Source organism: Pseudomonas orientalis, assembly GCF_001439815.1.
Classification (GTDB): domain Bacteria; phylum Pseudomonadota; class Gammaproteobacteria; order Pseudomonadales; family Pseudomonadaceae; genus Aquipseudomonas; species Aquipseudomonas orientalis.
Map to the genome: position 1 here is coordinate 744,459 of NZ_JYLM01000002.1, position 102,868 is coordinate 847,326.

Here is a 102,868-nt window from a genome sequence, read left to right on the forward strand (position 1 = left end):
ATCTTCGGCCCGGTGTTGCCGATCCAGATTGTCGACGACCTCGACGAAGCCATCGCCCTGGCCAACGACTGCGACTACGGCCTGACCTCGTCGATCTATACCCGCGACTTGGGTAAGGCCATGCACGCGATACGTGAGATCGACTTTGGCGAAACCTACGTCAACCGCGAGAACTTCGAGGCCATGCAAGGCTTTCATGCCGGCGTACGAAAATCCGGGATCGGCGGTGCCGACGGCAAGCACGGCCTGTACGAATATACCCATACCCATGTGGTTTATCTGCAGAGCTGAGCAGTTTAAACCGGGCCATGCACGCTAGCGTGCGGGCCCTTCCGATTTCGCTTCTGATAAGGACTGCGCCATGCCCCTGACGCTCTATAGCGGCCCGATCATCGACAGCCACCTGCACCTGTTTGATCCGCGCCGCCCCCAGGGCATTCCCTGGCCCGAGCCGGGCAACCGGTTGTACGCCGCGCACCTGCCGGCGGACTACTGGGCCCTGGCCGGCCCACACAATGTGATCGGCGCGATTGCCGTGGAAGCCAGCCCGTGGCGCGACGATAACCGCTGGCTGCTCGACACACTGCGCAGTGAGCCGCGCATGCTGGGTTTTGTCGGCAACCTGGACCCGCTGCACCCCGACTTCGCCGCCGACCTCGAAGCGTTGACGGATGAGCCGCTGTTTCTCGGCCTGCGCTACGGCAACCTGTGGGACCGCGACCTGCTGCACGACCAGACTCGCCCCGGCTTTATCGATGGCCTGCGCCAATTGGCCGCCTGCGGCCGGGGCCTGGACAGCGCCAATCCGACCCCGCGCTTGATCAAGGCGTTGTTGCACCTGAGCGATGCTTTGCCACAGCTGCGCATCATCGTTGATCACCTGCCCAACGCCCAAGTGCCGGCGGGTGAAGAAGCCGCCTGCCACGCCGACCTGCTGCGCCTCGCCGAGCGCCCGAATGTGTTCGCCAAACTGGCGGAAATCCCCCAGCTCGGGCCGCACGGTTTGATCACCGACACCGCGTTCTACCATGACCGCCTGGCCGTGCTGTGGGAGGCCTTTGGCGAAGAGCGTTGCTTCTTCGGCGGCGACTGGCCCAACAGCGATCACCTGGCGAATTTCGCCACCACCCTGGGGCTCGTCAAACAGTGCATGGCCGACAAACCCGAGGCGGTGCAAGCGAAGTTCTTCCTGCATAACGCGGTGCGCATCTACACACCGACGCCGCCCCATGGAGACCAGTGATGCAGACCCGTGCCTTGCGCATGAACCTCAACCCCGGCCAGGCCGCCGAGTATCGCCGGCGCCATGACCAGATCTGGCCGGAACTGGCCCAGGCCCTGCTGGACGCGGGCGTGGTGGATTACCGGATTTTCCTCGATGAGCCGGCCAACGCGTTGTTCGCCGTGCTGACCCACGAGGACGTGCATGGCCTGGATGAACTGCCCGGTACCGCGTTGATGCAGCGCTGGTGGAACTATATGCAGGACATCATGCCCAGCCACCCGGATGCCTCGCCGATCAGTGTCGACCTGCTTCCCATGTTCCAACTGACGCGCCCCTGATCCAACCGACCCACAACAACAATAAAAAGGATTCGACTACGTGGAAATCATTCTCCTTGGTGTGATTCTGCACTTTATCGGCGGCTTCGCTTCCGGCAGTTTCTACATCCCCTACAAGAAGGTCCGCGGCTGGGCCTGGGAAAGCTACTGGATCACCGGCGGCCTGGTGTCCTGGCTGATCGTGCCACTGATCGCCGCCCAACTGACAGTGCCCGGCTGGGTGGAAATCCTGCGCACGGCCGACACCGGCACCCTGCTCTGGACCTATATGTTCGGCGTGCTGTGGGGCATCGGCGGGCTGACCTTCGGCCTGACTATGCGTTACCTGGGCTTGTCCCTGGGCATGTCGTTGATCATGGGCCTCACCTCGGCCCTCGGCGCTCTGATGCCGGCCCTGTACCGCGACCTGTTCACCACTGAAACCGAAGGTACGTTGACCTCGATGCTGGCGTCCCAGGGCGGGCATTGGGTGCTGTGGGGCGTGGCGGTGTCGCTGGTCGGTATCGCGGTGTGCGGCAAAGCCGGGCTGATCAAGGAACGGGAAGTGTCCCAGGCGGTGAAGTTCGCCAGTGTCAGCGAGTTCTCCCTGGGCAAGGGCATGCTGGTGGCGGTGATTTCCGGCGTGCTCAGTGCGTGCTTCAGCTACGGCATTTCCGCCGGCCGCCCACTGGCCGCCGCAGCAGTGGAACATGGTGCCAACAGTCTGTTCCAGAATAACGTGACCTTCATGGTGATCATGTGGGGCGGCCTCACCACCAATGGTATCTGGTGCCTGTGGCTGAACTGGCGCAACCGTACCTTCCATAACTACACCGACCGCAGCACCCCGTTACTGGGCAATTACCTGTTGGTCGCCATTGCCGGCACGCTGTGGTTCCTGCAGTTTTTCTTCTACGGCATGGGCGAAAGCCGCCTGCAGAACGACGCCAGTTCCTGGGTGCTGCACATGTCGTTCATCATCATCGTGTCCAACTGCTGGGGCCTGTATTTCCGCGAATGGCACGGCACCAGCGCCGCCAACAAGGGCGTTTTGGTAGCGGGTATCGCGGTGATCCTCGGCGCAATCGCCATGGTCGGCTACGGCAATTATCTCGGCTGATGCCACTTACTTCTTGAAGGAGAGTTTTTATGTTGCTTGCAGACAAAACCGTAATCATCACCGGCGCCTCCCGTGGCATTGGCCGCGCCGCCGCCCGTGAATGCGCACGCCAGGGCGCCCGCGTGGTGATCGGCCACAGCGGCAGCGGCCAGGGCACTGAGGCGGCGCTTTCGTTGATCGAGGAGATCAAGGCCTTTGGCGGCCAAGCCATCGAAGTAGGTGGTGATGCGGCCGACCCGGACACCGGTGACAAGCTGGTGGCCGGCGCAGTCCGGGCCTTCGGCAGCGTCGACGTGTTCGTCAACAACGCAGGCATCTGCCCGTTCCACTCGTTTCTGGATATGCCCCGCGAGGTCTACCTGAAAACCATCAACACCAACCTCAACGGCGCCTACTTCGCCGTACAGGCGGCGGCCAACCAGATGAAGAACCAAGGCCGTGGTGGCGCGATCATCGCCGTCAGTTCCATCAGTGCGTTGGTGGGCGGCGGCATGCAAACCCACTACACGCCGACCAAGGCCGGGCTGCATTCGTTGATGCAATCCTGCGCGATTGCTCTGGGCCCCTACGGCATTCGCTGCAACTCGGTGTTGCCGGGCACCATCGCCACCGACATCAACAAGGACGACCTGGCCGACGAAGAAAAACTCGCCTACATGACCTCACGCACGCCGTTGGGTCGCCTGGGTGAACCGGATGATGTGGCCGGGCCGATCGTTTTCCTCGCCTCGGACATGGCGCGTTATGTGACCGGTGCTTCGTTGCTGGTGGATGGCGGGTTGTTCGTAAACCTGCAGTAGCCACCGCTGCCCCAGACATCACACTTCCAATGTGGGAGCGGGCTTGCCCCAATGCCAGTCAGTTAAAGCTTTTTGTAGGAGTGAGGGGGACGCCTAGTTCTTGCTCGCGAAAAATTCACAGGCACCGCGTTCATTCAGAAAGCACGCGTTATCGTTGACGTTTTTCGCGAGCAAGAGCTAGGCGCCCCCCTCGCTCCTACAGGCGGCGGGGTGCAGTTTATTGCTGATTTTTAGTTAGCACTCCAAGTGCGAGCACGTCGTTTATCGGCATTGGCAAAACCATCGGCTTCAACCACCTCAACGAACAATTGCACACCATCGAAATCGGCAATAGTTCGGCACCGGCGAACCAGGTAGAAAACTGATCGAATGGTGACAAAAACTGACCGCCTTGCTGTGTAGATTCCAATCGGTGACGACCCCAGTCGTATGCCGGATTTTGGAGACGCATCATGAAACGCATTCAGTACAGCAGGTATGGCGGGCCAGAGGTCATGCAGGTCAAGGACTTTGAACTCCCTCACCCAGGCGAAGGTGAGGTCGGTGTCAGCGTCAAGTTTTCAGCGATCAATCCCATTGACTGGAAGCTGCGGACTGGGCAAATGAAGATCGTTACCGGTAGGAAATTCCCTCGCGCGATGGGAATGGATTTCTCTGGCAGGGTTATATCGGTCGGTACCGGCGTCACGCGATTCAACGTCGGGGACCCGGTGTTTGGACTCGCCCGTTTTAAAGAAAGCGGAGCATTCGGCCAAGCCCTTATCACAAAAGAGGCGTTTTTAGCCCATAAGCCGGATGATGTGTCATTCGAGCACGCCGCCTGTTTGGGTACCCCTGGTGTGACTGCCTGGAACGGGCTTATAGACAAGGCCAAGCTGCACGCCGGCCAGCATGTCTTCGTCAATGGATGTGCCGGTGCCGTCGGCGAAGCCGCTGTACAAATAGCGCTGATGCAGGGGGCCGTCGTCTCGGGCAGTTGCAGCGACAGGGACATGCAGCGAGCAAAGTCGCTGGGTATGCAGACTGTTTATGATTATCGGAACCTGCAGCTATCGAGTATTGCCACTCGATTCGACGTGGTTTACGACACCGCGGCAACGCTGTCGATATCTGAAGGCGTTGCGACGCTAAAATCGGGCGGCGTATTTCTGGATCTAAACCCCGGCCCAGGCAAGTTTGTCCGCGCTTTGTTCGATCGCAGACTCAAAATAATCATAGGCTCACCGCGCGCCGAGATATTGGATCAGCTTGCCAAGGCTGCCATTGATAAGCGCTACAACGTCCGAGTTGCGGAAACCGTTTCGATGGCCGAGGCGATTCGACTTATCACTGAGCTTGAGAAAGGCCGTAAGCTCGGCGGTAAAGGTGTCATCGCGATGGAGTAGACATGGCCAGGAGTCACCGTTTGTTTGAGCTAATCCAAGTGCTGCGCCGACATCGCAGAACGGTGTCGGGGCAGACACTTGCGCTGGAACTGGGCGTTTCATTACGCACCATACGTCGCGATGTGGTGACCTTGCAGGGGATGGGCGCCGACATCGAGGGTGAGCCGGGCTTAGGTTATATTTTGAAACCTGGTTTTCTGTTACCCCCGCTTGCATTTACAGAAGAAGAAATACAGGCGCTTGTAGTCGGGGCCCAGTGGGTCAGTCGTCAGACAGACGATAAATTTGCCCTCGCGGTAAAGAACGCGTTGGCCAAAATCAATGCCGTGTTGCCTCTGGATATGCGTCACACCTTTGACGACGAAACGTTCTACGTGGGCGCCCGCTCCAACCTTTGCACTTCAATCGACCTGAGTGAAGTCCGATTCGCATTGCGCGACCAGCGCAAACTGCTGATCACCTTGTCGATATTCCACGCACCTGCAGATAAACAAATTATCTGGCCGATCATGCTGGGCTTCATAGACGCAAAGCGCTTCCTGTCGGCGTGGTGTGAAGCGGACAACCGGTTCCGCGTGATAGCGATGGATGACATCGCAAAACTGGAAGTGCTTGCCGAGCGCTATAGCCGCAACCGACGTCAGCTTATCAAGGAATGGCGAGCTCATGAGGTGTTGCCTTGTAACGGCTCTGGCAAGGAGTGCTGATCGGAGGAATAAACGACGTCGCACACCCGATGTGGATGGGGGCAAAAACTGGGGGCACAATTCGTTTATTTCAGGCTAAAAAACAACCGTCCTAGAGCCCAGTCAACATGTTCTTTGGCGATCCTGAGAGCCTTTGAGCGTCGTCAGCAAGCCTGTTCATCCTGATCACTTCAGCAGGCTGACCCCATCGAGCAGTACCGCCCACTAAGCCGTTTGTTAAAGCGAGGGCTTGCGCCTAATATGCAAGTCGCACCTTGCATAACGACTGTCAAGGCTTGCTCATCACCCAGCCCGCATATTCGAAGGAGTGGCATGCAGATGAAAGAATCCAAAGAAGTGTACGAACGCATCAGTGAACAGTTCGAGGATTTCACCACCAGGGCCTCTCAACGCAAGGTCGAGGTCGACACCTTCCGTAGCATGGTCGGCAATGTCGAGGGCCTGCGTATCCTGGACCTGGCCTGTGGGCATGGTTTCTTCAGTCGCCAGTTGAAGGACTGGGGGGCGGCCAAGGTGCATGGCGTGGATATTTCCGAAAACATGATCTACCAGGCACGGCAGGCCAACGACGGTATCGCCTACGAAGTACGGGACGTGGCGAAGATGGGCCGTATCGGCGCCTACGACATGGTGACGGCGGCCTGGCTGTTCAACTATGCCAGCAGTGTCGACGAACTGAGCAAGATGTTTCAGTCGGCGGCCGACAACCTGAAGCCCGGTGGTCAATTGGTGGCCTACACCGCCAACCCGTCGTTCGAACTGCAAAAAGGCAATTTCACCCGCTATGGGATTGAGGTGTTCGATGAAACCCCGGTCGCCGGCGGGTTTCGCTGCAACGCGCAGTTCATGTCATCGCCCCCCGCACCGTTTACCTACTATCGCTGGGAGCAAGGCGTGTACGAAGAAGCCGCACGGGTAGCCGGTTTCAACCAGCTCACCTGGGTCGCCCCGCTGATCAGTGAACACAGCCGCACCACCATGGGTGCGGGGTACTGGCAACTGTTCGAGCGCAACAGCCTGCAGATCGGTTTGACCTGCCGCAAATAATCGCGCAGTGATCGTTTCCACGCGCGTGGGAACGATCACGCCAGGGCGCTGACCGGCCGCAATCGCACCCGGATGTCCGCCCCTACCAGGCATTGCTCGATGATCGACAACGGTTGCGCCTGCCCAAGATCGGTCAAGCCATCCAGCGCCAGCAACGGCCGTGCATCACTGCCCAGGAACATCGGGGCGATGTATACCAGCCACTCATCCACCAGGCCTGCCGCCGCAAAGGCGCCACACAATACCGGGCCGGCTTCGACCTGGACCTCGTTGCACCCCTCCTCAGCCAGGACCGTCATGATCTGCCGCAGGTCAAGCCCTTCGCCGTCCAGCCCGACCTGCCGGAAACGCACACCCGCAGGAGGCGGGTGCAACGGCTGTGCGCCGGGCCCATGAAACACCAGGGTCGGTGCCGCGCCATCCAGCACATGGGCATTGGCATCGCCCTTGAGGTGCTGGTCGAGCACCACCCGCAGCGGCGCGGAAAATGCCGTGTGCGGGTCGGGCAGGCGCACCGTCAGGCGCGGGTTGTCTGCCAGCAGCGTGCCGCTGCCGGTGAGCACGGCGCAAGCCCGGGCGCGCCACACTTGCACATCGTCCCGGGCCTCGGGCGAGGTGATCCATTTGGATTGTCCGTTACCCAGGGCCGTGCGACCGTCCAGGCTCATGGCCAGTTTGATCCGCAACCACGGCCGCTTGCGCTCGGTACGCGAGAAAAACCCCTGGTTCAACTCGCGCGCCTCCGGGCACGGCAGGTGTTCGACCTGCACCCCCGCCGCCTCAAGCCGCTCAACACCATAATGCTCATGCTGAGAGCGGTCGACACTGGCGATCACCACCCGCGCCACGCCGGCCTTGATCAATGCGTCGGCACAGGGCGGCGTGCGCCCATGACCGCCGCACGGCTCCAGGGTGACATAGGCGGTGGCGCCCCGAGCATCGACGCCCGCCTCGCGCAACGCATTGACTTCGGCGTGAGCCTGCCCCGCCCACTCGTGCCAGCCCTGGCCAAGCAGCAGGTCGCCCTTGGCGATCACGCAACCGACCCGGGGATTCGGCGCCGTGGTAAAGGCGCCCCGGTCAGCCAGTTTCAGGGCGAGCCGCATGAAGTGCATGTCGCGCGCCAGCGCCAGGCTCATGTGCGAACCAGCGCCAGCAGGTACACCGCCTCACCGTGCTGACGCTCGATCACCACCAGGTCCTGCCAAGTGAAACCAAACGCTTCCAGGGTGTCGCGCACACCCTGTTCGGTGAAGAAATAACCTTGACGCTGGTTATCCATCTCGCGCCAGCCCGGCTCCGGGTTGCTCGCGTCGACACCGAAGACGTTGAGCCCAATCAGCGCGCCAGGGCGCGCGTACTGGCGGATATTGGCCAGGTAACGGCTCCACTCATCCGGATGCTGGTGATGGAAGCAGCCATTGTCGAGTACGCCGTCAAACACCTCCCCTGCCGGTGGCTGCCAATCCTGCAGGGCGCTGCACACCAGGCTCAGACGCTCGCCCCAGCGTTTGCGCAGCAGCGGCCAGCTGGAATTCTCGACGATATCCAGGCCGGTCACCCGGTGCCCTGCCAGGATAAACTCCGAGGCATCTCGTGCACGGCCAACGCCCACGTCGAGGATGTGCTGGTCCGGCGTCGGCCCCAGTGCCTCGAGGAAAACCCGGGCGGCCTTGGCCATGCCGATGTCCCAGGACCACTCATCTTCACCATGGCTGTAGCGGTGGACAAATGAGGTGTCGAGCGCCCGGCGGTACGTCGATACATCCATGAATTGCGCTTGCTTGCTCATATCAGGCAGTCCTTGGGTCAAGAGGCGCGACGGGTGGCGATCCCGTAGATCTGGCCATCGTAGGAACTGGCCAGGAAATCATCGCTGGCCGTGCTGTGGGTGATGCAGGAGATGCCACTGGCCGTGGGACGCTGTACTTGCTGCCAGGAACGGCTGGGCAAGTCGAACAGCGCGATGGTGCCGCTGTAGTTCGCAGTGGCGATCACTTCCCCGTCGGCCGAGGCACAAATGCACTTGATGGAATTGCGGTGCGGCGTGTCATAGACCTCGTCACCGGACTCCAGCCACAGGCGCAGCTTCAGGTCGCGACCAATGCTGGCGAAACCGCCGTCGACCCGGCAGCAACCGTTGGAGATACGCGTGTGGGCATTTTCGATATGCCGTGCGCAACTGAAGTCGCTGATGGTGTGCAGGGCGGCGGCGGCCGAGGCGCATACGCTGAACAGGTGATGCTCGTTGGCCGCCACGCCTTTGATCGCGTTGTCGTGCATCGGGATCGACGCCACCAGCTCCAGGCTGTTATCGCCAGCGATGATAAACACCAAGCCTTCGCCGGTGTAGGTTCCGATCAGTGCATGAAGCTGGCCATTGCGCTGGAACGTCGTGCCGCAATTGAGCGGCGAGCGATGTTGATACAACAGGCGCCCGCTGAGGGCATCGAACACCTGGCCCATCTGCCCGCCGGTCAGCAGCAGCGGGCCGAACGGCAGCAGGAAATTGCACAGGCTGCCGACACCGCTTACGGGCTGGTTATCGCGAAACAGCAAGCCCGCGTCACCGATGCTGTATTGCCCGCCGTCGGTGGTCACCACGGCGTTGATGCTCACCGCCGGCTGGATGCCGTCCACCACCCACTGATCGTTTTCATAATCCCAGGTGGCGTAGCGCGAGCCGAAGGTGGCGAACACCAAGGCATCGCTGCCGACGAACGCACAGCTGCGTGGCCAGACGATGCTCGGCAAATTGGTGCTGCGCAGGCGCTCCAGCTGGGTGCCATCGAAGCGCCAGAGGATCGCCAGGCGGTCATAACTCAAGGTGACCAGCAGCTGTTTTTCATCATTCCAGACGATGCGCTTGATCCCGGCATCGTGGGCCGGAATGGAGCGGATATCGCCCCCGTGGATGATCGAGATGCGCCCCTCGTCGTCACCGGCAAACACCACGCCGGCACGGGTAATGGCGACGGTATCGGTCTCGACGCCGCCGATGTCGACTTCATCGCATTGCTCGAAGGTGGTGGTGTCCCACTGGCGCACCGTGCCGTCGTCGCTGCTGGAAATCAGGCGCTTGCCATCCGGCGACCAGACCACGGAAATCACGTCGGCCTGATGCCCGCGGCAGGTGCCCTTGAGGTTGCCGTCGAGGTCGAAGAGGCGTAGTTGATGATCGCGCGAGCAGGTCGCGATTGACGCACCGTCCGGCGAGAACACCGCCATTTCCACGTCGTCGTCATGCCCCGACAGCACGGCTTTGAGGCGCATGCTCGGCACTTCCCAAACGCGGGCGGTGTAGTCACTGCTGGCACTCACCAGGTACTTGCCATCGGCGCTGAACGCGCACTGGTTGGCTAAGTGGTCATGGCTGACACGGTGGATCGAATGCCCGGTATGGGCATTCCACAAAATGACTTGGTTGTCGTAACCGGCGGTGGCGATGAACTCACCAGCATGGGCGGCAACGCCGCTGATAGGGCCTATGTGTCTCATCGAAAAGTCCTTTTCCTGGGGAATGAATCAAAGCTTGATGGTGTGGCTCGACTTACTGACTTTTGATCGCAGGTAGTTGTGGTTCTGCTTGGTCAGGAACACCCCGGTAGGCACTGAGCTGACCACGTCGATCCCGCCGTCGCGCAGTTGCTTGACCTTGTCCGGGTTGTTGGTCAGGAGCCTGCAGCGATGTACATCCAGGGCGCGCAGCATGGCGACCGCCGGGGCGAAACTGCGCGAGTCTTCCGGGTGGTTGAGCTTCAGGTTGGCCTCGTAGGTGTCCATACCGGCGTCTTGCAGCAGGTAGGTTTCAAACTTCGAATACAGGCCGATACCGCGACCCTCCTGGCGCAGGTAGATCAGGTAGCCGCCTTCGGCATCAAGCGCTTTCAAGGCTTCCTGTAACTGCGGGCCGCAATCGCAGCGCTGGGAACCGAATACATCACCGGTAATGCATTCGGAATGCACGCGCACCAGGGGCACATCGGCATCGGGCTCACCGGCCTTGACGGCAAAGTGTTCATTGTTCTTGTCAAAGCCCTTGAACCCGAAAAAGTGGGCGTTGACGGAGCCGCCAAGAATGGAGATGGGAACTTGCGTATGGAGCGTTACTGGAGTGTCCATGACTAAGCCTCTATGCGTGTGGGACGTTCTGGTCAACGTTGTTTTCTACCAAACGGAATCCCATGACATAGATGGGTCTTGGATAACGTCCATGTCGGCGCTGGTTGCGCGCAAGATCCCTGAAGCGGGTGAAACTGCCTCCACGGGCTACCCGGTGCCGACCGACATCCAGCACCAGGTCATCGTTGATCTCAGGCCCGCCCGGATAGGCCCGATAATCGTCGGCAACGTACTCTTCCACGTTGCCGGCCATGTCCAGCGCGCCAAACATCGAGGCGCCTTCGAGGAACACCCCGACGGGTGTCGACGCGAGCAACCCCAACTCAATGGTGTTGGCGTACTCGACATTGAAGGTTTCGCCCCAGGGAAACTGGGAGCGCTGCGGCCCTGCGGCGGCGTATTCCCACTGCGCCTCGCTGGGCAGTGCGAAGGCGCGCCCGGTACGCCGGCTCAGCCATTGGGCATAGGCGTCGGCATCGACGTCACTGACGCTGTACACCGGATGGTTGGCCTGGTGCTGGGGAAAGCGCCCAAAGGCCCAGCCGGTAGGCAAGAACGGATAACCGGTATCCAGCAGGAAGGCGCGGTATTCGCTATTGGTCACCGGGTAGCGACCGATGCGAAAGCTCGCCAGGCTGACCCGATGGTTGGGGGTTTCCTTCTCGATCCAACTCCGGTCCAGGCCCAGCCCGGCGTAGGCGGTCATGACCGCGTCGACGCGCTGCGGCTCCAGGCCGATCTCGACCTGGGCAGCGGGAACGTCGCACATGGCTGGGCTGAACACGTCGATACGCGGGTCACCCTTGCAACCCAGCACTTCACCGGCGGCGATACGCCGCACCAGGGGTTCGGCGAGCGACTCGACCACCCGCAGCAGTTGCTCGATAGGCGCGCTCATCAACTGTCCGGTGGCGTCGGCGATTTGCCGGGTCAGTTCATATTCGACGTAAGCCTGCGGGTAGCCCATCAATACCCGATCAGACACGTTCTTTGGCAAAGGGCTCGGTAGCGTCGGCCAATGCCAACCGTATTGATTCGTCATAGGTACACCTTTTTTACGCGCGAACACGTCCACGACCGAGCGCGAAACCGCTCGGCGTGTGTGGGTCAGTCAGGTCTCAGAGTCGGTCGAGCAGCAACCTTCGGTTGGTTTCGATCATCTCGACTTCGGTGGAATACACCTCAACCACCAAGCCATCGGGGTCTTCGAAATACACCGCCGTGCGAACGTTGTCCGGGCCGTGGTGATAACCCGGCGCAGGGCCATTGCCCTTGACCAGGGTGATGTTGTCGTCGGCAGCCACCTTGTCGGCGATGCGCTTGACGTCGTCCGGCAGCGCACGAATGCCGATGTGGTAGCCCGGCGGGTAGACAAAGTCCGGATTGTGTTCGATGAAGAAGTCGAACCCGTTCAACTCCATCACCACTTTGCGCGGCCCCAGGTTGTAGCAATAGTGGGCGCCGAAGATGTCGCGATAGAACGCCTGGGAGGCGTCAAGGTTACGGGTGAGGATGTTGATATGAGTGAGTTGCGGGCGCTGGGATTCCAGCGCGGCAGCCTCGATGGAGACACCTTCCAGGGAGCGCCACATTTTGATCGCGGCGGCGAATTTGGAAAAACCGGCCAGCCAGTTTTTCACCGTGTCCGGGGACACGCCTGCTTCAGTGATCGCCAGGCCATGGGGGTAAATGAAACAGGCCGCGTGTTGCAGCAATGTCGCGCTCAGCAAGTCGCCGGCAGCTTGCCCGGCGCGGCCTTCGGTAAGGCGCACGATGCAGACGGCCTTGTTGTGATAACCATCCGCCAATTGCGCGAGCCGGGTATTCAGGGTGTCGAGGCTGTCTGCCGCTGACACCAGCAGGATAAACCCGTCGGCCTGCGGTAACTGCGCGCCCTCCACGGCCGCGCACACTTCAAAACCGGCCGCTTTCGCGCAGGTGTTCAACGCTTCGAGAAACCCGTTCAGACGTGTCGCCGTGCTGGGGCTGTACAAGGTAATAAAGCGCAGCATCAGGCGACCCTCCCCTCGTTACGTCGACCTACCAACAGGCTGTAGCGCCCGATAGGCTCCTGGACCACCTCAAAGCCCTGGGAGACCATCTGCTCGGCAATCCATCGGGTGGGATGCAGTTCGCCGTGCACCGTGTTGACCATCATGTGCAGGGAGAAATCCGCCGACAGCGCCGGATGAATTTCGTCGTCTTCCAAGGTCATGCTCAGCACCAGCAGCGAACCGCCGTCGTTGACCAACTGTGCCGCCGAGCGGATCAGCGTGCTGGTTTCTTCGCGGGTAAAATAATGCAGGCAGTCATTGACCATGATTACGTCGGCGCTTTCACCTTCGTAACGGGCCAGGTCCAGCAGGTTACGTTCCTTGAATGTCAGTCGCCCCGCCAACTGGTATTTCTCGACGGTACTTTCGGCGGACTGGCGCGTAGCGGCCAGGTCCCAGATTTCGCCCTGGACCTGAGGGTGCCTCCGAGCGATTTCGGCGATGTAGGTGCCGTGTCCACCGGCCAGGTCGATGACCTTGCTGGCGGTATCGAACACGGGCAATTCCTTGAGCACATCGACCATGGGCTGACTGAAGCGCACCATCGCATCGTTGAAGGCATCACGCGCAGCGATGTCGTGCTTGAAGCGGTTCTCTTGCTGGAAATCCATGGACTCGGCGCTGCTCAGGATTTCCCCGAGGCGCGGCCAGTTCTGCCACTGCAAGCGCTGGTGGGCAATGATCGGGCCGATGAACTCGGCGCTGCGGCTGACCAGGTAGCGCTCGGCCAAGGGCTGGTTGGTATAGGTGTCGGCGGACTTTCTCAACAGGCCCAGGGCAACCAGCCCATTGAGAAAGATCTTGGCCTTGTTGGGCACCCAGCCCAATTGCTGGCTGATAGTGTCGGCGCTGGTCGGGTGGGTGGTTTGATCGAAGAGGTGCTGCGCTACAGCGAAATGAAGGATGGCGGATTGTCGATACTGGTCGGAGAGTTTCACCAGGTCGACCACGCTGGACAGAGCGGTTACTTCATCAGCGTGCTCATAGATGGTCGTCGGCTTTTGCGCATTCATACAGATTCTCTTCCTTGGATGTTTTTATCTTCACTGGCGTCGGTAAGCGGTGCTTGAGACGTAGCGTGCTGTTTAAGGGTCCGGAGTCGTGTGCAAATGAATGGTTATCAGCAGCTTCCTAAAAAGCTAGACACGAGCCTAGTCTTTTGTCCTACAAAAGCAAGGCAAAGCTTTTATAATTATTCGCTATTTAAAATTACTTATTAGTTCCTTTTAATTATTATTTTCCTCTGCAGCAAAAATGACTATGCTCATGCCCAATACCCCTTACGCAATGGATGGCGCCAAAGGTCGACGAACTCCAGTGATGCCCTCACTCTCCATGGTTACACGCGATTTATGACTTCCAGACCCGCCGACGATACCCAGTCATCCACTGCTGACCGCATCCTGTTTTTGCTCAAGACACGTGGCCCGTTGAAAACCACCGAACTGGCTTCCCTGCTGGAACTCACGTTTGAGGCAGCCCGGCAACAAATCCAGAAGTTGCAGGCATCGGAGTTGATCGTCGGCGTTTCTGCGCCCACATCCGGGGCCGGCCGCCCTTCGTTGAAGTGGGCACTGACAGACACCGCGCACAACAAATTCCCCGATTCCCACAGCGTGCTGACCCTGCACCTGATCGAATCCATCGAGGGGGTTTTCGGCAGCGACGGCGTCGAAAAAATCATCACCAGCATGGAAGCAACCAATCGTCAGGAGTACGTTCAGGCGTGTTCCCAAGCCTCGTCCCTGGAAGAGAAAGTCGCCATCCTGGTGCGCATCCGCGAACTCGCCGGCTATATGGCGCATATGGAACCTGCGGGTGAAGGCTGGCTGCTGATCGAAAACCATTGCCCGATCTGTGCCGCCGCGCGCAAATGCCAGGGTTTCTGCCGCTCGGAGTTGCAGATATTTCGTGCAGCCATGGGCGACGACACGCTTGTCGAACGTTGCGAACACCTGATCTCCGGCGACCGGCGTTGCGTCTATAACATACAACCGCGCGCCTGACCGCCCGCCACTCCAGCCGCCCTAAAGGAATAAGGCCATGACCCCGACCATCGACTTGCTCGCCAGCCACCGCAGCGACCGCAGCTTCCAATCCACGCCCGTCAGCGACGAACACCTGGATGCCATCTTGCGGGCCGGCCACCTGGCACCGACGTCATTCAATGCCCAGCATATTTCCGTGGTGGTCGTGCGCGATGCAAACACCCGCCAGCGCATTGCGGCGGTCGCGGGCGGCCAACCCTGGATCGTGTCGGCGCCGGTGTTTATCACGCTGGTGGTGGACTTCCACAAGACCGCCGTCGGTGCCGCGCTCAATGGCCAGCAACAGCAGATCCAGCGGCACTTGGAAGGGCTGATCGCCGCCAGCACCGATGGCGGCATTATCCTCAGCACCCTGATGATCGCCGCGCGCTCATTGGGGTTGGGCGTGGTGCCGGTGGGCGGCATTCGTGCCAACGCCGAGGCGATGATCGAACTGCTCGGGCTGCCCGAGCAGACCTTCGCCCTGTGCGGCCTGGCCCTGGGTCATGTGCACGAGCCGGCGGCGCAGAAACCGCGCATGGGCATCGAGGCCTTCCGTCACGACGAGCGCTACAACCGGGCCGCGCTGGCACCGGCGATCAGTGCCTATGACCAGCACCTGATGCGCCATTGGCAGATCATTGGCCGTGCGGACGGCCAGTCCTGGTCAAGCACCGTGGGCCGCACGTACGCACGCAACTACCGGCCCGACCTCAAGGCTCAATTGCTGGCCAATGGTTTGTCCGCTGATTGAGCCTGAGCCGCACCGCCACTGCCCCAACCCAGCGCCTTGTATAGCGCGATGGCGTTGAGGTAGGACGCTGTCTCGGCATCGGCCACATCCTTCTTGATCAGGAAAAACGCGCGCTGGTTTTCCAGCACCGCCATGTAGGTGCCCGATCCGCTGCGGTAGCGTTTGCTGGCGATGTCGATCGCCTGCTCGGCATGTGTGGCGGACGCCAGCAACGCGCCCAGGCGGGTCTGGTCCTGCGCCAGGCGCATCAGTGCATTTTCCACATCTTCCTGGGCCTTGAGCAGCGACTGTTGATAGCGCGCCAGGGCACCTTCGGCCTGGGCCTGGGAGGCGCGCAGGCGTGCGCGCACGTTGCCCAGGCGAAACGCCGGCCAGTCCACCGACGGCGCCAGCTCATAAGCCCGCGATGCGCTGCCCAGGTCACCGCCGCGCAGGGCGAAGAAGCCAATGAAACCGCCCAGGTTCAGGCGTGGGTACAAGTCGGCCGTGGCGACGCCGACGTCTTCGGTGCTGGCAGCCAGCATGCGTTCGGCGCTGACCACATCCGGACGATTGCGGATCAATTGGTCGACATCGCCCAAGGGCAGTTGCCGGGCCAGGGGCGCAAGGAAATGCGCCTTGGCCAAGGCCTGCTGTTGACGCGGTGGTTGGCCGGTCAAAACGTCCAGGCGATAACCGGTTTCCTGGATCCGTGTCAGCAACGGTGGAATCGCCGCCTCACTGAGCAGCAGGTTGGCATGGGCGTTTTGCTGATCCTCGAATTGGCCGCTGCCGGCGCGCACCTGAGCGCTGGTCAGCGTGAGCGTTTCGCGCCAGGCACTGACTTGGGCCTGGGCCACCTCCAGGCTGCGGCTCAAGCCTTGCTGCTCATAGTAATAACGCGCCACGTCGGCAGCGATGCTCAACTGCATCAGCGCCAGGTCCGCCTGGGCCGCCTGCGAGCGCGCCATGGCCGAGGCCGTCAGGCGCTGCAACCGCCCGAACACATCAATCTCCCATTGCACATCAAAGCCGGCGCGATAGGTCTGTGACAGCATCCGCTCGGGTGGCCCACCGTCGAACGGCAACTGCTGCTCCAGGCTGCGGCCGTAGGCGGTACGGGCAGTGACGCCGGGATACTGGTCGAGCCGGCGATCATCAAACACCGCGCGGGAAGCCAGCAAGTTGGCCTGTGCCTGGCGGATGTCATGGTTATGCGCCAGCGCCGTGTCGATCAGGTGATCGAGTTCGGCGTCGTCAAAAAACGACCACCACTGGGCCTGCGCCGGCGCCTGTTGGGCGAACAAAGCCTTTTGTGCAGTGACCAGGCTGATCGGTGGGGTCGTGGGCTTTTCGTAATGCGGCCCGACCATGCAGCCGTTGAGCAGCGTCAGCGCCAGCACGGTGGTGACAGTTTTGCCGGGCTTCATGGTTCGCTCCTCAGGGTTTGCGCCAGGGACTGGGCCCGTGGGGTCGAGGCCGCCACTGAATGCTTGCGGGCCAGCAGGGTGTAGACCGTCGGCAGCACGAACAGCGTGAAGCAGGTACCGATCAGCATGCCCGATACAATCACCACCCCCAGACCGTAGCGGCTGTTGGCCCCGGCCCCCGAGGCGAACAGCAACGGTACCAGGCCGACCACCATGGCCGCCGTCGTCATCAGGATCGGCCGTAAACGAATCTGCGCGGCCTTGCGTATCGCCTCGCAACGGTCGAGGTGTTCCTGGGCCTGCAGGGCGTTGGCGAACTCGACCATCAGGATGCCGTGCTTGCTGATCAGCCCGATCAGGGTCACCAGGCCAATCTGGGTGTAGATATTGATCGTGGCGTAGCCCAGCGCCAGGGGAATCAGCGCGCCGCTGATGGACAGCGGCACGGTGATCAGGATGATCAGCGGGTCCATCAGGCTTTCGTACTGCGCCGCGAGTACCAGGTAGATCACGATCACCGCCGCCAGGAACGCCAGCAGCAGCGCATTGCCTTCCTGGGTGTATTGCCGCGCATCGGATTGCCAGTCGTAGCTGAACCCCACGGGCAACTCGGCGGTGACGCCTTCCAGGAACGCCACGGCGTCGCCCAGAGTGATCCCGGCCGCCGGCACCCCCTGGAAGGTCGCGGCGTTCTGCTGGTTGAACTGGGTCAGCTTGTTGGGTTCGACGTGCTCGGACACCTGGATCACCGTCGACAGCGGAATCAGTGTGCCGTCTTCCGTGCGCACATACTGGCGGGTCAGAGCTTCGGGCGTCAGTCGCTCACTGCCCGGGCTCTGGGCAATCACATCATAGGAACGGCCCTCCAGGCCAAAGCGGTTGAGGTAGTTTTCCCCCACCAGCACCGCCAACGATTCTCCGATGTCCTGCATGCGGATCCCCAGGCTGTTGGCCTTCGCCCGGTCCACCCGCACCTGTACCACCGGGTTGTTGTAGTCCAGGTCACTGTCGACCACGGCGAACAATCCACTGTCGCGGGCCTTCTGCTTGATCTGCTCCATGGTTTCGTACAGCACGCGGTAATCCTGGGAGCTGCGCAGCACCAGTTGCACCGGCAGGCCACCGGTGGAGCCCGGCAAGGCCGGCAGCTGGAAGGCAAAGATGCTGGTGCCTTCCACGTCGTTGGTGGCCGCTTGCAGGTCGACCTGGATCTGCGCGGCGGTGCGCTCGCGCTCGCCCCACAGCGTCAAGTTGATGCCGCCAATGCTCGAGGCGATGCCGTCGCTGCCATTGATGATCCAGGTGCTGACGGTTTCCGGCAGCCGCCCGTAGACCTCATTCAGCTTGGCGGAAAAGCGCTCGACGTATTCCAGGTTGGCATGTTGCGGCGCCTTGATCGCAGTGAGCAGCCCCGCCTGGTCCTCGGTGGGCGCCAGCTCCCGCTGCGGCAACTGGTACAACCACGGCAGGCTGATCATCACCAGCAAGGCAAACAGCCCGCTGAGCCAGCGATGCCGCAGCGACAGGTCCAGCACTTTGGCATAACGCAGTGCCAGACCGTCAAAGACGCGGTTGGCCAGGTGTGCCATGCGCCCTTCCGATTGCTTGGACTGCAGCAGGAACGAACTCATGACCGGCGACAACGTCAGCGCCACCACGCCGGACACAATCACCGCGCCGGCCAGGGTCAGGGCGAACTCACGAAACAACGCCCCCGTGAGGCCGCCCATCATGCCGATAGGCGCATACACCGCCGCCAGGGTAATGGTCATGGCGATCACCGGGCCCGCCACTTCCCGCGCACCGACCAGAGCGGCCGCCACCGGGGTCTTGCCCTCCTCGATATGCCGGTGGACGTTCTCCACCACCACAATCGCATCGTCCACCACCAGCCCCACGGCCAGCACCATCGCCAACAGCGTCAACAGGTTGAGACTGAAACCGAACGCCAGCATCAGCGCCGCGGCGCCCAGCATCGACAAGGGGATGGTCACCACCGGAATCAGTACCGTGCGCAACGACCCCAGGCACAGGTAGATGACAATCACCACGATCAGCAAGGCCTCGAGCAGGGTCTTCATCACCTCGTCGATGGAGGTCTGGATAAAGCGCGCCGTTTCAAACGCCAGCTCGGCCTTGACGTCCGGCGGCAGGGTCTTGCGCACGTCCGGCAGGAGTTTCCTGATACCGTCGACGATCACCAGCGGGTTGCCGCCGGGTGTCGGGAACAACCCCAGGTGCACGGCCGAAACGCCGTCCATGGTGGCGCTGGTTTCGCTGGACGCCGCGCCCAGCTCCACGGTGCCGACATCCTTCAGGCGCACCAGGCCGTTGCCATCGTTGCGCAGCACCAGATCGCGAAATTCATTGACGTTGGTCAGGTCGGTATTGACCCGCAGGTTGGCGACCACAAACAGGCCTTTGACCTTGCCCGGCGCCGCCTGGTAGTTGTTGCGGCGCACCGCGTCGGCTACATCGGCGGCGGTCAGGCCGCGAGCGGCCAGCCGTGCGGGGTCGATCCACAGGCGCATCGCCAGGGTTTGTCCGCCGAACACCTGGACCTTGGCCACGCCCTCGATGGTGCTCATCACCGGTTCCACCACCCGTGCCAGGTAATCGGTCAAGGCCGGGGTCGACAGGGTCGGGCTGGAGAACCCGATATAGGCCACCGCCGTCGACTCGCCGGACGAGCGCTCGATCACCGGATCATAGGCCTGCTCCGGCAGCCGGAAACGCACCTGGTTGACCTTGGCCATGACCTCCGTGAGGGCCTGGGTCGAGTCACGGTTGAGCTCCATGCGCACCGTGACCACGCTGCGCCCCTGCACCGACGAACTCGACAGGTAATCCACGCCTTCCACCGACGACACCGCCTGGGCAATCGGTTGCGTGACGAAGCCCTGCATCAGGTCTGACGAAGCGCCGGGGTATTCAGTGGTCACGGTGATGGTGGAGCTTTCCAGCATCGGGTACTGGCGAATCGGCAACTGCAGCAAGGACATGACCCCCAGCAGCAGAATCAGAATACTGACGACGAGCGCAAGCACCGGCCGCCGAACGAAAATATCGGTGAAAGTCATGAGCGTTCTCTGGACGAAGAATCAGATGCCCGTCACAGGCGGTTTGGACGCAGGCAGGACCAGGGTGTCATCGGTCGGCTGCACCGCCATGCCGTCACTGAGCTTGAGTTGCCCGGAGGTCACCACCTGGTCACCCTCTTGCAGGCCTTCCTGGATCTGGACCCAACCGTCCTGGCGCTGGCCGATTTTCACCGCGACCCGCTTGACCACCAGCGCGGCGCCCTTATCCGGGCGGGCGAGAAAAACGGTATCGCCATAGGCGGTGTAGGCCACCGCCGTTTCCGGCACGGTCAGGACATCGGCCACTTCGGTATCGGCCACTTTGACACTGGCGTACATGCCAGGCTTGAGGGTGGCCTCCGATCTGTCCAGGGTGGCCTGCACCTGCACCGTACGCGAGCGGCCGATCATCGGGTCAACGGCACTGATCCGTGCCTTGAACACCCGGTCAGGGTAGGCGTCGATCAGCACGCCCACGGTTTGCCCGACGGCCAGGCGGCGGCTGAGCTGCTCATCCAGGGAAAAATTGACATAGAGGACCTGGGTGTTGACCAGACTGACGATGCGGTCGCCGACATTGAGATACTGCCCTTCGTTGACCTGGCGAATGCCGAGCACTCCGGCGAAGGGTGCGCGGATAGTCTTCTGGGCAATCAGTGCCTGGACTTTTTTCAACTCGCCCTGAGCCATGTCATGAGCGGCCCGGGCGTTGTCGAGCTGTTCCTGGGTCGCAGCGTTTTCCCTGACCAGCCCGGTCACCCGCTTGCGAATGATCTCGGCATTGCGCACCTGGGCCTGCAGCCGCAGCTGCTCGGCCTGCTCCGGGGCATCGTTGAGTTTGACCAGCACCTCGCCCGCCTTGACCTGGCGGCCCGACTCGAAGTTGATCAAGGTGACCCGCCCGCCGACCTCTGCGGAAACCTGCACCTGGGAGGCTGCCTCCAGCTCACCGACGCCGGCGAAATACATATTGGCCGGGCGCAATTGCACCGCCCCCAGCGCGACCTTGGTCAACGCGCCGGCCGGGGCATCGGCCGGCTGGGCCTGGGATGGCGCGCGCGACATCATCACCACCGCAATGACCGCCACCGGAATCAACACCAGGCTGGTTATCTTCTTCTTGTTCATGGACGTCCTTATCACGATGAGTGTGTTACGCGCGGTTCACAGCCAGCTGTGGTTGAACAGGAAGAAGGCCAACACCGCCCAGATCGACAGCACTAGGTGAGTCAATTGCAAACCCTCCTGGCGAATCCAGTAGCCGAACCACAAGCCCCCCAGCAGCATGGCGAAGACAAACGCCGAAAACGCGCTGAGGGCGAGGTTGAGCCAGGGCCGCGCCGACAACAGGCCGTCGCCGAGGATCAACTGATAGCTGCCGGTCCAGGCCGCCAGCGCAGCGACCAATTGCAGGGCCAGCACCACCAGCAGGGCCAGTTGGTGCAAACGGGGTGAACGCACGGCCCGCACCAGCAAGGGAATGTCGATGGCAGGACTCTGGCGCAACGGCTCCATGGCCATGGTTGCGCCTACCGCGCCTACCGAGCTGCGAAACGCTTGCCAGTTGTTAAGCACCGCAATGCTCAGCCACAGACTCAAGCCAACGGCCTGTACGCCCAGGAACACTGACATCGAGTGAACTGGTAACCATGCCTCCACAGTCATTCAAACCTCCGTATTTGCCGAAAGGGAAATCCAGCCTCAGGTATATACACAAGACATTGCTTGGATAATACGTCGCAGGCGTTTAAATACAAGATTTATCTTTGTGCGGGAGGGGCTTCGGAGAGGTTGGAAACGCTGTCTGGCAAATGCTCACCGGGGTGCTCGGCGCAGTCACGCCGAAGCTCGGAAGCCGGCGCGAGGGGGCTGGAGGGGGTTACCCGCGGTTGCTCGGTCTTGCTTCGAATGACCGGCCTGACCGTGACAAAGATCAGCACCGACAGCGCGGCGTATACACCAAAGAGCCAGGCCGCAGCACTGGACGCGCCGGCAACCCCACCTGGCGAAGTGAACCCGCTCAGGTTTACGATCATGCCAGCCAATGCCGCGCCGATGGCCGTGGCGATCAATTGGACAGTGGTGATCGACGCACCCGCCAATTCCTTTTCATCCTCGGACACGCTCTCCAGTACGCGAGTCAGCAAATGCGGCCACGCCAGGCCAATCCCGAGGCCAATCACCAGCATCCCGACACACACACCTGCCACGTTGATGATCGAAGGCTGCGAGCGCGGCACGAAGATAAACGCCACGATTAGCCCTGCGACGATGCAGAACGGTGCGATGCCAATCGCACGGGTCGCTGAATCGGGCTTCAACCCGGAACTGTACAGCGCGCCCAACGTCCAGCCTGCCGCCATTAGCGCGCTGATGTAACCGGCCAGCAGCGGTGTCTGAAGATGCAGTATTTGCAGAAAATACGGCACGAAGACTTCGCTGGTCATGCCTATCACCATCAAGCTCATGGAGAAATACAGCGGCAGCAAGGCGTTGCGGGCCGTCATCGCGCCCTTGGGCAACAACCGCAAGGTCGCACGCACTTCCACGTGGTAGACGAAATATAGAAGCAAAAGACCGACCGCCAGGCCAAGGACGCTATACAGCGCATCCGGTTTGATACTGCCTACCGAAATCGCCAGCACCACGCCACTCAACAGCACCAGCTGGGCCATCGGAACTCCGACATATCGAGGTGCCTCGACGCTTTTCTTCGGCAGCAGCGACCAAGCCAACAACATGAACAATGCAGTGACCGGAATGAGTGCCAAAAAGGCTGCGCGCCAAGCGTCGTACTCCGCGAAAATGCCGCCCACCGCCGGCCCGATCAGCGTTGCCGCCCCCCACATGCCAGAAATCAATGCCATCGCCCGCGGCCACAATGGCTCGGCAAATACCAGGCGGATCATGGCGTAGGGCAGCGCGAACAATAGCCCCCCGCCCAGCCCTTGAATCGTCCGGCCGAGAATCATGACCGCCATGTTCGGCGACAAGCTGCACACCGCGCAGCCGATGGCGAAGATCACTCCTGCCCAGATATAGGCAGCCCTGGGGCCCAATCCTGCCAGGCACTTGGTCGACAGCACTGAGCCGATGATCGAGGCCACCACGAACAACGTGGTGTTCCAGGCGTAATAGTCGAGGCCGCCGATGTCGGCGACCACTGAAGGCAGAATCGTCGTCACCAGGTAGACATTGACCGCGTGAAGCGCAACGCCTCCTGCCAATGCCGCGGAGCGCAATCCATTTTTCCCGAGGAGCAATGCTGACCAACCTGTCGAAGATGTCATCCTGATACACCCAGTCTGATTAACGTCATGTCAGTCTATTTCAAAAGATAATACTTGCGTAATTGTTTGCCCACTATCCGACCCTTGCAGTTCTGTCGGTTTGCGGCTATTGGAGCAGCGCATCGCCGAAGACACCGCCAAAATTGAGGCCCTGCGTCAGGCCTCCTCGATCGGCATCATGGATCTTGAGCACGGGCGCTTGATGCGGTGGGAAGACGTCGACCTGGTCGGCATCGATTGGCGTTACGTTACCGTTGAGTTTCTTTTGCTAGCAGGCTCGGCCTACGGAGGGCGATGCGTGTTGCGCAAAACGTTAATGTGATTCCACCCGCGCAGCGCCTACACTCGGTGGTCACTACGCGACACAGCAACCCTTCTGGACAATTGCTGCTGATCAATATGGATATTTGATAAGGACATTCAAATGATACGTGCCGTCACGATTCTGACCGAGAACTTCTCCGACTGGGAACCCGCCCTCATCAACTCAACGGGGCGAGCCTACTATGGCTTCGACACCCGTTTTGCAACCCCAGGTGGCAAGCAAGTCACTTCATCCGGAGGAATGATGATCGTCCCGAACCTGGCCGTCGAAGCCATCCAACTGGAAGACGTAGACTTGTTGATCGTGACCGGAAGTCCTATTTGGAAAACCGACAAAGCACCCGCAATCGAGGCGCTGGTTCGCGAAGCGCACGCAATGAACATCGTCGTTGCAGGCATCTGCGACGGCACCCGGGTATTGGCTCAGGCGGGAATACTGGACCACTTGCAGCACACCTCCAACTCTGCCGAAAACCTGAAACAAAGCCATTACTGCGGAGCCGATTATTACCAGGACGTGCCCTATGCCGTTGCCGACCAGGGTGTGGTGACAGCGCCTGGCAGCGCCCCTGTCAGCTTCATGGCGCAAATTCTCAACACGCTGGGTTTGGAAGACGAGAAGCTCGATGCCTACGTAGCCATGCATGCAGCTGAGCACATTCACTGCTGAGCAACCGCCGACAGCGGTATGACATTTCTTTTTACAGTTCTGCGATGAATCGAAATCGCCGCCGGATGATGCCTGCGCGCAGGAAATCGGACATGTCAAAAGCAACAAATAAAGCTCAAGCCCAAGCAGAATTCGAACGCATGGGCATGATGCAAGCGCTTGCAGGCACCCCGCTCAGTGTCGAGGCCAAGGCCATGGTCGCCCAGGGTTTCTACACAGGCGTCGTCCAGGAGGTGTCCACGGTCATACCGCTCAAGCATGCGACCGATGCGGATCTCGGGCTGTTGCGTCAGCTAGTTATCGCCGGATGGGGCGAGGCGTTGGGCCGTTATCTTGCAGTCCTCGATATGCGCGGCAGCAGTGCGCCCGAGGCCTTGCGCCAGGCTCAGCTGGCTGTCAGATCCGGTACTTCCCTCTTTGCCGCTGGCTGCCTGGAAACCGACACCGGACTGCACTGCGTCCTTTCGATTCACCATGGATTGGCCGACGAACATAGCCTCACTGTTCTGGCGCGCCTGTGGAGACAGGCATCTACAGCTCACACATCCACTGCCCCATGAGGTTGCCCGCCAGCCAATGAAGCCTGTGTTGCTCAGGCTTCGGCTGGGGGCGTACCGGGGCTTTCGTCATACCCGGTCAGAAACGCATTCAACAAAAGCGCCACCTACCAGCCAACGCCCCGGACCCTCGACGCCCGATACAATCAGGTCCCGCTCTTGACCTTACTCCAGACCCGCGTACGCACGCGCTCCAGCTTCAAGGGCAACGGCTCCAGCGCAAACAACGTATCGAGCACTGCCCTGGAAGGATAAACCCCCGGATTATCGCGCACCTTGGCATCGACCAAGCCCTTGGCATCCTTGTTGGCATTGGCATAACTGAGGTAGTTGGATGACGCGGCGATCACCGACGGGCGCAGCATATAGTCAATGAACGCCAGGCCCTGCCGGGCGTTCGGTGCATCGTTGAGCAGCACGAGGTTTTCCACCCAGATCGGTGCGCCCTCCCTGGGAATGCTGTACTGGATCCGGCGCCCGTTGCCGGCTGCGTCGGCCGCTTTACGCGCATCCATCACGCCACCGGCCCAGCCGACCACGGCGCAGATATCGCCGTTGGCCAAATCAGTGATAAAGCGCGACGAATCGAAGTAGCGAATATGCGGACGTAATTTCAACAGCAGTGCCTGGGCCTTTACATAGTCGTCCGGGTTCTGGCTGTTGTAGGGCAGCCCCAGATAGTGCAAGGCGATCGGGATGATCTCGGCGGGCGCATCCAGCATGGCCACGCCGCACTCGCCCAGCCTGGCGAGGTTCTCCTCCTTGAAGATCAGGTCCCAGGAATCGACCGGTGCGTCATTGCCCAGCAGCGCCTGGACTTTGGCCACATCGTAGCCGATGCCGGTGGTGCCCCACAAATAGGGCACCGCAAAGCGATTGCCGGGGTCGTTACTGCTGACCTTGGCGAGGATGTCCGGGTCCAGATGAGACAGGTTCGGCAGTTGTGAGCGATCCAGCTCCTTGAGCACGCCGGCCTTGATCAGGTTCGGCAACAGGTCGCCGGTGGCGACTACCACGTCATAGCCACTGCGCCCGGCCATGAGCTTGCTTTGCATGACCTCGCTGTTATCGAACACATCATAGGCCGACTGAATGCCGGTCTGCGCCTGGAAATCCTTCAGCGTATCGGGCGCAATGAAGTCATACCAGTTATAGATATTGACCTTCGGCTCCGCCGCCTGGGCGTACGCCATTGCGCCACTGATAACGGCAGCCAGCCCCCATTGCATGCATCGAATAGCGATCATCACGAACTCCTTTTGCCGGCACCCACGCGCCGGCTGGATATTGTTATGGAGGTTACAAGCGCATTCAGCGGATCAGCAGTTCACGGCGGCCATCGCTGTGTTCGACGGTATCGCCCTGCAGCAGCAGCCGACAATCATTGAGGTAGTGATAACTCAAGCGAGCCGCCTTGACTTGAGCAAGGTTCAGGCTGACCCCATCGCGCGTTTCTGCGCGCCCGGCTTCATACAACACGCGTCCAAACGGGTCGACCACCGCACTGCCCCCGGCGAACACCAGGCCGTCATCGCCCTGCCCTGCGCGATTGGCCATGACGCAGAACAGCTGATTCTCCTGGGCCCTGGCGGTAATCGCAGTGCGATGCACCGGGCCGTAGGGGTCCATGTTGCCGTTGGTGACGATGATCAACTCGGCGCCCAGTTGCCCCAGCGCCCGCGCCGTCTCCGGCAGCTCGATGTCGTAGCAGATCAGCAGGCCGACACGCACGCCCTTCCACAGCGTGGTGACAAAGCGGTCGCCTGGTGTGATGTCTGCGCGTTCGGACGGCCACAGATGAGTCTTGCGATACCGCAGGGCGATACCCTCGGGTGTGACCAGCACGCTGGTGTTGTAGTAAACGCCGGCGTCGCATTCGACCAGGCCAACCACCACCGAAACATTGCGCTGGCGCACGGCCTGCTGCACCGCTTGCAGTGTCGGACCTTCCAGGGTTTCGGCGACCCTGGCCAGTTGCTCGCCGCCAACGAAGCCCATCAAATGGGTTTCCGGGAATACCAGCAGGTCGGTATCGGCGCTGCAGTCAGCGATGGCCTCCAAGGTGCGTCCCAGGTTATAAGCGGTTCCACCGTCGCGGCCAGCTAATTGCAGCAGTTCGATGTTCATGGCAGGTCCTTGGGCAAAATTGAGACCCGAATCCACCTGGGCCGTCAAATGAGTATGGGGTGCGGCGCAATGCGAAAAAATCACTTCAATGGGGTAACCCGCAATGGGTAGTAACACCAATCTGACCTTGCAGGATGTGGCCTGGCATGACGCGGTCGGGCGCTTGATCGAAAACCTCGACCGGCCGCACTTCTGGGCCTCCATGACGCGCTTGCTCGGGCGCTATGTGCCGGTGAACAGCTGGGTGGTGTTGATCTTCAACCCCGGCCGGCCGCTGGTGCTGGCCGAGTCGCCTACGGATGAGGGCGGCACCGACTCGCTGTTCCAGGACTACCTCAAGGGGCTTTATCTGCTCGATCCCTTTTACCTGGCCAATCGCGAATCGCCGAAAAGCGGGCTGTTTCAATTGGACGATGTCGCCCCCGAGTGCTTTGAGCAGACCGATTACTACCAGCGCTACTTTCGCCTGAACGTGGTCGCCGATGAGGTCCATCTCAATGTGCACCTCGACCCTGAGCGCACCTTGAGCCTGTCCTTGGGCAGCCGCTGCCGTTTCAGCCAGGAACAGCTCGCGTTGCTGCGGTTGATCCAGCCCTGGGTGGCCGGCCTGATGCGTCAGCGTTATGTGTTTGAACAGGTAACGAACAGCGCGCCGCCAGTAGAGCCAGCGCCGGACTGGCAAGAGCGCCTTCAGGCGCCGACGCTGCTGATCGACTCGGCGTTGTCGACCCGCGAAGCCGAAGTGGCGCAGTTGATGCTCAGCGGCTGCTCGAACAAAGAAATCGCGCGCAAGCTGGCGATCTCTGCCGAAACGGTGAAGGTGCATCGTCGGCACCTGTACAACAAGCTGGGGATCAAGTCACAGTCCGAGCTGTTCCTGTTGTTCCTTCAGGCTCAGGCGTGAACGGCAGTCGTCCAGCCCACTTTCGCCATTGCCGCCAGCAACTGCTCCGGTTTGAGCGCCAGCGCTTGCCGACCACGGCCCTGCAGATCATTGGCGGCCAATAGTGCATTGAGGATGGCCTCCTCGACCGCATCCGCTGCCGCCACGAACAACGCAGAGATGTAGTCGTTATTGACCATCTGCAGGGTCGTCGTCGGTGGCCCCGGCTGACCGAGATTGGCCACCGGCAAGCCGGTATTGCCCACCGAGAACGCGATGAAGATGTCGCCGCTGTCGTCCTCGGTGCCACCACCGACCCGCGCCAAACCAACGCTCGCGCGCTGCGCCAGGCGTGTGCATTGATGGGGCAGCAAGGGCGCATCGGTGGCGATGGTCATCACGATGGACCCCATGCCAGGCACGCCGACATTCACCGGGCCGTCATAAGGCGATGGCGTATCCTGCAATACGCTGCCCACCGGATAACCCGCCACGCGCAAGGCGCTGCGCACGCCGTAGTTGGCCTGCACCAATGCACCTACGGTCCAGCCGCCCTCTTCGGCGCTCAGCACACGAGACGACGTACCAATCCCACCCTTGAATTCATGGCAGATCATGCCGTTGCCGCCGCCCACGCAGCCCTCCTGCACCGGGCCGCTGCGTGCGTCCGCCAGCGCTGCGTGCACGTGTTCGGCAGTGACGTGCTGATCCCAGATATCACTCAAAATGCCGTCGTAGGTTTCCAGCACAACGGGCATGCACCAGTAGGTGTGCTGCCTGCCCATTTCGCGCTCGGCAGCTACCAGCGCATCACGCACCACGCCGACGCAGTGGGTGTTGGTGTAGGCGATTGGGGTGGTCAGCAAACCTGCTTCGCGAATCCACTCAAGGCCAGTGGCATCGCCATTGCCGTTCAGCACGTGAACGCCGGCAAAACACGGGGCCAGATGCGCAGCCACCGGGCGCGGCTCGATGATGGTCACACCGGTATGCATCGAGCCCTCCGGGCTTTCGGCATTGAGGGTGTGATGGCCGACGCGCACGCCGGGCACGTCGGTGATGGCGTTGAAAGCCCCCGGTTTGCCACTGCCGATCACAATGCCAAGATCTCGTAAGCGCATGCTTTGACTCCCGATAAGCGAGTGAAGAATGGCTGGGAGTCTAGAGAGTCGGCAGGCACCTGACGATAACCCCGTGTTGTTACCCCCGATGAGTTAGGCAGTCGCTGCTCTGGCGCTCATAAACTCGCAATAGCGCGTTCGATGCGCTGGATAAACACTGCAACGTCCGCATGGATGTGGGCCAGCCCATCCCGCGCAACGGCCACCTCCAACTCGCGACTTGACTGGATCAGGCCATCGGCTTGGACAACCAACTGTTCATGCCCACGCGGATGCAATTATGTACTTGTGCACGGATTCCAGAGGCAGTCCGTTAATACTGCCTAGGAAATGGTCATCGCCCTCTGTAGGAGCGAGCTTGCTCGCGAAAAACGTCAACGATAACGCGTGTTTCCTGAGTGAGCGCGGCGGCTGTGAGTTCTTCGCGAGCAAGCTCGCTCCTACAGAAGACCTAGACTGACAACCCGCAGGCATTCACCGGCGGTACACGCCCGCGCCAGGGCTGGGCGCGCTCCAGTTGCGCGGCGAGTGCAAACAATGTGCTTTCTTCGCCAAAGCGACCGGCAAAGTGTGCTCCCATCGGCAAGCCGGCAGCGCTCCAAGACAACGGCACCGACATCGCCGGTTGCCCGCTGGCATTGAACAGCGCCGTAAACGGTGAGTAGCTGTGGAACCGTTCAATCAGCGCTTCCAGGCTGACGCTATCGTCTTGCAGGTCCAGCTCACCGATGGGCACCGGCTCGCGTGCCAGGGTCGGCGTGAGGATAAGGTCGTAATCCTGCATGAACACCGCCAACTGCCGACCCAAGGCATGAATCCACTCCACCGCACCGGCGTACTGAGCACCCGTTACATCGCCCTTGCTACGCAAGATAATCCGGGTCCGGGCTTCCAGTTCCTCAGGCTGCACCGCGACACCGCGCATCTGGCCCAGCACGTCGACATAGTGGCGGGTACTTGCACCGATGATCGTGAAAACCTGGTCGAGAAACTCCGGCAGCGCAACGGGCAAGCTGACCGGCTCAACGTGGTGGCCCAGGGATTGGCACAACATGGCGGCCTGGCGGACGGCGTCAACGCTCGCGCTGGAGGTCGGCCAAGGCCCGAGTTGTTCGACCAACGCGATACGCAGCGGACGAGGGTCACGCTGCAGCGCCGCGACATAGGGCTGCATCTGCGTGGGCGCGGCATAGGGTGCGCCCAGGTCGATCCCTGCGGTGGCATCCAGCAGCGCGGCGCTGTCACGCACCGACAAGGTGATGGCATGGGGAGTACCCATCCCGGCCCAGCCCTCGCCGACCATCGGTCCGGAAGGCAGCAGCCCACGGCTGGGTTTCAAACCGAACACGCCACAGCAGGATGCCGGCACGCGTAAGGAACCGCCGCCATCGTTGCCATGGGCGAAAGGCACGACACGCGCCGCCACCAGGGCCGCCGCGCCGCCGCTGGAACCGCCGGCGCTGTGGTGGGTGTTCCACGGGTTGCGCGTGGCACCAAAGCGGCTTGATTCGGTGGAGTATGAAGTGCCAAATTCCGGCGAGGTACTGGTGCCGACAATCACACAACCGGCACGGCGCAGACGCGTCACCAGTTCCGCGTCGAAGTCGGCGCGAAAGCTTCCCTGCGCCAGGGAACCATTGGTCATAGCCGCGCCGTTGACCGGCGAGAACAGGTCCTTGATCAAGGTCGGCACCCCGGCGAACACCCCTTCACCGGGTCGTGCCGTGCGTGCGGTTTCACGTGCCGAATCGTACAGGCGCTCGGCCACGGCGTTGAGCTGCGGTTCGACCCGCTCAATGCGATCGATCACCGCCTCCAGCAGTTCGCCGGGCTGTACATCGCCGCGCCGGAGCCACTCGGCCAATCCCGTGGCGTCCTCGGTGTCCAGCAGGTTATGGATGTCCATGTGCATGTCCTCTTGATTACGAATGAGTTGAGCCCAACGTGCGGGTAGCCGCCTTGCGCCGTGCTTGCAGGCCGGCCAGCACCCAGGCCAGGGCCGAGACCACACTGGCGAACGCCAGCCACTGGATGGAAAGGCGCAGGTCGCCCGAGCCGGCACTGAGCAGCGCTACCACCAGCGGGCTGGCGAACTGGCCGAAATACAGGCAAGCGGTGAACCCGCCCAGGCCGCGCCCGTGGGTCCTGGCGCTCAGGGCGTTCATCACCGGGGCCATCGCATTGGGCACCAGCAGCCCCGCGCCCAGGCCGTGAATCAGTACGGCCAGCAATACCGCGTTGTAGCTTTGCCCGCGCGTCAGCAGCCACAGGCCCAGCCCCAGCAATGTCAGCAGCAACGCGTTGCAACCGGCGATACCGATGCGCCGGCGCAGCAGCGGCCAGGCCAGCGAACCGCCCAGGGTCGCCAGCAGGCTCAGGCCCGCCGATAGCCCGATCATCGTGCTCGACGTCACACCCAGGCCGACCAGCAGAATCGGCGCCTGGATCGGTACGACAAAACTCAAGACCATACCGCCGAGAATCAGCAGGTAACCGACCACCACGGGCAGGATCGCCACCCGGCCCTCTTCAGGCACGTCGATTGGCTGCCGGACGGTTTCGGGCTCCCATAACACCTTCATCATCACCGGCACCAACAGCAACGGCAGCAGGTACAGCAGGAACGGCAGGCGCCAGGAGTGTTCGCCCAACGCCCCGCCCACCACAAATAACAGCGAGCCCACGAGGCCGATGGTCACCACTTGCCGATTGATATAGCGCATGCGTTCCTCGCCGTGCCAATAGTCGGCGATCAGCGTGGCGCAACAGGTCATGACCGCGGCTTCGGCGCAACCGAACAACAGGCGCACGCCAACGATGCTCTGCAAGTTATCGAGTACCGCCGGCAATGCGCCGAGCACGGCATACAACAAGGTGGCGATCACCAGTAATGCCTTGCGCCCTACCCGGTCGGCCAACCACCCGGCCAGGGGCGCGCACAGTGCAATCGCCAGCGCCGGCCCGGTCACCGCCAAGGGCACCAGCAGCTCGGCACGCGGCTCCAGGGGGCCAAACGTTGCCCCCAGTTTGGGCAGGATTGGCGCGACCATCGCCGCGCCCATGATCGTCAGGCTGCTGCCCAGCATCAGCACCAGCCCTTCACGGCGCCCGGTGGCTTGGCGAGGGTGTACGGAATCAGCACGTAATGGGTTCATGGCCAGCCCCTTAGAAACTTTGAGAAATACGCAGCGCCACGGTGTAACCCTCGGCACGGTTGCGGGCGTCGGTTTCCTTGTAGGCATGCAGCCAGATGGGTGGCAGGCCGGGCTTGAAGTAACTCACCGCCGGCCCGACGGCCAAAACCCGTGCGCGATTGCCGGACTGCAACCCCGGCGCGTCGTCGTCGCTGAACTGGCGGTAGTAATAACCGCCCAGGCCCAGGGTCCATGGCCCCACATGCTGGCCCACGGCAAATTCATGGCGGTACTCGACGCCGCTTTTGTAGTCGGTCGCGGGGTTGCGGGTATTGACGTCGACTTCAAAGCTTGAGGACACCTCCAAGCCACTGTCGGTGATGTAAGTGGTGTTGACGATCGGCGAGAACGTCCAGTGATTGAGCCCCGGCGAAATCAGGCGATTCTTGTCGTAATCACCGGTGGGTGCCTGGATCTGCAACTGCGTATTGATGAACAGATTCGGCGACAGGTTCCACTGCAGGATCACCGGCAGCAACTGCACGTCGGCCATTCGGAACGGATCGGCCTCCAGGCTCAGCGGCCCGACCGGCGTCGGCACCTTCACGGAAGCGTCCATCTTGAAAAACGGCACCACCGCGCCGAAACCATACTGGGCGCCCAGCACGGTGTGATCCGTCATGCGCATATAGGCAACGCCGATCGACAACACATCCAATGAGAAGTGGTTGTCGACGGAGCGCCCGTGGCGGTCCTTCTGCACGTTGGCCGAATAAAACGCCGTTCGCAGCCCCAGCGTGCCGAACGGTGTGGCCGGCGGCATCATCCCCGCGCCGAAATCGTAGACCCCGACGGCGGTTGTCGGCGCACCGTTCTCGGTGGCCTGGGCGCCGGCGCAGCAGCCGAGCAGCCCCAGGGTGAACAGCGTCATGCGTGCGGCGTTTGCATTATTGTTATGAATCATCGAATGCCCCTCCCATCAAGTGGTGTGGGTCATCCTATGAAGCAGCCTCGTGAGCGGGTTATCCGTTTTCAGCAGAGTTGAGTACGCCGCAGGGTCTGCGAAGGGCTTTCGCCAAACATGGTGCGGTAATCGCCCGAGAACCGGCTCAAATGCCAGAACCCCCAGCGGGCCGCCACTTCCTGTACGCCCTGGGACTGCGTGCTCGTACGCAGTTCACGACGCACCGCATTGAGGCGCAATGCACGCAGGTAGGCCACCGGATTGATCCCCAGGGTTTCCTGGAAACAGTACTGGAGTTTGCGCCGACTGGCGCCGATGTGGTTGCACAGATCGAGGATCGACAAAGGCTCGTCAAGGTGGCCCAGCGCATATTCGCGGGCGCGGTCGACCATCCTTTTACGCGCGGTGGGGTTGAGCGGTGGCGCTTGATCCGGCGCGATCAATTCCAGGATGTGCAGCATCACCGTATCGCGTATGCCGCGGCGGATCGAGTCGTGCCCGAGCAACGCATCCCGTCCCTGGTCGCAGCGCGCCAGTTCATCGAACAATGCCCCGAGTTCATGTTGCACGGACGAGTCGCCCAAGCGGTAACACTTGGGAAGATCGGTAATTCGAAAAGCGCTGCCCTGACGTTCCAGCACATGTTCCAGCACGCGCTCGTCAATCGCCACGCTGAGCAGGTCAAGGTGCTGGGGCGTGTGCAGCTCAGGCAGATTGTGCCCGTGGGCGACCAACAGGCTGGGCTCGTGAATCGGATGCCCCGCGCAGTACACCGGGCCTTGCGCACTCAACGGCAAGCTGAAGGTGATTGCGCCGTCCCAGGCCGCTCCGCTCTTGATCATGGCTTGATTAGAGCGGTCGCGGGCCAGTTGCATCCAGTCCGAACGGAACTCGATCAACTCGCCTTCAAAGACGCCCGGCGATAACTGATCGTAGCGGACCTGCCAGCCGCGCATGTTGCGCGCGTGCTCATCGATATCACTCGTCAGTAGACGCTGGAGGGGCGACGTCGACTGCACGCGCTTGGAGACCGCAGGTATCAGCTGATTATTGTTGTTCATGACCCGACCTTTTTCAGTTGCAAGGCTTACAGGTCAGCTACAACGCAAGTTTCATTCCGAACTCAGGGTGGGTCGTGAATGTGTGCCGAAAATGGATAGTGGAGCGGGCAATAGCACACCGTCGCCAGACGAACACGTTCATCTGTTAACTGATTTTTTGCGCATCAAGGCTTTATATTTTTCAGCTCGTTGAGCAGGCCCAGCAGTTGCTCCATTTTTTGTGCACCAAACTGTTCCTCGATCTTGCGGTAGTTGCTTTCCATGCCTTCACTCATCGACACGAAGCACTGCTGGCCGCGCTCGGTGAGGCCGACGAACACCCGTCGCTGATCCTGGCTGGACTTCTGCCGACGTACCAGGCCATCGCGCTCCAGGCGGTTCAACACGCCAGTCATGCTCGGCTTCAGAATGCACGCCTGCTGGGCAAGTTGATGGCTTTCCAGCTCGCCCTGCTGGCGCAGTATGCGAATCACCCGCCACTGCTGTTCGGTCAGTTCATGTTGATTCAGTGCAGGACGGAAAAACGCCATGGCCGCTTCACGGGCTTGCAGCAAGGTCAGGGTCAAGGAAGGTCGGGGGTTGGCCATATCGGCACCACGTGGATGAGCGAGTCGGCAGCTTAGTGTCGCCGGCCAGCGCGCGCAAGCCTGTGAAAAGTGCAATCGGTTCCGCGTAAAAGCCATTCTGCCGGCCTGCCGGGCCGGTCATGCTGCCCCCCACAAGATCAAGGCGAAATCCCCCATGCCTGGCTCAACGCAAACCCAATTGCCGCTGGCGATACTCCCCTGGAGTGAGCTGTGCGTAACGCTGGAAAAAACGGCTGAAATAGGCCGGGTCCTTGAACCCGAGCTGGTAGCAGATTTCGTTGGCGGAGCCACCCGTGAACAGCAACAGGCGCTTGGCCTCCTGCATCAGGCGCTCCAGAATCAGGCGTTTGGACGGCAGGTCGGCGATGCGTCGGCACACATCGTTGAGTCGCGCCTGCGTCACGCCGATACCCTGCGCGTAACGCGACAACGGCCAGTGCTGCAGGTAGTGCGCTTCGATCAGCTCGTTGAAACGGTGGAAAATCTTCAAGTCTTCGTGCCGCGCCGGCGTGGCTTTCAACGAGTGGGAGCACAGCCGCAACAGGCTCACCATGATCAAGCGCGTCAAGCTGTCCAGGGCGGCGCCATGCCCTGGGCGCTTGGCATCCACCTCTTCGCTCAATTCGTCGAACAGAAAGTCCAGCCGGCGTATTTCACCCGCGTTGTGCGGCCCCAAATGCGCCAGCGCGACACACGCCGCCGACAGCTGCGCGCCGGCCGGTGCCAGGCTGGGGTCGGTCTCGATCAATTGCCAGACCAGTTGCTGACGCACCGTCAACACGTGTCCGTCACTGTCGGCCTCGGTCACGAAGGCATGCGGCACGGTGGGCGGCGTAAGGAAGAACATCGGCCCCGACTCGACGTACTGCTGGTCGTCCAGGTACACCCGCACCGCGCCGCTTTTGACGTAATGCACCTGGAAGAACCGGTCATGCCGGTGCACCGGCATGTTGCGCCCGAAGAAACCCGCCAGGTTGGCCAGCCGGTCGTAATGCACCTGCGCGTCGCTGTAGCGCTGGTCATAGACCTGGCCGATGTTGATGTTGGGGATGGGGTGACGGTCGGTCATCGCACGCTGCTCGTTGTTTTTGTGATGGCGGTGGCGCTCATCCTGCACCGAGTCGCGCAGTGGAACCACCGCGAAATGAGTGTGCCACGCTTGACGATAGTTAACATCTTAATTATAACTGTTAACACATTAACAATATCCGGAGCCGCCCCATGGCTCTGCCAGGAGAAAGCATGAGCCGTGCCTTGCATGACGTCGCGACCGGCACTCTGTTCGGTGTCGCACTGAACTACCAGGGGCTGCTCAAGCAGCGCCTCGCCGAATTCGAACAGCCGCCGTATCAAAAGCCGCCGGTCAAACCGGTGCTGTTTATCAAGACGCCCAATACCCGCAATCAGCACGGTGCCGAGGTTGTGCACCCAGGCCCGGGCGAACGCTTGCAACCCGGCCCGGCCCTGGGCGTGGTGATGGGCAAGAGCGCCAGCCGTGTTAGCGCGGCCGAAGCCCTCGATTACGTAGCCGGCTACACCATCGTCAATGAATTCAGCCTGCCGGAAGACAGCTACTACCGCCCTGCCGTCAAAGCCAAATGCCGGGATGGTTTCTGTGCCGTCGGGCCTGAGCTGATCCCCACTGCACAGATCAACGACCCGCATAGCCTGGCGATCACGCTGTACGTCAACGGCGAGGTTCGCCAGCAAAACAGCACCGCTAACTTCGTGCGCAACATTGCGTTGCTGATCGCCGAAATCAGCGAGTTCATGACCCTGCACGCAGGCGATGTGCTGATCACCGGCACCCCTGAAGGTCGCGTCGATGTGCTGCCGGGTGACAGCGTCGCCGTTGAAATCAGCGGGCTGGGGCGTCTCGTCAATCACATCGTGGCCCAGCCGCAGGAGCACGCATGAAACACGCCCGTATCCGCTTTGAAGGCGAAATTCACCGCGTTCAAGTCGAAGACAACAACGCCGTGCGCCTGGCTGACGGCCGCCTGCTGACCGAAGACCAGGTGCAATGGCTGCCACCGGCCACCGGCAGCATGTTCGCCCTGGGCCTGAACTACGCCGACCACGCCGCCGAACTGGCGTTCAAACCGCCCACCGAGCCGCTGGCGTTCATCAAATCCCCAGGCACCTACACCGGCCACAACCAGGTGAGCTGGCGCCCGGATAACGTCGCCTACATGCACTACGAGTGCGAACTGGTGGCCGTCATCGGCAAAGCGGCGCGCAACGTCAAGCGCGAAGACGCCCTGGACTATGTGGCGGGTTACACGGTGTGCAACGACTACGCGATTCGTGATTACCTGGAAAACTACTACCGCCCCAATCTGCGCGTAAAAAACCGCGACGCCACCACGCCCGTCGGCCCCTGGATCGTTGATGTGGCCGATGTGCCGGACCCGAGCAACCTGAAGCTGCGCACCTGGATCAACGGTGAACTGCGCCAGGAAGGCAGCACCCGCGACATGATTTTCGACATTCCCTACCTCATCGAATACCTGTCCGGCTTCATGACCTTGCAGCCCGGCGACATGATCGCCACCGGCACGCCCGAGGGCCTGGCCGATGTGGTGCCCGGCGATGAAGTGGTGGTGGAAGTCGAAGGCGTCGGTCGCCTGGTCAATCGGATTGTCAGCGAAACGGCGTTCTTCAACGCCCGTAAAGAGGCTTGAGCAGCATGATCAAACATTGGATCAACGGCCGTGAGGTCGAAAGCAAAGACGTGTTCGTCAACTACAACCCGGCCACCGGCGAAGCCATCGGCGAAGTCGCCAGCGGCGGTGCCGAAGAAGTGGCGCAGGCCGTGGCGGCGGCCAGGGAAGCCTTTCCGAAGTGGGCCGGAACACCCGCCAAGGAACGTGCGCGCCTGATGCGCAAGCTCGGTGAACTGATCGAACAGAACGTGCCGCGCCTGGCCGAACTGGAAACCCTCGACACCGGCCTGCCGATTCACCAGACCAAAAACGTATTGATCCCACGCGCCTCGCACAACTTCGATTTCTTCGCCGAAGTCTGCACACGCATGGACGGGCACAGCTACCCGGTCGACGACCAGATGCTCAACTACACCTTGTACCAGCCGGTGGGTGTGTGCGCGCTGGTCTCGCCATGGAACGTGCCGTTCATGACGGCCACCTGGAAGACCGCGCCGTGCCTGGCGCTGGGCAACACCGCCGTGCTGAAGATGTCCGAGCTGTCACCGCTGACCGCCAACGAACTGGGGCGCCTGGCCGTCGAAGCCGGCATCCCCAACGGCGTGCTGAACGTGATCCAGGGTTACGGCGCCACGGCGGGCGATGCGTTGGTGCGCCACCCCGACGTGCGAGCAATTTCCTTCACCGGCGGCACGGCCACCGGCAAGAAGATCATGCAGACCGCCGGCCTGAAAAAGTACTCCATGGAACTGGGCGGCAAGTCGCCGGTGCTGATCTTCGAAGACGCCGACCTGGAACGTGCGCTGGACGCGGCATTGTTCACGATTTTCTCGCTCAACGGCGAACGTTGCACCGCCGGCAGCCGGATCTTTATCCAGGAAAGCGTTTACGCGCAATTCGTGGCTGAGTTTGCCGCGCGCGCCAAACGCCTGATCGTCGGCGACCCGCAAGACCCGAAGACCCAGGTCGGCTCGATGATCACCCAGGCCCACTACGACAAGGTCACCGGCTACATCAGGATCGGCCTCGAAGAAGGCGCCACCCTCCTCGCCGGCGGCCTGGAGCGCCCGGCCAACCTGGCGGCGCACTTGAGCCGCGGCCAGTTCATTCAACCGACGGTTTTCGCCGATGTGAACAACAACATGCGCATTGCCCAGGAAGAAATCTTTGGCCCGGTGGTGTGCCTGATTCCGTTCAAGGACGAAGCCGAAGCGCTGCAGCTGGCCAACGACACCGAGTACGGCCTGGCGTCCTACATCTGGACCCAGGACATCGGCAAGGCGCATCGTCTGGCCTATGGCATCGAAGCCGGCATGGTGTTCATCAACAGTCAGAACGTGCGCGACCTGCGCCAGCCGTTCGGCGGGGTGAAAGGTTCCGGCACCGGCCGTGAAGGCGGCCAATACAGCTTCGAGGTGTTTGCCGAGATCAAGAACGTGTGCATCTCGATGGGCAGTCATCACATTCCACGCTGGGGCGTCTGAGCAACACCAACATCCCCTAAGACAACAACAACAATTTCAGGAGAATCATCATGGGCGAAGTCGTCCTGGCCGCGAAAATCTGCCACGTTCCCTCGATGTATTTGTCGGAGCTGCCCGGCAAACACCATGGCTGCCGTGAGGCGGCGATTGCCGGCCACAAGGAAATCGGCCGGCGCGCGCGCGAACTGGGCGCCGACACCGCCGTGGTGTTCGACGTGCACTGGCTGGTCAACAGCGCCTATCACGTCAACAGCGGCGAACATTTCAAGGGCATTTACACCAGTAACGAACTGCCGCACTTCATCAAGAATATGGAGTACGAGTACCCCGGCTGCCCTGAGCTGGGCGAGCTGATCGCCGCCGAAGCCAACGCCGCCGATGTACGCACCCTCGCCCACAACATCCCCAGCCTGGAGCTGGAATACGGCACCCTGGTGCCGATGCGCTACATGCACATGGGCGTACCGGAGGATCAGAAACTCAACGTGGTGTCGATTGCCGCCTGGTGCGCCTGGCATCGCCTGCAAGACAGCTTCACCTTCGGCGCCGCCGTGCGCCGCGCCATCGAAAAAAGCGACCGCAAAGTCGTGGTGCTGGCCTCGGGATCGTTGTCGCACCGCTTCTCGGACGATCGCAATGCCGAAGCCAATATCCATAACTGGACGCGCGAGTTCGACAAACAGGTCGACCTGCACGTGGTGGAACTGTGGCGCCAGGGCCGCTGGAAAGAGTTCTGCGCCATGCTCCCCGACTACGCCGAGCACTGCTTTGGCGAAGGCAAGATGCACGACACCGCCATGCTCCTGGGTTTGCTCGGCGGGCCGGATTACAGCAAGCCGGCCGAGATCATCACCGAACCCTTCGGCAGCTCGGGTACCGGGCAAATCAACGCTATTTTCCCTGTTTGACCGCATGGCCGCCCGGTATCCCCGAGCGGCCTGAAGGAGCCGTTCATGCCTCATTTCATCGCTGAGTACACCGACAACATCGAACAGCAGGCCGACCTGCCCGGCCTGTTTGAAAAAGTCCACGCCACCCTGGGCGACAGCGGCGTGTTCCCGCTGGGCGGTATCCGCAGCCGCGGTGTGCGCCTGGACACCTGGCGCATGGCCGACGGCAAGCATGACTACGCCTTCGTGCACATGACCCTCAAGGTCGGCCATGGCCGCGACCTGGCGACACGGCAGGCAGTCGCCGAAAAACTCTTCGCGGTGATCACCGCGCACTTTGCCGAGCTGCAAGCCCAACGTCTGCTGGCCTTGTCGTTTGAAATGACCGAACTGCACGAACACCTCAATTTCAAGCAGAACAATGTGCATGCCTTCCTCAAGGCACAGGTGAACTAACCCGCCCTGCCCGTTCGTTCCATCGGCCTCTCAGACAAAAAGTATAAAACCATGAGCACAGCCAATACCGCCGACACTTGCACTGCCGTCGCCCGCGACCGCACCCACAGCGCCATCACCTGGCGGCTGATGCCGCTGTTGCTGATCTGTTACCTGTTCGCCCATCTCGATCGCATCAACATCGGCTTCGCCAAGATGCAGATGAGCGCCGACCTCAACTTCAGCGACACCGTCTATGGCTTCGGTGCCGGCCTGTTCTTCGTCGCCTACGCATTGTTCGGCGTGCCCAGCAACATGGCCCTCGACCGCGTCGGCCCCAGGCGCTGGATCGCCACGCTGATGGTGGTGTGGGGCGCGCTGTCGACCTGCATGTTCCTGGTCGACAGCGCGACGGGCTTCTATGTGCTGCGCTTTTTGCTCGGGGTCGCCGAAGCGGGTTTTTTCCCGGGCATCCTGGTGTTCCTGAACCGTTGGTACCCGGCCGGTCGGCGTGCGCAAATCACCGCCTTGTTTGCGATTGCAGTGCCCATGGCCGGGGTGGTCGGCGGGCCGCTCTCCGGCGGCATCCTGGAGCACTTTCATGACCTGGGCGGCCTGCGCGGCTGGCAATGGATGTTCGTGATCGAGGGCGCGCCGGTCATTCTGCTCGGGCTGGTGGTACTCAAGTGCCTGCCGGACAGCTTTGAGACCGTGACCTGGCTGACGGCTGCGCAAAAACAACACTTGCGCGAGCAACTGCACAGCGAAGAACAGCGCAAATCCATCACCTCGTTCGCCGCCATTCTTCACAACCGGCAGGTGTGGCTGCTGGTGGCGGTGTATTTCGCGGTGATGCTGGCGGTCAACACCCTGGCGTTCTGGATGCCGACGCTGATCCATGGGGCCGGGGTCGGCAGCGACGGCAAGGTCGGCCTGCTCAGTGCGGTGCCCTACCTGGCCGGGTGCTTTTTCATGATCGGCTGCGGGCGCTCGTCCGACCGACACCGCGAACGCCGCTGGCACCTGTGCGTGCCATTGCTGATGTCCGCCGGCGGCATCGCCATCGCCGGGCTCGCCCCTGCCAACCCGGCCCTGGTGCTGGGCGGCCTGATCATCGCCGGCATGGGCGCCAGCGCCGCGTTGCCGATGTTCTGGCAGTTGCCCCCGGCGTTCCTGTCCAACCACACCCAGGCCGCCGGCATTGCCTTGATCAGTTCCTTCGGCAGCATTGCGTCGTTCTTCGCGCCCTACCTCATAGGCTGGATGCGCGACACCACCCACAGCGCCAGCCTGGCCCTCTACGCCCTGGCAGTGCTGATTGCACTCGGCGGCTTGCTGGTGCTGCGCACCCAGGCGGCCGTCGTCAACCCTCACTAAGAGACCCTTGCCATGCTTGATCAACAGCTTATCCAACAAGCCGCCGCCCGCCTCGACCAGGCGGAACGCTCACGGGAGCAGGTACGCCAGTTTTCCCTGGAGCATCCGGCAATCACCCTCGATGACGCCTACGCCATCCAGCGCGCGTGGGTAGCCCGCAAAATCAAGGATGGGCGCAAGCTGGTCGGCCACAAGATCGGCCTGACCTCCCGCGCCATGCAGGTGTCCTCCAATATCACCGAGCCGGATTACGGCGCGCTGCTCGACGATATGTTTTTCGAGGAAGGCACCGACATCCCCTTTGAGCGCTTTATCGTGCCGCGCGTCGAGGTCGAATTGGCGTTCATCCTGGGCAAACCCTTGAAAGGCCCGAACGTGACCGTGTTCGATGTGCTGGACGCCACCGAATGGGTGATCCCGGCGCTGGAGATCATCGACGCGCGCATCCAGCAGGTCGACCCGCACACCAAGGCGACCCGCAAGGTGTTCGATACCATCTCCGACAACGCGGCCAACGCCGGCGTGGTGATGGGCGGGCGCGCCGTGCGCCCGACTGAGATCGACCTGCGCAAGGTGCCGGCGGTGCTGTACCGCAACGGTGTGATCGAAGAGTCCGGCGTGTCGGCCGCCGTGCTCAACCACCCGGCCAAGGGCGTGGCCTGGCTCGCCAATAAGCTGGCCGCCTATGACGTCACCCTGCAACCGGGGCAGATCATCCTGGGCGGCTCCTTTACCCGCCCGGTGGCGGCCAACCCTGGCGATACCTTCCATGTCGACTACGACATGCTCGGGTCGATTGCCTGTCGTTTTGTGTAAGCGGAGGACTGCCCGATGGATATGCCTGTGAACACCTTCAAACAGCGCCTGCGCAGCGGTGAAGCCCAGATCGGCCTGTGGCTGGGGCTGGCCGATGCCTACTGCGCGGAACTGGCCGCCAATGCCGGCTTCGATTGGTTGCTGATCGACGGCGAACATGCGCCCAACGATCTGCGCGGCATGCTCGGCCAACTCCAGGCCGTGGCGCCCTACCCCAGCCACCCGGTGATTCGCCCGGTCATCGGCGACACCGCGCTGATCAAGCAAGTGCTCGATATCGGCGTGCAGACGCTGTTGGTGCCCATGGTCCAAAGCGCAGCGCAAGCGCAGGAACTGGTGAAAGCCATCCACTACCCACCCAACGGCGTGCGCGGCGTCGGCAGTGCGTTGGCGCGCGCTTCACGCTGGAACAGCATCCCCGGCTACCTCGACCACGCCGATGAGCAAATGTGCTTGCTGGTGCAGATCGAAAACCGCGAGGGCCTGGCCAACCTGGACGCCATTGCGGCCGTGGACGGCATCGACGGTGTGTTCATCGGGCCGGCGGACCTGAGCGCCTCGATGGGCTTTCGCGGCAACCCGGGGCACTCTGAGGTGCAGGCGGCGATCGAAGATGCCATCGCCCGCATCCGCAACGCGGGCAAGGCCGCCGGCATTCTCAGTGCCGACCAGGCCCTGGCCAGGCGTTACATCGAACTAGGCGCCGCGTTTGTCGCGGTGGGCGTAGACACCACAGTGCTGATGCGCGGGCTGCAAAGCCTGGCGGCGGCGTTCAAGGGTTCACTGGTGCCTGCAAGCACGGCCGGCGCTATCTATTAGGTAGTGCGAACGAAAAGTGACCTGTAGAGAGGGGGCCCCCTGTAAGGTTTTTTGTAGGAGCGAGCTTGCTCGCGAAGAACTCACAGCTGCCGCGTTCACTCAGGAAAAACGCGTTATCGTTGACGTTTTTCGCGAGCAAGCTCGCTCCTACAGAGAGCGATGTACGCTTAACTGACTGGCATTGGGGCTTGCCCCCAGCCGGTCCACTCGCTTCAGCGCTTGAGGGTTTTAAGCTCGTTGAGCAAGGTCAGCAACGTCTGCAACTTCTCCTCGCCAAACCCCGCCTGCAAACGCTGGTAATTGGCTTCCATGCTCTGACTCATCGAGTCGAAGCAGGCTTGCCCCTTCCCGGCCAGCCGCACCAGTACGCGCCGTTGATCCTGTTGCGCCTTACGCCGCTCAACCATGCCCGCCGCCTCCATACGCGCCAGCACGCCGGTCATGCTCGGCTTGAGGATGCACGCCAGCTCCGCCAGGCGGTTGATCTCCAATTCTTCGTGCTGGCTCAGGATCCGAATGACTCGCCATTGCTGCTCGGTCAGCCCGTGTTGATTGAGCGAAGGACGAAAAAAAGCCATGGCGGCTTCACGTGCCTGGAGCAACGTGAGGGTCAAGGATTGGCGCGGTTTGGACATGGGCAGTGGCGTCGCATTTAGTTAACAGATTAACAACATTCTAGCATTGGCCACTGATCGCCGTGTGCCGCTTTACATCCGGGCAGGCTTGATGGCTGATAGTGGCAGCCACGGTCAAAAGCGGCGGCACACAGGATCAAGACACCTACCGCTCGGAAGGCACTTAATAGCACCCAACAGGCACAGAGCCTCAACCCGGCTCTGCAGTGAGTTCTCCTTCACTTTTCCAGGCTGCGCCATGATCACTATCGAAACGCCTACCTACTATTCGGCAACCAAGAAATACAACCTCAATTTCCCGACGCTCGAACACGACGTGGAAGCCGACGTGGTGGTGATTGGCGGCGGTTTCTCCGGTATCAATACCGCGCTGGAACTCGCTGAAAAAGGCATCACCAACATCGTGGTACTCGAAGCGCGTTACCTGGGCTTTGGCGGTACCGGCCGCAACGGCGGGCAGATCATGGCGGGTATCGGCCATGACCTGGAAAAGATCAAAAAACAAGTCGGCGACGAAGGCCTGCGCCAGATCTTTGAAATCAGCGAGCTGGGCGCCGGTATCATCAAGGACCGCATCGCCAAATACTCGATCGACGCCGACTTCTGCCACGGCTACGGCTATATGGGCTTCAACGCCCGCCAGGAAAAAACCCTGCGCGCCTGGGAGAAAGACTTCAAGTCGATCAATACCAAGGACGAGATCCGCTTCATGGCAGGCTCCGAGGTCAAGCAGATCATTGGCTCCGACGCCTACACCAGCGCGCTGCTGCACATGGGCGGCGGGCACGTGCACTCGTTGAACCTGCTGCTGGGCGAAGCCAAGGCACTGGCCGGCCACGGTGTGCGTATCTATGAACACAGCCCGGCGCTGGAGGTGAGCTATGGCGAGCGCATCACTGTGCGCACCGGTCGAGGCTCGGTCAAGGCAACCAAATTGCTATGGGCCTGCGACAGCTTCCTCAACAAGCTTGAACCCGAGTTGCACAAGACCACCGTCAACACCTACGCCTTCCAGCTGATGACCGAACCGCTGTCGGACGAAACGATCAACCGCATCAGCCCCATACGCGGCGCCTACAGCGATATCCGCCCGGTAATCGACTACTACCGCGTCACCAACGAAAACCGCTTGCTGTTCGGGGCCGCCACGCCGTTTGTCGAGCACATCCCGCTGGACCTCAAGGCCTGGAACCGCCACTTGATGCTGAAGATTTTCCCCTATCTCAAGGACGTCAAGATCGACCTGGCCTGGGGCGGGCCGATGGCGACCGGCGCCAACCTGTTTCCGCAGATCGGCACGCTGAGCGGGCGCCCCAACGCCTTCTATGTGCAGGGCTACGCCGGTTTTGGGGTGACGCCCAGCCACATCATCTGCAAGGTCCTGGCCGAGGGTATGAGCGAAGGTTCTTCGCGCTACGACCTGATCAGCGCGGTCAAGCACGCGCAGATCCTTGGCAAGGACCGTATCCGCCCGCTGCTGCTCACCGCCGGCAAAAGCCTCCACCAACTGTCAGGCTACTTCAACGGTCGCCGTTGATTCCCATTCTATTCATCACAGGAGCACCGCCATGCCCGTCACAACGCTCAACAAAGATATCCAACTGTCGGACCTCGACGCCTGGGGCACCGTTGCCGACCTCGGCTCCGAGATCCTCGAAGGCGAGGTCAAGGCCTTCGGCAAGATGACCTATGGCGCCCCCACCGACGCGGTCAGCAGCGCCTATTTCGGCACCACCCAGGGCAAATTCCGCATGGTCTACCCGTTCGCCGAACAGGCTACCGTGGTCACCGGCGAAGTGATCCTGACCGACGAAAGCAACGGCCAGAGCACCCGCTACAAGACCGGCGACAGCTGGTTCGTGACCAAAGGCACACCGGTGCTGTGGGAGGTGGTCAGCGACAGCTTCGTGAAGCACTATTTTGCGGTAGTCTGATCGCTCCTGGCTGCCGGTTTGGGCCGGCAGCGTTTTTTCCCGGCGCAGGTAACCGACCATGCACGCCATCCCCGCTCAGGAAGTCGCCGGCCATTGCCTGCAGGCTTTCACCCGTCTCGTACCCGCCAGCCTGGCGGCGTTCTATTGTGTTGACCGCCAGCTGCAAGCCCGTGATTTCAGGCTGCAGGGCATGAGCGGTGAGATGCACCGCGACTACCTGGACAACTACCGCCAATTCGACCCCTTGCAGCCGCGCAATTGCCTGTCCACCGGGCTGGCCGTGGTGCCGTTGGGGCTGGCCATGGCCAGGCAGCCACTGCGTGACAGCCGCCGCTATCGCGACTTCCTGGCGCGCTACGGGGTGGTCGATGTGGTGGAGATCGTCGCCCATCGCGCCGCCCAGCCCCAGGCCGCCATCTCGTTACTGCGCACCGCTGAACAAGGGGTGTTCACCCCCGACCAATTGGCGCAACTGAATGCCTTGCAGGCGTTGCTGCAAATGGCCGTGGCCAATATGCAGCCCGCTGACGACGCGTTGGCCGGGTTTACGCCCAGGGAGCGCCAGATTGCCTGGTTACTGCGCCAAGGCGCGAGCAATAAACAACTGGCCCTGGAGCTTGACGTCGGCTTGCCTACGGTCAAAACCCACCTGATTCATCTGTTCCGCAAGGCAGGCGTCAGCAGCCGTACCGAGCTGGTGGCCGCGCTGTTTCTTTAAGCGGGGTCAACCATTCGGTTGATAGGCGCGCGCCCTTCCCCGCCGCATGCTCCGGGTTGTCAACTCAACCCTTGGAGCCCTGCAATGACCACCCCATCCGACTGGATCACCGTTGGCGCCCTCGCCGACGGTTTCGCGCCTGAAGCGTTCATCCTGCCCAACCTGGCCGACCTCAACGGCAAGACCTTCACGCTGTACTTCGCCAACGGCTGGCAGATCGAGCACCGTTTCGACGCCGCCACGCTGCACTGGAACGCGGCCGACGGCCACTCGAGTGGTTCAGCTGCATACCGCGCCACGTCGGTGCGTCCGGGCCTGTACCTGGTCGACTTCATCAAGCACGAAGCCGGGCAAGCCTGGTCGATCAGCCTGGTGCTGGATACCGCCACGTCGTCGTTCACCGCCGTGATCGGCAGCATGCCGAGCCGCGAACATACCGAACAAGGCCTTTATAGCCGCGCCCTGGCCGGCAAGGCGCTGACCTCGGTTGAAGTGCAGTTCCTGCAGGGCAGCCTGAATCAACCCTGGCAGGCCGGCCATTGCCCCCACGCGCCGACCCAGGAGCTGACCGGGTTGCGCAACCTGTATCGCTACAGCCCCAGCGAAGTCTACGAGCACATCTACCTGAACGATCAGTTCTATTCCTGGCAGTGCCTCAAGGGTGTCGAACAAGGCCTGTGCGACACCGATCGCTGCCACTACTACAAGATTGCCGACCAGTTGTACCTGTTCGTCTGGCGCGAAAAAATCATCCCGACCCTCGGCCTGGTGCTGATCGACCTGCAACAGCACCGCAGCGACGGCAAGATCTTCGGTTATGCCGGTGCGTCCTTCGATGCGCTGTCGAACTTTCCGGTCAGCTCCTACTGCCAGGTCCTCAACCGCACGGAGTATCCCGATGCCTGATCCACGTACCGTGGTCATCACCGGTGCCGGCACCGGCATCGGTGCCGCCTGCGCGCGGCTGTACGCCGCCGAGGGCGCCAACCTGGTGCTGATCGGCCGGCGTCGCGAGCCGCTGGAACAGGAAGGCGCAGAGACCGGTGGCCTGGTGCTGGTCGGCGACGCAGCCAACCCGGACACCTGGGAGGGCTTCATTGCGCAGATTCGTGCGCGCTACGGCCGACTCGATGTGCTGTTGGCCTGTGCCGGCGGGCATGGCGTGGGCAGCGCCAGCCAAACCAGCCCGGCCACCTGGGCGGCGGCGTTGCGCAGCAACCTGGACAGCGCGTTCTACAGCGCCCGCGCCTGCCTGCCGCTGCTGATCGAGAGCGCCGGCTGCATCGTGCTGCTGGGCTCCATCGCATCGCTCGCCGCCGGGCCCGAAGTGTGCGGCTACACCACCGCCAAGCATGCGCTGCTCGGGCTCAATCGTTCACTGGCGCGCGACTATGGGCCACGCGGCGTGCGAGTGAACACGGTGTGCCCGGGCTGGGTCACTACGCCGATGGCCGACGAGGAAATGCAGCCGTTGATGAGTTTCCACGGCGATACGCTGCGCCAAGCCTATGCCCGCGTGTGCGCCGACGTACCGTTGCGACGCCCCGCCAGCGCCGAAGAAATCGCCAAGGTATGCCGTTTCCTCGCCAGCCCCGACGCCTCGATCATCACCGGCGCCAGCCTGGTCGCCGACGGCGGTTCGAGCATCGTCGATGTGCCGACCCTGGCCTATGCCCATATGGAGCAGCCCCATGTCTGAAGACCTCGATTTCAGCGGCAAAAGCGTGCTGGTCACCGGCGGCGCGCAAGGCATCGGCCGAGCCATCGTCGAAGCGTTTGCGCTGCGTGGCGCGCGCGTGATGATCGTTGACCTGCGCCGGCCGCAGGCCCAGGCGTTGGCCGACGAATTGGCGGGACGTGGGTGCCAGGTCGAAGCCATCGAGCTCGATCTGGCCGATGCGGCGGCGGTATTCGACGGGATCAAGGGCATCGAACGAGACTGGGGGCGCCTGGATATCCTGGTGCACAACGCCGGTTATTTCCCGCTGACTGCATTCGAGCAGATCACCCCCGCCGTGCTGGAGCGCACGCTGGCAGTCAACCTCTGCGCGCTGTTCTGGCTGACCCAGGCCGCGTTGCCGATGTTTCAGCGTCAAGGTGGCGGCTGTGTGCTGGTCACCTCCTCGGTCACCGGGCCACGGGTCGCTTATCCGGGACTCAGCCATTACGCGGCGTCAAAGGCAGGAGTCAACGGGTTCATCCGCAGTGCCGCGCTGGAACTGGCCGGCGACCGGGTAAGGGTCAACGGTGTAGAACCGGGAATGATTGCCACGCCGGCCATGGGCAACCTGGGCGATGCCCAGGTCAACGCCGACATTGCCAACCGCGTGCCACTGGGCCGGCTCGGCGCGCCGGAGGATATTGCCGGGGCCATGCTGTTTCTGGCGTCGGACCTGGCGGCTTACATCACCGGGCAGACCATCATTGTGGATGGCGGCTCGACGTTGCCAGAGGTGAAGTGAGGTCTGGGGGGCATAACCCGAATCAACTGCGGGGGGCGGCGGTGTGACGATTCGACTTGCTCCTTATGAGCATAGGTATCGACACAACCGGCTTACTGTTGCTCTGGCTCTGGCTCTGGCTTTTGATCTTGATCTCAGGCGCCCCGTCAAACACGCTGGCCGGAATTCGACATTGATTTGGGGGGTAACAACGGATATGTACCCGATCCGATCCAACATTCTGGTCAGCTGTCAGGCCGCCATCGGGGGCAAGCCCCCTCCCACATTTGGATCGCGGACCATCAGCCAGATATGCGTCGGCTATCAGTCCGTCATGGGAGCAAGCCCCCTCCCACAGTTTGATCTCCATCGGTCGGGAGCAGCGCCAGCGAATCCCCCAACACCCGCGTCAACGCCGCAAGCCGTTTTACGTACCCTTGCCGCGTCGAATAGATCAGCTCCACATGCAGGCTGTCGACAATGCCCAGGTACGCGTCGTAATACACCTCCAGCGCCTCAGGGTGTACAGCCGTATACCGAGCTTGCGCGGCCCTCTGGAAGTCATGGCGAATGCGCGCCAGGTAACCCTCGAAGCCCGTGGTAATGACGCTGCGGATATCCGCCGGCGGAAAGTACGCCGTGCGCAGCAGAAAGCGCAGGTGCGCCGACGCTTCATAGCGTGCGCTCAACCGCTCAAGGTGCAACTGCCCCGGTATGCCAGCGTGCCCCGCCTCGTCCTTGAAGCAGCGTTCAATGCAGCGATGCTCATTCGCCAGGGCAATCTCGAACACCGTCAGAAACAACGCCTTCTTGCTGACAAAATGCGCATACAACGACGCCTTGCGCATGCCCGCCCCGACCGCGATCTCGTTGAGCGATGAGGCGTCGTAGCCGTGATCGGCGAAATGTTCGACCGCGACGGCGCAAATGTTACTGGCCGACAGGCTGAGCGGTTTCAGGGAGCGCTGGGTCACCTACGCCGCACCCGCCGCCTGTTGCAGGTGGGTAGAACGAAATTCCTTGGGCGACAGCTCGAATTGCTTCTTGAACGAGCGGCTGAAATGGGCCGAGTCGGTGAAGCCCCACTTGTAGGCAATCGAGGTGATCGACTCGCTCTTGAGAAACGGGTTGGTCAAATCATCCGCGCTGCGCTTGAGCCGCGCACGCTGGATGTAGCGGCAAACGCTGTCGTCCTGCTCCTCGAACAAACGGTACAGGTGCCGCACCGAAATGTTCAAACGGCTGGCCAGGCCCACGGGGCTCAGGCCGGGCTGGGTCAGGGACTGGTCGATGACTTTCTGCACATAGCTGCGCAGGCTGCTGCCCTGCAGGGAGGCGATGCCCTCACCGGGCGCGTCATGCACTTCAAAGGCAGAACCGAGCAAGGATACAAATGCCGCTTGCAGGGCATGCGCCTGCTCATTCGAATCCTGGTCGCCCAGCCCCTCCCTGCACAGTTGGTCCATCAGCACATGGAGCATGCGGCCACAGGCCTTGCTCGAAGAAATCTTGCCGAAGGTTTTCGAAGCGCCGCCCAGCTGCTTGCACACTTCGTTGCGTGAGAGCGACAGGGATGCATGCTCGATCAGGCCAAACGGGCTGATCTCGATCGAACCGGTGGAGTCCATCAGCAACATGTCGCCGGGCGCCAGTTGCACAACCTGGCCGTTCTGGGTGATCTGGCAATAACCGCTGCGTTGGCTGACGAGGAAACAATGCTGGTCCATATCGTGATCGGCGTTCGGGCGTTCGCGCTTGATCAGCCCGGCGTTGGTGCGCAGGCTGGCCAATGACAGGCCGCCCCGCTCGAGCTTGGACACCTCACCGATGAACAGTGAGCGGTTGAACGCCAGTTCCGTGTCGAAATGGCCGCAGGCGGCGCGCAAATCCCGAGTCCAGGTTTCCAATCCAGGGTGCGCAGATTGATAGGTGCTCATGGCAACTCCACAGTGGCTTCTTGTTTTTGTCGGCCAATAGTTAACATGTTATCTATATAGGCGCAACAAGCACGTCATACCCACTGTAGAAGCAGTAATGATGCCAACCGATCACAACCCGCCCAACACCCGCTGCAAGCCCGCCAGTACCATGAACAAGGCTGCTCGCTGGGCGGGGCTCAGGGCGATGTAGCGACGAAACGCCGGCATGCGGTTGACCACTTCACTGCCGCCCATGTGCTCGAGCCGCACCTGCCAGTGCTGCCCGTCCAGGTCGATGCGCAAGCGCTTGAAGTCCAGCACCATCAGCGCCTGGTGCAAGGCCTGATCACCCTCCACAGCGGCCATGAGCCTGGCGCGCAGGCCCGCTTCGCCAGTGCGCTGGCGACACCCCAGGCCCGTGCGCCGGATCGACCCGCTGTGGTGCAGGTCCAGGCGCGCACCGCCCTGCTCCAGGGCAGGCACCTGGAGCATGAATTCGGTCATGACCAGGTGCATCAGCAACTGCGATTCGGTGCGCTCGACAACGATCACGTGCACGTCGGCATCGTCCAGGTAAAACCCGGCGCTGGCCGCGCCCGTGGCGCTGAAACTCGCCAGGCCGAGGTTGCGCCGCAGGTACTCGAGCGTCACTCCGGGCCGATAGCCGGCCGGGGCACGGCTGGCACTGAACAACTCAGACAACGTTTGCAGCGTGCTCGAAAGGCGTGCTGTGAGGGTGGTTGCCAAGCTCATGGGAGAACTCCTTGGCCAGCACGTCTTCTACCCGCGCCGGCTTGAATGGATTGACCTTCTGTACCACCAGCGTCCAGAACAGCGCGTAGGTCGCCGTGAGCGCGAGCATGATCCCGAACGGCACGTAAATGTCGGCAGGGTTCATCCCGGGTGGAGTAATGAACCACATGCCCAGCAAGATGCCGATGCTGGAGAGTATTTGTGGCAACGGGAAGAACGGCGAGCGATAGGCTCGTGGCAGATCCGGGCGGCGAATGCGCAGGATCACCACGGACAGCGTCACCAGCAGATAGGAAAAACTCCACGCACAGACAGCCGCGAGCACCAGGTGCAGGATGTTATCGGCGTTGCCGCCCAACCACAGGGCATGCAGGCACGGAATCAACATCGCCACCAGGATGCACAGCAGCGGCGTCTTGAAACGCGGGTGCAGGTAGGTGAAGACCTTGGGCAGCGCACCATCCACGGCCATGCCGTAGAGAATCCTCGGAACACCTGCCATCAGTGTGTTGATGGTGGCCGCCCCGGCGAACAGAAAACCGATACCCAGCCACATCGGGCCGACATCCCCCATGACCTGCGCGGCAAACTTGGGGATCGCCATGGGCGTGTCGAGCAAATGCACACCGCTGGCGGCATCCAGCAGCACGTTTTCCACTTGACGCTTCATCGCGGCGCCGTAGATGAACATGCACGTGGCCACGCCCAGCAAGCCCAGGATCATGGCCTTGGGCATGGTCTTGGCCGAGTTGCGCAAATCCGGCGCCAGCGGTGTGACGAACTCGCAGCCGACAAACATGAACATTGCCATGCCGACCAGCGACAAAATCGTGATCAGGTCGGTGCCCACCAGCGACACCCCGAACCAGCCATCCAACTGCACCGCCGGTGCCGCGATCAGGCCCATCACGCCAAAGACCATCAGCGTGGTCCACATGCCGAAGGTCAGCACGATCTCCGCCCGGCCAAAGGCGCTGACGCCAAAGGCGTTGAGAATACCGAACACCACGATGAACCCGACTCCCAGCAACCAGGAGCCTCCGGCGGATTCGGCCAGCGTATTGAGGTGCTCGAAATTCACCAACGCCATCACCCCGGCCAGGATGGTTTCGGCGGTACCGGCAAACACGTGCACGATCAGGTACGCCGACAACGTCCCGGTGATCGCAAAAAACCGGCCCATGCCGCAATTGATGTAGTCGTAGACCGAGCCGGTAGTCGGCAGGATCGAGGCGGCCTCGGCGAAGGTGGTCGCTTGCGCCAGCATCATCACCACCGCAATCAGCATGGCCACCGCGAAAGCGCTGCCGCCGATGCCGAAGCCCATGGTCGCGGTGAGAATCACCGGGCTGGCCATGATCAGGCCGATGGTGCTGGCCAGCGCGGTCGGAAAGCCGACGCTGCCTCGTTTCAGATGCTGCGTGAGCCGGTCATTGATCGACATGGTGCGGATCCTCGAAAGCGGATTTCTTAATGGATGCATCGAGCCGTACAAGGTGCTGGCGTTGAAGCCCTCCCCGGCCAGTCCCTGATCGAAACGGCCTCGAGCGAAAATCACTGTGCGCCTCCAACACACCGAGCGTCTTGCCCATGTCTGCCGTCACCTTTGTTGCTGTCTGCCAAGGCAAAGGGCTTGGCGGGCAGGATCAATTACCTGGCACGCTGGTAAAAGACTTCCCCTGCGCCCAGCCATCCTAATGCGCGCTCGACCTAACCATGCTGGGGACTATAACAATGGAGCACACACCGAACACCCGCACGCTGTCCAAGGCTGTCGGCCTGGGCATCGCGCTCTTGATCACCCACCCGTCGGCCCAGGCCTATGCGCTGTACGCCGACGAAGACACCCACCTCAACGCCGATTTCCTGGCGGTCTACGGGATGTTCAACAGCCGCCACAACTACGATGGCACGCCGGGCGGTTCATCCTGGCGCGAAGGTTTCATTAAATATGGGGTCAGCGGCGATCAGGGCCTGGCCGGTTACGGCACCGGTTATGGCGCGCTCAATTGGGTCAGCTCCGGCACCTGGGGCGATGGCGACGCCGCCGGCAACACCGACGGTTCGGAACGCACCACGAAAATCGAAGACGCCTACCTGGGCTGGCGCTCGGCCGAGCTGTTCCCGGCACTGGGCAAGGACGGGGTGGATTTCTCCGTCGGCCGCCAAGTGGTCAAGCTGGGCCGCGGTTTCTTGATCAACGACGACGGCCCCAACCTGGGCAAGGGCCCGGCTGACGGCGCATTGAATCGCGGGGGTGCCTACTACCTCGCCGCGCGTCACGCCTTCGACCGTACCGCCGTGCTGCGCCTGGGCGGCCAGGACGGCCTGCATGGTTCGGTGCTGTGGCTCAAGTCGGATAACCGCGCCCAGGCCGAAACCGAGCTGGCGGCGGGCACCCTCGACTACACGGCCGCCGCCGGAACCCTGGGGTTGACCTGGGTGCACGGCATCGGGGTCACCGACCAATGGGCCAGCGACTTTCAGAAACAGCGCGACGGCATGAACACCTACAGCCTGCGCGGCGAAGGCAGCGCGGGCATCGAGAACGCCAGCTTCGCCTTCGAATACGCCTGGCAGGACAAGGATGCCGGCCCCGAAAAAGCCTGGTACGGCGAAGCCGGCTACACCTTCGCCGATGTCAGCTGGGCGCCAAAACTGACCTATCGCTACACCCGCTACTCGCAAAAATGGGACCCGTTGTTCACCGGGCTCAGCACCGGCTACGGCACCTGGTTCCAGGGTGAAGTGGCGTCCAACTACGCCGGCCCGTTCAACAGCAACACCGGCATCCAGCATGTAGGACTCAAGGCCACTCCCCTGGAAAACCTGACAATTGGCGCGCTGTACTTCGACTTCAACACCTTGCGCAAACACGATGCGCTGAACCTGGACGCCCGCGAACTGGACCTGTATGCCGAATGGGCGGTCAACAGCCACCTGATCATCAGCCCATTGGTGGGCATCTACCAACCGAAAAAGGACGCCGACACCGGTGGCAACCAAGTGGGTGGCAACGGCACCAACCTCTACAGTCAGTTGACCGTGGCCGTACCTTTCTGACCCCTTTCAGGCGCTGCCCGGCGCAGCGCCTGCAGCGTTTTATTGCCTGTGCTGATGCAACATCGTCTGGATCTGATATACCCCAGCAGCAGGCGGAACTGATTGAAAATGCGCATCTGGCTGCGGGGGTCCTGCACGTCACCATTCACCACGGTAATGTCCCAGCACCCTTCGGTTATGGTGCACAGCAACAGTTCCCAGATCTGCGTTTCCTGCCGATGCAAGTCGCAGAGCCGCCTGCCCTGCTGCAGCTCGACGTCCAGCTCGCCCTCACGCTGCCGGGCTTGTTGCAGCTGTTGGCGCAGTGCTTCCAGGGCCTGCTCATCGGCTGCTCGCTGGACGGCCTGATCCGCGGCCGATCGCAAACCACCCGTGATTGCTTGTACGAGCCTGCAGTCCCCTTTGTGCCTGGCTGCCATGCGCAGACAACCCGGCGCCAGGCGCCCTCATGCATCTGTAGGATGGTGATCCGCCTTGAACGCGCCGATACTCACTCCAGGCCCTGCCCACGTCCAAACACGTTCCGGCCCTTAATGACTGCGTGACGAAAACAATAAGAATGTCGCACAGAGGTACTTACGAATGAGCCGTCATGATCATGGTCAAGCCCGCCTTCTCGAGGCATTCAGCGCAATGACACTGGAGCTTCAGCGCTTGGCGCAGGACAAGAATATCGAGCATTTCCACGAAGCAGCGTTGCGCTGCATCGGCGAGCTGCTGCCCTTCGACAGCGCATGGTGGGGACGCGCGGCGTTGATTGACGGGTTGCCGGAAGAGCACAGTTCATACCTCTATAAACTGCCCAGCAGCTACCTGCGCGACTGGCAGTCAATCCGCCATGTCGATGTGACCATCGACCGGGTCCATGGTGCGCCCGGTCAAGCGATCATCGTCGACATGCGCAGCCCCGCCAGCGGCTCCGGCCTCAACTGGCTTGGCGAATCCTATGGCATCGGCGAGTTGCTGTGCGTGGTGTATATCGACCCACAAACCCATCTGAGCGATCACCTCACGTTGTATCGCGCACCCGATGCCCCGCGCTTCATCGAACAGGATTGCCTGCTGTTGACCCAGCTCATGCGTCATCTGGTAGCGGCAGTATCAGCCAATCAGATCCGCACTCTGGTGGCCATGCGCGAGGCCCTGACTCACCCACGCAATCTTGCCCTCGCCGTGTGCGATCAGCACGGCACCCTGCACTGCGCCGAACGTGGCTTCGTGGACTTGCTGTTGAGCGAGTGGCCGGACTGGGCCGGCCCGTGCCTGCCGATAGCGATCGAGGCCGATGGGTACGAAGGCAGGCATTTGCAGATCGAAGCCTCGACGGTCGGCGATCTGTTCCTGCTGGCCGCCCGCAGCCGCACGGTGCTGATGCAACTGAGCCCACGGGAAAACGCCGTGGCCCAAGGGTTCGGCGAAGGCAAGACTTACAAGGAAGTCGCCCGGGAATTGGGCATGTCACCCAATACCGTGCGTCATCACATCCGCGCCATCTACAGCAAGCTCGGGGTCAAGGACAAGGCCCGAATTGCCCATCTGCTGCACGCCCCACCTGACTGATCCGTTCCGCTGATTCGCGCAACTGTTTTGGCTGTCCTTTTGACCGCCAAGGGGCGCCTTTGCCTTTTTCCTCTGCCAATAACGGGCGATCCCTTCGCCACACAACCACTCAAATAAGAGATGCAATGTTCATGACCAGACCCCTCACCCGCAATGCTACGTTGGCCTTCATCGGTGGTCTGTCGAGCCTGCAGGCCAGCGCCGCGGACCTCAACGCCCGGGATTTTCTTGCCGCGCCGCCTGGCACCAACCTGGGCCTGGTCTATCTGCCGGCAAGCCGCTCCAGCGATTTTCACGGCACGGCTGACAGCACCGGCAAGGCCGATCTCAAGGTTAACGCTGTCGCCTATCGCCAGGTATTTTTCACCGACATCTGCGGCACCCTCTGTACGCCACAGTTCATCATTCCCTTCGCCGACATCAACGCGCGTCTACCCGGTGCGAGCAAACAGACAGGCGAAATCGGTTTTGGCGATCCTCAGGTCGGCGGCACGGTGTTCCTGATCAACGACCCCGCCGCGCGCACCTACAGCGGGTTGCTGACCCTGATCACCCTGCCGGTAGGCGAGTACCACAGCCAGAATCCTGATGTGTCGCCCGGTGCCAATCGCTGGGGGGCGACGTTCATTTACAACTACACCCAGGGCATCGGCGAAAAATGGGTGCTGGAAGCCAACCTCGAAGCCCAGCTCTACGGCAAGAACGACGACTACTTTGGCGGCGAATTGAAACAGGATCCGCTGTATCGCCTGCAAGCCTTCGCCTCCTACGACTTCACACCCGCCACCTATGGCGCACTGCGGCTGATCCACGCCGACGGCGGCGAGCTACGGATCAATGACCAGCGTATCGACGACACCCACAAGCGCTACACCCAGGTTGGCTTCGAAGTCGGTCATTGGCTCGATAAAAAGAACCAGGTGATGTTCAGCCTTTCGCAGAACGTCGCCACCGATAACGGCTACCACGGCACTGACGCACTGTTGCGTCTGGTCCATGTGTTCTGACATCCCTTGATTGGAGTTTAACCATGAACACCCAGACCAAACCGCTGAGCAATCACCGCTCGCTGGCTACATCGCAATTGGCATTGCTGGCAGCCATTGTGCTGTTCGCCGCCATCACCCCAACCATCCTCATGACCGCACCGGCCGTGGCGGCACAACTGGCGACACAATGGCAGTTGAGCCCGTCACAAATCGGCGACCTGTTCTCGACCGAACTCGGCGCCATGAGCCTGGCCACGCTGCCAGCGCTCTGGTGGCTCAAACGCGTCGACTGGCGCCGCGCCGCATTGGCGGCGGGCGTCGTGTTTATTGCAGCCAATCTGCTATCGATGCTTGCCCACGACTATGGGGTGCTTCTGGCCTTGCGCTTCTGCAGCGCGCTGGCCGGAGGCTCATTGATGATTATCTGTCTGTCCAGCGCTGCGTCAACGCCCAACCCGGGCCGCGTCTATGGCTTGTGGGTCATGGGCCAACTGGTGGTCGGAGCGATCGGCTTGAGCATCCTGCCCCGCCTGTTCGAACACTACGGGCTGTCAGCCTGCTACTTGATCCTTGCCGTATTGATGTGCGCTTTCCTGCCGCTGGCGCGTTACTTCCCACAGGGCAGCCCACCGTCTGAAACGACGGCCGAACACGTTGCCCTCGCATCGAAATGGAAGGCTGCACTGGGCATCCTTGGCATCCTGAGCTTCTACATCAGCCTGAGCGGTGTGTGGACCTTTATCGGCTCCATCGGCACCGCAGCCGGTATCTGCGCGCAATCGAGCGGCGAGGTGCTGGCGCTCGCCACGGTGATCGGCATTGTCGGAGCCGGCTGCGCCTCGCTGATAGGCGATCGCCTGCCGCGCTTGCTGTTGTTGCTGCTGGGTTACGCCTTGATGGCGGGCTCGGTGCTGTTGCTACGCAACCAGCCGGACCTGCAACGCTTTGCGGTGGCGGCGCTGCTGTTCAAGTTCACCTGGACCTTCATCCTGCCGCTGATCCTGGCCTGCCTGGCCGACCTGGACCGCTCCGGAAAGTTGATGAACACCTCCAACCTGGTGATTGGCGGTGGCCTGGCCATCGGCCCGACCGTTGCTGGCCGGCTGATCGAAGCCAGCGGCGGTTTTCAATCACTGCTGGTGGGCGGCGCGTGCATCACTCTGCTGTCCCTGACGTTGATGCTGAGCAGCCGCCCAACCGCCTGAATGGCCTTTTTACCCTGGAAAAAATGGAAAGACGATGAGCCGAATCAGTGCATTCTTCTACGACGAACTCAGCCTCTGGCACAGTGCCGGGCTGCATGCCTTGACCCTGCCCGTGGGGGGGTGGGTGCAGCCGCCCGCCGCCGCAGGTCACGCCGAATCGCCAGAAACCAAACGCCGGTTCAAGAGTCTGCTGGATGTGTCCGGGCTGACCCGTCATTTGCAGGTGCGCAGCGCCCCCTCAGCAACGCAGGAGGATCTGCTGCGTGTGCACACACCTGGCTATCTGCAACGTTTCAAGGCCATGAGCGATGCGGGCGGCGGTGAATTGGGACCGAATGCGCCCATCGGCCCCGGCAGTTATGAGATTGCCAGGCTCTCCGCCGGCCTGGCCATGGCCGCGGTGGACGCCGTGCTGTCCGGCGAGGTTGACAATGCCTATTCCCTGTCGCGTCCGCCGGGCCACCATTGCCTTGCCGACAGCGCCATGGGCTTCTGCTTCCTGGCCAATATCGCCATCGCCATCGAAGCCGCAAAAGCGCGCAGTGGCCTGGGCAAAGTCGCGGTGATCGACTGGGACGTGCACCATGGCAACGGCACGCAATCGATCTTCGAGGAGCGGGATGACGTGCTGACCATTTCACTTCATCAAGACGGCTGTTTCCCCCCAGGTTACAGCGGCGAAACGGACCGTGGCCGCAACGCGGGATCAGGCGCAAACATCAATATTCCGTTGCCGCCCGGCAGCGGTCATGAGGCTTACCTCTATGCAATGGAGCGCATCGTGATCCCGGCATTGGAACGTTTCGAGCCGGAGTTGATCATTGTCGCCTGCGGTTACGACGCCAACGCCGTTGACCCCTTGGCACGGATGCTGTTGCACAGTGATTCGTTCCGGCAAATGACCCGCAGCGTGCGCAAGGCTGCCGAACAGCTGTGTCAGGGCCGTCTCGTGCTGGTGCATGAAGGTGGGTATTCCGAGGCGTATGTGCCTTTTTGCGGGCTGGCCACCGTTGAGGAACTGGCGGGCGTCAGAACCGAGGTCATCGACCCGATGCTCGATTTTGTGCAACTGCAACAACCGAACGAAGCGCTGGTGACCTTTCAACGAGGCTGGATCGACCGGTTGGCCGAAGCGCACTGAACGTGATGAAAAAAACGAGGCCGTTAAGGCCTAATGCCTGTCAGTTAAGCGTACGTGGCCCTCTGTAGGAGCGAGCTTGCTCGCGAAAAACGTCAACGATAACGCGTGCTTCCTGGATGAACGCGGTGCCTGTAAGTTTTTCGCGAGCAAGCTCGCTCCTACAAAAAGCCTTAACTGACTGGCATTAGCCGTTAAGGCCTCGTTTTTTTTAAGCTCAGCAGCGGCTGATCAAGTGCTTGAGTACCGTCTTGAACGTTTCGATCTGGGCTTGACTGAATGGCGCGAACACCTTTTCTTGCTGTTCACCGGCGATCGCCCAAAGGGCTTCGGTCTGTTCGATACCGGCAGTGGTCAACCGCACGCCATCGGCATCGTCGCTCACCAACCCCTTGCGCTTGAGGTTGGCCACGGCTTCGTCGATTTCCCGCACCGGCATGGCTACTTCGCGCAACAGGTCATGGGTGCTCAGCCGGGCGTCGTTCTCCAGCACCATCAACATGCGTGCCTCGTTGGTGCGCAGGCCGGTGGACAATTGCCGGGGTTGGTAGCTGGATTGGTAGGCACGCACCGCCTGGGTCATCAGGTAGTACAGGTTATGGCTCAAGCGCCCCTGGAAATGGCTGCTCGGCGGCTGGCTGTCGTCACGCTTGGTCATGCGCGTGTGGGGCAGCACCATCGAGTAGGCGCCCTGATGATAGAGCAGCGGCGCGCGGCCGAAGTCATCGAAAGCCACCACCTTGCCGATCATGATCCAGTGATCGCCACCGTCAACCTGCTGGAAGTTCTCGCAGTGAAACCGCGCCGAACAATCGGCGAACACCGGCGCTCCGCCCTCGCCTGGCTGGTATTCGATCTCGGCGAAGCGATCATCCCTGGGCCGGGCAAAATTGTTCGACAGGTCGATCTGGTCAGCCGCCAGCACGTTGACCGCAAAATGGCTGGCCTGCTTGAACACCTCATGACTGTTGGAACGTTTGTCGAGGCTCCACAGCACCAAAGGCGGATCGAGGGACACCGAGTTGAAGCTGTTGGCGGTGACACCCACCTTGCGCCCGGAAGCGTCGGCGGCGGTGACCACGGTCACGCCGGTGGCAAAATTGCCCAGGGCGCGGCGAAAGGCGCGTGGGTCGAAGGTCGATTCAGACATGCAAGACTCCCGGGCTGCGTCAGGCGCAACCCTGATTGTTGTTATCAAATACGGGTTCAGATCATGCTCGGGTCGGGTTCCAGGCCCATCAGTTCGCGGCCGAGGATCTGCGCGCACACGTCGTAGTCGGTGTAGGCATGGGCGCCGGTCATGTGCGAGTCGCGGAACAGGCGCTGCATCTCGTTGTGTTCGAACCAGGCATTGCCGCCCGCGGCTTCGAACAGGCGATCCACCGCCTGGATGCACATCTTGGTCGCGTACGCCTGGTTGGTGCGCCAGAACGCCAGGGTTTCGCGGCTGGGGTAGCGCTGCCGCTCACTGTGCTCGGCATGCTCGGCCCAGGTCTTTTCAAGAAACGCGCGAGCGGCGCCGACCTGATGCGTCGACTCGGCCAAGCGCATCAACGCCGGCGTGGCCGCACCGACCGCTGCGCCGGTGTAGGCCCGCACGCGGGTCCTGGTCTTTTCACGGAACACCTCAAGCATGCGTTCGGCGACACCCAGGCTCACGGTAGAAAAACCGCTGGCAAAATACGGACGGTACGGCGAATAGAACACCTTGCTGTCGGGGTACAAGCCGAAGCCTGCGGATTTGCCCTCCATCATGTCCTTGGCCTTTTGGATGCGATGCTCCGGCACCCAGGCCTTGTCGATGATCAGGGTCTTGGTGCCGCTGCCTTTCATGCCGGCGGCAAACCAGTCGTCGTGGATCTGATAGTCACTGCGCGGCAGCACCGCGAAGCAATAATCCTGAGTGCCCTCGGCATTCGGCCGGCGGAAACCGACAATGGCCCATTCGGCATGGTCACAGCCGCTGCTCCAGCCCATCTCACCGCTGAACAGCACGCCGCCCTCGGCCTCTTCGGTACGCCCGAAGGGGGCGATGCTGCTGCTGGCCGTGGCGTCCGGGTCTGTGCCCCAGACTTCCTGCTGCAGGGTGGCCGAGAACAGCGCCAGTTGATGACTGTGGGTGCACAACAGGCTCATGGCCCAGGCCGTGCTGGCGCAGGCCCCGGCGAGCGCGGCGATGCAGTCGGCAAACTGTGGCAGCGACAACTCCATGCCACCGAACGCCTTGGGCTGGAACGCACGGTGCAGGCCGATGCCTTTGAGCAGCGCTATATTCTCGGCGGGCACCTGGCGATCCTGCTCGGCCTGGAAGGCATTGGCCGCGATGGCCGGCAGGAGGGACTTGAGATCTTCGAGGAGCGGGTTTGGCTTTTTCATGGATGGCCCTGCTTATTATTGGATGTCCGGGCAACCGCAGGAATTGAGGCGGGGCGCCGGATGCAGGGCCAGTATGGGGTGCGCCCGGCGGGTATAAAATGCACGTTCCAGAGTCCGGATTGCACTTTTCACAGGCCTGGCAGCCACAGACATAGCGCACGGCAGGCACAGTCAAGCCGGGCATGCACCGGTGGTTTAACCTCGGGGTTTTCGTTGTTCACGACCAGGAAAACCCCATGAGCGATATTCCACTGCTGCCTCACGTCGAAGCCTTTCTGCGTCGACAACATGCGTTGTTTATCGACGGTGGCTACGTCCAGAGTCACTCCGGCCAGACGCTGGAGGTGACCAACCCGGCCACCGGCCAGGTCATCGCCGAGGTCGCCGACGCCGACCCGGCCGATATCGACGCAGCCGTGGCCTCCGCGCGCCGTGGTTTCAAACACTGGTCCCAGGTCGCCCCCGCGACACGCGGCACTGTGCTGTTCAAACTGGCCGACCTGCTGGAGCAGCACCGCGAAGAACTGGCGCAGATCGAGACCTGCCAGTCGGGCAAGATCATCCAGATTTCCCGGGCCTTCGAAGTCGACCAGGCCGCGCATTTCTTGCGTTACTACGCCGGCTGGGCCAGCAAGATCACCGGGCAGACCATCACGCCGTCACTGCCCTCCTTCGCCGGTGAACGCTACACCGCCTTCACCCTGCGCGAGCCGGTCGGGGTGGTGGTGGGGATCGTGCCGTGGAATTTCTCGACCATGATCGCTATCTGGAAACTCGCCTCGGCACTGGTGACCGGCTGCAGCATCATCATCAAGCCCAGTGAGTTCACGCCGCTGACCATCCTGCGCATCGCCGAACTGGCGATGGAAGCCGGCCTGCCGCCAGGTGCGCTCAACGTACTGACCGGCACCGGCCTGGTGGGCAAAGGGCTGGTCGAACACCCCGGCACCAACAAAGTGTCGTTTACCGGCTCGGTGCCGACCGGCGTCGCCGTGGGCCAGAGCGCCATGGGCGCCGGGTTGACTCGCGCGACCCTTGAACTGGGCGGGAAGAACTCGGCGGGTTTCCTGCCCGACGTGGACCTGGACAAGGCGGTCAGCGGCATCATCGAAGCGGGCTTTTTGCACTCGGGGCAGATCTGCGCGGCTGCCGAGCGCTTCTTTGTGCATCGCTCGCAGATCGAGGCGGTCATGGACACGCTGGCGCAACGCTTGAGCGCGCTGAACATCGGCTCGCCGCTGGATGAGCGTACCGAGTTCGGCCCGGTCGCCAACCGCCAGCACCAACTCAAACTGGGCGCGTTCTTTGACAGGGCACGCGCGCAAAACAACCGCATTGTGCACGGCGGCAGGCTGATTGACCGGCCGGGTTGCTACGTTGAACCGACGATCATCCTGGCCAACGGGGTCGACGATACGTTGCTCAACGAAGAGACCTTCGGCCCGATTGCTACGTTCTTGCCGTATGACACTGAAGAGGAGCTGCTGGCGTTGATGAACAACACGCCTTATGGCTTGAGCGCCAGCCTCTGGACCAACGATCTGGGCAAGGCGCTACGCATGGTGCCGGCCATTGAAGCGGGCACGGTGTGGGTGAATATGCATACCTTGCTGGACCCGGCGGTGCCGTTTGGGGGAAGCAAGTCCTCGGGCGTGGGTCGGGAGTTTGGCGGTGCGTTTATTGAGGATTACACCGAGTTGAAATCGGTGATGATTCGTTACTGACAAGTATCTGGCTGATGCAGGAGATCAAAATGTGGGAGGGGGCTTGCTCCCGATAGCGGTGTGTCAGTCACTGTATGTATTGATTGAACCACTGCTATCGGGGGCAAGCCCCCTCCCACCTGGATACCTTCAATGGATCCACTATTAAGTAGATCGTTCGATAATCGCCCATTAAAACCCCTTTCAAAGCTTGACTACCCCCTACCCCTCCAATCTAATGGATCCAACAAATAAAAATAATCCATTGCCTGGAGAGTCGCCATGTATCCCAAAAACACTTGGTATGTCGCCTGCACCCCCGACGAAATCGCGCACAAGCCGCTGGGTCGGCAGATCTGTGGTGAAAAAATGGTGTTCTACCGCGGCCTCGAAGGCGCGGTGGTCGCTGTCGAGGATTTCTGCCCTCATCGCGGCGCGCCGTTGTCGCTGGGCTATGTCGAGAACGGCAACCTGGTGTGCGGCTACCACGGCCTGGTCATGGGCTGCGATGGCAAGACGGTCGAGATGCCTGGCCAGCGGGTACGCGGTTTTCCCTGCAACAAGACCTTCGCAGCGGTTGAGCGTTACGGCTTCATCTGGGTGTGGCCGGGTGATCAGGCCCAGGCCGACCCAGCGCTGATCCATCACCTGGAATGGGCGGTGAGTGATGAGTGGGCCTATGGCGGTGGGTTGTTTGACATCCGGTGCGATTACCGCCTGATGATCGATAACCTGATGGACCTGACCCACGAAACCTACGTGCATGCGTCCAGCATCGGCCAGAAGGAGATTGACGAGGCGCCGCCCGTCACTACGGTGGAAGGCGACGAAGTGGTCACCGCGCGGCACATGGAAAACATCATGGCGCCGCCGTTCTGGCGCATGGCGCTGCGCGGCAATAACCTGGCCGACGATGTGCCGGTGGACCGCTGGCAGATCTGTCGCTTTACCCCGCCCAGCCACGTGCTGATCGAGGTCGGCGTGGCCCATGCCGGCAAGGGCGGTTACCACGCCGCGCCCGAGCACAAGGCGGCCAGTATCGTGGTCGACTTCATCACCCCGCAGACCGACACCTCGATCTGGTACTTCTGGGGCATGGCGCGCAACTTCAACCCGCACGATGAGGCGTTGACCGCCAGCATTCGCGAAGGCCAGGGCAAGATTTTCAGCGAAGATCTGGAGATGCTCGAACGCCAGCAGCAGAACCTGCTCGCCCACCCGACACGCAACCTGCTCAAGCTGAATATCGATGCCGGCGGCGTACAGTCGCGCAAGGTCCTGGAGCGATTGATCGCCCGGGAACGCGCCGGAGAGCCGACATGATTGAGGTGGTGGTGGCATCGCGGCGCGTCGAGGCGCTGGACATTTGCAGCTATGAGCTGGCCCGTGTCGATGGCGCGCCGCTGCCGCCGTTCAGTGCCGGGGCGCACATTGATGTGCACCTGCCGGACGGGCTGATCCGGCAGTATTCGCTGTGCAATCACCCCGAGGAACGTCATCGCTACCTGATCGGCGTGCTCAACGACCCGGCCTCGCGAGGCGGTTCACGCAGTCTGCACGAACAGGTGCACGAAGGTGCCCGCCTGACCATCAGCGAACCACGCAACCTGTTCCCCCTGGCCCACGAAGCCCGGCGCAGCCTGTTGTTTGCCGGTGGCATCGGCATCACCCCGATCCTGTGCATGGCCGAGCGCCTGGCCCATCTGGGTGCCGACTTCGAATTGCATTACTGCGCCCGTGCCCATGAACGCGCTGCGTTTGTGCAGCGCCTGAAGACGTCGCCGTTTGCCGAGCGGGTATTCCTGCATTTCGACGAGCAGCCCGACACGGCGCTGAATGCCGCGCAGGTGCTGGCGGCACCGGCGGACGACGCGCACCTGTACGTCTGCGGCCCCGGCGGCTTCATGCAGCATGTGCTCGACAGCGCACGGGCCCAGGGCTGGCGGGAAGACTGCCTGCACCGCGAGTACTTCTCAGCGGCGCCGGTGGACAGCAGCCTGGACGGGCGGTTTTCGGTGAAGGTGGCCAGCAGTGGTCAGGTCTTCGAGATACCGGCCGACCAGACGGTGGTGCAGGTCCTGGAAAGCCACGGCATCGAGATTGCCGTGTCGTGCGAACAAGGGATTTGTGGCACCTGCCTGACACGGGTGCTGGAAGGCACGCCGGAGCACCGCGACCTGTTCCTCACCGAGCAGGAGCAAGCCTTGAACGACCAGTTCACGCCCTGCTGCTCGCGCGCGAAAACCCCGCTGCTGGTGCTCGATATCTGAACCCTGTCACGACGCGGGCAAGATCACCTTCATGCGCGCGTCGGCGGTGGCCGAGCTGAAGATCTCGGCATAGCGCAAGGTCGCGTTGGCGTGTTCGCGCATGATGGCTTCGGCCCGCGCGCCCTGGCGATTGACCAGGGCGTCGAACACCGAATGGTGCTGCATGTGGGCATAGTTGAAGCGGCGGTATTCGCGGGCCATGTCCTCGCGGTCCACCGCCAGCGCCGTCACCGAGGCGAACGGCAGGTGGTCGTTGCGCGCCAGCGCGTCGGCAATCGCCGGGTTGTGGCTGCCTTCGACAATCACCTGATGAAAACGCATGTTCAGGTCGTGATAGACCTCGAGGTCGTCCTCGGTCACGTAACCCTTGTCGAACAGTTGATCGCCTTCGACCAGACAGCGCTCCAGTGCTCTGCGCGCCTCGTCGGACAAGCCGCGCTCGGCGGTCTGGCGCGCCGCCAGGCCTTCGAGCACACCCCGCACTTCGACCGCGCCGGCGATGTCGCTGGGGCTGACCGAACGCACCTGATACCCGCGCCCGCCGAACGGCACCAGCAGCCCTTCCTGCTCCAGGGTACGAAACGCCATGCGTACGGGCATGCGCGACACGCCGAACAACTGCGCCGTGGGAATTTCCATCAGGCGTTCGCCCGCCGCCAACTCGCCGCTGGCGATCATCTTGCGCAGTGCAACCAGCACCAATTGACCGGGTTTACTCATCCAGGCAACTTCCAGAAAACATGGGCTGCCATAGTACCGCAAGCCTGCGGTCCCGTCAGACGAACGCCAGAGCCAGCGCCGGAACAGACTGAGGTCTACCTGATGTATGGAGATCAACATGTGGGAGGGGGCTTGCCCCCGATGGCGGTGTGTCAGTCACAGCTGTTTCAACCGACACTCCCTCATCGGGGGCAAGCCCCCTCCCACATTTGGAGCAAGTTTGACGTCGCATACCGGTCGGCTCTAAGGCCGCCGCGCTTTTTATCTTGATCTTGAATCGCCCCGTCAAACACGCTGGCCGGAATTCGACATTGATTTGGGGGGTAAACCGGCAGGGATGCCGGTTTAGCCGCCCCGCGCCATGGATGGCGCGTGGCGGCGGCCCCCCAAATCAACGTCGGATTACGGGCACACCGAGCCTAAGCGAGGTGCCGAGTGTTGGGGCGAGGACCTTTTGGTTACTTTTGGGTCCTTCCAAAAGTGACACGCCGTAAGGGCGTAACCCTAAGTGGCCGTTACCGCAGCAATGGATATGTACTCGGTCCAAACCAGCATTCTGGTCGGCTGTCAGGCCGCCATCGGGGGCAAGCCCCCTCCCACATTTATATCGCGCGGTGTCAGTTAGATAGTCGCCGACTCCAGGCAGGATTCTCGATCAATAACGCCATCCCCTGCCCTCCACCCACACACGCAGCGGCGATGCCGTAGCGCAAATTGTGCCGACGCAGTTGTCGAGCCAAACTCATGACCAGCCGCAACCCGGTGGCAGCCAACGGATGCCCCAGCGCCAGGGAGCCCCCCTCGACGTTCAGACAGGTGCTGTCCAGCGCCAGCTCCTGGGCCACCGCCAGCACTTGGGCGGCCTGGGCTTCGTTAATCTCCAAGCGGCCGATGTCGCCCAGGTTCAGCCCGCTGCGCTGCAACAGCAGGCGGATCGCCGGTGCCGGGCCGATGCCCATGTACTCCGGGGCCACCCCCACCACCGCGCTGGCCACCAGCCGCGCCAGCGCCGGGCGCGAGCAGTCAGCGATGCGCCCGACCAGTGCGGCTGCCGCGCCGTCGACCACGGCACAACTGTTGCCGGCGGTTTGCACGCCGTCGGCATGAATGGCACGCAAGCGCGCCAGGGCTTGCAGATCGGTGGGCCGTGGATGGCTGTCCGCGCTGACGGCTGCGGCCCGGTGCGCCAGGGTAATCCCCCTCGGTTGATACCCTTCGAGCGCGAAGACTTGGCTATCCACCGCCACGATCTCCTCCACCCAGGCGCCCTCGCGTTGCGCCTGCAGGGCACGCTGATGGCTGTCGCAGGCATACCGGTCCACCGCCTCGCGGCTCAGGCCATAACGGCGCGCCAGGTTATCGGCGGTGGCGATCATGTCCACGCCGGGAGCCGGGTCGTACAGCGCCTCCCAGAGAAAATCCTTGAATTGCACCTCGCCCCCCAGACGGAACCCGTTCCGGTGGGTATAGGCGGCAATCGGGTTGCGTGACATCGACTCGGCGGCCACGCACAACGCCAGTTGCACCTCGTCGCGCAGTTGTCCGGCGGCCTGGCGCAACAGCTCGAAACCGGTGGCGCAGATGCGCTGCACCCCCAGCGCCGGGACCGATTGCGCCACCCCGCTGTACAAGCCGATATGCCGTGGCAGCAAGTAGGCATCGAAACTGGCCTGGGCCATGGAGCCGGCCAGTACGCTGTCCACCGCCTGCGCTTCGACACCGGCCCTGGCCAGTACTTCACGGCCGACCTTGATCCCCAGGTCGATGGGCGATACCTGGGACAGCGCCCCGCCGAGATCGACCCAGGGCGTGCGCACCGCGTCGAAAATCGCCGCATCGGCAAACGCCGTGTACTGCCCGGCGCCTTTCACAGCTTGGGCCCGGCGCGCAGGATGGTCGGGTCTTCACCGCGATACAGCGCCTCGACCTTGGCCGCGCGCCATTGCAACACCGCACGCTGGTTGATCGAGCCTTTGTCGGTGATTTCGCCACGGTCGATGGACGCCGGTTCGTCGAGCACGGCGATCCACTCCAGCCGACTGGCATTGCCGGTGGCCTCGCGATTGAGCCGCTGCAACCAGTCGCCGAACCACTGGCGCACCGGCGCGCTGGCGAGTACCTCGGCGTCACTGGCCTCGGCACCCAAGCCCGCCAAACGCCGGCATTCATAGGGTCTGGGGAAGACCAACGCGCCCAGGCATTCGCGGTCCGGCGCGGCGATCACCAGATCCTGCACATACGGCGAGCCTTCGAGCACCGCGCGATTACGCATCGGGCCGACGCTGACAAACACCCCGGAAGACAGCTTGAAGTCCTCGGCAATGCGCCCGTCGAACATCAGCCCCAGTTGCGGCTGCTGAGGATCGGCGAGCTTGATCGCATCACCGGAACAGTAGAAACCCTGCTCATCGAACACTTCGGCGGTTTGCTCGGGCGCCCGCCAGTAGCCCGGCATGATGTGCGGCCCGCGAAAACGCCCTTCGAACTTGCCGTCCAGCGGCACCAGGCGCACCTCGCAGCCCGGTGCGGGCAAGCCGATGTAGCCGGCCATCGACAACGGCCCGGTGGTGAAGGTGCAGGACGGCGCGGCCTCGGTCATGCCCAGCCCGGCCATCATGCGGATGCGCTCGCCGCAGTGCAGCTCGGCCACGCGGTCGAGGCGATCCCAGACACTTTGCGAGAGGCCGGCGGCGGCGAAGAAAAACAGCTTCATCCGCGCGAAAAAGCATTCGCGCAGCTCGGCGTCCTGTTCCAGGGCGTTGACCAATTCTTCCCAGCCCTTGGGCACGGTCAGGTAGGCGGTGGGCGAAATCTCCTTGAGATTGCGCAGGGTTTCGGCGATGCCCTGGACGGTGGGCTTGCCATCGTCGAGGTAAAAGGTGCCGCCGTTGTAGAGCACGATGCCGACGTTGTGGCTGCCGCCGAAGGTATGGTTCCACGGTAGCCAGTCCACCAGCACCGGCGGCTCTTCGCCGAACACCGGAAACGTCTGCAACAGCATTTGCTGGTTGGCGCAGAGCATGCGCTGGGTGGTGATCACCGCCTTGGGCAACTTGGTCGAGCCCGAGGTGAAGAGAAACTTGGCGATGCTGTCGGGGCCGGTGGCGTTGAACGCCGCGTCGGCCTCGGCGCCAGCCGGCGTTTGCAGCAGGCTCGCAAAGCTGACCTGGGTGCGCCCGGCCACTTGGCCGCGCACGCTGATCAGAGGCGTGTCGGCCGGCAACACGGCGTCGATGGCGCGCTGGTACACCGCCGCATCGCTGACGAACACCAGCCCCGGTTGCAGCAGGTCGCACACATGCCGCAGCTTGGCGAAATCCTGGGACAATAACGAGTACGCCGGCGACACCGGGCAATAAGGAATGCCGGCGTACATCGCGCCGAGGGCTACCTGCAGATGCTCGATATCGTTGCCCGACAACAGCGCCAGCGGCTTGTGCGCCGACAGCCCGTAACCGAGCAAGCCCTGGGCAATCGCGCGCACGCTGTCGAGCATCGCCCGGTAGCTGATATGGCGCCACTCGCCGTCAGCCTGGCGTGCGGCGATAAACGTCTGCTCGGGCCGTACCCGGGCCCAATGCACCAGGCGGTCGAGCAAGCGCGGCGGCAGCGCGGCCAATGGCTCCAGGGAACGCATATGCAGCACGCCCTGTTCTTCAATGACTTCGACCGGCGCGTGGCCGATAGACACCGCGCGGTATCGCGGCGGGGGCTGCTCGGGCCGGGCTTGCGGTCTGAATTGGGAACTCACAGGGATGTCCTCCACAAAGGCGGATCAATACCGCCTTGTTATTGTTATGTCGCGGCGCCTGCTCAGATCGGGTAGTGCCGTGGCCCGTTCTGCAAGGTCACCCAGCGCAATTGCGTGAAATGCTCGATCGCAGCCTTGCCGCCAAAACTGCCGTAGCCGCTGGACTTGACCCCGCCAAAGGGCATCTGCGCTTCGTCATGCACGGTCGGGCCGTTGATATGGCAAATGCCCGATTCCACCCGTTGCGCCAGGGCCAGGGCACGCCCGGTGTCGCGGCTGAAGATCGCCGCCGACAGGCCGAATTCCGAGTCATTGGCCAAGCGCAGCAGCGCCTCATCACCCTCACCGCGCAGCAACACCGCCACCGGGCCGAAGGACTCTTCGCGGTACAGGCGCATGTGTTCGGTGACGCCGTCGAGCAGGGTCGGTTGCAGAATGCTGCCGTCCAGTTGCCCACCCGTCACCAGCCGTGCGCCTTTACTCAGAGCGTCGTCGATCAGAGCCTTGATGCGCGTTCCGGCGCTGGCATCCACCAGGGAACCCAGCACCGAATCCGGCGCACCGGGATCGCCCGCGTGCAGGGTCGCGACCTTCGCCGCCAGCTTGGCGACAAACGCATCAGCGACCTTGGCGTCGACAATCAGGCGTTCGGTGGACATGCAGATCTGCCCCTGGTTGAAGTAGGCGCCAAAGGCTGCCGCCGCTACGGCCGCATCCAGGTCGGCGTCGTCGAGTACCAGCAACGGCGCCTTGCCGCCCAGCTCCAGCAAGGCCGGCTTGAGGTGACGCGCCGAGAGCTCACCGACAATGCGCCCCACATGAGTCGAACCGGTGAAATTGATCCGGCGCACCGCAGGGTTGGCGATCAGCCGTTCGACGATGGCGGCGGCATCCGCCGGGGCATTGCTGATGACGTTGACCACGCCATCACCCAGGCCGGCGTCCTGCAACACCTGGCCGATCAGACGGTGCACCGCCGGGCTCAACTCCGAAGCCTTGAGCACTACCGTGTTGCCACACGCGAGCGGCATGGCGATGGCGCGGGTGGCGAGGATGACCGGGGCATTCCACGGCGCGATGCCCAGCACCACGCCGCACGGCTGACGCAAGGCCATGGCGAAACTGCCGGGCACGTCGGAGGGGATCACGTCGCCGGTGATCTGGGTGGTCATCGACGCCGCTTCGCGCAGGATATTGGCCGCCAGGCGCACGTTAAAGCCATACCAGTTGGCCATGGCGCCGGTCTCGCCGGCGGCGGCGATAAACTCGGCGCTGCGCGCCTGCAATTGCTCGGCCGCCGCGAGCAAGCGGCTGCGGCGCTCGTTGGGCGTCAGCGCGGCCCAGGCGGGGAACGCGGCCTGGGCCGCGGCCACGGCGGCATCGGCATCTTCCAACGTGGCGGCGGCCACCCGCGAGACCACTTCACCGGTCACCGGGTTGCGACGCTCAAAGGTTCGACCGTCGCGGGCGGAGCACGACTGGCCGCCAATCAACAGGGGCACGTCCAGCATGGTGATTCCTCTTTATTGTCTTTATCGGGAATACGTTCAGCTTCGTTTACAGCAGCGCGGCCGAGAGACCGCGTATTTCAGCGTTTATACGCCTGCAGGCCGGGCTTGATGCTCTTGTCGTCGAGGAACTGCTTCATACCCTGCTCGCGACCGCCTTCGGTGTCGAGCAGGCGCGACTGGTCGAGCTTGGCGTAGAGGTAATCCTCGTTCTGCTCCCAGGTCAGTTCGCGGCAACGCTTGAAGCCATGCTTGGCCGCGCGCAGCACCACCGGGTTTTTCTCCAGCAGGTTACGCGCCAGTTCGATGGTCACTTCGCGCAGTTGGGCCAAGGGCACGCTCTCGTTGACCAGGCCCATTTCGGCGGCTTTGCGCCCGTCAAAGGTCTTGCCAGTCATGATGTAGTACAGCGACTGACGATGGCCCACGGTGTCGGCCATGGCCTTGCTCACCAGGTTGCCCGGCGGGATGCCCCAGTTGATTTCCGAGAGACCGAAGGTCGCTTCATCGGCACAGATCGCCAGATCGCACGCCACCAGCGGGCTGAAGCCGCCACCGAAGCACCAGCCATTGACCATGGCGATCGTCGGCTTGGCGTACATGCGCAGCAGTTTCCATTGCCATTGCGAGGCTTCGCGGCGGATTTTTTCCTGGAGGATTTCCGGGCCGGCGTCCACTTCGCGAAAGTATTCCTTGAGGTCCATGCCGGCGGTCCAGGCTTCACCGGCGCCGGTCAGCACCAGCACGCCGGCGGCCGGGTCCTGCTCGAGGGTTTCCAGCACATCGATCATTTCCCGGTTGAGGGTCGGGCTCATGGCGTTGCGTTTTTCCGGACGATTGAGAATGACCCAGGCGATGCCTTCCTCGATCTCGACTTTGACGGTGGTCCAACGGCCTTCGTAATTGCTCATGGCGGTACGCTCTTGTTCTGGTGTGAAGATGATTCGAAATTAAACCGCAAATATAGTTATGTCAATTAACTATTAATCCAGATAACCAATATTTTTCAGGGTAAACCGCTGTGTTTTTCAAACTGCATAGAAAACCGGCATAGCCATGGCGCGGCAACCCCGGCAAACTGGATAGCCTTCTTAACCTCAACTTTTCCAAGGACTGCACCGCCAATGGCCAAACCTTCCACCCTCGCCGCCGCCAGCCAGGCCCTGCCCGACAATGACGAGGGTCGGCCGCCGCTGGATTCGGCCCTGGACGATCTGATCGGCTACGCCATGCGCCGCGCACAGCTCAAGCTGTTCCAGAACCTGATCGGCCGGCTGTCGGACCACGACCTGCGCCCCGCCCAGTTCTCGGCCCTGGCGATCATCGAGCAGAACCCGGGGCTGATGCAGGCCGACCTGGCCCGCGCCCTGGCCATCGAGCCACCCCAGGTGGTGCCCTTGCTGAACAAGCTGGAAAGCCGCGCGCTCGCTGTGCGCGTGCGGTGCAAACCGGACAAGCGCTCCTACGGGATTTTCTTGAGCAAACCCGGCGAAGCCCTGCTCAAGGAACTCAAGGCCATTGCCGCGCAAAGCGACCTGGACGCCACCGCAGCCCTGGACGTCGAGGAACGTGCAGAGCTGCTGCGCTTGCTCAAAAAGGTGTATCAGGACGGATGATCTACCAGAGCGCCACGGTGTACAGCACCAGGAAGCGGGTCTGGTTTTCATCGCGAAAGGCCGCGCCACCGGGGAAGTCGTTGCGGTAGATCGACTTGCGCGCCATCAGCCCGACATTTTTCAGCGGGCCACTCTGGATCACGTAGCCCAGCTCCATCTGGAACTCGCGCTCCTTGCGATCCTCGGCATTGAAGGCCGCCAGCTCAATATGGTCGCCGCGTACATAGCGCAGCCGGGTCTTCAGGCCCGGCACACCCGATGCCGCAAAATCATAGTCATAGATGGCCTGCCAGGTGCGCTCCTTGGCGTTGAGGAAGTCCGAACTCATGGTCAGTTCACTCATGCCCATCAACTCGGTCCCGGAGATATAGGGCGTGGCCGTTTCCCCGCTGGAATGCATATAGCCCAGGCTGACCCGGTGCCCGCCCAGGCGGTAGCCGAACAGCGCCGAGAGGTTGCGGTTATCCACCTCGCCGGCCTTGGCGCTGCCGTCCTCGCGGCTGAAGAAACTGCGCAGGTCGCTGGTGAGCACACCATCGCCCAGCGCCAGGTTGTGCAGCAATGCCAGGGTGTCCTGCTGGTAAAGGTCCGCCACCTCGGCGTGGTACACGCGCAGGCTTAAGTCCTTGTTGAGCTGATAATCGCCGCCCACATACGCCAGGTGCGAGGTGGTGGCCGTGGCATTGAATCGCCGGTTGGGCGAGGCGATGGTCATGGCCTGGTAGTCGGTGGAGTCGCGCTTGTTGATGCGGTCGATATAGCCGGTATTGAGGGTCAGGCCGTCAATGTCCTTGGAACTCAACGTGGTGCCGCGAAAGGTCTGCGGCAGCAGGCGCGACGGGCTGGCGAAGGCGAATGGCAGGAAGATCGACACGTCGCCGGCCTTCACGGTGGTCTGGGCAAACCGCAGCTTCGCCGTCGGCGCCAGGCGCGAGTATTCATCGGCGGCACGCTTGTCGCTGGCCGACACCGGCAATAGCTCGGTGCCGCTGCGGTCCGGCGACGAGTCGAGCTTGACCCCCATCAGCCCGCGCACATCCAGGCCAAAACCCACGGTGCCAGGGGTGTACCCTGATTCCAGGTTGAGGATGAACGCCTGGGCCCATTCCCGGGCGGCGGTCTTGGCGCCGTCGTCCTTGTAATCACGGTCCAGGTAGTAATTGCGCAGCGTCAGGGTGCCATGGCTGTCGTCGATAAACCCCGCCGCCCACGACGGGGCGGGCAGGACACTCAATATCAGCAGCGCGCTGACCAGGCATGGAATGCTGTTCGACACACAGCAGGCCGCCGCGACGGCGTCCGTGGGGAGTTTTGGCATGTTCGATGTCCATTTTTTGTTGTTGTTTTTGAGGTGGCACGCGCTTGGCTCAAGCAGCTTCGCGAACAGAGAATGGAAACAGCAGGCGGCCGTCGTCAACTGCCACTGACCGATAATCGAACATTAATAAAATTATCTATTTTGCGTTTGTATACGGCCGTGAGTCCCAAACGGCTGAGGTAGACCGCTCCCTCGATGATTGCGTAGGCAGATTCTGCACCCTTCTTTTTATAGTTATATTTGTTATCTTAATTGCCAGCAGCCGGTCAGGCTTGCCACCACAACAAAAACAACAATGAGGTTTGCCCATGAACAGTCCATCCCGTCGTTCGACGCTGACGATCGCTTTGTGTTTTATCGTTGCGCTGATCGAAGGCTTCGACCTGCAGGCGGCCGGCACCACCGCCGCAGGGTTGCGCCACAGCTTTGCCCTCGACCCGAAAATGCTTGGCTGGGTGTTCAGTGTCGGGATTATCGGGCTGCTGCCGGGCGCGTTCTTTGGCGGCTGGATTGCCGACCGTATCGGCCGCAAGAAAATTCTGGTGATGGCGGTGCTGTTGTTCGGGCTGTTCTCCCTGAGCACCGCGTTTGTCGAAAACTATTCGAGCCTGCTGTTGGTGCGCTTCCTCACCGGCCTGGGCCTGGGCGCCGCGCTGCCCAACCTGATCGCCCTGTGCGCCGAAGCGGTCAGTGAGCGCAATCGCGGCACGGCCATCAGCGTCATGTACTGCGGTGTGCCGCTGGGCGGTGCATTGGCCGCCGTGGTGGCGATGTTTTCCAGTGAACACTGGCAAACCACCTTTATCATCGGCGGCCTCGCGCCCTTGCTGGCCGTGCCGTTGATGATCCTGCTGCTGCCTGAATCCAACGCTTTTCGCCAACAACTCGACAACACGCCAGGCGCCCGCCCTTCCACCGGCAAGGCATTGTTCGGCGAGGGTCGCGCCCGCATCACACTGGCGCTATGGCTGAGTTATTTCTTCACCCTGACCGTGATGTACATGCTGCTCAACTGGTTGCCGTCGCTGTTGCTGGAACAAGGCTTCAGCAAACCCCAGGCGGGCATGGTGCAGATGCTGTTCAATATCGGCGGCGCCCTGGGTTCACTGCTCGGCGGCGTGCTGCTGGACCGCTGCAATGCCCTCAAGGTGGTGCTGTTCGTGTATGCCGGGTTGCTGGCCGCGCTGGCCGGTGTCGGACTGTCGGTGGGCATCGTGCCCATGGCCATCGCGGGCTTCGCCGCCGGCTTGTTCGTGATGGCTGCGCAACTGGTGCTGTATGCCAGTGCCCCACCCTCCTACCCCACCGCCGTGCGCGCCACCGGCGTCGGTGCGGCCGTGGCCATCGGCCGGCTGGGCTCGGTGGCCGGGCCGCTGGCTGCCGGGCAACTGCTGGCGGCAGGCGCCGGCACCACCGGCGTGCTGCTGGCCACCTCTCCAGGGGTGGTGATCGCCGCACTCACCATCATCAGCGTGATGGTGCGTACGGCGCCGCTGGACCTGCCCGGCACACAGACGTCTAGAACTGGTGCAGCCAGTTGAGCACCAGTTTGTTGCCCTGGGTGCGGTTTTGCGCCTGCTGCTCAAAGTAGGCGTTCACCGACAGCACGTTTTCCCTGTTGAATGCGTAGACCAGGCCTGGGCCGATGGCCCAGACCTTTTCTCGGCGCCCGCTCACCGCGTCACCATCGACCTTGGTGTCAGTGATCTGCTTCAGCCAGTAGCCGTTCAACCCCACGCTCAATTGCTGGCTCACGGCATATTGCAGCGTCAGGTTGGCGTGCAGCGCCTGGCCGGCCTGGGTGCTGGAGACATCACCAAAGCCGGCCGCCGGCGCGTCGTTCTTGCCATTCCACAGGTACATGAAGCGCCCGCTGGTCGACCACGTTGGGCTGAACCAGTAGGTGGCCGCGTAATACGGGTTGAAGGACCAGAAGTTGCTGCCAGGGTTGATCGAGCGCTTGCGGTCGTAGGCACCCACCGGCACCGCGATATCGGCTTCGATGCGCTGGGCCAGCAGCGGGCTGCCGTCAGCGCGGCTCAAGGTCGGCAGTTGCAGGAAGGGCCCGACGACCACATCGCCAAAGCCCGCACGGGAACTCAGCGCCGCATTGCCCAAACCGTCATCGACATCGACATGGGCCAGCGACGTATTGATCAGGGTAAAACCCGGCATCGCGCCGTTGGCCAGCGGTTGGCCCACATAGATGATCTGCGTGGTCGGTGCCACCACTTCCACGTCCTGTCTGGGCAAGGCCAGTTTGTGGCCGTTGGCATCGTTGAAGCGGCTGGCACGGGAGTACGTCAGGTATTCCTCCAGGTACCAACCGGGACCGGCGGGCGCGGGCGAACCGTCATAGAAACTGGTGCTGCCCAGGTTGAGTCCGGGCAAGTCGTAGGCGTAGGCAGTCGATGACAGCGCGACAAAAATCGTGGCCGCCATCGTCCGCAAGATAGGCTTGGGCATCTTGTGTGTCCTGTATTTTTTGTTGTTATTCAAGATCCCCGGCGCGGCGGATCCGCACCGGGCTTAATGCGGTTGCACCGCCTACACGTAGGTGGCCGCCAGCCCGCCATCCACCGGCAGGTTGACGCCGTTGACCCAGCGCGCCGCGTCCGAGCACAGAAAGGCGATCACCGACGCCACCTCATCGGCCAGGGCCGGGCGAATCATGCGTTGGCTGTCCTGGGCCACCCGCTCCGGCCCGAGCATGCTGACGAAGTCGCCCAGAATCGGCGTGAACACCGGCCCCGGCGCGACGCAGTTGATGCGCACCGAGTGGTCGCGGAACCAGCTTTGGGATTGCTGCAGGCTCCAGACGATCAGCGCCTCCTTGAAGTACTGATAACAGGTAGCCTGCTCGACCGGGTTGGCCGCCAGCCACCGCTGCCCGGCGCCGAAGTCCTGCGTGGCCGCCAGGGCCTTGTGCTGCTCCAACCGCTGCGGCCACTGCGCCCCGAGGATTGACGCGACATTGACGACGCTGCCACCCGCCGGCATGCGTGGCAGCAGCGCTTGAGTGAGATGGCGCAACCCCAGGTAATTGACCTCGGCCACCGTTTGCGCCGGTGCCGTACCGGGCACGCCGGCAATGTTGCACAGCGCATCGACCCGCGCCGGCAGATGCGCCACCAGCGCATCGATGCTCGCCGGATCGCTCAGGTCGGCCTGGAAAAATCCATCCAGGGTCAACTGCGGTTCATGGCGATCAACGCCGATCACCGTGGCGCCCTGGAAGCGCGCCAATTGCGCCACTTGCGCGCCAATGCCGGAGGCAACGCCGGTGACGATCAGGGTTTTGTTGTACAGGTGCATGTTCAAGCCCTCTTATTGTTGTATAGGCATGCGTGTGCCACGGGTTCAGAAGGGATAAGTCGGTGGCGTGTTTTTCACGGTGACCCACTGCCACTGGGTGTACTCATCCCAGTCGGCGGGCCCGCCCACGCTGCCGCCATTGCCGGACGCACCCCGCCCACCGAAGGGGTTGATGCATTCGTCTGCCACGGTCTGGTCGTTGATGTGCAGCAGGCCGCAGTCAAGCCGCTCGCCAATGGCCATGGCGCGCCCCACGGACGGCGAGAGGATGCCGGCCGAGAGACCGTATTCCGTGCGGTTGGCCAGTTCGATGGCCTCCTCGTCCGTGGCAAAGCTGACCACCGTGGCCACCGGGCCGAATATTTCATCCTCGAAGGCGCGCATGCCCGGCCGGACACCGCTGAGTACGGTGGGCCGATAGAACAGCTGGTCATATTCGCCGCCCGTCTCCAACCGCGCGCCGGCCTGCAGGCTGTCGCTGACGATCTCGTGCACACGCTGCAATTGACGCGCGTTGATCAATGGGCCGAGTGCGGCCTCACCCCGGGCGGCATTGCCCACGGTCAGGGCCCGGGCCTTGTCCACCAGCTTGCGCGTCAGGCTGGCGGCAATGGATTCATGCACGAGTATCAAGCCGGTGGCCATGCAGATTTGTCCCTGATGCAGCCAGGCACCCCAGGCGGCGTTGCTCGCGGCCAGGTCGAGGTCAGCGTCTTCGAGAATGATCAGCGGGTTCTTGCCGCCCAGCTCCAGCGCGACTTTTTTCAGGTGTCGCCCGGCCACCTCGGCGACTTTGCGCCCCGCCGCCGTGGAGCCCGTGAACGCGATCATCCGCACGTTGGGGTCGCGGCACAGCGCTTCGCCTGCCGGCGCGGCGCCGGGCACTACCTGCAACAGGCCCTTGGGCAGCCCAGCCTCCTCGAACAGCCGGGCGATGAGGAACCCGCCGCTGACCGGCGTTTGCGGATCGGGCTTGAGCACCACCGCATTGCCCGCCGCCAGGGCCGGTGCCACCGAGCGCAACGACAGCACCAAGGGGAAATTGAACGGGGAAATCACCCCGACCACGCCATGGGGCTGGCGCCGGGCGTAAGACAAGCGCCCCGCCGCACTGGGCAGCACCAGCCCATGGGGTTGGGACAACAGCCCCGCCGCCTGATGCAGCAGCACAATCGCCTCGCGCACTTCGTGTTCGCCCTTGAACAGCGTTGCCCCGGTTTCCCGGGCAACATACAGCGCCAGTTCGGCAAATGACTGCTGGGCCAGGTCGGCGGCTTTGCGAAACACCTGCGCGCGCTCCCGTGGGCCGAGTGCGGCCCATGCCGGCTGGGCCAGGGCCGCGCTGCGGCTGGCCATGGCAATATCGGCCGGGCTGGCCATGGCGCAACGCATCAAGGGTTCGCCGGTGGCAGGTTCGATCACAGGGACCACGGCCCCCGAGGCGGGTATCCAATCGCCGTTGAACAGGCATTCGGACTCAAGGGCCCGCTGTAGCAGGTGGGTGGTTTCAGACACTGGCATGGCAACTCCCGGTTCTTGTCATTGTCATCGTCCGCACGCTGTGCAAACGCCGTATCAAGACTTCACAACCTCAAGAGCAAAGGCTGTGCCGTTTACGTGCCGGGACCCTGACATACGCTCTCGAGGGCTCTGGGCCGGGACCTGGCTCACGTCGCCCAGCGCCATGACGGCGCGCTGCGGCAAAAACCGGGGCCCTGGCACTTGTTCATTTGATAAGGTTATGTTTAATAACTATCTGAGCGGTTACTCATATCGATCATTCGCTTTGCAGGGGCATAACAATGACTAATCCCCACAGCGCGTTGCCTGAACACCCGGCGGCCACGGCGCCTTATCATCCGCGCGGTGACAGCCGCCAGTTGAGCGACACCAGTTCGCCGACGCCTGCGGAGCTGACCGACTGCCTGTTCTTTTCTCCCGAAGACGGACGTATCTGGCTCAACGACCAACGCATGCTGTTGCTGCACAGTTCCGCCTTCGGTGCCCTGCGCGGGGAGGTCATCGAACGCCTCGGGCTGGAGCAGGCTCGCGGCCTGTTCACACGTACCGGTTACGCCTGCGGCTTGCGCGACGCCCGCTTGATCCGTGAACGCTGGCCACAGGCCGATGCCGCCGCGGTGTTTCGCGCCGGCACGCACCTGCATACCCTGGAAGGCATGACCAAGGTGGAACCCCTGCACTTCAAATTCGACGCCGATTCCGGGTTCTACGAAGGCGAGTTTCTGTGGCACCACTCATGCGAGGCCGATGAACACGTGAGCGTCTATGGCATCGGCCAGGACCCGGTGTGCTGGACGGAAACGGGCTATGCCATCGGTTTCGTCAGTGGCCTGTTCGGGCAGATGGTGATCTTTCGCGAAGTGCAATGCCGTGGCATGGGCCACAGCAACTGCCGGGTGATCGGCAAGACGGCCGAACAATGGGGTGACGTCGAACAGGACCTGCGCTACCTGAATGTGTCCCAGCCCATCGGCAGCCCGAGTGCCGCCCCATCCTCCCCGCCGCCGAGCGACGGCGCCAGGCTCGGCCAGCCGCAACCGTTGATTGGCGCCAGCGCCGCCTTCAACGCCGCGACCCAGGCCCTGCAACGGGTCGCCCTGACCCCGGCAACGGTGCTGATCAGCGGTGAGTCCGGGGTCGGCAAGGAGATGTTTGCCCGCCAGTTGCACCAACTCAGCCCCCGCTGCGACGGCCCGTTCGTGGCGCTCAATTGCGCGGCGATCCCCGACAACCTCATGGAGGCTGAACTCTTTGGTGTCGAGCGCGGCGCCTACACCGGCGCCACGCACTCGCGTCCCGGGCGCTTCGAGCGCGCCCAGGGCGGTACATTGTTTCTGGATGAAGTCACCAGCCTCAGCCTGGGCGGGCAAAGCAAACTGCTGCGGGCGTTGCAGGAGCGCGAGATCGAACGCGTCGGCGGCGGGCGCGGTATCAAGGTGGATGTGCGGGTGGTTGCCGCCACCAATATTGATCTGCGTAAAGCCGTGGCGGACGGTACATTCCGCGAAGACCTGTTCTATCGGCTGAATGTCTACCCCATCGCACTGCCGCCTCTGCGCGAACGCCGGGATGACATCCCGCTGTTGATCAATGCGTTTCTCACGCGGTTCTGCCAGGACTATGCGCGTACGCCTGCGGGCTTGACCATGCGCGCCCTGAAAGTGCTGCTGCGCTACGATTTCGCGGGCAATGTGCGCGAGCTGCAAAACCTGATCGAGCGCGGTTTGATCGCCAGCGATGAAGGCCAAGCCATCGACCTGGTGCATCTGTTTCGCAACGAAGCCCTGCCGGCGGATCCCTATGGCCTGGACGACCACGGCAGCCTGTCAAACGTCGGCCCGGCGCCGCGCTGCGCACTGCTGGACACCCTTGGCCCGGTGGAACAGGGGTTTTCCATCGAAGGCCTTGAATCGCGCCTGATCCACGAAGCACTGCAACGCACCGCCGGCAACCTGGCCGCCGCAGCCCGACTGGTGGGGCTGAGCCGCGCGCAGTTTGCGTATCGATTGAAGAAGCATCAGCGGCAATCCCAGCTTCTGCCCGCAGAGACGGCCTATCGTTCGGCCCGCAAGGCGGGCAGAGACAGGTAAAGCGCTCGACGCGATTGCTGGCCCGATCTGACGCGGCGCAAACGCAAAAAATCCACACCTGCAGGGGTGTGGACTGTTTGAATCAGCGGTTACTGCTTGGCGTGTTTCACCTGCACTTCAGGCATCGCCGAGGAGTGGTGGTTGAGGATTTTCCATTGACCGCCAACCTGCTCGTAGACGAAGGTGTAGCGTGCCTGCACGTGGCGGATCTTGCCGTTCGCCTCGGTCAGTGTGAAGGTGTAGACCCCGCTGTCCATCGCCACGTTAGTACCCAGCTGGCGGATCTCACGGTAGTTGATCTGGCCTACCGGCTTGAGCATCAGGAAGTGATCGAAGTAGTCCGTGATCTGCTCCGGCGTGACACGCACCTGGTTGGACACCGTCGGCTGCAACACCGCGCCCGGCGCATACAGGTCGACCACTGTCTTGACGTTACCGGTCTGCAAGGCGCTGTTCCAACGGTCAAACAACCCGGCAATCTCACGATCTTTCGCATTGGCAGGCGCCTGGACCACTTCGCGGTAGACATAGGGTGACGTCTGGGCAGCCTGCACGAAGGGGACGCTCAAGGCAAACAGCACGGCGATCGACACGGTTTTGAAGTTCATTGGGATGCTCCTGTTGTGGATGAGCACACTTTGCCAATCGCCTGCCTGCGCGCCATCGGCCAACCGGAGTTATTTAACTATGCCATTTGGCAGATGGCGCCCCGCCCGCTCAACAAGGTTTAATAGTCCGCCTCGCGCCCGCGAGCCTGTGACACCGGAGCCCAAGCATGCAAGACACGCCACACGATCCCGGTAGCGCCCTGGCGATCCGCGCGCATTATCGACAATCGGAAAGTCGCACCGCGCGTTTGCGGTTGCTGGTGGATACGGGGCAGGCATTGCCGCAACTGGCGCCTGATGCCATGCGCGAACGCGTGTTGGCGCGGGCATGCGCGTTCCTTGCAATGGACCACGGGCTGATTCAGGAGTGGGATGCCGAGGGATGCGCCACTGTCACAGCACGCCATGGCACCCAGCATCGATTGAGCAGCCTCAGCGCCGTCGCCGATCGCCGCTTACGTACACCGTGCTGGCTGGAACTGCCGGGAAGCGCCCTGCCCAGTGTGTTGCAAGTACCGCTGCGCGGCGGCGATGGTGATGCCTTTGGCGTACTGATACTGGGCAACAGGGTCAGCCTGCGCGCGCCAGACCATGAAGACAGTGAATCCCTGCAACTGCTCGCCACGCTGCTGGCCGCGCACCTGCAAAACGAGCGATTGCTGAGCACCCTCAAAACGCGGGACAGGACGCTGTCCGACCTGGTCAACCGACTGCTGCGCGCCCAGGAAGACGAGCGCAAACGGGTGGCTTACGACCTGCACGACGGCCTGGCGCAAACCCTCGCCGGTTTGCATCAGCGCTTGCAAGGGTTCGCCGGCCGTTGCCCAGCGCTGCCGGGCACACTGAACGCGGACCTGCAGGCGATTCTGACACTGGCCCAACACTCGGTAGGTGAAGGCCGGCAACTGATCGCCGGCCTACGCCCGACGGTGCTGGATGATTTCGGCTTGTTCAAGGCGCTCGACAAAGAGGCCGACCGCCTGCGCGAAGCCGCTGTCAGCGTGCAATGGGTCACCGCCTACGAGGGGCGCTTGCCCAGCCAGGTGGAAATTGCCTTGTTCAGGATCGGCCAGGAAGCGATCAACAATGTCCTCAAACATGCGCAGGCCAGCCATGTGCAACTGGCATTGGAGTTGCGCGAGGACCAGGCTTCACTGCAGGTAAACGACAACGGCAAAGGCTTTACCCCAGGCCAGCAACTCGACAACAAGGATGCCCAGCACCTGGGCCTCGCCACCATGCACGAACGCGCCAGCCTGCTGGGTGGCCAGCTCAATTGCGCCAGCGCGATCAACTGCGGCACCCAACTGCACGCCCGCGTACCGGCCTATCTGAACGGAACATTGCAATGAATACCGTATTACGTCTGGTGCTGGCGGATGATCATGAAGTCACGCGTACGGGCTTCGTCGCGTTGCTGGCCGGCCATCCGCAGTTCGAAGTGGTCGGCCAGGCCCGTGATGGCCAGCAAGCGGTTGAGCTGTGCGAACAGTTACTGCCTGACATCGTTATTCTCGATATTCGTATGCCGGTGCTCAATGGTCTCGGCGCCGCCCGCCTGCTGCAACAGCGCCTGCCGGCCATCAAGGTAGTGATTTTCACCATGGATGACAGCCCCGACCATCTGGAAGCCGCGATGAATGCCGGCGCGGTGGGCTACCTGCTCAAAGACGCCAGCCGTAACGAGGTGATCGATGCCTTGCAACGGGTCGCCGCCGGTGAAGAAGCGCTCAACAGTGCGGTGAGCGCTCGCCTGCTGAGGCGCATGACCGAGCGCAACGCCAATGGCGTGACGGCAACGGAAAACCTGACCCCACGGGAGCGTCAGGTGCTGGGGCTGGTCGCGAACGGGATGAGCAACCGGGAAATCGGTGAACACCTGGGGATTACCACCGGCACCGCTAAAGCCCACGTCGAGCGGGTGATCGGCAAACTCGGTGCGGCCGATCGCACCCAGGCCGCCGTGCGGGGTATCGCGCTTGGCCTGGTAACCCAGGCATGAGGGTGTTCTACGCCAGGCGATGGGCCGACTTGCCCCTGCGCGGCAAGGCGCTGGTGGTGATTTCACTGCCGCTGGTGGTGCTGTTGTTGTCGTTGGTGTTGATCTACATCACCGAGCGTCAGACAGCCCGCGCTGAAGAGGACGTTCGCCGCGTGCTGCGCGTGCAAGGCGATATCCGCGCCGTGCACACCCTGCTGGCCGAAGCCGCCGCCAGCGTGCGCGGCTACCTGCTGACTCGCCGCGATGACTTCCTGCCGGGCTACCTCAACGCCAAGCCGCAGATTGAGTCAGCTCTGCGTCGACTCGACGGCGATGTTCGCGATCGAAGGGTGCGCGAGCAACTCGCGTCGATCAGGCCGCTGATCAACAGCAAAATCGATGGGCTGGAGGACATGCTCAACGACCCGACGACAAGCCCTGAGTCGATTACCAGCATTCTCGTCAGCAACAAACACATCCTGGATGCCTTGCGTCAGCACATCGGCACCATGCTCACCCTTGAGGATTCTTTGCTGGCTGAGCGCACGACGGCCGCGGCCGAGACGCGCCAGCGGCTGCTGCTGTCCACTTGGCTGGCGGCCATTTGCGGGCTGTTTGGCGCAATCGTCGCGGTGCTGTTTCTGTCCAAGGGCATTGTCGCCCGGGTGCAGCAAGTACAAGGCAACGCGCAACGCCTGGCCCTGGGGCAACCGCTGCGGCCGCAGCCGCCGGAAAACGACGAGATCGGCCAATTGGGTACGCGGTTGGTGGAGGCCGGCTTGCTGCTGGCCGAGCGCGAGCGTGCGTTGCGCGAGAATGAAGAGCGCTTGCGGCTGATCATCGATGGGGTCAAGGACTACGGGATCTTTGCCCTCGATATTGCGGGCTATGTCACCAGCTGGAACGCCGGTGCGGAGCGGATCAAGGGCTACACCGAACAGGAAATCATCGGTCAGCATTTTTCGCTGTTCTACCTGCCACAGGAATGCCCGCAACACCCGGCCATGGCGCTGGATGAAGCCACCCGCAAGGGGCATTACATGGAAGAAGGCTGGCGCCTGCGCCAGGACGGCACACGCTTCTGGGCCAGCGTGGTGATCACGGCGCAGTTCGATGCGACCGGAGCCTTGCGCGGTTTCTCGAAGATCACACGCGACATTACCGACCGTCGCGCGGCGGAGATTGCGCTGGGCACCGCCCGCGAAGAAGCCGAACGTGCCAGCCGGGCCAAGAGCGAGTTTCTCTCACGCATGAGCCATGAACTGCGCACCCCACTCAACTCGATCCTGGGCTTTGCGCAACTGCTGGACCTGGATTCGGCGGCAGGGCAAAAAGCGCAAGTCGGTCACATCCTGCGCGCAGGCCAACACCTGCTGACGCTGATCAACGAAGTGTTGGACATTGCCAAGATCGAGGCGGGACGCTTGCCGTTGAACATCGAACCGATCCCTTTGGCGGGCACGCTGCAAGAAGCCCTGGCGCTGGTATCACCCATGGCCGCCGACGCGGGCATCCAGTTGCAGGCGCTGCCCACGCTGGCGGCGGATATCGGCATCGTTGCCGATCGACAGCGCCTGACCCAGGTGCTGCTGAACCTGCTGTCCAATGCCATTAAGTACAACCGGCCTCAGGGCCAGGTGAGCATTGAAGTCAAGATCGAGGGGCAACGCATCGGCGTGTCCGTCTGCGATACCGGCAAGGGCATCGACGCCAATCACATCGGGCAGCTGTTCAAGCCGTTCGAGCGCCTGGGGGCCGACCCGAACGTCGAAGGTAGCGGCCTGGGCCTGGCACTGAGCAAAAGCCTGCTGGAAAAGATGAAGGGCGGACTGAGCGTGCACAGCCAACCCGACATCGGCTCACGCTTCACCCTGGAACTGCCCTTCGTGCGCGTACAGACGTCCAGCGACCTGGCCGCAGCCGTAATCGATACCACGCCCGTGCGCCCTGCCCCGGCGCTGCAGGGCAAGGTGGTGTATATCGAAGACAATCTCTCCAGCCTGGCGCTGATCGAAACCTTGTTGCACCGCCGGCCGGGAATAAAGCTGCTGTCCAGCATGCAAGGTCAACTGGGCCTGGACCTGGCCGCACAGCATGCGCCCCGGTTGATTTTACTGGACGTGTCACTGCCGGACATCGACGGCCTCACCGTGCTGCAGCGCTTGCGCCGGTCTGCGATCACCCGGCACACACCGGTGCTGATGATCACCGCCGATACCAGCGACCTCACCCGCCAGGCCCTGCACGACGCCGGTGCAACGGCGATATTGAATAAGCCGATTAACGTCCCCGCGTTTCTTGCCCACCTCGACCAATACTTTCCGGAGCCCACGTGAACCTCGACCAGCGCATTCTGATCATCGACGACCAACGCCCGAATCTCGATCTGGTGGAGCAATTGCTGGCGCGCGAAGGGCTGAGCAACGTACTGAGCAGCACTGAACCATTGCGCACACTTGAGCTGTTCAACAGTTTCGAACCGGACTTGGTGATTCTTGACCTGCACATGCCCGAGCTCGATGGCTTTGCCGTGCTGGAACAACTTAACCGGCGCATCCCCAACGGCGAATACCTGCCGATCCTCGTGCTGACCGCCGATGCCACCCGCGACACCCGCCTGCGCGCCCTGGCGCTCGGCGCCAGGGATTTCATCAGCAAGCCCCTGGATGCGCTGGAAACCATGCTGCGGGTGTGGAACCTGCTGGAAACCCGCGTGCTTTATAAAACCTTGCGCACGCTGGTGCCGGCAGATCAGATTGAGTTGTTGCAACGGCGCGGCTCAAAGGACGGCACCGGGCACACCTGCGCGGCGAAGTCCCCCTCCGCTATCCGACGCTGCTAGACGCGGACTCACTTGATACCGCGTTGCGGCGGCTCGCCAAGCAGGCCCACCAGGCGCCGCACGCAAGATAACAGGCACCAGGATCGCGAGGCAGGGTTGGGACGGACAAAAACGCTTAAAAAAGGCCGGCTGACAGCGCCCGGCTGAACCTCAGCTGAAGGCAATGCTTATCGGACTTAAACCGTTTGATAAATCCCCGCGCCTGTTCAGATCATGGCGATCCTGTATCGAGCCCTCAGGAATAGGCCATTGACCTTCCCGATTCAGCTGTTTCTTTCAGCCCTGGTGCTATCGACCGCTGTGCTGGTCGCGCAGCCGTCTCTTGCGGCAAGCCATGCCGACGGGTTTGCCAAAGACGTGACCGGAGGTGGCCAGCTTGCCGCCGTGCGCCCCACCACACCGGCCGAATTGAAAAAGGCGCTGTGTGCACGCTTCGACACGCGCCCCATTCCGGCGGCATGGGGAATGCCGAAATACGCGCGCAGCTGGTCAACAACGTGTTTGCCCATCTGACGTACCAGGGCGCGATCATGTCGCGTACCGCCAGCTCCTATCTGCTGGCGGAAGGCAATGACTTCGAAGACGTGTCCCACCCGCTGTTTAACGATACCCGGCAACCGGGCCGCGCCTACGCCCTCTTCGCGCCTCTTCCGCCGTCGGCCGCCGATGCCTGCCAGGCCGCGCTGGGCAGGCCATGTATTGCCAACCGGCAGCGCCAGAGTGGTGATGACTATCGGCCTCAGGATGCTGCTGCGCTGGAGGCGTTCAAGGCCTACCGTCAGTACCTTGTTGCACCGCAGCCAGCCGACATTGCGCGAATCGAAGTGCTGCGCGATGCGGGTGCCGGTCACCTCATTCCTCTCCTTCATCGTTCAATACTCCCTCCTTGATTGCGCAACAGATTCAGGACCCCATCGGCAAATCTTTCCGGAGCCTCTTGAGGCACGTTATGACCAACGCCTTCCAGAATCTCCCGGCGATACGGCCCGATAAAATAACGAGCGAATGGATCGTCCCTGGCAGGTGGATCGACCGCATCAGCGCCACCCTCCAGAACCAGTGAAGGCACCGAGATCTTTGGTTGCGCAGCAAGCCGAGACGCTATATTCCGGTAGGCTGGATCGCCTTCAACCAATCCGAAACGATGACGATAGGAATGTATTACCACCTCAACAAAGTCGTGGTTCTCAAACGCTGCGGCGGTCGTATCAAACGCCTCCTGGGCGAATCCCCAGGTTGGCGACCACATGCGCCAGAGCAAGCGGCAGAACTCTTTTCTGTTCGAGGTCAATCCAGCGCGACCACGGCTACCGTGCAGGTAGTACTGATACCAGAGAAGATGCTCAGCCTCGGGTGAAACGGGCTTATGCGCTTGAGCGATATCCTGAATGCTGTAGCCACCGCAACTGATCAAACCGCTTACCCGTTCGGGCCATAGCGCGGCGACGATGCAAGCGCCCCTTCCGCCCCAGTCGTACCCCGCAAGCAGCGCTTTTTCGATCTTCAGCGCATCGAGAAACGCCAACAAGTCGGCGCCTATCGCCGCCTGTTCTCCAGAGCGCATTGTCTGCTCATTCAGAAATCTGGTTTGGCCAAAACCACGAAGGTAAGGCGTGAGACATCGCTTCCCAGCCGAGGCAAGGATCCTGGCGACCTCATCGTAGGCATGCACGTCATAGGGGAAGCCGTGCAGCAACACGATGGGAGGTCCGTCTACCGGACCGACCTCCAAATAGGCGATTTCCAGAACACCGGTTTTAATCGTTTTCATCATTTCACCCCCACATAGCGTGCACTGACAGCAAATGCCTTGACACTAAATGTAGTGGTCGCTATAGAATGCAGCCAAATACGTAGCGACCGCTATTAAATTAATTCTTCCCTCATTCAACCGTTCTCAAACCAGGAGCAACCCTATGAGCAATTCAACCTATGTAGAAGACTACAACGCCATCGTCGCGGTGCTGAACCACTACAACGAAGGTGGCAAGCAAGCCAAAAGCATCCTGATGAAACCTGCCTTCAGCGAGAAGGCCACAATCTTCGGTATAGATGGCGAAGGCCAGCTGACCGGTGGCCCGATCCAAGGTCTGTTCGACATCATCGACACGGCCTTCCGTCCATCGCCGCAAGCCAAAGCTGCCATCGTCAACGTCGATATTGTGGGTACCGCTGCCAGCGCACGTATTGATACCAATGACATTTCCGGCTTCTGCTTTACCGATTTCTTCAACCTGCTCAAGGTTGATGGACAGTGGACGGTCATCAGCAAGATCTACCATACCCACGTTGCTCCTTGACCAATCGGCTTGACCCGCGCCTCATTGGACCTCGACTTGGAATCGTTCATTGCCGGCGGGCATGAGAGCCTCCAGCTTTACCTGAACCAAACGGCCATGGCATAAACGCGCCTTACCCCGCCCCAGTAATAGGTGCGGGGTTTTATTTTTCTCTGGAGTTACGATGCACGACCACATTGCCCAAGTGCCGCTTGAAAAAGCCTATCGACTGATCAACCACGGCCCGACCGTGTTGGTGTCCGCTCAACATGACGGGACCCGAAATGTGATGGCCGCCGCGTGGGCCTGTGCATTGGACTTTTCACCGCCCAAAGTCACCGTGGTGCTGGACAAAATCACCCAAACCCGCGAGCTCGTAGAGCGCAGCGGCCTGTTCGTGATTCAGGTGCCGACCGTGGCACAGCTGCAACTGACCCATGACGTCGGCAGCGTCAGCCTGAAGGACGCCCCACGCAAACTGGCTCATGCCGGCGCCGAGCTGTTCAGCATCAGCGGCCATGACCTGCCGTTCGTGGCGGGCTGCTCGGCTTGGCTTGCGTGCAAGCTGCTGCCCGAACCGCACAACCAGACGACCTATGACCTGTTTATCGGCGAGGTTGTCGGCGCCTGGGCCGATACACGCGTATTCAGCGACGGGCATTGGCACTTTGAGCGCGCCCACCCGGACTTGAGGAGCCTGCACTACATCGCAGGTGGCCACTTCTACGCGATCGGCGAAGCCCTGGACGCCGTCACACAGCAAGACGCCTGATCGTTCGCAATAGACTGCGCGATGATCACGACGCGCTTGGCCGAGGGTGTTGCACCCATGCGTGGGCCGGGTGATTTCAACGGTTACGGCTTACCAATCCTGACGGGTCGGCGAAATGATCAAATCGTTGACCGTGACGTTTTCAGGCTGATTCAGTGCATACACCACCGCGCGACCAATATCGTCCGGCGAGATCGCGATTTTGTTCAGCGCTTGAGCCGCTTTACGGCCTGCCGGGTCGGTGACTTTATCGGCCCAACCGGTGTTGATCACACCCGGGCTGACCGTGTTGACACGAATGCCGTGCTGCACGCCCAGCTCTTTGCGCATCGACTCAGTCATGGCCTGCACGAAGAACTTGGTGGCGCTGTAGATACCCGCAGCGGGCCCGACCTGGTGACCAGCGACCGAATCCATATTCAGGATCTGGCCCGACTTCTGTTTCAGCATGAACGGCAATACCGCTGCGATACCATGCAGATAGCCTTTGATGTTCACGTTGATCATCTTTTCCCAATCATCGGTGGCCAGGTCGACCCAATTGGAAAACAGCATCAAGCCGGCATTGTTGATCAGAATATCCACCGAACCGAAAGAGTCCTGGGCCAATTGCGCGAGCGCTTTCATATCCTCAGGGTTGGTCACGTCGCTGACGCGACCTACCGCTTCACCACCCTTGCTTTTCAGCTCGCTGACGATGGCGTCCAGGCCTTGCTGGTCCAGAGCTGCTACGACGATTCGAACGCCTTTCTCGGACAAGGCACGTGCCGATGCGGCCCCCAGGCCGGACGATGCGCCAGTGATGATCGCGGTTTTATTCTGCAGATAGTTCATCGGCGTTCCTCTGGTGGTGACTGCCCGTCTGTGCGGGCAGTTTTTGGGTTGTCGCGGATATAAAGGGATCAGTAGTTGCCGACAGGCCAGTCGGTGTAGCCCTTCGCGCCGCCGCCGTAATACGACTCGCGCGGTGCGATGGTCAGTTCGGCCCCACGACGCAAGCGCTCTACCAGGTCCGGGTTGGAGATAAACAGGCGACCAAACGCTACGGCGTCGATCTTGCCTTGGGCGCGGCGCTCGATGGCCATGTCCAAGTCGTAATTGTTGTTGCCGATGAAAGGCCCGTTGAACTGCGCGCTCAATGCGTCCATATCGACGCCTTCGGGCACTTCACGCGAGGTGGCGGTAGCGCCCTCGACGAAGTGCAGGTAAGCCAGCTCGAATGCATTCAGTTGCTGGATCAGGTAGCCATACATCGCCATCACATTGCTGTCGGGCGGCGTGTTGCCGGCGTCAGGGGTCACTGGCGACAAACGGATGCCAACACGGTCGTTGCCCCAGATCTTGACGATTGCTTCAGTCACTTCCAGGGTCAGGCGCGCACGGTTCTCGATGGAGCCGCCGTACTGGTCGGTGCGATGGTTGGTTGAGTCCCGCAGGAACTGGTCCAGCAGGTAACTGTTGGCCGAGTGAACCTCCACCCCGTCAAAACCGGCGCGTTTGGCATTCTCGGCAGCACGCTTGTACTGCTCGATGATTCCCGGGATCTCATCGGTTTCAAGCGCCCGTGGCATCGAAACCGGGACAAAACCGTTGGTGGTGTAGGTGTCACCTTCAGCCTTGATCGCGGATGGTGCGACCGGAGTGGCGCCGTCAGGTTGCAGTTCGACGCTGGAGAAACGCCCCACATGCCACAGCTGGCTGACGATCTTGCCGCCGGCAGCGTGCACGGCGTCAGTGACTTTCTTCCAGCCTGCGACCTGCTCTTGGCTCCAGATACCGGGAGTAGCTGCGTAACCGCGACCTTGCGCAGAGATATTGGTGGCTTCGGCAACGATCAGGCCGGCCGTGGCGCGTTGGGCGTAATAGTTGGCGTGCAGTTCGTTGGGAATGCCATCTTCGGCATAGCGACTACGGGTGACAGGCGCCATCAAAATCCGGTTGGCGAGTTTGATTGCGCCCAGGCTGATGGGGCTGAATAAGTCAGTTCGTGTGGTGTTGTCTGTCATGATAAACTCTATATTAGACCGGTCGTCTAGTAAGTTGGTAAAAATAGCTGCAACAAAGTCGCTTTGCCAGAATGCGGTCACTCTAAGTAAAAATAGACCGGTCGTCTACTAAAATTCAGAATGGTTAAGCTTTCTACGATCAGCGGCAAATGCCACGTTGAAGTCCGGAAAGTCTGTTTTGTGTATCATTAGGGCAGACATGCTGGTCTGGCTATACGCCCTAAGGTGCTGCACTTAATGACTGAACCCACCCCGCTCTCTCCGCGCGCAAAAGGACGCCCGCGCGCGTTCGACCGCGACGAGGCGCTATTGCGTGCCCTGGCGGTGTTCTGGAAGCGTGGCTACGAGCCGGCGTCTGTAGCGGAACTGTGTTCGGCTATGAGCATCAGCCCGCCCAGCCTTTATGCAGCATTCGGCAACAAAGCCAAGTTGTTTCTGGAAGCGGTTGCCTACTACGAAGCGACATTCTGGGATGCCACGTGGGAGCGCATGGACACCGAACCGGACATCGTGCGCGCCATCAGTGACTTCTTCCATACCTCGGCATCGATCCTGACAGAGCCCGAGGCTCCATGCGGTTGTATGGTGGTGCTCGCAGCCGTTAACGTCTCCGACGATGCCGGCGAAGTCACCGCCACCCTCAAAGCCTTGCGTCAGGAGGGCCGTGACTACTTACGCCAGCGTCTGGACCGCGCGGTTGCAGATGGGCAACTGCGCCTCGACACCAATACCCGTCTGCTTGCCGCAGCCTTGAATACATTGCTCGAAGGCATGTCACTGCAAGCGCATGACGCCGCAAGCCGTGAAGACCTGCAAGGTATCGGGGCCACAGCTACGGCGATGCTGGCCCCGTCCCTGTCTGCTTGACTGGAATCGACGCAATGCTCGCTTGAGCGGCTGATCAGGCCAACAGACGCCGACTCATCTCAAGCGCCGCCTCAAAGGGTTCACGTGTCCGGTTGACCTTGACCAGCAACGAGGCGCCCAACCACATCTGGTAGAGCGCTTGCGCCAGTATCGTTGCATCAACGGACGCGGCGATGGAGCCATCTGCCTGGCCTTGGTCAACACAACGAACCATCCGCTCGATGATCAGTGCAGTCCCCTTCTCAAGTACGCCACGCATGTTTTCGGACAGGTCACACACTTCCGCCCCCAACTTGACCACCAGGCATTTCTGATCAGTGTGATCAAACGCCTGTGTCTCGGCCCAATAGCGTAGATAGCTCAGCAGACGTTCGGCGCCGCAGCCCTCGCTGGCCAATTGCACATCGACCCGCGTGAGATACTCCTCAAAGTACTCTTCGAGCAGCGCTTGGCCAAACTCGTCCTTGGAACGGAAGTAGTGATAGAACGACCCTTTAGGTACACCGGCGGCCGCGAGCAACTCGGCAAGGCCGACGGCGGTGTAACCTTTCTGGGTCATAAGCGACCTGGCGACATCAATGATGTGCTGGCGCATGTCTTGGAGGGGTTTTTTCATAATGCGGCGCATGCTAGCAAAAAAACGACCCAGCGTCAGGAGCCCGGTGGAGCGCCTGCCGTTTGTTCATCTGCGTCGGCAGCGGTCTTACGCCGTGATTTGGCAATAAAAAAATATAAATATGTTCCCCCTCAAAACATAATTATTATTTGCGAATGATTAAAGAACTGAAAACACTTATCGCGGTAGCAAGAGAAGGCACTTTCGCGGCGGCCGGCAATAAAATCGGCCTCACCCAGGCCGCCGTCAGCGCTCAGATGCAACGCCTCGAGGCGGAGCTGGGGGTCGAGTTATTCGACCGAAAAGGACGCTCCGCGCAGCTCAACCGAATGGGCCAACAGGTGTTATTGCAGGGTCAGGAACTGGTGCGCCGGTTCAAAGACCTGGGCACGCCATCGGTGGGGCTTGCCGCCAATGTTTTGGTCACCATTGGAGCGATTGCCTCGGTTCAACGCTCCTTTTTGCCGCAAGCCTTGGCCGAGTTTCATCAACGATCCCCTCAGTGCAGAACCCGGGTCCTGCCTGGCCTGTCGATGGACCTGGTCAATCAGGTCGATTCAGGTGAAATCGATATGGCGGCAATCATTCGTCCACCCTTCTCTCTTCACAGCGATCTGCGCTGGACAACCCTGGCACGCGAGCCGTACCGACTGATTGTCCCGGCTGATATGCCTGGCGAGGATTGGGCCGAGCTGGTATCCAGCCAGCCCTTTATCCGCTATGACCGCTCATCTTTTGGCGGACGCCAGGTGGATAGATTCCTGCGACAAACCCATTTTTCATTACAGGAGGTCTGCGAACTCGACGAGCTGGATGCGATTATAAAACTGGTTGCAAATGGTGTCGGTGTCGCTCTGGTACCGGAAACGGGCACTCATGAGGAATGGCCTGCCGAGGTGCGTGCAATCGACCTGAAACAACGTACATTCCATCGCGATATCGGTCTGGTGCATCGTGCTCGGCGCAATCTGACTGAGCCAGTGAAATTACTGGCCCAGCTGATTACCGAGCAGGCAGCTAAACAGCATTAGAGGAGCACTGACGGGCAATTTGCAACGCTCGTCTTCGATCTTGAACTCCGGTTTTCAGTCAAGCGTTATGCTCGTCCCCACAGATCCCTTGCGCTCAAGCGGTGTTTTCTCCCACTTGGCAATGACCAGGGGGGCTATCGCATTACCCAGCACGTTCAAGGTGGTAGTGCCGCTGTCGATGATCCGGAAAATGCCGGCGATCAACGCGACCCCTTCCAGAGGCAGTCCGGCAGATGCCAGGGTGGCTGACAGGATGATAATGGCAAACCCAGGCACACCCGCAGCTCCCTTCGACGTCAGCACCATAGTCACCACCAGCAAAATCTGCTGCGTCAACGAAAGGTCGATTCCATAGAGCTGCGCGATAAAAATCGTCGCCACCCCCAGAAAGATCGATGCCCCGTCCAGGTTGAACGCATAACCCACCGGCACCACGAAGCTGACAATGCGCCGAGGCACGCCATAGGCTTCCAGCTTGGTCATCAGTTGCGGCATGACGGCTGCAGAGGCTGCACTGGAGAAGGCCAGAATCAACTCATCGCGCAAGTACTTGATCAATTTGAAAACGTTTTCACCGATCAGGTAGCAGATGCCACCGAGCATCACCAACGCAAAGGTCATCAGCGCCAGATACACCACGCCAATCAACTTGAGCAACGGCAGCAACGAGGCAAATCCAAACGTCGCCACCGTAGCGCCGATCATGCCGAATACACCGATCGGTGCGTAGGCCATGACAAACGACACAACGTTGAACATTGCATCGGAAAAGCCCTGCACTACTGCAATAACCGGTGCGCTCTTCTCTTTAGGCAAGGTGTTCAACGCCATACCCAGCAGCACGGCAAAGAACAGCACCGACAACAACTTGGCTTCCGACATCGCAACAATCACGTTATCGGGCACGATGTTTTGCAGAATGATCAGCGCGCCTTTCGACGGCTCCATATGTACGGCTGCCGCGTTATGGGCGATACCCGCGATTTCGGTGCCTTTGCCCGGCTCGAACAGATTGGCGAAGCACAAGCCGAGCACGATCGCGAGGCTGGTGATTGCAAAGAAGTAGATCAACGACTTTGCGCCCATACGCCCAAACGATTTGTTATCCCCGCCCCCGGCAATGCCGAGGATCATGCAGCAGAACACAATCGGCACGACGACCATCTTCATCATCTTGATGAAGATATCACCGAGCGGTTTAAGGATCTCGGTACTGACCCACATTTGATTTTGCGGGTGGGTATTGAAATACCAACCCACAAGCACGCCAAGCAACAGCCCGGCAACGATTTGCCAAACCAAGGGAATACGTTTCATGTCTAGCCTTTTTGTTGGTATGAAAGGGCTGCTTCAAGCAGTAGCTAGATTCATGAGCTTCCAGCTCATTTATGATTTCCTGACGCACTGTTTAGCGTGCGTCAGGTTTTTATTATTTGGCGAAGAGCTGACTCATATCCTTGAAGGCTTTGAATTCCAGCGCGTTACCGCACGGGTCGAACAGGAACATGGTGGCCTGCTCGCCAACCTGGCCTCTGAAGCGGATGTAGGGTTCGATCACGAACTGCGTTTCGCGCGCTTTCAAGCGCTCGGCCAAGGCTTCCCATTGCGCCCATTCCAGAATGACGCCGAAGTGGGGAACCGGTACGTCGTGGCCATCTACCGGGTTGCTGTGCACACTTTCCTGCGAAGCAGTCTTTGGGTGCTCGTGGATGACCAACTGATGGCCGTAGAAATCGAAGTCGACCCACTGGTCGCTTGAGCGACCTTCGCAAAGACCGAACACCTCACCATAGAAGTGACGTGCGGCGGCCAGGTCATACACAGGGATTGCGAGGTGAAAAGGAGAAAGACTCATCAGGACTCCGATAACAATTTTTATTGATTTGTGGTGCCGGGCACCCGTAGTCGCTGTCCGGCGGCTTTTGAAGACGGATTTATGCTAAAGCCGCACCAGTCTAAAAAAAATCAATATAAATTTTTCAAAAACACAATTTTATTTTGTTAATCGACAGTTCCTGCTTACCCCTCCCAACTCGCCTGCGCGCCTTTCCATCGCGCGAGTGTCCGCCATCCATCGAAATTCGAGCGCTTCAGTTCTCCCTTCATCTGCCGCTATGGCTATATCCATTTGTCGTCGATCCGGTACATGTCATATCTTCGCAAAACTGTCTACAGTGCCGACAGCCGAAAAGGCTCCACGGGCGGCAGTCAGCTCCTGAGTAAAGACATGCCATCGAGTGGCTGGGCCCTCGCTGGCGTCGCGGCAACAATCTGGCGAAACACATAAGAGAACCTGGCGAATGAACAATGGCCACTACGAGCGGCGGACAGCGGCGGCGTCCGATTCGCTGCCGCATATTCTGCTGATCGACGATGTCCCCGAAGATATCCGTGCCACGCTCATTCTACTCAAGACCCAACCCTGGCGCGTTTCGGTGGCCAGCGACGCCCATCAGGGCTATCAACGGGCGCTCGCCCTGCGTCCGGACCTGATCGTGCTGGATGTTCACATGCCACACATGGACGGCTTCAGCCTGTGCAGGCTGTTACGCGAGGCGCCGGCCACCCGGCATACCCCGATTCTGTTCCTGTCATCGGCCAATACGTCATTGGAGCGCCTCGAAGGGCTGGCCGTGGGCGCGGTGGATTACATCCCCAAGTCCTACGCGCCCGAGGAAGTCCTGGCGCGCATCCGGATTCATCTGCAATTGACCTGGCGAGCGCCGTCGCCCGTACAGGAACGCCTGGCCGAGCCAGCACCGCAGGGCGATGAAATCGTGTTACGGGCGGCCATGCGCTTGATTGAACAGCAACTGGACGATGTGCCCTCCCTGCCCTGCCTTGCGCAGAAAGTCGGCACCCATGAAAAACGCCTCTCCGCGATTTTCCGTGAACACCTGGGGCTGACCGTGTTCGCCTACATTCGCGATGCGAGGCTGCGTCGTGGCCAGGCACTGCTCTGCGAAAGCGCCATGAGTGTGCAGGACGTCGCCGAACTGGTGGGCTTTCGCAATGCGTGCAACTTCGCCACCGCCTTCCGCCAGCGCGTCGGCATGACGCCCAGTCAGTTCCGCGAGCACTCCCTGGGCAACGAGCAAGCCTGATGCGGCTTCTACAGTTGCTGTTGCTGGCAACGGCATTGTTATTCGCGGGCCTGCTGCGCGCCGCCCCCGTGGAGATCTGCCAGGCCGGGCACCTGGAGCTGATGCCCACGCTGCGCATTTTCGAGGACACCCAGGCCCGCTTGAGCGTGGACGACGTGGCTCGACTGCCCGAAGCGCATTTCGCCGCCCCAAGCCCAGGCTGGCCGACCCAAGGCTATAGCCGCTCCGCGTTCTGGTTACGCGTGCAGCTTACCAACGCGAGCGACGTGGCGTGTTCGCGCCTGCTGGTGGTCGGGGCGCCGCGCCTGGAGGACATCCGCGTCTACCAACGCGTCGACGGACACTGGAGCGATGCACACGCCGGCAGCGCCCATCCCTTGACCGAATGGCCCCAGCCCGCCGCGCGTCAGCCTGCGTTCCCGGTCTCGCTGGCCGCCGGGGAAAACGCCACTGTGCTCATCCGAGTGACGAGCCATTTCCAAATACTGCTGGAGCCGCAACTGTGGTCGGAACCTGCGCTGTTGCGCAGTCAGCAACAGACCTACCTGAGCGACGGACTCACCCTCGGCATTGTCCTGCTGGTCGTCCCGTTCGGCCTGATCGTCGGCTGGATCCTGCGCTCGCGCTTGCTGACGGTGAACGCGGGCGCGGTGCTCAGCTACATCCTGCTGACCTGCATCCTCAATGGCTACCTGGTCTACTGGCCCGCCGCGCTGGGCTGGACACGCGAGCTACTGACCTGCGCCAGCGCGGTCTCGTTCGTCCTGTTTCTGGCCTATATGCGGGTGCTGCTGCAGGTGTCCGGCCTGCCCAGAGCCATTGGCTGGAGTTATTGGGTGCCCCTGTCGGGCTGCATTCTGGGCCGACTCTGGTGGCTGAACGTCGATCCGGTCCAGGGCGCGCAAATAGTTCAATGGTCGCTGATGAGCTTTTATGCGGTGCTGCTCGCCACGTTATGCATGGCGTGGCGCAGACGCCTGAGCTACAGCCCGATGGCCTGGCTGGTGCCGGGGCTCTTGCTGGGCCAGTTGCTGATGCGGATTTTCTTCCCTCAGGAGCAGTTGCCCTGGCAGTCGCCGCAAAGCAAATACAGCTTATCGTCCACCTTGGCAGGCGTGGCGTTGCTGGTGTGCACCTTGATCATGGAAGTCGCGCGCAGCCGCAGCCGTGAAAAGCATGCGCTGTCCAGCCTCGAACACCAACGCCAGGTCGAGCACGAACGCCTGGAAAGCACCGTCGCGCTGCGCACCACGCAGTTGCGTGAATCCTTGACGGCGCGCAGCGCCCTGATGGCGCGGATCAGCCATGACCTGCGCTCGCCGCTGGTGCGCATCATCGACTATGCGCGCCTGCTGCACACCGGGCCGAACCGCGATTATCCAGCCACGATCGAACGCAATGCCCGTCAGCAACTGGAATTGATCGATGAGATGCTCGAATTTTCCCGTGGCGAACTGGAGCACATGCAGCTGACCCTCGCGCCGGGTTACCTGTACGGCTTCCTCAAGGAAGTCGCCGATGAGGCCGGCTTTCTCGCCGCACGTCAGGGCAACAGCTTCGAAGCGGTGCTGGCGGATGACCTGCCGCCACTGGTCGAGGCCGACTTCAAACGGCTTCGGCAAATTCTCATGAACCTGCTGGCGAACGCAGCAAAGTTCACCCGCAACGGCCAGATCCGTTTCGAAGTGAGCGCTCATCCAGGAGCGACGGCCGAGGGCGTGGCGCTGTACTTCAGCGTGATAGACAGCGGTATCGGCATTGATCCCCATGAGTTCGAGCACCTGCTGCAACCGTTCCGCCGTGGCCGCAATGCGCAGCGCCATGAGGGCAGCGGGCTGGGCTTGTCGATTGTCGCGCAACTGCTGGCGCGCATGGACAGCCGGCTCGAACCACACGCCACTGAACGGGGCGGTAGCCACTTGGGTTTCAGCCTGCGACTCAAATGCGCCGGGGAGCAGGATCTGGAACTGGGTATCGTCGACAACAACGCCGCGCCGCTCGACGGCCGGGGCAAGCATGTTCTGCTGCTAGATGACGTGGAGCAGAACAGCGAATGGCTGTATGACTTGCTGGCCGGCTACGGTTTTGACGTGAGCATGGTGGCGAACGGCGAAGCCGCCCTGGCCTGCCTGGCCACACAACCGGTCGACCTGCTGATCAGCGATCAGATGATGCCCGGCATGGACGGCTGGGAGCTGCTGCGGCAGGTGCGCAATCATTGGGGTCACTTGCCCGTGATGCTGTATTCGGCGGTCCCGCCACGCAGGCCGCAGGATTATCCGCACGCCCTGACGTTCGACGCGGTACTGCTCAAGCCCGCCGACAGCCGAGCGTTGCTGGCGTGGGTCAAGACGCTGGCCTGCCCGGACACGGTGCGTCGCGAGATGGCCCGGGAGGTCTAACATGCCGGGTCCAGGTTATCGGTTGCTCTGGCTCGGCTGCCTTGCGGCGCTGCCGTGGGCGCCGGCCAATGCCGGACAAGACGCGCCCGGCCCCCTCACGCTCGATGAATCAACCGTCACCGCCCGACGCCGCGAGGAAGCGGTGCAAGACGTACCGATCCCGATCAGCGTTGTCTACGGTGATCAATTGGACGCGGCCGGCCTGCATCGGCTTCAGGACATCCAGCAGCGGGTACCCGGCCTGGTGGTGTCCGGCCATGACGCGCGCTTCGCCGGGTTCGGGCTGCGCGGCCTGGGCGCGACCCCCTACAACGATGGCCTGGAAGGCAGCGTCGGTACCTACGTCGATGGCGTTTACCAGGCGCGCCAGGGCATGGCCTTCACCGAGTTGATGGACATCGAGCGCATCGAAGTCCTTCGCGGGCCGCAAGGCACCTTGTTCGGCAAGAACACCACCGCCGGCGCGCTGAGCATCCTCACCCGCCCGCCAACCTTTGCACCCGAAGCCAACCTCGAAGCCAGCCACGGCGAGCACGGTTTGCGCGACTATCGCGGCGTGATTTCCGGGTCGCTGCAGGATGACGTACTCGCCGGGCGCCTGAACGTTTTCAACCGTTCGGTCGATGGCGCCGTGCGCAACCTGCAGGACGGCGCCCGCCTCGGCGATACCGACAGCCAGGGCCTGCGCGGGCAATTGCTGTGGACGCCAGACCCGGATTTCAGCGCGCGCCTGATCGCCGACCATGCCGAGCAAACCGAGGCCGGCAATGTACTGCTGGCCAATCACTACAGCGCCCAGACGCGCCAGCGCGCCAAGTTCCTTGGCTATCCGCTGGCGCAGCCCTCCCCTTACCGGCGCGAGACACGCATCGACGCACCGGGCCATCCGCAGACCCTGCAGAACGGTGTCTCATTGGAATTGAACCGGGACTTGGGCGAGTCCATGGGGTTTACCAGCATCACCGCCTACCGCGACTGGGACTACCGCGCTACTCGCGACGGCGACAGCACGGCGCTGGCGGTGGCCGAGTCCGCAACCGCGCTGAGTCACCGCCAGTTCAGCCAGGAATGGCGCCTGTCGGGCACCGCCGGCCCGTCCATCGACTATGTCGCCGGGCTCTATTACCTGCGTCAGCAGCTCGACCGCAGGATCGACGTCGCATTCGGCAAGGACGCCGCGCCATGGTTCGTCGGCGACCAACTGGCGTCGTTGAAAAAAAACTACGGCATTGCCTTCACCGCGCCAGACCAGGTGCCGGCCATGCTGCTGGAGGGCGCCCGGCAACGCTACGACGGCGAGCAGAACAGCGAAAGCCGCGCCCTTTTCGGCCAGGTTTCCTGGCGTCCGATCGATCAGCTGGAACTCACCGGCGGCCTGCGCTACAGCCAGGAGCACAAGGGCGGCTGGGTGTCCCGCGACGTCAGTAACCTCGCCCCGCTGAATGGATTACCACCGGCCTTCCAGGCGGGCGGGCAATTGCTGCGCAGCATCGCACTTGGCGGTGGTTATTACCGCGACGATTCGATTGAAGAAAACAGCCTCTCCGGCCTGCTCAGCGCCAGCTACCGCTTCAACGATGCGGTGATGGGCTATGCCAGCGTGTCGCGAGGCTACAAGGCCGGCGGGATCAACTTCGACGTGGTCGGCCCGTTCACCGCCCCCACGTTCGAGCCGGAACGCGCCACGTCCCTGGAGCTGGGGCTGAAGACGCGCTTCTGGGAGGACCGCGCCATGCTCGACCTCGCCCTCTACCAGACCGACGTCGACAACTACCAGGCGCTCACCTACAGCCCGCCGACCTCGCTGTTCGCGCCACCGCTGCGGGACAACCTGATCAACGTCGGCAAAGTCCGCCTGCGCGGTATCGAACTGGATTCGGCCTGGCAACTCGCCGCCCCACTCACCGCACGCCTGGGCCTGGCCTGGAGCGATGCGCGCTACCGCAGCTTCCCCAACGCCCCGTGCCCGCCGGCCTCGGGCCAATGGACCTGCGACCTCAGCGGCGATCGTCTCTACAACGCGCCGCAATGGAGCTTGAGCGGCGGCCTCGACCACACCCACACGCTGCCGCATGGGTTGCAGGCCTACAGCGGCATCGACTACAGCTTCAGGACCGGCTACTACGGCACCCTCGAAGGCGGCGAAGGCAGCTATCAACCCAGCTACGGCCTCACCAACCTGCGCCTTGGCTTGCGCAGCCAGGACCGTGCCTGGGAAGTGGAAGGCTGGGTGCGCAACGTGTTCGACCGCCAGTACATCACTGCCGTGTACTCGTTGCTCGGCGCCGGTGACTACGGCGTCATGACGGGCAGCGAACGCACCCTCGGCACCACCGTCAGGCTTCGCTACTGACCCATAGGTATCTACACAACGCTGTAGCGCCCAACGCTAACCACGATGCGCAGCGAGTCGCTCTTGATCTTGATCTGCTTTTGATCTCAGGCGCCCCGTTAAACCACGCTGGCCGAACGCAGGCTTGAATCCGTGGGCAACCCGGCAGGACGCCGGGTTAGCCGCACTGGGCCATGGATGGCCCATTGCGGCGGCCCACGGATTCAAGCCGG

Annotated in this window: 95 protein-coding genes and 2 pseudogenes (1 of these 97 running past the window's edge); 52 read left to right on the forward strand and 45 right to left on the reverse strand. The window is 61.9% G+C overall.

Features of this window, described 5'->3' with window-relative positions; all coding sequences use genetic code 11:
* The 8 genes from aldA to TU82_RS07650 all read left to right on the forward strand — a co-directional run.
* A protein-coding gene (gene aldA / locus TU82_RS07615; protein ID WP_057722499.1) for an aldehyde dehydrogenase crosses the window boundary here: on the forward strand, positions 1 to 291 show its final stretch. The gene continues 1,143 nt to the left of window position 1, outside the view; only the last 291 of its 1,434 coding nucleotides appear in the window; its start codon lies off the left edge, out of view; the stop codon is at positions 289 to 291.
* A gap of 70 nt (positions 292 to 361) precedes the next feature.
* Positions 362 to 1,243 carry an amidohydrolase family protein gene (locus tag TU82_RS07620; RefSeq protein WP_057722500.1) on the forward strand — a complete coding sequence of 294 codons (882 nt, stop codon included), beginning with the start codon at positions 362 to 364 and terminating at the stop codon, positions 1,241 to 1,243.
* Positions 1,243 to 1,563, forward strand: a complete 321-nt coding sequence (gene rhaM, locus TU82_RS07625) for an L-rhamnose mutarotase (protein ID WP_173667470.1) — start codon at positions 1,243 to 1,245, stop codon at positions 1,561 to 1,563. The genes TU82_RS07620 and rhaM overlap by 1 nt, the downstream gene beginning before the upstream one ends.
* 40 nt (positions 1,564 to 1,603) lie before the next feature.
* Positions 1,604 to 2,662, forward strand: coding sequence for an L-rhamnose/proton symporter RhaT (gene rhaT, locus TU82_RS07630; RefSeq protein ID WP_057722501.1), 1,059 nt, complete (start codon positions 1,604 to 1,606; stop codon positions 2,660 to 2,662).
* Positions 2,663 to 2,691: 29 nt separating this feature from the next.
* Positions 2,692 to 3,462 (forward strand): L-rhamnose 1-dehydrogenase Lra1, encoded by a 771-nt coding sequence (gene lra1 / locus TU82_RS07635; protein WP_057722502.1) that lies wholly within the window; start codon positions 2,692 to 2,694, stop codon positions 3,460 to 3,462.
* Positions 3,463 to 3,914: 452 nt separating this feature from the next.
* Positions 3,915 to 4,847 carry an NAD(P)-dependent alcohol dehydrogenase gene (locus tag TU82_RS07640; protein ID WP_057722503.1) on the forward strand — a complete coding sequence of 311 codons (933 nt, stop codon included), beginning with the start codon at positions 3,915 to 3,917 and terminating at the stop codon, positions 4,845 to 4,847.
* A gap of 2 nt (positions 4,848 to 4,849) precedes the next feature.
* Positions 4,850 to 5,554 carry a helix-turn-helix transcriptional regulator gene (locus TU82_RS07645; RefSeq protein WP_057722504.1) on the forward strand — a complete coding sequence of 235 codons (705 nt, stop codon included), beginning with the start codon at positions 4,850 to 4,852 and terminating at the stop codon, positions 5,552 to 5,554.
* 318 nt (positions 5,555 to 5,872) lie between these two features.
* A complete protein-coding gene (locus tag TU82_RS07650; protein WP_057722654.1) occupies positions 5,873 to 6,601 on the forward strand; it encodes a class I SAM-dependent methyltransferase in 729 nt (242 codons plus the stop codon).
* 35 nt (positions 6,602 to 6,636) lie between these two features.
* On the opposite strand, the gene ribD is transcribed toward TU82_RS07650, so the two are convergent.
* From ribD to TU82_RS07685, 7 genes are all read right to left on the reverse strand, one after another.
* The gene (gene ribD, locus TU82_RS07655; protein WP_231982754.1) at positions 6,637 to 7,740 is read right to left on the reverse strand and encodes a bifunctional diaminohydroxyphosphoribosylaminopyrimidine deaminase/5-amino-6-(5-phosphoribosylamino)uracil reductase RibD; all 1,104 of its coding nucleotides are present in this window, start codon (positions 7,738 to 7,740) and stop codon (positions 6,637 to 6,639) included.
* On the reverse strand, positions 7,737 to 8,393 hold the full coding sequence (locus TU82_RS07660) for an SAM-dependent methyltransferase (RefSeq protein WP_057722505.1): 657 nt from the start codon (positions 8,391 to 8,393) through the stop codon (positions 7,737 to 7,739). The genes ribD and TU82_RS07660 overlap by 4 nt, the downstream gene beginning before the upstream one ends.
* Before the next feature lie 17 nt (positions 8,394 to 8,410).
* Positions 8,411 to 10,099 (reverse strand): WD40 repeat domain-containing protein, encoded by a 1,689-nt coding sequence (locus TU82_RS07665; protein WP_057722506.1) that lies wholly within the window; start codon positions 10,097 to 10,099, stop codon positions 8,411 to 8,413.
* Positions 10,100 to 10,126: 27 nt separating this feature from the next.
* Positions 10,127 to 10,723 carry a GTP cyclohydrolase II RibA gene (gene ribA, locus TU82_RS07670; protein ID WP_057722507.1) on the reverse strand — a complete coding sequence of 199 codons (597 nt, stop codon included), beginning with the start codon at positions 10,721 to 10,723 and terminating at the stop codon, positions 10,127 to 10,129.
* Between the two features lie 10 nt (positions 10,724 to 10,733).
* Positions 10,734 to 11,765, reverse strand: a complete 1,032-nt coding sequence (locus TU82_RS07675; RefSeq protein ID WP_057722508.1) for a formylglycine-generating enzyme family protein — start codon at positions 11,763 to 11,765, stop codon at positions 10,734 to 10,736.
* Between the two features lie 76 nt (positions 11,766 to 11,841).
* Complete coding sequence (locus tag TU82_RS07680) at positions 11,842 to 12,735, reverse strand: VOC family protein (protein WP_057722509.1); 894 nt, start codon at positions 12,733 to 12,735, stop codon at positions 11,842 to 11,844.
* Positions 12,735 to 13,790, reverse strand: coding sequence for a class I SAM-dependent methyltransferase (locus tag TU82_RS07685; RefSeq protein WP_057722510.1), 1,056 nt, complete (start codon positions 13,788 to 13,790; stop codon positions 12,735 to 12,737). The genes TU82_RS07680 and TU82_RS07685 overlap by 1 nt, the downstream gene beginning before the upstream one ends.
* 339 nt (positions 13,791 to 14,129) lie before the next feature.
* On the opposite strand from TU82_RS07685, the gene TU82_RS07690 reads away from it, so the two are divergent.
* Both TU82_RS07690 and TU82_RS07695 read left to right on the forward strand, forming a co-directional pair.
* Positions 14,130 to 14,783, forward strand: a complete 654-nt coding sequence (locus TU82_RS07690) for a helix-turn-helix transcriptional regulator (protein WP_057722511.1) — start codon at positions 14,130 to 14,132, stop codon at positions 14,781 to 14,783.
* Positions 14,784 to 14,820: 37 nt separating this feature from the next.
* The gene (locus TU82_RS07695; protein ID WP_057722512.1) at positions 14,821 to 15,558 is read left to right on the forward strand and encodes a nitroreductase family protein; all 738 of its coding nucleotides are present in this window, start codon (positions 14,821 to 14,823) and stop codon (positions 15,556 to 15,558) included.
* Here TU82_RS07695 and TU82_RS07700 read toward each other — a convergent pair.
* The 5 genes from TU82_RS07700 to TU82_RS07720 form a co-directional block, all read right to left on the reverse strand.
* Positions 15,525 to 16,967: an efflux transporter outer membrane subunit gene (locus TU82_RS07700; protein WP_057722513.1), complete on the reverse strand. Its 1,443-nt coding sequence runs from the start codon at positions 16,965 to 16,967 to the stop codon at positions 15,525 to 15,527. The genes TU82_RS07695 and TU82_RS07700 overlap by 34 nt on opposite strands.
* Entirely contained in the window at positions 16,964 to 20,047 is a 3,084-nt protein-coding gene (locus tag TU82_RS07705) for a MexW/MexI family multidrug efflux RND transporter permease subunit (RefSeq protein WP_057722514.1), read from the reverse strand. Before TU82_RS07705 ends, TU82_RS07700 begins: the two co-directional genes overlap by 4 nt.
* A gap of 21 nt (positions 20,048 to 20,068) precedes the next feature.
* Positions 20,069 to 21,175 (reverse strand): efflux RND transporter periplasmic adaptor subunit, encoded by a 1,107-nt coding sequence (locus tag TU82_RS07710; protein WP_057722515.1) that lies wholly within the window; start codon positions 21,173 to 21,175, stop codon positions 20,069 to 20,071.
* A gap of 36 nt (positions 21,176 to 21,211) precedes the next feature.
* Entirely contained in the window at positions 21,212 to 21,712 is a 501-nt protein-coding gene (locus TU82_RS07715) for a DUF2165 family protein (RefSeq protein ID WP_057722516.1), read from the reverse strand.
* A 95-nt stretch (positions 21,713 to 21,807) separates the two neighbouring features.
* Positions 21,808 to 23,337: an MFS transporter gene (locus TU82_RS07720; RefSeq protein ID WP_082631980.1), complete on the reverse strand. Its 1,530-nt coding sequence runs from the start codon at positions 23,335 to 23,337 to the stop codon at positions 21,808 to 21,810.
* Between the two features lie 97 nt (positions 23,338 to 23,434).
* Here TU82_RS07720 and TU82_RS29120 point away from each other — a divergent pair.
* From TU82_RS29120 to TU82_RS07735, 3 genes and pseudogenes are all read left to right on the forward strand, one after another.
* Positions 23,435 to 23,659: pseudogene (locus tag TU82_RS29120) on the forward strand (hypothetical protein); the annotation flags it as partial.
* A 102-nt stretch (positions 23,660 to 23,761) separates the two neighbouring features.
* On the forward strand, positions 23,762 to 24,331 hold the full coding sequence (locus TU82_RS07730; protein WP_057722517.1) for a type 1 glutamine amidotransferase family protein: 570 nt from the start codon (positions 23,762 to 23,764) through the stop codon (positions 24,329 to 24,331).
* Between the two features lie 92 nt (positions 24,332 to 24,423).
* Positions 24,424 to 24,891 (forward strand): hypothetical protein, encoded by a 468-nt coding sequence (locus TU82_RS07735; protein ID WP_057722518.1) that lies wholly within the window; start codon positions 24,424 to 24,426, stop codon positions 24,889 to 24,891.
* 143 nt (positions 24,892 to 25,034) lie between these two features.
* Here the strand turns inward: TU82_RS07735 and TU82_RS07740 are convergent, their stop codons facing one another.
* The gene (locus tag TU82_RS07740; protein ID WP_057722519.1) at positions 25,035 to 26,135 is read right to left on the reverse strand and encodes a polyamine ABC transporter substrate-binding protein; all 1,101 of its coding nucleotides are present in this window, start codon (positions 26,133 to 26,135) and stop codon (positions 25,035 to 25,037) included.
* Between the two features lie 64 nt (positions 26,136 to 26,199).
* On the reverse strand, positions 26,200 to 27,015 hold the full coding sequence (locus TU82_RS07745; protein ID WP_057722520.1) for a carbon-nitrogen hydrolase family protein: 816 nt from the start codon (positions 27,013 to 27,015) through the stop codon (positions 26,200 to 26,202).
* Between the two features lie 103 nt (positions 27,016 to 27,118).
* Between TU82_RS07745 and TU82_RS07750 the strand changes: the two genes are divergently transcribed.
* Positions 27,119 to 27,919: a response regulator transcription factor gene (locus tag TU82_RS07750; RefSeq protein WP_057722521.1), complete on the forward strand. Its 801-nt coding sequence runs from the start codon at positions 27,119 to 27,121 to the stop codon at positions 27,917 to 27,919.
* On the opposite strand, the gene TU82_RS07755 is transcribed toward TU82_RS07750, so the two are convergent.
* The 7 genes from TU82_RS07755 to hpaA all read right to left on the reverse strand — a co-directional run bounded on the left by TU82_RS07755 (position 27,910) and on the right by hpaA (position 35,834).
* Positions 27,910 to 29,019, reverse strand: coding sequence for a DmpA family aminopeptidase (locus TU82_RS07755; protein ID WP_057722522.1), 1,110 nt, complete (start codon positions 29,017 to 29,019; stop codon positions 27,910 to 27,912). The two genes, TU82_RS07750 and TU82_RS07755, sit on opposite strands and share 10 nt — an antisense overlap.
* A gap of 451 nt (positions 29,020 to 29,470) precedes the next feature.
* Positions 29,471 to 30,925 carry an amidase gene (locus TU82_RS07760; protein WP_057722523.1) on the reverse strand — a complete coding sequence of 485 codons (1,455 nt, stop codon included), beginning with the start codon at positions 30,923 to 30,925 and terminating at the stop codon, positions 29,471 to 29,473.
* Between the two features lie 16 nt (positions 30,926 to 30,941).
* Positions 30,942 to 32,174 carry an MFS transporter gene (locus tag TU82_RS07765; protein WP_057722524.1) on the reverse strand — a complete coding sequence of 411 codons (1,233 nt, stop codon included), beginning with the start codon at positions 32,172 to 32,174 and terminating at the stop codon, positions 30,942 to 30,944.
* Between the two features lie 10 nt (positions 32,175 to 32,184).
* Entirely contained in the window at positions 32,185 to 33,117 is a 933-nt protein-coding gene (locus TU82_RS07770) for a SphA family protein (RefSeq protein WP_057722525.1), read from the reverse strand.
* Positions 33,118 to 33,185: 68 nt separating this feature from the next.
* Positions 33,186 to 34,178, reverse strand: a complete 993-nt coding sequence (locus TU82_RS07775) for a helix-turn-helix domain-containing protein (protein WP_057722526.1) — start codon at positions 34,176 to 34,178, stop codon at positions 33,186 to 33,188.
* 164 nt (positions 34,179 to 34,342) lie between these two features.
* Complete coding sequence (gene hpaR, locus TU82_RS07780) at positions 34,343 to 34,765, reverse strand: homoprotocatechuate degradation operon regulator HpaR (protein WP_057722527.1); 423 nt, start codon at positions 34,763 to 34,765, stop codon at positions 34,343 to 34,345.
* Between the two features lie 163 nt (positions 34,766 to 34,928).
* Positions 34,929 to 35,834 carry a 4-hydroxyphenylacetate catabolism regulatory protein HpaA gene (gene hpaA, locus TU82_RS07785; RefSeq protein WP_057722658.1) on the reverse strand — a complete coding sequence of 302 codons (906 nt, stop codon included), beginning with the start codon at positions 35,832 to 35,834 and terminating at the stop codon, positions 34,929 to 34,931.
* Positions 35,835 to 36,007: 173 nt separating this feature from the next.
* On the opposite strand from hpaA, the gene TU82_RS07790 reads away from it, so the two are divergent.
* From TU82_RS07790 to hpaI, 8 genes are read left to right on the forward strand one after another with little or no spacing between them, the layout of a single operon-like run.
* Positions 36,008 to 36,682 carry a fumarylacetoacetate hydrolase family protein gene (locus TU82_RS07790; RefSeq protein WP_057722528.1) on the forward strand — a complete coding sequence of 225 codons (675 nt, stop codon included), beginning with the start codon at positions 36,008 to 36,010 and terminating at the stop codon, positions 36,680 to 36,682.
* On the forward strand, positions 36,679 to 37,449 hold the full coding sequence (locus TU82_RS07795; protein ID WP_057722529.1) for a fumarylacetoacetate hydrolase family protein: 771 nt from the start codon (positions 36,679 to 36,681) through the stop codon (positions 37,447 to 37,449). The genes TU82_RS07790 and TU82_RS07795 overlap by 4 nt, the downstream gene beginning before the upstream one ends.
* A gap of 5 nt (positions 37,450 to 37,454) precedes the next feature.
* A complete protein-coding gene (gene hpaE, locus TU82_RS07800; protein WP_057722530.1) occupies positions 37,455 to 38,915 on the forward strand; it encodes a 5-carboxymethyl-2-hydroxymuconate semialdehyde dehydrogenase in 1,461 nt (486 codons plus the stop codon).
* Positions 38,916 to 38,965: 50 nt separating this feature from the next.
* Positions 38,966 to 39,823, forward strand: coding sequence for a 3,4-dihydroxyphenylacetate 2,3-dioxygenase (gene hpaD, locus TU82_RS07805; RefSeq protein WP_057722531.1), 858 nt, complete (start codon positions 38,966 to 38,968; stop codon positions 39,821 to 39,823).
* A gap of 45 nt (positions 39,824 to 39,868) precedes the next feature.
* The gene (locus TU82_RS07810; protein ID WP_057722532.1) at positions 39,869 to 40,261 is read left to right on the forward strand and encodes a tautomerase family protein; all 393 of its coding nucleotides are present in this window, start codon (positions 39,869 to 39,871) and stop codon (positions 40,259 to 40,261) included.
* A gap of 51 nt (positions 40,262 to 40,312) precedes the next feature.
* Complete coding sequence (locus tag TU82_RS07815; protein ID WP_057722533.1) at positions 40,313 to 41,617, forward strand: MFS transporter; 1,305 nt, start codon at positions 40,313 to 40,315, stop codon at positions 41,615 to 41,617.
* A 12-nt stretch (positions 41,618 to 41,629) separates the two neighbouring features.
* Positions 41,630 to 42,433 (forward strand): 2-oxo-hept-4-ene-1,7-dioate hydratase, encoded by an 804-nt coding sequence (hpaH, locus tag TU82_RS07820; RefSeq protein WP_057722534.1) that lies wholly within the window; start codon positions 41,630 to 41,632, stop codon positions 42,431 to 42,433.
* Between the two features lie 15 nt (positions 42,434 to 42,448).
* The gene (gene hpaI / locus TU82_RS07825; RefSeq protein ID WP_057722535.1) at positions 42,449 to 43,252 is read left to right on the forward strand and encodes a 4-hydroxy-2-oxoheptanedioate aldolase; all 804 of its coding nucleotides are present in this window, start codon (positions 42,449 to 42,451) and stop codon (positions 43,250 to 43,252) included.
* Between the two features lie 212 nt (positions 43,253 to 43,464).
* Here the strand turns inward: hpaI and hpaR (TU82_RS07830) are convergent, their stop codons facing one another.
* The gene (hpaR, locus tag TU82_RS07830) at positions 43,465 to 43,887 is read right to left on the reverse strand and encodes a homoprotocatechuate degradation operon regulator HpaR (RefSeq protein ID WP_057722536.1); all 423 of its coding nucleotides are present in this window, start codon (positions 43,885 to 43,887) and stop codon (positions 43,465 to 43,467) included.
* Positions 43,888 to 44,125: 238 nt separating this feature from the next.
* Between hpaR (TU82_RS07830) and TU82_RS07835 the strand changes: the two genes are divergently transcribed.
* The 6 genes from TU82_RS07835 (at position 44,126) to TU82_RS07860 (ending at position 49,001) form a co-directional block, all read left to right on the forward strand.
* The gene (locus TU82_RS07835) at positions 44,126 to 45,424 is read left to right on the forward strand and encodes an NAD(P)/FAD-dependent oxidoreductase (RefSeq protein ID WP_057722537.1); all 1,299 of its coding nucleotides are present in this window, start codon (positions 44,126 to 44,128) and stop codon (positions 45,422 to 45,424) included.
* Between the two features lie 31 nt (positions 45,425 to 45,455).
* Positions 45,456 to 45,821, forward strand: coding sequence for a cupin domain-containing protein (locus TU82_RS07840; RefSeq protein ID WP_057722538.1), 366 nt, complete (start codon positions 45,456 to 45,458; stop codon positions 45,819 to 45,821).
* A 58-nt stretch (positions 45,822 to 45,879) separates the two neighbouring features.
* Positions 45,880 to 46,539, forward strand: a complete 660-nt coding sequence (locus tag TU82_RS07845) for a helix-turn-helix transcriptional regulator (protein WP_057722539.1) — start codon at positions 45,880 to 45,882, stop codon at positions 46,537 to 46,539.
* Positions 46,540 to 46,623: 84 nt separating this feature from the next.
* Complete coding sequence (locus tag TU82_RS07850; protein ID WP_057722540.1) at positions 46,624 to 47,445, forward strand: molybdenum cofactor biosynthesis F family protein; 822 nt, start codon at positions 46,624 to 46,626, stop codon at positions 47,443 to 47,445.
* Positions 47,438 to 48,238 carry an SDR family NAD(P)-dependent oxidoreductase gene (locus tag TU82_RS07855; RefSeq protein ID WP_057722541.1) on the forward strand — a complete coding sequence of 267 codons (801 nt, stop codon included), beginning with the start codon at positions 47,438 to 47,440 and terminating at the stop codon, positions 48,236 to 48,238. Before TU82_RS07850 ends, TU82_RS07855 begins: the two co-directional genes overlap by 8 nt.
* On the forward strand, positions 48,231 to 49,001 hold the full coding sequence (locus TU82_RS07860) for an SDR family oxidoreductase (protein WP_057722542.1): 771 nt from the start codon (positions 48,231 to 48,233) through the stop codon (positions 48,999 to 49,001). Before TU82_RS07855 ends, TU82_RS07860 begins: the two co-directional genes overlap by 8 nt.
* A 311-nt stretch (positions 49,002 to 49,312) precedes the next feature.
* Here the strand turns inward: TU82_RS07860 and TU82_RS07865 are convergent, their stop codons facing one another.
* From TU82_RS07865 to TU82_RS07880, 4 genes are all read right to left on the reverse strand, one after another.
* Positions 49,313 to 49,939, reverse strand: coding sequence for a TetR/AcrR family transcriptional regulator (locus tag TU82_RS07865; protein ID WP_057722660.1), 627 nt, complete (start codon positions 49,937 to 49,939; stop codon positions 49,313 to 49,315).
* A gap of 15 nt (positions 49,940 to 49,954) precedes the next feature.
* Positions 49,955 to 50,917 (reverse strand): transcriptional regulator FeaR, encoded by a 963-nt coding sequence (gene feaR, locus TU82_RS07870; protein WP_057722543.1) that lies wholly within the window; start codon positions 50,915 to 50,917, stop codon positions 49,955 to 49,957.
* A gap of 111 nt (positions 50,918 to 51,028) precedes the next feature.
* A complete protein-coding gene (locus TU82_RS07875; RefSeq protein ID WP_057722544.1) occupies positions 51,029 to 51,652 on the reverse strand; it encodes a DUF3156 family protein in 624 nt (207 codons plus the stop codon).
* Complete coding sequence (locus TU82_RS07880) at positions 51,594 to 53,096, reverse strand: APC family permease (RefSeq protein WP_057722545.1); 1,503 nt, start codon at positions 53,094 to 53,096, stop codon at positions 51,594 to 51,596. Before TU82_RS07880 ends, TU82_RS07875 begins: the two co-directional genes overlap by 59 nt.
* Positions 53,097 to 53,386: 290 nt before the next feature.
* Between TU82_RS07880 and TU82_RS07885 the strand changes: the two genes are divergently transcribed.
* Positions 53,387 to 54,715: an alginate export family protein gene (locus TU82_RS07885; protein ID WP_057722546.1), complete on the forward strand. Its 1,329-nt coding sequence runs from the start codon at positions 53,387 to 53,389 to the stop codon at positions 54,713 to 54,715.
* On the opposite strand, the gene TU82_RS28995 is transcribed toward TU82_RS07885, so the two are convergent.
* Entirely contained in the window at positions 54,688 to 55,134 is a 447-nt protein-coding gene (locus tag TU82_RS28995) for a hypothetical protein (protein ID WP_057722547.1), read from the reverse strand. The genes TU82_RS07885 and TU82_RS28995 overlap by 28 nt on opposite strands.
* Before the next feature lie 163 nt (positions 55,135 to 55,297).
* Here TU82_RS28995 and TU82_RS07895 point away from each other — a divergent pair, with 163 nt between their 5' ends.
* The 4 genes from TU82_RS07895 (at position 55,298) to TU82_RS07910 (ending at position 59,610) form a co-directional block, all read left to right on the forward strand.
* Entirely contained in the window at positions 55,298 to 56,275 is a 978-nt protein-coding gene (locus TU82_RS07895; RefSeq protein ID WP_057722548.1) for a helix-turn-helix transcriptional regulator, read from the forward strand.
* 131 nt (positions 56,276 to 56,406) lie between these two features.
* A complete protein-coding gene (locus TU82_RS07900) occupies positions 56,407 to 57,282 on the forward strand; it encodes a transporter (RefSeq protein WP_057722662.1) in 876 nt (291 codons plus the stop codon).
* A 23-nt stretch (positions 57,283 to 57,305) separates the two neighbouring features.
* Complete coding sequence (locus tag TU82_RS07905; RefSeq protein ID WP_057722549.1) at positions 57,306 to 58,469, forward strand: MFS transporter; 1,164 nt, start codon at positions 57,306 to 57,308, stop codon at positions 58,467 to 58,469.
* 34 nt (positions 58,470 to 58,503) lie between these two features.
* The gene (locus TU82_RS07910; protein ID WP_057722550.1) at positions 58,504 to 59,610 is read left to right on the forward strand and encodes a class II histone deacetylase; all 1,107 of its coding nucleotides are present in this window, start codon (positions 58,504 to 58,506) and stop codon (positions 59,608 to 59,610) included.
* Between the two features lie 214 nt (positions 59,611 to 59,824).
* Here the strand turns inward: TU82_RS07910 and TU82_RS07915 are convergent, their stop codons facing one another.
* Together TU82_RS07915 and TU82_RS07920 are read right to left on the reverse strand one after the other, a co-directional pair.
* Entirely contained in the window at positions 59,825 to 60,757 is a 933-nt protein-coding gene (locus tag TU82_RS07915; protein WP_057722551.1) for a p-hydroxyphenylacetate 3-hydroxylase reductase component, read from the reverse strand.
* A 56-nt stretch (positions 60,758 to 60,813) separates the two neighbouring features.
* Positions 60,814 to 61,983 (reverse strand): p-hydroxyphenylacetate 3-hydroxylase oxygenase component, encoded by a 1,170-nt coding sequence (locus TU82_RS07920; RefSeq protein WP_057722552.1) that lies wholly within the window; start codon positions 61,981 to 61,983, stop codon positions 60,814 to 60,816.
* A 236-nt stretch (positions 61,984 to 62,219) separates the two neighbouring features.
* On the opposite strand from TU82_RS07920, the gene TU82_RS07925 reads away from it, so the two are divergent.
* The 3 genes from TU82_RS07925 (at position 62,220) to TU82_RS07935 (ending at position 65,956) form a co-directional block, all read left to right on the forward strand.
* Positions 62,220 to 63,707: an aldehyde dehydrogenase family protein gene (locus tag TU82_RS07925; RefSeq protein ID WP_057722553.1), complete on the forward strand. Its 1,488-nt coding sequence runs from the start codon at positions 62,220 to 62,222 to the stop codon at positions 63,705 to 63,707.
* 261 nt (positions 63,708 to 63,968) lie between these two features.
* Positions 63,969 to 65,009, forward strand: a complete 1,041-nt coding sequence (locus tag TU82_RS07930) for an aromatic ring-hydroxylating oxygenase subunit alpha (protein WP_057722554.1) — start codon at positions 63,969 to 63,971, stop codon at positions 65,007 to 65,009.
* Positions 65,006 to 65,956: a PDR/VanB family oxidoreductase gene (locus tag TU82_RS07935; RefSeq protein WP_057722555.1), complete on the forward strand. Its 951-nt coding sequence runs from the start codon at positions 65,006 to 65,008 to the stop codon at positions 65,954 to 65,956. The genes TU82_RS07930 and TU82_RS07935 overlap by 4 nt, the downstream gene beginning before the upstream one ends.
* Positions 65,957 to 65,962: 6 nt before the next feature.
* On the opposite strand, the gene TU82_RS07940 is transcribed toward TU82_RS07935, so the two are convergent.
* From TU82_RS07940 to TU82_RS07960, 5 genes are all read right to left on the reverse strand, one after another.
* Entirely contained in the window at positions 65,963 to 66,676 is a 714-nt protein-coding gene (locus TU82_RS07940; protein WP_057722556.1) for a GntR family transcriptional regulator, read from the reverse strand.
* Positions 66,677 to 67,293: 617 nt separating this feature from the next.
* Positions 67,294 to 68,547 carry a thiolase family protein gene (locus tag TU82_RS07945; protein ID WP_057722557.1) on the reverse strand — a complete coding sequence of 418 codons (1,254 nt, stop codon included), beginning with the start codon at positions 68,545 to 68,547 and terminating at the stop codon, positions 67,294 to 67,296.
* Positions 68,544 to 70,427: a feruloyl-CoA synthase gene (locus tag TU82_RS07950; RefSeq protein ID WP_057722558.1), complete on the reverse strand. Its 1,884-nt coding sequence runs from the start codon at positions 70,425 to 70,427 to the stop codon at positions 68,544 to 68,546. The genes TU82_RS07945 and TU82_RS07950 overlap by 4 nt, the downstream gene beginning before the upstream one ends.
* Positions 70,428 to 70,489: 62 nt before the next feature.
* Positions 70,490 to 71,938 carry an aldehyde dehydrogenase gene (locus tag TU82_RS07955; RefSeq protein WP_057722559.1) on the reverse strand — a complete coding sequence of 483 codons (1,449 nt, stop codon included), beginning with the start codon at positions 71,936 to 71,938 and terminating at the stop codon, positions 70,490 to 70,492.
* Positions 71,939 to 72,015: 77 nt separating this feature from the next.
* Positions 72,016 to 72,846 carry a p-hydroxycinnamoyl CoA hydratase/lyase gene (locus TU82_RS07960; protein WP_017528275.1) on the reverse strand — a complete coding sequence of 277 codons (831 nt, stop codon included), beginning with the start codon at positions 72,844 to 72,846 and terminating at the stop codon, positions 72,016 to 72,018.
* A 213-nt stretch (positions 72,847 to 73,059) separates the two neighbouring features.
* Here TU82_RS07960 and TU82_RS07965 point away from each other — a divergent pair, with 213 nt between their 5' ends.
* The gene (locus tag TU82_RS07965) at positions 73,060 to 73,551 is read left to right on the forward strand and encodes a MarR family winged helix-turn-helix transcriptional regulator (RefSeq protein ID WP_057722560.1); all 492 of its coding nucleotides are present in this window, start codon (positions 73,060 to 73,062) and stop codon (positions 73,549 to 73,551) included.
* A 1-nt stretch (position 73,552) separates the two neighbouring features.
* On the opposite strand, the gene TU82_RS07970 is transcribed toward TU82_RS07965, so the two are convergent.
* A complete protein-coding gene (locus tag TU82_RS07970; RefSeq protein WP_057722561.1) occupies positions 73,553 to 74,869 on the reverse strand; it encodes an OprD family porin in 1,317 nt (438 codons plus the stop codon).
* A gap of 308 nt (positions 74,870 to 75,177) precedes the next feature.
* Here TU82_RS07970 and mhpT point away from each other — a divergent pair, with 308 nt between their 5' ends.
* On the forward strand, positions 75,178 to 76,410 hold the full coding sequence (gene mhpT / locus TU82_RS07975) for a 3-(3-hydroxy-phenyl)propionate transporter MhpT (RefSeq protein ID WP_057722562.1): 1,233 nt from the start codon (positions 75,178 to 75,180) through the stop codon (positions 76,408 to 76,410).
* Here the strand turns inward: mhpT and TU82_RS07980 are convergent.
* The 3 genes from TU82_RS07980 to TU82_RS07990 all read right to left on the reverse strand — a co-directional run bounded on the left by TU82_RS07980 (position 76,388) and on the right by TU82_RS07990 (position 79,705).
* Positions 76,388 to 77,335 (reverse strand): SphA family protein, encoded by a 948-nt coding sequence (locus TU82_RS07980; protein WP_057722563.1) that lies wholly within the window; start codon positions 77,333 to 77,335, stop codon positions 76,388 to 76,390. The genes mhpT and TU82_RS07980 overlap by 23 nt on opposite strands.
* 81 nt (positions 77,336 to 77,416) lie before the next feature.
* The gene (locus TU82_RS07985) at positions 77,417 to 78,184 is read right to left on the reverse strand and encodes a coniferyl-alcohol dehydrogenase (protein WP_057722564.1); all 768 of its coding nucleotides are present in this window, start codon (positions 78,182 to 78,184) and stop codon (positions 77,417 to 77,419) included.
* 45 nt (positions 78,185 to 78,229) lie between these two features.
* Positions 78,230 to 79,705 (reverse strand): benzaldehyde dehydrogenase, encoded by a 1,476-nt coding sequence (locus TU82_RS07990; protein ID WP_057722565.1) that lies wholly within the window; start codon positions 79,703 to 79,705, stop codon positions 78,230 to 78,232.
* Between the two features lie 281 nt (positions 79,706 to 79,986).
* Between TU82_RS07990 and TU82_RS07995 the strand changes: the two genes are divergently transcribed.
* Positions 79,987 to 81,795, forward strand: a complete 1,809-nt coding sequence (locus TU82_RS07995) for a sigma-54-dependent Fis family transcriptional regulator (RefSeq protein WP_057722566.1) — start codon at positions 79,987 to 79,989, stop codon at positions 81,793 to 81,795.
* 89 nt (positions 81,796 to 81,884) lie between these two features.
* On the opposite strand, the gene TU82_RS08000 is transcribed toward TU82_RS07995, so the two are convergent.
* Positions 81,885 to 82,403, reverse strand: a complete 519-nt coding sequence (locus TU82_RS08000; RefSeq protein ID WP_057722567.1) for an SgcJ/EcaC family oxidoreductase — start codon at positions 82,401 to 82,403, stop codon at positions 81,885 to 81,887.
* 167 nt (positions 82,404 to 82,570) lie between these two features.
* Here TU82_RS08000 and TU82_RS08005 point away from each other — a divergent pair, with 167 nt between their 5' ends.
* The 6 genes and pseudogenes from TU82_RS08005 to TU82_RS08025 all read left to right on the forward strand — a co-directional run.
* Positions 82,571 to 83,755, forward strand: a complete 1,185-nt coding sequence (locus TU82_RS08005; protein WP_057722568.1) for a sensor histidine kinase — start codon at positions 82,571 to 82,573, stop codon at positions 83,753 to 83,755.
* A complete protein-coding gene (locus TU82_RS08010; protein WP_057722569.1) occupies positions 83,752 to 84,405 on the forward strand; it encodes a response regulator in 654 nt (217 codons plus the stop codon). Before TU82_RS08005 ends, TU82_RS08010 begins: the two co-directional genes overlap by 4 nt.
* Positions 84,402 to 86,720, forward strand: a complete 2,319-nt coding sequence (locus TU82_RS08015; RefSeq protein ID WP_057722570.1) for an ATP-binding protein — start codon at positions 84,402 to 84,404, stop codon at positions 86,718 to 86,720. Before TU82_RS08010 ends, TU82_RS08015 begins: the two co-directional genes overlap by 4 nt.
* On the forward strand, positions 86,717 to 87,226 hold the full coding sequence (locus TU82_RS08020; protein ID WP_057722571.1) for a response regulator: 510 nt from the start codon (positions 86,717 to 86,719) through the stop codon (positions 87,224 to 87,226). The genes TU82_RS08015 and TU82_RS08020 overlap by 4 nt, the downstream gene beginning before the upstream one ends.
* A gap of 249 nt (positions 87,227 to 87,475) precedes the next feature.
* On the forward strand, positions 87,476 to 87,739 hold the full coding sequence (locus TU82_RS28655) for a hypothetical protein (RefSeq protein ID WP_156421648.1): 264 nt from the start codon (positions 87,476 to 87,478) through the stop codon (positions 87,737 to 87,739).
* Positions 87,655 to 88,116: pseudogene (locus TU82_RS08025) on the forward strand (pectate lyase); the annotation flags it as partial. The gene TU82_RS28655 and the pseudogene TU82_RS08025, both read left to right, overlap by 85 nt.
* On the opposite strand, the gene TU82_RS08030 reads toward TU82_RS08025, so the two are convergent.
* On the reverse strand, positions 88,092 to 89,000 hold the full coding sequence (locus TU82_RS08030; protein ID WP_420893001.1) for an alpha/beta fold hydrolase: 909 nt from the start codon (positions 88,998 to 89,000) through the stop codon (positions 88,092 to 88,094). The pseudogene TU82_RS08025 and the gene TU82_RS08030 sit on opposite strands and share 25 nt — an antisense overlap.
* Before the next feature lie 142 nt (positions 89,001 to 89,142).
* On the opposite strand from TU82_RS08030, the gene TU82_RS08035 reads away from it, so the two are divergent.
* Both TU82_RS08035 and TU82_RS08040 read left to right on the forward strand, forming a co-directional pair.
* Positions 89,143 to 89,526 (forward strand): nuclear transport factor 2 family protein, encoded by a 384-nt coding sequence (locus tag TU82_RS08035; protein WP_057722573.1) that lies wholly within the window; start codon positions 89,143 to 89,145, stop codon positions 89,524 to 89,526.
* A 163-nt stretch (positions 89,527 to 89,689) separates the two neighbouring features.
* Entirely contained in the window at positions 89,690 to 90,277 is a 588-nt protein-coding gene (locus TU82_RS08040) for a flavin reductase family protein (RefSeq protein WP_057722574.1), read from the forward strand.
* 90 nt (positions 90,278 to 90,367) lie between these two features.
* Here TU82_RS08040 and TU82_RS08045 read toward each other — a convergent pair whose 3' ends face one another.
* Positions 90,368 to 91,111, reverse strand: a complete 744-nt coding sequence (locus tag TU82_RS08045) for an SDR family oxidoreductase (RefSeq protein ID WP_057722575.1) — start codon at positions 91,109 to 91,111, stop codon at positions 90,368 to 90,370.
* Between the two features lie 68 nt (positions 91,112 to 91,179).
* Positions 91,180 to 92,283, reverse strand: coding sequence for an alkene reductase (locus TU82_RS08050; RefSeq protein WP_057722576.1), 1,104 nt, complete (start codon positions 92,281 to 92,283; stop codon positions 91,180 to 91,182).
* Positions 92,284 to 92,520: 237 nt separating this feature from the next.
* Between TU82_RS08050 and TU82_RS08055 the strand changes: the two genes are divergently transcribed.
* Positions 92,521 to 93,150, forward strand: a complete 630-nt coding sequence (locus TU82_RS08055; RefSeq protein ID WP_057722577.1) for a TetR/AcrR family transcriptional regulator — start codon at positions 92,521 to 92,523, stop codon at positions 93,148 to 93,150.
* Positions 93,151 to 93,184: 34 nt separating this feature from the next.
* On the opposite strand, the gene TU82_RS08060 is transcribed toward TU82_RS08055, so the two are convergent.
* Complete coding sequence (locus TU82_RS08060) at positions 93,185 to 93,766, reverse strand: TetR/AcrR family transcriptional regulator (RefSeq protein ID WP_057722578.1); 582 nt, start codon at positions 93,764 to 93,766, stop codon at positions 93,185 to 93,187.
* Positions 93,767 to 93,921: 155 nt separating this feature from the next.
* On the opposite strand from TU82_RS08060, the gene TU82_RS08065 reads away from it, so the two are divergent.
* Positions 93,922 to 94,797, forward strand: coding sequence for a LysR family transcriptional regulator (locus TU82_RS08065; protein WP_057722579.1), 876 nt, complete (start codon positions 93,922 to 93,924; stop codon positions 94,795 to 94,797).
* A 54-nt stretch (positions 94,798 to 94,851) separates the two neighbouring features.
* Here the strand turns inward: TU82_RS08065 and TU82_RS08070 are convergent, their stop codons facing one another.
* Entirely contained in the window at positions 94,852 to 96,114 is a 1,263-nt protein-coding gene (locus tag TU82_RS08070) for a cation:dicarboxylate symporter family transporter (protein WP_057722580.1), read from the reverse strand.
* Positions 96,115 to 96,226: 112 nt separating this feature from the next.
* Positions 96,227 to 96,652 carry a VOC family protein gene (locus tag TU82_RS08075; protein WP_057722583.1) on the reverse strand — a complete coding sequence of 142 codons (426 nt, stop codon included), beginning with the start codon at positions 96,650 to 96,652 and terminating at the stop codon, positions 96,227 to 96,229.
* A gap of 445 nt (positions 96,653 to 97,097) precedes the next feature.
* Between TU82_RS08075 and TU82_RS08080 the strand changes: the two genes are divergently transcribed.
* Genes TU82_RS08080 through TU82_RS08090 form a run of 3 tightly spaced genes read left to right on the forward strand, consistent with a single transcriptional unit; the run spans position 97,098 to position 102,656 of the window.
* The gene (locus TU82_RS08080; RefSeq protein WP_057722585.1) at positions 97,098 to 97,901 is read left to right on the forward strand and encodes a response regulator transcription factor; all 804 of its coding nucleotides are present in this window, start codon (positions 97,098 to 97,100) and stop codon (positions 97,899 to 97,901) included.
* The gene (locus TU82_RS08085) at positions 97,901 to 100,303 is read left to right on the forward strand and encodes a hybrid sensor histidine kinase/response regulator (protein WP_057722587.1); all 2,403 of its coding nucleotides are present in this window, start codon (positions 97,901 to 97,903) and stop codon (positions 100,301 to 100,303) included. Before TU82_RS08080 ends, TU82_RS08085 begins: the two co-directional genes overlap by 1 nt.
* Position 100,304: 1 nt before the next feature.
* Positions 100,305 to 102,656, forward strand: a complete 2,352-nt coding sequence (locus TU82_RS08090) for a TonB-dependent receptor (protein WP_057722588.1) — start codon at positions 100,305 to 100,307, stop codon at positions 102,654 to 102,656.
* Positions 102,657 to 102,868: the final 212 nt, after the last annotated feature.

What these genes read in the sequence shown, in the direction of transcription:
- TU82_RS07765 (WP_057722524.1), bottom strand. Translation starts at nt 32,174, where the DNA reads ATGAACCCATTACGTGCTGATTCCGTACACCCTCGCCAAGCCACCGGG.
- TU82_RS07665 (WP_057722506.1), bottom strand. Translation starts at nt 10,099, where the DNA reads ATGAGACACATAGGCCCTATCAGCGGCGTTGCCGCCCATGCTGGTGAG.
- TU82_RS07930 (WP_057722554.1), top strand. Translation starts at nt 63,969, where the DNA reads ATGTATCCCAAAAACACTTGGTATGTCGCCTGCACCCCCGACGAAATC.
- TU82_RS07735 (WP_057722518.1), top strand. Translation starts at nt 24,424, where the DNA reads ATGTCAAAAGCAACAAATAAAGCTCAAGCCCAAGCAGAATTCGAACGC.
- TU82_RS07910 (WP_057722550.1), top strand. Translation starts at nt 58,504, where the DNA reads ATGAGCCGAATCAGTGCATTCTTCTACGACGAACTCAGCCTCTGGCAC.
- TU82_RS07755 (WP_057722522.1), bottom strand. Translation starts at nt 29,019, where the DNA reads ATGCGCTTACGAGATCTTGGCATTGTGATCGGCAGTGGCAAACCGGGG.
- TU82_RS08030 (WP_420893001.1), bottom strand. Translation starts at nt 89,000, where the DNA reads ATGATGAAAACGATTAAAACCGGTGTTCTGGAAATCGCCTATTTGGAG.
- TU82_RS07775 (WP_057722526.1), bottom strand. Translation starts at nt 34,178, where the DNA reads ATGAACAACAATAATCAGCTGATACCTGCGGTCTCCAAGCGCGTGCAG.
- ribD (WP_231982754.1), bottom strand. Translation starts at nt 7,740, where the DNA reads ATGAGCCTGGCGCTGGCGCGCGACATGCACTTCATGCGGCTCGCCCTG.
- TU82_RS07660 (WP_057722505.1), bottom strand. Translation starts at nt 8,393, where the DNA reads ATGAGCAAGCAAGCGCAATTCATGGATGTATCGACGTACCGCCGGGCG.
- TU82_RS07795 (WP_057722529.1), top strand. Translation starts at nt 36,679, where the DNA reads ATGAAACACGCCCGTATCCGCTTTGAAGGCGAAATTCACCGCGTTCAA.
- TU82_RS07900 (WP_057722662.1), top strand. Translation starts at nt 56,407, where the DNA reads ATGACCAGACCCCTCACCCGCAATGCTACGTTGGCCTTCATCGGTGGT.
- TU82_RS07920 (WP_057722552.1), bottom strand. Translation starts at nt 61,983, where the DNA reads ATGAAAAAGCCAAACCCGCTCCTCGAAGATCTCAAGTCCCTCCTGCCG.
- rhaM (WP_173667470.1), top strand. Translation starts at nt 1,243, where the DNA reads ATGCAGACCCGTGCCTTGCGCATGAACCTCAACCCCGGCCAGGCCGCC.
- TU82_RS07680 (WP_057722509.1), bottom strand. Translation starts at nt 12,735, where the DNA reads ATGCTGCGCTTTATTACCTTGTACAGCCCCAGCACGGCGACACGTCTG.
- TU82_RS07640 (WP_057722503.1), top strand. Translation starts at nt 3,915, where the DNA reads ATGAAACGCATTCAGTACAGCAGGTATGGCGGGCCAGAGGTCATGCAG.
- hpaA (WP_057722658.1), bottom strand. Translation starts at nt 35,834, where the DNA reads ATGACCGACCGTCACCCCATCCCCAACATCAACATCGGCCAGGTCTAT.
- TU82_RS07815 (WP_057722533.1), top strand. Translation starts at nt 40,313, where the DNA reads ATGAGCACAGCCAATACCGCCGACACTTGCACTGCCGTCGCCCGCGAC.
- TU82_RS08015 (WP_057722570.1), top strand. Translation starts at nt 84,402, where the DNA reads ATGAGGGTGTTCTACGCCAGGCGATGGGCCGACTTGCCCCTGCGCGGC.
- TU82_RS07850 (WP_057722540.1), top strand. Translation starts at nt 46,624, where the DNA reads ATGACCACCCCATCCGACTGGATCACCGTTGGCGCCCTCGCCGACGGT.
- TU82_RS07935 (WP_057722555.1), top strand. Translation starts at nt 65,006, where the DNA reads ATGATTGAGGTGGTGGTGGCATCGCGGCGCGTCGAGGCGCTGGACATT.
- TU82_RS08080 (WP_057722585.1), top strand. Translation starts at nt 97,098, where the DNA reads ATGAACAATGGCCACTACGAGCGGCGGACAGCGGCGGCGTCCGATTCG.
- TU82_RS07750 (WP_057722521.1), top strand. Translation starts at nt 27,119, where the DNA reads ATGGGTAGTAACACCAATCTGACCTTGCAGGATGTGGCCTGGCATGAC.
- TU82_RS08035 (WP_057722573.1), top strand. Translation starts at nt 89,143, where the DNA reads ATGAGCAATTCAACCTATGTAGAAGACTACAACGCCATCGTCGCGGTG.
- TU82_RS07955 (WP_057722559.1), bottom strand. Translation starts at nt 71,938, where the DNA reads ATGCTGGACGTGCCCCTGTTGATTGGCGGCCAGTCGTGCTCCGCCCGC.
- TU82_RS07645 (WP_057722504.1), top strand. Translation starts at nt 4,850, where the DNA reads ATGGCCAGGAGTCACCGTTTGTTTGAGCTAATCCAAGTGCTGCGCCGA.
- TU82_RS07745 (WP_057722520.1), bottom strand. Translation starts at nt 27,015, where the DNA reads ATGAACATCGAACTGCTGCAATTAGCTGGCCGCGACGGTGGAACCGCT.
- TU82_RS07810 (WP_057722532.1), top strand. Translation starts at nt 39,869, where the DNA reads ATGCCTCATTTCATCGCTGAGTACACCGACAACATCGAACAGCAGGCC.
- hpaR (WP_057722527.1), bottom strand. Translation starts at nt 34,765, where the DNA reads ATGGCCAACCCCCGACCTTCCTTGACCCTGACCTTGCTGCAAGCCCGT.
- TU82_RS07770 (WP_057722525.1), bottom strand. Translation starts at nt 33,117, where the DNA reads ATGATTCATAACAATAATGCAAACGCCGCACGCATGACGCTGTTCACC.
- TU82_RS07875 (WP_057722544.1), bottom strand. Translation starts at nt 51,652, where the DNA reads ATGAGCTTGGCAACCACCCTCACAGCACGCCTTTCGAGCACGCTGCAA.
- TU82_RS07860 (WP_057722542.1), top strand. Translation starts at nt 48,231, where the DNA reads ATGTCTGAAGACCTCGATTTCAGCGGCAAAAGCGTGCTGGTCACCGGC.
- mhpT (WP_057722562.1), top strand. Translation starts at nt 75,178, where the DNA reads ATGAACAGTCCATCCCGTCGTTCGACGCTGACGATCGCTTTGTGTTTT.
- TU82_RS07695 (WP_057722512.1), top strand. Translation starts at nt 14,821, where the DNA reads ATGACCCCGACCATCGACTTGCTCGCCAGCCACCGCAGCGACCGCAGC.
- ribA (WP_057722507.1), bottom strand. Translation starts at nt 10,723, where the DNA reads ATGGACACTCCAGTAACGCTCCATACGCAAGTTCCCATCTCCATTCTT.
- TU82_RS07650 (WP_057722654.1), top strand. Translation starts at nt 5,873, where the DNA reads ATGAAAGAATCCAAAGAAGTGTACGAACGCATCAGTGAACAGTTCGAG.
- hpaH (WP_057722534.1), top strand. Translation starts at nt 41,630, where the DNA reads ATGCTTGATCAACAGCTTATCCAACAAGCCGCCGCCCGCCTCGACCAG.
- hpaE (WP_057722530.1), top strand. Translation starts at nt 37,455, where the DNA reads ATGATCAAACATTGGATCAACGGCCGTGAGGTCGAAAGCAAAGACGTG.
- TU82_RS08070 (WP_057722580.1), bottom strand. Translation starts at nt 96,114, where the DNA reads ATGAAACGTATTCCCTTGGTTTGGCAAATCGTTGCCGGGCTGTTGCTT.
- TU82_RS07990 (WP_057722565.1), bottom strand. Translation starts at nt 79,705, where the DNA reads ATGCCAGTGTCTGAAACCACCCACCTGCTACAGCGGGCCCTTGAGTCC.
- TU82_RS07995 (WP_057722566.1), top strand. Translation starts at nt 79,987, where the DNA reads ATGACTAATCCCCACAGCGCGTTGCCTGAACACCCGGCGGCCACGGCG.
- TU82_RS07980 (WP_057722563.1), bottom strand. Translation starts at nt 77,335, where the DNA reads ATGCCCAAGCCTATCTTGCGGACGATGGCGGCCACGATTTTTGTCGCG.
- TU82_RS08040 (WP_057722574.1), top strand. Translation starts at nt 89,690, where the DNA reads ATGCACGACCACATTGCCCAAGTGCCGCTTGAAAAAGCCTATCGACTG.
- TU82_RS07970 (WP_057722561.1), bottom strand. Translation starts at nt 74,869, where the DNA reads ATGCCAAAACTCCCCACGGACGCCGTCGCGGCGGCCTGCTGTGTGTCG.
- TU82_RS07840 (WP_057722538.1), top strand. Translation starts at nt 45,456, where the DNA reads ATGCCCGTCACAACGCTCAACAAAGATATCCAACTGTCGGACCTCGAC.
- TU82_RS28995 (WP_057722547.1), bottom strand. Translation starts at nt 55,134, where the DNA reads ATGGCAGCCAGGCACAAAGGGGACTGCAGGCTCGTACAAGCAATCACG.
- TU82_RS08090 (WP_057722588.1), top strand. Translation starts at nt 100,305, where the DNA reads ATGCCGGGTCCAGGTTATCGGTTGCTCTGGCTCGGCTGCCTTGCGGCG.
- TU82_RS07905 (WP_057722549.1), top strand. Translation starts at nt 57,306, where the DNA reads ATGAACACCCAGACCAAACCGCTGAGCAATCACCGCTCGCTGGCTACA.
- TU82_RS07730 (WP_057722517.1), top strand. Translation starts at nt 23,762, where the DNA reads ATGATACGTGCCGTCACGATTCTGACCGAGAACTTCTCCGACTGGGAA.
- TU82_RS07835 (WP_057722537.1), top strand. Translation starts at nt 44,126, where the DNA reads ATGATCACTATCGAAACGCCTACCTACTATTCGGCAACCAAGAAATAC.
- TU82_RS08005 (WP_057722568.1), top strand. Translation starts at nt 82,571, where the DNA reads ATGCAAGACACGCCACACGATCCCGGTAGCGCCCTGGCGATCCGCGCG.
- lra1 (WP_057722502.1), top strand. Translation starts at nt 2,692, where the DNA reads ATGTTGCTTGCAGACAAAACCGTAATCATCACCGGCGCCTCCCGTGGC.
- TU82_RS08060 (WP_057722578.1), bottom strand. Translation starts at nt 93,766, where the DNA reads ATGAAAAAACCCCTCCAAGACATGCGCCAGCACATCATTGATGTCGCC.
- TU82_RS07620 (WP_057722500.1), top strand. Translation starts at nt 362, where the DNA reads ATGCCCCTGACGCTCTATAGCGGCCCGATCATCGACAGCCACCTGCAC.
- TU82_RS08000 (WP_057722567.1), bottom strand. Translation starts at nt 82,403, where the DNA reads ATGAACTTCAAAACCGTGTCGATCGCCGTGCTGTTTGCCTTGAGCGTC.
- TU82_RS07880 (WP_057722545.1), bottom strand. Translation starts at nt 53,096, where the DNA reads ATGTCGATCAATGACCGGCTCACGCAGCATCTGAAACGAGGCAGCGTC.
- TU82_RS07940 (WP_057722556.1), bottom strand. Translation starts at nt 66,676, where the DNA reads ATGAGTAAACCCGGTCAATTGGTGCTGGTTGCACTGCGCAAGATGATC.
- TU82_RS07675 (WP_057722508.1), bottom strand. Translation starts at nt 11,765, where the DNA reads ATGACGAATCAATACGGTTGGCATTGGCCGACGCTACCGAGCCCTTTG.
- TU82_RS07925 (WP_057722553.1), top strand. Translation starts at nt 62,220, where the DNA reads ATGAGCGATATTCCACTGCTGCCTCACGTCGAAGCCTTTCTGCGTCGA.
- TU82_RS07965 (WP_057722560.1), top strand. Translation starts at nt 73,060, where the DNA reads ATGGCCAAACCTTCCACCCTCGCCGCCGCCAGCCAGGCCCTGCCCGAC.
- TU82_RS07960 (WP_017528275.1), bottom strand. Translation starts at nt 72,846, where the DNA reads ATGAGCAATTACGAAGGCCGTTGGACCACCGTCAAAGTCGAGATCGAG.
- TU82_RS07710 (WP_057722515.1), bottom strand. Translation starts at nt 21,175, where the DNA reads ATGAACAAGAAGAAGATAACCAGCCTGGTGTTGATTCCGGTGGCGGTC.
- TU82_RS08045 (WP_057722575.1), bottom strand. Translation starts at nt 91,111, where the DNA reads ATGAACTATCTGCAGAATAAAACCGCGATCATCACTGGCGCATCGTCC.
- TU82_RS07740 (WP_057722519.1), bottom strand. Translation starts at nt 26,135, where the DNA reads ATGATCGCTATTCGATGCATGCAATGGGGGCTGGCTGCCGTTATCAGT.
- TU82_RS07895 (WP_057722548.1), top strand. Translation starts at nt 55,298, where the DNA reads ATGAGCCGTCATGATCATGGTCAAGCCCGCCTTCTCGAGGCATTCAGC.
- TU82_RS07720 (WP_082631980.1), bottom strand. Translation starts at nt 23,337, where the DNA reads ATGACATCTTCGACAGGTTGGTCAGCATTGCTCCTCGGGAAAAATGGA.
- hpaR (WP_057722536.1), bottom strand. Translation starts at nt 43,887, where the DNA reads ATGTCCAAACCGCGCCAATCCTTGACCCTCACGTTGCTCCAGGCACGT.
- TU82_RS07845 (WP_057722539.1), top strand. Translation starts at nt 45,880, where the DNA reads ATGCACGCCATCCCCGCTCAGGAAGTCGCCGGCCATTGCCTGCAGGCT.
- TU82_RS08010 (WP_057722569.1), top strand. Translation starts at nt 83,752, where the DNA reads ATGAATACCGTATTACGTCTGGTGCTGGCGGATGATCATGAAGTCACG.
- TU82_RS07700 (WP_057722513.1), bottom strand. Translation starts at nt 16,967, where the DNA reads ATGAAGCCCGGCAAAACTGTCACCACCGTGCTGGCGCTGACGCTGCTC.
- TU82_RS07690 (WP_057722511.1), top strand. Translation starts at nt 14,130, where the DNA reads ATGACTTCCAGACCCGCCGACGATACCCAGTCATCCACTGCTGACCGC.
- hpaI (WP_057722535.1), top strand. Translation starts at nt 42,449, where the DNA reads ATGGATATGCCTGTGAACACCTTCAAACAGCGCCTGCGCAGCGGTGAA.
- TU82_RS07715 (WP_057722516.1), bottom strand. Translation starts at nt 21,712, where the DNA reads ATGACTGTGGAGGCATGGTTACCAGTTCACTCGATGTCAGTGTTCCTG.
- TU82_RS07760 (WP_057722523.1), bottom strand. Translation starts at nt 30,925, where the DNA reads ATGGACATCCATAACCTGCTGGACACCGAGGACGCCACGGGATTGGCC.
- TU82_RS08055 (WP_057722577.1), top strand. Translation starts at nt 92,521, where the DNA reads ATGACTGAACCCACCCCGCTCTCTCCGCGCGCAAAAGGACGCCCGCGC.
- TU82_RS07790 (WP_057722528.1), top strand. Translation starts at nt 36,008, where the DNA reads ATGAGCCGTGCCTTGCATGACGTCGCGACCGGCACTCTGTTCGGTGTC.
- TU82_RS07985 (WP_057722564.1), bottom strand. Translation starts at nt 78,184, where the DNA reads ATGCACCTGTACAACAAAACCCTGATCGTCACCGGCGTTGCCTCCGGC.
- TU82_RS08075 (WP_057722583.1), bottom strand. Translation starts at nt 96,652, where the DNA reads ATGAGTCTTTCTCCTTTTCACCTCGCAATCCCTGTGTATGACCTGGCC.
- hpaD (WP_057722531.1), top strand. Translation starts at nt 38,966, where the DNA reads ATGGGCGAAGTCGTCCTGGCCGCGAAAATCTGCCACGTTCCCTCGATG.
- TU82_RS08050 (WP_057722576.1), bottom strand. Translation starts at nt 92,283, where the DNA reads ATGACAGACAACACCACACGAACTGACTTATTCAGCCCCATCAGCCTG.
- TU82_RS07705 (WP_057722514.1), bottom strand. Translation starts at nt 20,047, where the DNA reads ATGACTTTCACCGATATTTTCGTTCGGCGGCCGGTGCTTGCGCTCGTC.
- TU82_RS07685 (WP_057722510.1), bottom strand. Translation starts at nt 13,790, where the DNA reads ATGAATGCGCAAAAGCCGACGACCATCTATGAGCACGCTGATGAAGTA.
- TU82_RS07915 (WP_057722551.1), bottom strand. Translation starts at nt 60,757, where the DNA reads ATGTCTGAATCGACCTTCGACCCACGCGCCTTTCGCCGCGCCCTGGGC.
- feaR (WP_057722543.1), bottom strand. Translation starts at nt 50,917, where the DNA reads ATGAGCACCTATCAATCTGCGCACCCTGGATTGGAAACCTGGACTCGG.
- TU82_RS08085 (WP_057722587.1), top strand. Translation starts at nt 97,901, where the DNA reads ATGCGGCTTCTACAGTTGCTGTTGCTGGCAACGGCATTGTTATTCGCG.
- TU82_RS07855 (WP_057722541.1), top strand. Translation starts at nt 47,438, where the DNA reads ATGCCTGATCCACGTACCGTGGTCATCACCGGTGCCGGCACCGGCATC.
- TU82_RS08065 (WP_057722579.1), top strand. Translation starts at nt 93,922, where the DNA reads ATGATTAAAGAACTGAAAACACTTATCGCGGTAGCAAGAGAAGGCACT.
- TU82_RS07885 (WP_057722546.1), top strand. Translation starts at nt 53,387, where the DNA reads ATGGAGCACACACCGAACACCCGCACGCTGTCCAAGGCTGTCGGCCTG.